The 97,395-nt window shown below is 64.0% G+C and carries 90 protein-coding genes, 4 tRNA genes and 1 pseudogene (1 of these 95 running past the window's edge); 64 read left to right on the top strand and 31 right to left on the bottom strand.

What is annotated here, in order from left to right; all coding sequences use genetic code 11:
• From NTZ43_02255 to NTZ43_02220, 8 genes and pseudogenes are all read right to left on the bottom strand, one after another.
• Positions 1-828 (bottom strand): peptide MFS transporter (locus NTZ43_02255; GenBank protein MCX5766033.1); only part of this gene is annotated, 828 nt, incomplete at its 3' end.
• A gap of 96 nt (positions 829-924) precedes the next feature.
• A pseudogene (locus tag NTZ43_02250) lies at positions 925-1,623 on the bottom strand (ATP-binding cassette domain-containing protein).
• A gap of 56 nt (positions 1,624-1,679) precedes the next feature.
• Positions 1,680-2,480 carry an ABC transporter ATP-binding protein gene (locus tag NTZ43_02245; protein MCX5766032.1) on the bottom strand — a complete coding sequence of 267 codons (801 nt, stop codon included), beginning with the start codon at positions 2,478-2,480 and terminating at the stop codon, positions 1,680-1,682.
• On the bottom strand, positions 2,477-3,343 hold the full coding sequence (locus tag NTZ43_02240; GenBank protein MCX5766031.1) for an ABC transporter permease: 867 nt from the start codon (positions 3,341-3,343) through the stop codon (positions 2,477-2,479). The genes NTZ43_02245 and NTZ43_02240 overlap by 4 nt, the downstream gene beginning before the upstream one ends.
• Positions 3,340-4,341: an ABC transporter permease gene (locus tag NTZ43_02235; GenBank protein ID MCX5766030.1), complete on the bottom strand. Its 1,002-nt coding sequence runs from the start codon at positions 4,339-4,341 to the stop codon at positions 3,340-3,342. The genes NTZ43_02240 and NTZ43_02235 overlap by 4 nt, the downstream gene beginning before the upstream one ends.
• A 3-nt stretch (positions 4,342-4,344) precedes the next feature.
• Positions 4,345-6,015, bottom strand: a complete 1,671-nt coding sequence (locus NTZ43_02230; GenBank protein ID MCX5766029.1) for a peptide ABC transporter substrate-binding protein — start codon at positions 6,013-6,015, stop codon at positions 4,345-4,347.
• A gap of 36 nt (positions 6,016-6,051) precedes the next feature.
• Positions 6,052-6,822: a hypothetical protein gene (locus NTZ43_02225; GenBank protein MCX5766028.1), complete on the bottom strand. Its 771-nt coding sequence runs from the start codon at positions 6,820-6,822 to the stop codon at positions 6,052-6,054.
• Complete coding sequence (locus tag NTZ43_02220; GenBank protein ID MCX5766027.1) at positions 6,819-7,001, bottom strand: hypothetical protein; 183 nt, start codon at positions 6,999-7,001, stop codon at positions 6,819-6,821. The genes NTZ43_02225 and NTZ43_02220 overlap by 4 nt, the downstream gene beginning before the upstream one ends.
• A 118-nt stretch (positions 7,002-7,119) precedes the next feature.
• Here NTZ43_02220 and gcvP point away from each other — a divergent pair, with 118 nt between their 5' ends.
• Entirely contained in the window at positions 7,120-9,966 is a 2,847-nt protein-coding gene (gcvP, locus tag NTZ43_02215; GenBank protein MCX5766026.1) for an aminomethyl-transferring glycine dehydrogenase, read from the top strand.
• Positions 9,967-10,114: 148 nt separating this feature from the next.
• On the opposite strand, the gene gcvH is transcribed toward gcvP, so the two are convergent.
• A complete protein-coding gene (gcvH, locus tag NTZ43_02210) occupies positions 10,115-10,504 on the bottom strand; it encodes a glycine cleavage system protein GcvH (GenBank protein MCX5766025.1) in 390 nt (129 codons plus the stop codon).
• An 89-nt stretch (positions 10,505-10,593) separates the two neighbouring features.
• Complete coding sequence (gene coaE / locus NTZ43_02205) at positions 10,594-11,202, bottom strand: dephospho-CoA kinase (GenBank protein MCX5766024.1); 609 nt, start codon at positions 11,200-11,202, stop codon at positions 10,594-10,596.
• A gap of 72 nt (positions 11,203-11,274) precedes the next feature.
• Between coaE and NTZ43_02200 the strand changes: the two genes are divergently transcribed.
• Positions 11,275-11,919, top strand: a complete 645-nt coding sequence (locus tag NTZ43_02200) for a type II secretion system protein (protein MCX5766023.1) — start codon at positions 11,275-11,277, stop codon at positions 11,917-11,919.
• A 71-nt stretch (positions 11,920-11,990) separates the two neighbouring features.
• Here the strand turns inward: NTZ43_02200 and NTZ43_02195 are convergent, their stop codons facing one another.
• Positions 11,991-12,761 carry a helix-turn-helix domain-containing protein gene (locus NTZ43_02195; GenBank protein ID MCX5766022.1) on the bottom strand — a complete coding sequence of 257 codons (771 nt, stop codon included), beginning with the start codon at positions 12,759-12,761 and terminating at the stop codon, positions 11,991-11,993.
• Between the two features lie 265 nt (positions 12,762-13,026).
• On the opposite strand from NTZ43_02195, the gene NTZ43_02190 reads away from it, so the two are divergent.
• Genes NTZ43_02190 through NTZ43_02175 form a run of 4 tightly spaced genes read left to right on the top strand, consistent with a single transcriptional unit; the run spans position 13,027 to position 17,420 of the window.
• The gene (locus NTZ43_02190) at positions 13,027-13,611 is read left to right on the top strand and encodes a prepilin-type N-terminal cleavage/methylation domain-containing protein (protein MCX5766021.1); all 585 of its coding nucleotides are present in this window, start codon (positions 13,027-13,029) and stop codon (positions 13,609-13,611) included.
• Positions 13,608-14,030, top strand: coding sequence for a prepilin-type N-terminal cleavage/methylation domain-containing protein (locus NTZ43_02185; GenBank protein MCX5766020.1), 423 nt, complete (start codon positions 13,608-13,610; stop codon positions 14,028-14,030). Before NTZ43_02190 ends, NTZ43_02185 begins: the two co-directional genes overlap by 4 nt.
• A 28-nt stretch (positions 14,031-14,058) precedes the next feature.
• A complete protein-coding gene (locus NTZ43_02180) occupies positions 14,059-15,180 on the top strand; it encodes a prepilin-type N-terminal cleavage/methylation domain-containing protein (protein MCX5766019.1) in 1,122 nt (373 codons plus the stop codon).
• The gene (locus tag NTZ43_02175; protein MCX5766018.1) at positions 15,099-17,420 is read left to right on the top strand and encodes a hypothetical protein; all 2,322 of its coding nucleotides are present in this window, start codon (positions 15,099-15,101) and stop codon (positions 17,418-17,420) included. The genes NTZ43_02180 and NTZ43_02175 overlap by 82 nt, the downstream gene beginning before the upstream one ends.
• A 116-nt stretch (positions 17,421-17,536) precedes the next feature.
• On the opposite strand, the gene NTZ43_02170 is transcribed toward NTZ43_02175, so the two are convergent.
• Positions 17,537-18,154: a thymidine kinase gene (locus NTZ43_02170; protein MCX5766017.1), complete on the bottom strand. Its 618-nt coding sequence runs from the start codon at positions 18,152-18,154 to the stop codon at positions 17,537-17,539.
• Positions 18,151-19,752: a hypothetical protein gene (locus tag NTZ43_02165; GenBank protein MCX5766016.1), complete on the bottom strand. Its 1,602-nt coding sequence runs from the start codon at positions 19,750-19,752 to the stop codon at positions 18,151-18,153. The genes NTZ43_02170 and NTZ43_02165 overlap by 4 nt, the downstream gene beginning before the upstream one ends.
• A 122-nt stretch (positions 19,753-19,874) precedes the next feature.
• On the opposite strand from NTZ43_02165, the gene NTZ43_02160 reads away from it, so the two are divergent.
• The 8 genes from NTZ43_02160 (at position 19,875) to NTZ43_02125 (ending at position 29,650) form a co-directional block, all read left to right on the top strand.
• Positions 19,875-21,080, top strand: coding sequence for a pyridoxal phosphate-dependent aminotransferase (locus tag NTZ43_02160; protein MCX5766015.1), 1,206 nt, complete (start codon positions 19,875-19,877; stop codon positions 21,078-21,080).
• A gap of 93 nt (positions 21,081-21,173) precedes the next feature.
• The gene (locus NTZ43_02155) at positions 21,174-21,677 is read left to right on the top strand and encodes a hypothetical protein (GenBank protein ID MCX5766014.1); all 504 of its coding nucleotides are present in this window, start codon (positions 21,174-21,176) and stop codon (positions 21,675-21,677) included.
• Positions 21,674-21,952 carry an Lrp/AsnC ligand binding domain-containing protein gene (locus NTZ43_02150; GenBank protein ID MCX5766013.1) on the top strand — a complete coding sequence of 93 codons (279 nt, stop codon included), beginning with the start codon at positions 21,674-21,676 and terminating at the stop codon, positions 21,950-21,952. Before NTZ43_02155 ends, NTZ43_02150 begins: the two co-directional genes overlap by 4 nt.
• Entirely contained in the window at positions 21,931-22,950 is a 1,020-nt protein-coding gene (locus tag NTZ43_02145; GenBank protein ID MCX5766012.1) for a hypothetical protein, read from the top strand. Before NTZ43_02150 ends, NTZ43_02145 begins: the two co-directional genes overlap by 22 nt.
• Positions 22,951-23,023: 73 nt before the next feature.
• Positions 23,024-24,979 (top strand): ATP-binding protein, encoded by a 1,956-nt coding sequence (locus tag NTZ43_02140; GenBank protein MCX5766011.1) that lies wholly within the window; start codon positions 23,024-23,026, stop codon positions 24,977-24,979.
• Between the two features lie 53 nt (positions 24,980-25,032).
• Positions 25,033-26,229 carry a DNA repair exonuclease gene (locus NTZ43_02135; protein ID MCX5766010.1) on the top strand — a complete coding sequence of 399 codons (1,197 nt, stop codon included), beginning with the start codon at positions 25,033-25,035 and terminating at the stop codon, positions 26,227-26,229.
• Positions 26,226-28,673, top strand: coding sequence for an SMC family ATPase (locus tag NTZ43_02130; protein ID MCX5766009.1), 2,448 nt, complete (start codon positions 26,226-26,228; stop codon positions 28,671-28,673). Before NTZ43_02135 ends, NTZ43_02130 begins: the two co-directional genes overlap by 4 nt.
• The gene (locus NTZ43_02125) at positions 28,673-29,650 is read left to right on the top strand and encodes a GNAT family N-acetyltransferase (GenBank protein MCX5766008.1); all 978 of its coding nucleotides are present in this window, start codon (positions 28,673-28,675) and stop codon (positions 29,648-29,650) included. Before NTZ43_02130 ends, NTZ43_02125 begins: the two co-directional genes overlap by 1 nt.
• A gap of 73 nt (positions 29,651-29,723) precedes the next feature.
• Here NTZ43_02125 and NTZ43_02120 read toward each other — a convergent pair whose 3' ends face one another.
• On the bottom strand, positions 29,724-29,915 hold the full coding sequence (locus tag NTZ43_02120) for a DUF5670 family protein (GenBank protein ID MCX5766007.1): 192 nt from the start codon (positions 29,913-29,915) through the stop codon (positions 29,724-29,726).
• Positions 29,916-30,194: 279 nt separating this feature from the next.
• On the opposite strand from NTZ43_02120, the gene NTZ43_02115 reads away from it, so the two are divergent.
• Genes NTZ43_02115 through NTZ43_02100 form a run of 4 tightly spaced genes read left to right on the top strand, consistent with a single transcriptional unit; the run spans position 30,195 to position 32,635 of the window.
• A complete protein-coding gene (locus tag NTZ43_02115) occupies positions 30,195-30,608 on the top strand; it encodes a 6-carboxytetrahydropterin synthase (GenBank protein ID MCX5766006.1) in 414 nt (137 codons plus the stop codon).
• Positions 30,586-31,260, top strand: coding sequence for a GTP cyclohydrolase I FolE (gene folE, locus NTZ43_02110; GenBank protein MCX5766005.1), 675 nt, complete (start codon positions 30,586-30,588; stop codon positions 31,258-31,260). The genes NTZ43_02115 and folE overlap by 23 nt, the downstream gene beginning before the upstream one ends.
• The gene (locus NTZ43_02105; protein ID MCX5766004.1) at positions 31,257-32,000 is read left to right on the top strand and encodes an SDR family oxidoreductase; all 744 of its coding nucleotides are present in this window, start codon (positions 31,257-31,259) and stop codon (positions 31,998-32,000) included. Before folE ends, NTZ43_02105 begins: the two co-directional genes overlap by 4 nt.
• 14 nt (positions 32,001-32,014) lie before the next feature.
• A complete protein-coding gene (locus NTZ43_02100) occupies positions 32,015-32,635 on the top strand; it encodes a hypothetical protein (protein MCX5766003.1) in 621 nt (206 codons plus the stop codon).
• Here NTZ43_02100 and NTZ43_02095 read toward each other — a convergent pair.
• Genes NTZ43_02095 through NTZ43_02080 form a run of 4 tightly spaced genes read right to left on the bottom strand, consistent with a single transcriptional unit; the run spans position 32,632 to position 36,484 of the window.
• Complete coding sequence (locus tag NTZ43_02095; GenBank protein ID MCX5766002.1) at positions 32,632-34,455, bottom strand: long-chain fatty acid--CoA ligase; 1,824 nt, start codon at positions 34,453-34,455, stop codon at positions 32,632-32,634. The genes NTZ43_02100 and NTZ43_02095 overlap by 4 nt on opposite strands.
• A gap of 16 nt (positions 34,456-34,471) precedes the next feature.
• Positions 34,472-35,260, bottom strand: a complete 789-nt coding sequence (locus NTZ43_02090; GenBank protein MCX5766001.1) for a hypothetical protein — start codon at positions 35,258-35,260, stop codon at positions 34,472-34,474.
• Complete coding sequence (locus tag NTZ43_02085) at positions 35,257-36,027, bottom strand: ParA family protein (GenBank protein MCX5766000.1); 771 nt, start codon at positions 36,025-36,027, stop codon at positions 35,257-35,259. Before NTZ43_02085 ends, NTZ43_02090 begins: the two co-directional genes overlap by 4 nt.
• Position 36,028: 1 nt before the next feature.
• Complete coding sequence (locus NTZ43_02080) at positions 36,029-36,484, bottom strand: tetratricopeptide repeat protein (protein MCX5765999.1); 456 nt, start codon at positions 36,482-36,484, stop codon at positions 36,029-36,031.
• Between the two features lie 189 nt (positions 36,485-36,673).
• Between NTZ43_02080 and NTZ43_02075 the strand changes: the two genes are divergently transcribed.
• Positions 36,674-37,186, top strand: coding sequence for a phosphoribosyltransferase (locus tag NTZ43_02075; protein ID MCX5765998.1), 513 nt, complete (start codon positions 36,674-36,676; stop codon positions 37,184-37,186).
• 89 nt (positions 37,187-37,275) lie between these two features.
• Here NTZ43_02075 and NTZ43_02070 read toward each other — a convergent pair whose 3' ends face one another.
• Genes NTZ43_02070 through NTZ43_02055 form a run of 4 tightly spaced genes read right to left on the bottom strand, consistent with a single transcriptional unit; the run spans position 37,276 to position 41,377 of the window.
• Positions 37,276-37,824 (bottom strand): hypothetical protein, encoded by a 549-nt coding sequence (locus NTZ43_02070; protein MCX5765997.1) that lies wholly within the window; start codon positions 37,822-37,824, stop codon positions 37,276-37,278.
• A gap of 24 nt (positions 37,825-37,848) precedes the next feature.
• Positions 37,849-39,861 carry an NAD-dependent DNA ligase LigA gene (gene ligA / locus NTZ43_02065; GenBank protein ID MCX5765996.1) on the bottom strand — a complete coding sequence of 671 codons (2,013 nt, stop codon included), beginning with the start codon at positions 39,859-39,861 and terminating at the stop codon, positions 37,849-37,851.
• Entirely contained in the window at positions 39,858-40,619 is a 762-nt protein-coding gene (locus NTZ43_02060; protein MCX5765995.1) for a GAF domain-containing protein, read from the bottom strand. Before NTZ43_02060 ends, ligA begins: the two co-directional genes overlap by 4 nt.
• Complete coding sequence (locus tag NTZ43_02055; protein MCX5765994.1) at positions 40,616-41,377, bottom strand: hypothetical protein; 762 nt, start codon at positions 41,375-41,377, stop codon at positions 40,616-40,618. Before NTZ43_02055 ends, NTZ43_02060 begins: the two co-directional genes overlap by 4 nt.
• A 66-nt stretch (positions 41,378-41,443) precedes the next feature.
• Here NTZ43_02055 and NTZ43_02050 point away from each other — a divergent pair, with 66 nt between their 5' ends.
• The 4 genes from NTZ43_02050 to NTZ43_02035 all read left to right on the top strand — a co-directional run bounded on the left by NTZ43_02050 (position 41,444) and on the right by NTZ43_02035 (position 46,386).
• Entirely contained in the window at positions 41,444-42,778 is a 1,335-nt protein-coding gene (locus NTZ43_02050) for a thymidine phosphorylase (GenBank protein MCX5765993.1), read from the top strand.
• Positions 42,779-43,212: 434 nt separating this feature from the next.
• Positions 43,213-44,637, top strand: coding sequence for an NAD(P)-binding protein (locus NTZ43_02045; protein MCX5765992.1), 1,425 nt, complete (start codon positions 43,213-43,215; stop codon positions 44,635-44,637).
• Between the two features lie 106 nt (positions 44,638-44,743).
• A complete protein-coding gene (locus tag NTZ43_02040; protein ID MCX5765991.1) occupies positions 44,744-44,974 on the top strand; it encodes a hypothetical protein in 231 nt (76 codons plus the stop codon).
• Positions 44,974-46,386, top strand: a complete 1,413-nt coding sequence (locus NTZ43_02035) for a serine hydrolase (GenBank protein MCX5765990.1) — start codon at positions 44,974-44,976, stop codon at positions 46,384-46,386. Before NTZ43_02040 ends, NTZ43_02035 begins: the two co-directional genes overlap by 1 nt.
• A gap of 91 nt (positions 46,387-46,477) precedes the next feature.
• Here the strand turns inward: NTZ43_02035 and gyrB are convergent, their stop codons facing one another.
• The 4 genes from gyrB to NTZ43_02015 form a co-directional block, all read right to left on the bottom strand.
• Positions 46,478-48,424 carry a DNA topoisomerase (ATP-hydrolyzing) subunit B gene (gene gyrB, locus NTZ43_02030; GenBank protein MCX5765989.1) on the bottom strand — a complete coding sequence of 649 codons (1,947 nt, stop codon included), beginning with the start codon at positions 48,422-48,424 and terminating at the stop codon, positions 46,478-46,480.
• A 151-nt stretch (positions 48,425-48,575) separates the two neighbouring features.
• Complete coding sequence (locus tag NTZ43_02025) at positions 48,576-48,887, bottom strand: DUF721 domain-containing protein (GenBank protein MCX5765988.1); 312 nt, start codon at positions 48,885-48,887, stop codon at positions 48,576-48,578.
• Positions 48,884-50,005, bottom strand: a complete 1,122-nt coding sequence (gene recF / locus NTZ43_02020) for a DNA replication and repair protein RecF (protein ID MCX5765987.1) — start codon at positions 50,003-50,005, stop codon at positions 48,884-48,886. Before recF ends, NTZ43_02025 begins: the two co-directional genes overlap by 4 nt.
• A gap of 3 nt (positions 50,006-50,008) precedes the next feature.
• On the bottom strand, positions 50,009-50,788 hold the full coding sequence (locus NTZ43_02015) for an enoyl-CoA hydratase-related protein (protein MCX5765986.1): 780 nt from the start codon (positions 50,786-50,788) through the stop codon (positions 50,009-50,011).
• 106 nt (positions 50,789-50,894) lie between these two features.
• Between NTZ43_02015 and mtnA the strand changes: the two genes are divergently transcribed.
• Genes mtnA through NTZ43_01990 form a run of 5 tightly spaced genes read left to right on the top strand, consistent with a single transcriptional unit; the run spans position 50,895 to position 56,086 of the window.
• Positions 50,895-51,917: an S-methyl-5-thioribose-1-phosphate isomerase gene (gene mtnA / locus NTZ43_02010; protein ID MCX5765985.1), complete on the top strand. Its 1,023-nt coding sequence runs from the start codon at positions 50,895-50,897 to the stop codon at positions 51,915-51,917.
• Between the two features lie 50 nt (positions 51,918-51,967).
• Positions 51,968-53,443 carry a glycerol kinase GlpK gene (gene glpK, locus NTZ43_02005; protein ID MCX5765984.1) on the top strand — a complete coding sequence of 492 codons (1,476 nt, stop codon included), beginning with the start codon at positions 51,968-51,970 and terminating at the stop codon, positions 53,441-53,443.
• Positions 53,440-53,766, top strand: a complete 327-nt coding sequence (locus NTZ43_02000; GenBank protein ID MCX5765983.1) for a hypothetical protein — start codon at positions 53,440-53,442, stop codon at positions 53,764-53,766. The genes glpK and NTZ43_02000 overlap by 4 nt, the downstream gene beginning before the upstream one ends.
• Positions 53,767-53,773: 7 nt before the next feature.
• The gene (gene ccsA / locus NTZ43_01995; GenBank protein ID MCX5765982.1) at positions 53,774-55,357 is read left to right on the top strand and encodes a cytochrome c biogenesis protein CcsA; all 1,584 of its coding nucleotides are present in this window, start codon (positions 53,774-53,776) and stop codon (positions 55,355-55,357) included.
• A gap of 45 nt (positions 55,358-55,402) precedes the next feature.
• Entirely contained in the window at positions 55,403-56,086 is a 684-nt protein-coding gene (locus NTZ43_01990; GenBank protein ID MCX5765981.1) for a hypothetical protein, read from the top strand.
• Positions 56,087-56,202: 116 nt separating this feature from the next.
• Here the strand turns inward: NTZ43_01990 and NTZ43_01985 are convergent, their stop codons facing one another.
• Genes NTZ43_01985 through NTZ43_01965 form a run of 5 tightly spaced genes read right to left on the bottom strand, consistent with a single transcriptional unit; the run spans position 56,203 to position 61,900 of the window.
• Positions 56,203-56,691 carry a GNAT family N-acetyltransferase gene (locus tag NTZ43_01985; protein MCX5765980.1) on the bottom strand — a complete coding sequence of 163 codons (489 nt, stop codon included), beginning with the start codon at positions 56,689-56,691 and terminating at the stop codon, positions 56,203-56,205.
• Positions 56,691-58,424, bottom strand: coding sequence for a hypothetical protein (locus NTZ43_01980; GenBank protein MCX5765979.1), 1,734 nt, complete (start codon positions 58,422-58,424; stop codon positions 56,691-56,693). Before NTZ43_01980 ends, NTZ43_01985 begins: the two co-directional genes overlap by 1 nt.
• Complete coding sequence (locus tag NTZ43_01975) at positions 58,417-59,175, bottom strand: ABC transporter ATP-binding protein (protein MCX5765978.1); 759 nt, start codon at positions 59,173-59,175, stop codon at positions 58,417-58,419. Before NTZ43_01975 ends, NTZ43_01980 begins: the two co-directional genes overlap by 8 nt.
• 58 nt (positions 59,176-59,233) lie before the next feature.
• Positions 59,234-60,832: a transglutaminase-like domain-containing protein gene (locus NTZ43_01970; protein MCX5765977.1), complete on the bottom strand. Its 1,599-nt coding sequence runs from the start codon at positions 60,830-60,832 to the stop codon at positions 59,234-59,236.
• A gap of 3 nt (positions 60,833-60,835) precedes the next feature.
• Positions 60,836-61,900 (bottom strand): tetratricopeptide repeat protein, encoded by a 1,065-nt coding sequence (locus NTZ43_01965; GenBank protein ID MCX5765976.1) that lies wholly within the window; start codon positions 61,898-61,900, stop codon positions 60,836-60,838.
• A gap of 312 nt (positions 61,901-62,212) precedes the next feature.
• On the opposite strand from NTZ43_01965, the gene uvrA reads away from it, so the two are divergent.
• The 36 genes from uvrA to rplP form a co-directional block, all read left to right on the top strand.
• Positions 62,213-65,047: an excinuclease ABC subunit UvrA gene (gene uvrA / locus NTZ43_01960; protein MCX5765975.1), complete on the top strand. Its 2,835-nt coding sequence runs from the start codon at positions 62,213-62,215 to the stop codon at positions 65,045-65,047.
• On the top strand, positions 65,047-65,715 hold the full coding sequence (gene sdaAB / locus NTZ43_01955) for an L-serine ammonia-lyase, iron-sulfur-dependent subunit beta (protein MCX5765974.1): 669 nt from the start codon (positions 65,047-65,049) through the stop codon (positions 65,713-65,715). Before uvrA ends, sdaAB begins: the two co-directional genes overlap by 1 nt.
• A 75-nt stretch (positions 65,716-65,790) precedes the next feature.
• Entirely contained in the window at positions 65,791-66,675 is an 885-nt protein-coding gene (gene sdaAA / locus NTZ43_01950) for an L-serine ammonia-lyase, iron-sulfur-dependent, subunit alpha (protein ID MCX5765973.1), read from the top strand.
• Between the two features lie 88 nt (positions 66,676-66,763).
• A complete protein-coding gene (locus NTZ43_01945; protein MCX5765972.1) occupies positions 66,764-67,168 on the top strand; it encodes a hypothetical protein in 405 nt (134 codons plus the stop codon).
• A 2-nt stretch (positions 67,169-67,170) separates the two neighbouring features.
• Entirely contained in the window at positions 67,171-67,944 is a 774-nt protein-coding gene (locus NTZ43_01940; GenBank protein MCX5765971.1) for a PspA/IM30 family protein, read from the top strand.
• 2 nt (positions 67,945-67,946) lie between these two features.
• The gene (locus NTZ43_01935; protein MCX5765970.1) at positions 67,947-69,104 is read left to right on the top strand and encodes an AI-2E family transporter; all 1,158 of its coding nucleotides are present in this window, start codon (positions 67,947-67,949) and stop codon (positions 69,102-69,104) included.
• 72 nt (positions 69,105-69,176) lie between these two features.
• A complete protein-coding gene (locus NTZ43_01930; GenBank protein MCX5765969.1) occupies positions 69,177-70,082 on the top strand; it encodes an ATP-binding cassette domain-containing protein in 906 nt (301 codons plus the stop codon).
• Positions 70,083-70,091: 9 nt separating this feature from the next.
• Complete coding sequence (gene cysS / locus NTZ43_01925) at positions 70,092-71,504, top strand: cysteine--tRNA ligase (GenBank protein ID MCX5765968.1); 1,413 nt, start codon at positions 70,092-70,094, stop codon at positions 71,502-71,504.
• A 104-nt stretch (positions 71,505-71,608) separates the two neighbouring features.
• Positions 71,609-71,681, top strand: a tRNA-Thr gene (locus tag NTZ43_01920).
• A gap of 56 nt (positions 71,682-71,737) precedes the next feature.
• Positions 71,738-71,820: transfer RNA gene (locus NTZ43_01915), tRNA-Tyr, on the top strand.
• 95 nt (positions 71,821-71,915) lie between these two features.
• Positions 71,916-71,988 (top strand) — tRNA-Gly (locus tag NTZ43_01910).
• 151 nt (positions 71,989-72,139) lie between these two features.
• A tRNA-Thr gene (locus NTZ43_01905) sits at positions 72,140-72,212 on the top strand.
• A 155-nt stretch (positions 72,213-72,367) separates the two neighbouring features.
• Positions 72,368-72,520 (top strand): 50S ribosomal protein L33, encoded by a 153-nt coding sequence (gene rpmG / locus NTZ43_01900; GenBank protein ID MCX5765967.1) that lies wholly within the window; start codon positions 72,368-72,370, stop codon positions 72,518-72,520.
• Positions 72,520-72,753: a preprotein translocase subunit SecE gene (gene secE / locus NTZ43_01895; protein MCX5765966.1), complete on the top strand. Its 234-nt coding sequence runs from the start codon at positions 72,520-72,522 to the stop codon at positions 72,751-72,753. Before rpmG ends, secE begins: the two co-directional genes overlap by 1 nt.
• A 1-nt stretch (position 72,754) precedes the next feature.
• A complete protein-coding gene (gene nusG, locus NTZ43_01890; GenBank protein ID MCX5765965.1) occupies positions 72,755-73,297 on the top strand; it encodes a transcription termination/antitermination protein NusG in 543 nt (180 codons plus the stop codon).
• Positions 73,298-73,540: 243 nt separating this feature from the next.
• On the top strand, positions 73,541-73,963 hold the full coding sequence (gene rplK / locus NTZ43_01885) for a 50S ribosomal protein L11 (protein ID MCX5765964.1): 423 nt from the start codon (positions 73,541-73,543) through the stop codon (positions 73,961-73,963).
• A complete protein-coding gene (gene rplA / locus NTZ43_01880) occupies positions 73,963-74,652 on the top strand; it encodes a 50S ribosomal protein L1 (GenBank protein MCX5765963.1) in 690 nt (229 codons plus the stop codon). Before rplK ends, rplA begins: the two co-directional genes overlap by 1 nt.
• Positions 74,653-74,658: 6 nt before the next feature.
• The gene (rplJ, locus tag NTZ43_01875) at positions 74,659-75,150 is read left to right on the top strand and encodes a 50S ribosomal protein L10 (GenBank protein MCX5765962.1); all 492 of its coding nucleotides are present in this window, start codon (positions 74,659-74,661) and stop codon (positions 75,148-75,150) included.
• 69 nt (positions 75,151-75,219) lie between these two features.
• Complete coding sequence (gene rplL, locus NTZ43_01870) at positions 75,220-75,609, top strand: 50S ribosomal protein L7/L12 (GenBank protein MCX5765961.1); 390 nt, start codon at positions 75,220-75,222, stop codon at positions 75,607-75,609.
• A gap of 195 nt (positions 75,610-75,804) precedes the next feature.
• Positions 75,805-80,382, top strand: coding sequence for a DNA-directed RNA polymerase subunit beta (gene rpoB, locus NTZ43_01865; protein MCX5765960.1), 4,578 nt, complete (start codon positions 75,805-75,807; stop codon positions 80,380-80,382).
• 3 nt (positions 80,383-80,385) lie between these two features.
• Positions 80,386-84,711, top strand: coding sequence for a DNA-directed RNA polymerase subunit beta' (rpoC, locus tag NTZ43_01860; protein MCX5765959.1), 4,326 nt, complete (start codon positions 80,386-80,388; stop codon positions 84,709-84,711).
• Between the two features lie 172 nt (positions 84,712-84,883).
• Positions 84,884-86,197 carry an MFS transporter gene (locus NTZ43_01855; protein MCX5765958.1) on the top strand — a complete coding sequence of 438 codons (1,314 nt, stop codon included), beginning with the start codon at positions 84,884-84,886 and terminating at the stop codon, positions 86,195-86,197.
• 53 nt (positions 86,198-86,250) lie between these two features.
• Positions 86,251-87,645 (top strand): 1-acyl-sn-glycerol-3-phosphate acyltransferase, encoded by a 1,395-nt coding sequence (locus NTZ43_01850; GenBank protein ID MCX5765957.1) that lies wholly within the window; start codon positions 86,251-86,253, stop codon positions 87,643-87,645.
• A 193-nt stretch (positions 87,646-87,838) separates the two neighbouring features.
• Positions 87,839-88,237 (top strand): 30S ribosomal protein S12, encoded by a 399-nt coding sequence (rpsL, locus tag NTZ43_01845; GenBank protein MCX5765956.1) that lies wholly within the window; start codon positions 87,839-87,841, stop codon positions 88,235-88,237.
• Complete coding sequence (gene rpsG / locus NTZ43_01840) at positions 88,234-88,704, top strand: 30S ribosomal protein S7 (protein ID MCX5765955.1); 471 nt, start codon at positions 88,234-88,236, stop codon at positions 88,702-88,704. The genes rpsL and rpsG overlap by 4 nt, the downstream gene beginning before the upstream one ends.
• A 564-nt stretch (positions 88,705-89,268) precedes the next feature.
• Positions 89,269-91,395 carry an elongation factor G gene (gene fusA / locus NTZ43_01835; protein ID MCX5765954.1) on the top strand — a complete coding sequence of 709 codons (2,127 nt, stop codon included), beginning with the start codon at positions 89,269-89,271 and terminating at the stop codon, positions 91,393-91,395.
• A 40-nt stretch (positions 91,396-91,435) separates the two neighbouring features.
• Positions 91,436-92,638: an elongation factor Tu gene (gene tuf, locus NTZ43_01830; GenBank protein ID MCX5765953.1), complete on the top strand. Its 1,203-nt coding sequence runs from the start codon at positions 91,436-91,438 to the stop codon at positions 92,636-92,638.
• 94 nt (positions 92,639-92,732) lie between these two features.
• Entirely contained in the window at positions 92,733-93,041 is a 309-nt protein-coding gene (gene rpsJ, locus NTZ43_01825) for a 30S ribosomal protein S10 (GenBank protein ID MCX5765952.1), read from the top strand.
• A gap of 135 nt (positions 93,042-93,176) precedes the next feature.
• Positions 93,177-93,860 (top strand): 50S ribosomal protein L3, encoded by a 684-nt coding sequence (gene rplC / locus NTZ43_01820; GenBank protein ID MCX5765951.1) that lies wholly within the window; start codon positions 93,177-93,179, stop codon positions 93,858-93,860.
• 4 nt (positions 93,861-93,864) lie between these two features.
• Complete coding sequence (rplD, locus tag NTZ43_01815; protein MCX5765950.1) at positions 93,865-94,704, top strand: 50S ribosomal protein L4; 840 nt, start codon at positions 93,865-93,867, stop codon at positions 94,702-94,704.
• Positions 94,705-94,707: 3 nt separating this feature from the next.
• Positions 94,708-94,995: a 50S ribosomal protein L23 gene (gene rplW, locus NTZ43_01810; protein MCX5765949.1), complete on the top strand. Its 288-nt coding sequence runs from the start codon at positions 94,708-94,710 to the stop codon at positions 94,993-94,995.
• 3 nt (positions 94,996-94,998) lie between these two features.
• A complete protein-coding gene (rplB, locus tag NTZ43_01805; protein MCX5765948.1) occupies positions 94,999-95,832 on the top strand; it encodes a 50S ribosomal protein L2 in 834 nt (277 codons plus the stop codon).
• A gap of 15 nt (positions 95,833-95,847) precedes the next feature.
• Positions 95,848-96,177 (top strand): 30S ribosomal protein S19, encoded by a 330-nt coding sequence (gene rpsS, locus NTZ43_01800; GenBank protein MCX5765947.1) that lies wholly within the window; start codon positions 95,848-95,850, stop codon positions 96,175-96,177.
• A gap of 3 nt (positions 96,178-96,180) precedes the next feature.
• Entirely contained in the window at positions 96,181-96,540 is a 360-nt protein-coding gene (gene rplV, locus NTZ43_01795; GenBank protein ID MCX5765946.1) for a 50S ribosomal protein L22, read from the top strand.
• Positions 96,540-97,199 carry a 30S ribosomal protein S3 gene (gene rpsC, locus NTZ43_01790; GenBank protein ID MCX5765945.1) on the top strand — a complete coding sequence of 220 codons (660 nt, stop codon included), beginning with the start codon at positions 96,540-96,542 and terminating at the stop codon, positions 97,197-97,199. The genes rplV and rpsC overlap by 1 nt, the downstream gene beginning before the upstream one ends.
• A gap of 16 nt (positions 97,200-97,215) precedes the next feature.
• Positions 97,216-97,395 carry the 5' portion of a 50S ribosomal protein L16 gene (gene rplP, locus NTZ43_01785; protein ID MCX5765944.1) on the top strand. Its footprint extends 243 nt past the window's final position, so the window shows 180 of its 423 coding nt (coding positions 1-180); it begins with the start codon at positions 97,216-97,218; its stop codon lies off the right edge, out of view.

Below are 97,395 nucleotides of genomic sequence, written 5' to 3'. Positions count from 1 at the left end.
GCGCTCTTCGCCCTGAGAGCCGAGAATCGAGATGCCGAGTGCGGCGCCAATCACCGCGCCCATGGCGAGTCCGAGAATGCTCCCGCCGCCGCCGAACCAGCCGATGACCGCGCCGACGATCGCGCCGCCGATGCCGTGCATTGGATTGGTGGGCGCGAGTACTTCGCCTTTGTCGCCCTTGTGCTCCGTGCGGCCGGGCATGCCGATGCCGGGGAGATACTTCTCACGACCCCAGAGGTAGACAATCAACCCGAGCACCATGCCAACGCCAGCGGCGGCAAAGCCGTAGTGCCAGCCAAAGCGTGGGCTCTGCGCGAGTCCGCCGCAGACGATCGGCCCGAGGAAGGCGCCGAGGTTCACGCCCATGTAGTAGATGGTAAAGCCTGAGTCGCGGCGCGTGTCGCCGGGGCCGTAGATCTGTCCGACTTGCGTGGCCGCATTCGATTTGAAGAAGCCGGTGCCGATGATGATCAGCGTGAGGCCCGCGTAGAACGCGAACTCGCCGGGGAAGGCCAGTGTGAAATGCCCGATCGAAATAATGATGCCGCCCAGCACCAGCGAGCGTCGTGTGCCAATGAGGCGATCGGCGAGATAGCCGCCAATCAGTGGCGTGAGGAACACGAGCATCGTGTACGTCCCGTACAGATTGGCGGCCTTTTCGGCGGTCCAATGCTGCGAGTTGACGAGATACAGGACGAGGAGGGCGCGCATTCCGTAGTAGGAAAAGCGTTCCCACATCTCCGTGATGAAGAGAAGACCCAGCCCCTTGGGATGCCCGAGGAGCGAGCGGTCGGCGAAGACGTCGGCGTTTTGTGTGGGTGCGGTCACGATCGGTGTCGGAAAAGGTGGCAACGGCGTGTCACATAGGGTCGCCTGAAAGCACGCGAGGCGCCAGAGGTGCCGGTCCGCTCAGGCTGGGGCGAGAACGGGAACGGCGCTCAGTAAGGCGCGGGTGACCGGGTGCTTCGGGCTCGCGAAGAGGGCGTCTGTGGGCGCGAGTTCCACGATGCGGCCGAGTTGCATGACGGCCACGCGCGTAGCGAGATGGCGCACGACGGCGAGGTCGTGGGCAATGAACAGGTAGGTGAGGCCTCGCGTGCGTTGCAGTACCGAGAGGAGTTCCATCACGTGGGCACGCGCCAAGACATCCAGCGCGGAGACGGCTTCGTCGAGCACCAGGAACTCCGGTTCCAGCGCGAGGGCACGGGCAATCGCAATGCGTTGCCGCTGCCCACCGGAGAACTCGTGCGGGTATCGCGCGGCGCACGGAGCGTCGAGTCCGACTTCTTCGAGTAGTTGTGCGACGCGCGCATTGCGATCACGGCGTGTCGCGATGTGGTGGGCGTCCATCCCCTCACGCACGATGGCGCCGACGGTCATGCGTGGATCGAGCGACGCCTGAGGGTCCTGCAATACCACCTGCAGGCGTCGGCGCATCATCCGGAGTGGCTCGCGTGCGAGCGCGAGCAGGTCGGCGCCGTCGATGTGGATCGTGCCGGCCGATGGTTCGACCAACCGCAGCATCGCGCGGCCGAGCGAGGTCTTGCCGCTTCCCGATTCGCCGACGACAGCCAGCGTCTCGCCGCGGGCAATGTCGAGCGAGACGCCATCGACGGCGCGCACGCGGTGATGTGGCGTTGCGAATTCCACGACGAGATCGCGGACTTGAATGAAAGCCGTCATGGCGTAAACGCCAGTTGCCGCGCCGCGTGGAGCAACGCGACCGTGTGTGGATGCGACGGGGCGTGGAGGAGTTGTGCCATCGGCGCGTCTTCTACGATGCGCCCCTCGTGCATCACCAAGGCGCGCTGGCATTGTGCTGCCGCAACGCCGAAGTCGTGCGTCACGAAGAGCATCGCCATTGCGGTCTGCCGCTGCTGTTCAGCGAGCAGTGCGAGAATGGCGGCTTGCGTGGTGACGTCGAGCGCCGAGGTCGGTTCGTCGGCAATGAGCAGCGCGGGCTGAAGCAGCAGCGCCATGGCAATAAGGACGCGCTGCTGTTGACCGCCCGAAAGCTCGTGAGGAAAGGCCGCTGCTGTGCGCTCAAGGTCGGTGAGTCCCACGCGCGCGAGCATTTCGCGCGCGCGTGTTCGGGCCGATGCGTGCGATGCGTCGGTGTGGGTGACCGCCACCTCGGCGATTTGATCCACCACTCGCATCCGTGGATTGAGTGCGCTGCTCGGCTCTTGAAACACCATCGAAATGCGGCGCCCGAGCGACGCCGCGCGCTCGCGCGGCGAGGCCGCGAGCCAGTCGGCGCCTTCGAAGCGCACGCGGCTCTGAGGCGCAACGTGGGCATGTTGCGGCAAGAGCCCCATGATGGCGAGTGTAAGCGCCGACTTGCCGCTCCCCGACGCGCCGACGAGCGCGACGGTTTCACCGGCCGCAATCGTGAAGCTCACGTTATGCACTGCGACGTGGGAGTCATGTCCGCGTTGGAACGAGACGTGCAAGTCCTGCACTTCTAGGATTGGGGTCACTGGGCACGGCTCCGTCGCGGATCCACGGCGTCCTGTACTCGCTCGCCGAGGGTATTGGCCGCGAGCACTGTCACGAGCAGTGCGATCACCGGAAACACGACCAGCCACCAATGTGTGCCAGCCTGCTCGGTGCCTTCGAGAATGATGTTTCCCCAGCTGGCGTGCGGTGGATGTAGGCCGAGTCCGAGAAACGAAAGCGTCGCTTCGAGGGGAATGACCGACGCAAAGCCGAGTGTACCCGCCACGATCACCTGCGGCGTGACGGCGGGGAGCAGATGCAACGTGACGGTGCGCCACCACGGCGTGCCGAGGGCGCGCGCCGCGAGCATATAATCCTGATGCCGCAACTCGCGCACGTGCGTGCGAATCACGCGGCTCATGCCGGGCCACGAGGTCACGCCCAATAAAACGGCGACCATCGAAACCGTTGGGGTACCCGCGAGCCCGAGGACGAGCAAGAGCAACAGCACGCGCGGGATCGAGAGCAGCGCATCGGCGATGCGCATGAGCCACGTGTCGAGTGCGCCGCCTACAAACCCGGCCACGGCGCCCCACGCAGTGCCCACGATGACGGCAATCCCCGCGGCAAGTGCCGCGATGCCGAGCGACACGCGGCCGCCGTGCAACACACGACTGAGCACATCGCGGCCGAATTGATCGGTGCCAAACGGATGATGCCATGACGGCGCGAGGAATTGATCGCGCACAAAATCCGGCATGGCGTTGGGATCGAATGGCGAGATCCACGGCGCGCCAATAGTCGCCAAGGCAATGATCACGAGCGCGATGGCCGCCAGCAGCGTGACGGTGCCACCGAGGGCGTCGCGCACGCCGCGCGCGGCGATGCGTACCGGCGCGCTCACGCGTCCAACTCCAGTCGCGGATTGAGGGTGTGCGCGAGCACGTCGGTCACCGCTGCGCCAACCGCCACCAGCGCGCCCGCCAGCACCACGCCGCCTACGATCAACGGATAGTCACGACCGAGTGCGGCGTCGAACATCAAACGCCCCATGCCGGGCCAGTCAAAGAATTGCTCAATGACGATTGCACCACCGAACAGTGCGGGGAGCATCAGGCCGGTGAGCGCGAGTACGGAGGCGAGTGCGTTGGGGAATGCGTGCCGCGCAATCACGGGCCACTCCATCAGCCCCTTGGCGCGCGCGGTGCGAATAAAATCTTGCTCCAGCACCGCGAGCATCGCGGCGCGATGATAGCGCGAGACGGCGGCCGCAACGGTCGTGGCGATGACCAGGGCCGGCAACGCGAGATGTGTCAGCACATCACCCACGCGGCCCGCGGCGCCGAGCAAGTTGTGTGCGCGTTGATCGATGAGTCCCGACGCCGGCAACCAATGCAGATGACGCGCTACGAGCGCGATGGCTCCGATGGCAATCAAAAACTCGGGCACCGACACGACGGCAAGTGCGAGCGCTCCAGACAATCGTTCTCCAACCGTGCCGCGTCGCGCGGCCTGCCAAGTGCCGAGCGCTACACCACTCACGAGTCCCAGCGTGAGGCCGGTGCCCATCAAGAGCACTGTGTTGGGGAGTGCTTGGCGTAATACGTCGGCCACGGGGCGGGCGTGTCGAATGGACCAGCCAAAATCGCCGCGGAGATAGCCGCTCGCGAGATGCCAGAGTTGGCTTGGGAGCGGCTGGTCGAGGCCGAACAACGCGCGCTGCTGTGCGCGCCACGCATCGGTGATTCCTGGGTCGCCGAGCGAGAGACTAAACGGATCGCCTGGCGCAAAGTGTACGAGCAAAAACGCGACGACGGCCACCGTGCCCGTGACGGCCACGGCCTGCAGCGCTCGGTGGAGCGCGAAGCGTCGCACGCCCTGAGCGCGCAGAAAGATCGCCAAGCGTTACGGCGCCTTGGTGGCGGCCGTCGCTCGCGCCTTGGCCGCCGCACGCAAATGCCACGCGGGCACGCTGGTCCACCAGGCATCGGCGCGCATCGGGCCCGTGACGAGATTGGCGCTCGCCACCAGCAGATTCGGCGCTTCGTACAGCCACACGGCTGGCGCGTCGGCGATGATGGTCTCATAGGCCGCACGATAGTGCGCTTTAGCGGAGACCATGCTGGTCGCGGTAATCGCGGAGTCGACGGACGCGGTGAAGCGCGGATTGCTGTATCGCCCCGCGTTGTTGAACGATCCCGAGCGCGGTGCGCCCGTCCACGTTTGCGCGATTCCCGTCGGGCTCGGCGTCACGCCCCATCCTCCGATGAGCGCATCGAACTGATGGCTCCCCATTTGCGCCTGAAAGGCGCCGGGCTCCACCGATTGCACGTCTACCTTGGCGCCCACGCGACGGAGCTGTTCCTGAATGAGCACCGCATAACTGCCGCGCGACTTGCTCACCGACGGCACGAGGAGCGCAAAGGACAATGTGTGCGACCCTCGGTGTCGAACACTGTCAGCGCCGAGAGTCCAACCGAGCGAGTCGAGCGTGCGCGCGGCAGCAGCGACGTCAAAGGGGATGCGTGTGACCGTGCTGTCGAAGCTCCACTGCGCGCGGGACACCGGCGCAATGGCCGCAACGCCGACGGCACCGAAGACGTTCTGCGCCATCGCACGTCGATCGAGCGCCATGGCCAGTGCGCGGCGCGTGGCGCGGTCGCCCAAGACCGGATGGGGCCGGCCACTCGCGCCGTCCATGAGATTGAACTGCAGAAAGTTGTAGCTGAACGACGGTTGCTCAATGAGCCGCAGGTCGGGATGCGTGGCGAGCGCCGCGACTTCCTGCGGGGGAAAGTTGTCGTAAAAATCGACGTCGCCACCGTACACTTTGGCGAGCGCGGTGGTCACCTGATTCACGACCGTGAACACGAGGTGGTCGAGTGCGGGGCGGCCGCGGTAGTAGCGGTCGTTGGCCACGAGGTCGAGCTGACCAGTCGCGGACGACGTGAACACGAACGGACCGCTTCCCACCGGCGCGCGCGCGGCGGCGGATGCGCCGAGCGAGTCGCGCGGAATTTTTCCGAGTGTGTGCTGTGGGAGCGGCACAAGCGATGCGATGACGGTATAAAACTGTTCGGCGCTGCGATGAGAATACCAAACGACCGCCGTGAGCGAGTCGCGTACCGTAACCGAGTCGAGCGCGTTGCGCAGATCGCCGCGGCGCGGGCTACCCACGAGCGAGTCAGCATACACACTGAACGCAAAGGCCACGTCGGCGGCGCGCACGGGAGTGCCGTCGTGCCAGAGCGCCCGCGTGTCGAGCTCGAAGGCGATGGAGAGCGAATCTTTCGCCCAGCTCCAGCGACGTGCGAGGCGCGGCTCAAAGCCCGCATCGCCAACGGTGTTCAGCCCAGCGCCCATCGTGGCGAGGCCATCGAAGAGCAGTTCAGATGCCGCGCGCTGCGGCGTGGTTTGATAGAAGGGCGGCAGGAGGCGATCGGGCTCTGACGCGCTTCCAATGACCACCGTTCCACCCGCCGGCGATTGGTCCCGCGCGCACGCGGCAACGGAGGCGGCGACGGCGCCCGAGCAGAGGAGCGCGAACAACGCGAACGGCTTCGACACGCGACTCATCAGGCTCTCGGCGGGGGAAAAGCCAACATTATAGGACTACCGTCGCCACGTCCACTCCGGCGACGCAAAACGGTCGCGATGCGTAGCGACGGCCAAGTCGAGGTCGTGCGGATCAAGGGGGTCGATCGCGCCACATCGAGCGCGGGCAGCGTGCAACAGTGCGTCACGCACCTCGGCGTACGACGGCGTGCGACCCATCGCGCCCGTGAGCGTCGCGGCGGGCGCGGAGCCGGTCATTGGCGCGTCGGCGAGTTCGGCAATGCGCGGTTGGTCGTCGGCGAGCAGAATGGAGCCATGCTGGAGGAGTGCGCCGCGCTCGCGCACCTGTGCACTCCCGACGAGTTTGCGATCCCCAACCACCAGTTCACCGGCGGAGGGCTCGGCAAAACACGTCGCGTCACCGGGGCGGAGCGGCGCACCCCCCGGCGCGACCGTGGCCACGACGCCGAGCAGGCGCAGGGCGTCGAGGAGCAGCGCGTTGATGGCGGCGTACGTGGTTGAGAGCGGCGCGTCGTCGTCAGTGGGGGCGGTCACGCTGTATGTGACCTCGTGGTCGTGGAGTAACACCCGTCCGCCAGTGGCGCGGCGCACCGCGCCAACGCCGCGCGCGGCGAGGGTGGCTTCCGAGAAACGCCCCCGTACCGTCTCGTGCCGACCAAACGACAGGGTCGGCTCGGACCAGGCGTACACGCGGAGCACCGCTTCGTCGTGCGCCCGCGCCCGGTCCATAAGTGCGGCGTCGACGGCCATTTGGGTCACGCCGTCCGCCGCACCGGAGTCGAGCCACCGCCACCGACGGGAGGTCACCGCGTAATGGCGAAGTAGAGGACGTAGAGCCACGAGCAGAACCCGTGGAAAATCGCCCAGAGTATGGAGTGGTGGAGACTCCAGGAAATCGCAATCGCCAGCGCGCTGCCGAAGCTGATACCGGCGCGCGTGGCCTCTGCCCGTGCGGACATAATGGTTACCCCGTTTGAGTATGCCATGGCCAAGAATCTACCCTGCGTCCCACACGAGAGGTGCGGTCGCTAAGTTTCACTACGTTCCACCCCCTGTCCCCGAGACCTTCGGCGGCGCCCTTGGGGCGCTCTAGGAGCCATGCACGTGACCGCTCATCCGCAGCCCGATACCTTCGTCTCGCGCCACATCGGCCCGTCCGACGCCGATGTCACCGCGATGCTCAAGACACTCGGCTACGCATCCCTCGACGCTCTCATCGCCGCCACAGTGCCGGCGAACATCCGGTTCAACCGTGCGCTGGCCTTGCCCGCGCCAATGTCCGAAGAAGACGCGCTGGCCGATTTCCGCGCGATGATCGAGCCCAATGAGGTGTGGCGCTCGTTTATTGGGCAGGGCTACTACGGCACGCACGTGCCGGCTGTCATTCAGCGTAATATTCTCGAGAATCCCGGCTGGTACACCGCGTACACGCCCTATCAGGCGGAGATTGCACAGGGTCGGCTCGAAGCGTTGCTGAACTTTCAGACGACGGTCATCGATCTCACCGGATTGCCCCTGTCGAGCGCGTCACTGCTCGATGAAGGCACCGCCGCCGCCGAAGCCATGCAGATGCTGCACGGCGCCAAGAGTGGTCGCAACGTGTTCCTCGTGGCCGATGACTGCCATCCGCAGACCATCGATGTGGTCAAGGCGCGTGGCGCCGCTCGCGGCATCACGGTCAAGGTTGAATCGGCAGCCGCGTTTACGCTCGACGACTCGGTCTGCGGCGTGCTCATTCAGTATCCGAACACTTTCGGCGCCGTCACGGACTACCGCGCGCTGTGCGAGCAGGTGCACGCCGCCGGTGCGCTGGTGGTGGCCGCAACGGATCTGCTGGCGCTGACGGTGCTCACCCCGCCGGGCGAATGGGGCGCGGATGTGGCGATCGGCAATGCCCAGCGCTTTGGCGTGCCCTTTGGCTTTGGCGGTCCGCACGCCGCATTCCTCACGACCAAAGACGACCTCAAGCGCTTGATGCCGGGGCGTATCATCGGCGTTTCGCGTGATGGCAATGGCCAGCCGGCTATGCGCATGGCGCTTGGCACTCGCGAACAGCACATCCGCCGTGAAAAAGCCACGAGCAACATCTGCACGGCGCAAGTACTCCTCGCGGTGATGAGCGGTATGTACGCCGTGTGGCATGGCCCCGATGGGTTGCGTCGCATTGCGCGTCGCGTGCATCATCGCGCCGAGTCGCTGGCCGCTGGCCTGCGCGCGCTCGGCCACACGGTGAAGCATGAGTTGTTCTTCGACACCATCCAGGTGGCCCTCGGCAACGGCACGACGCTCGCCAAGCTGCAGGCCGCTGCCGAGGCGCATCGCCTCAATCTGCGCTACTTCGCCGACGGCACGGTGGGTGTCTCGATGGGTGAGACCACGTCGGTGGCCGATCTCAACGATTTGCTCGCCGTGTTCGGTGGCAAAGCCGCGGCGCCAGCGGATGTGGATGCACGCTTTGACGAACGCTTTGCGCGCACGAGCGACTTCCTCACGCACGCGGTGTTTCATCGCAATCATTCGGAAACGGATTTCCAGCGCTACGTGCGGAGCCTCGAAGCCAAGGACCTGTCGCTCGTCCATTCGATGATCGCGCTGGGGTCATGCACCATGAAGCTCAACGCGGCCGCCGAAATGTTGCCGGTGACGTGGGAGAAGATTGGCGGCATTCATCCGTTCGCACCTGCCTCGCAGGCCAAGGGCTACCACGCGCTGTTCGCGCGCTTGGAGCACGCGCTCGCCGAGATCACCGGATTCCACGCGGTGTCGCTGCAGCCAAATGCCGGCTCACAGGGTGAGTACGCCGGGTTGCTCGTGATTCGGCAGTACCATCTCTCGCGTGGCGAGGGGCATCGCACGATCTGCTTGATTCCGCAGTCGGCGCACGGCACGAACCCAGCGAGTGCGGTGATGGCGGGCATGCAGGTGGTGGTCGTGAAGACCGATCCGAACGGCAACATTGATGTGGCCGACCTCAAGGCCAAGGCCGAACAGCATTCGGCGAATTTGGCGGCGCTGATGGTGACGTACCCATCGACGCACGGTGTGTTCGAGGAAGCGATCACCGAGATATGCAAGACGGTGCACCAGCACGGCGGTCAGGTGTATCTCGACGGCGCCAACATGAACGCGATGGTCGGTCTCTGCCGCCCCGGCGACATCGGCGGTGACGTGTGCCACCTGAACCTGCACAAAACCTTCTGCATTCCGCATGGCGGCGGCGGCCCCGGTGTGGGGCCGATTGGCGTGGCGAAGCATCTCGCGCCATTCCTCCCAGGGCACTCAGTCGTCACGACGGGCGGCGCACAGGCGATTGGTGCCGTGTCGTCCGCGCCGTGGGGCAGCGCGAGCATTCTCCCCATCTCGATGATGTACATCATGATGATGGGCGGCGAGGGACTCACGCTGGCGACGAAGATCGCGATTCTCAATGCGAACTACGTGGCCAAGCGACTCGAGCCCTACTATCCCGTGCTGTATAAGGGCGCCAACGGCACGATCGCGCATGAGTGCATTGTGGATCCGCGCTCGCTCAAGGCGGCCAGCGGCATCGATGAGCAGGACATTGCCAAGCGCCTGATGGACTACGGCTTCCACGCGCCCACGGTCTCGTTCCCGGTGGCGGGCACGCTGATGATCGAGCCGACGGAGAGTGAATCGAAGCCCGAACTCGACCGCTTTGTTGAGGCGCTGATCGCCATTCGCGAGGAGATTCGCGACGTGGAGAGTGGGGTGCTGCCCAAGGACGACAACATGCTCGTGCACGCGCCGCACACGATGGCGCACTGCTTGGGCGACGTATGGACGCACGCCTACGGCCGCGAGCGCGCGGCATTCCCGCTGCCGTGGGTGCGCGCGCGGAAGTTCTGGCCGGCGGTGGGGCGCGTGGACAACGCGTTTGGAGATCGGAACCTGGTGTGTGCGTGCCCGCCGATTGAGGAATACGCGAGCTAACGGCCACGACAACGGCGAGTAGACGGTTTACCGTTTTCCGTTTTCCGTGCACAGCGAACAAAAGAGGGCCGGCGTCGCATTGCGATGCCGGCCCTCTGTTGTAACGCGAAACCGCTAACGGAAAACCGTCTACGGTTGTGGTCGTTCGCTACTTCCCGCCGAGCAGCTTCTCGTACGCCGCTGCGTCCAGCAGCGCCGCAACGTCGGCCGCCGAGACGCGCAGCTTGATCATCCAGCCGTCCCCGTAAGGGTCGGAGTTGACCAGCGCGGGCTCGGCTTCGAGACGCGGGTTCACTTCCACCACTTCGCCGGCGAGGGGTGAGAACAACTCGCTGACGGCCTTGACGGCCTCAACGGTGCCGAAGGTGGCGTGCGCGTCAAACTTGGCGCCGGGCTTCGGGAGTTCGAGGTAGACGATATCGCCCAGCTCACCCTGAGCGTAGTCCGTGATGCCCACGGCGACGATGGTGGCGTCGGCGGTCGGCTTTACGTATTCGTGGTCGCTGGTGTAGCGGCAGTCGGCGGGTATGGAGGACATTGGCGTTCACGTCGGATGGCGGGCGGGGCCGTGCTGGTGCGAGCCACCAGCGTCCCCTCAGCGAAGTGTAGGCGCGGGCGGCAGGTTCTTCAAGGCGACTGTGACGCTTGCGCCAGTGTTTTCCACGCGGTGGCCACACGTTCGGCGAGCTGCTCCGGGGTGCCATCGTTTTCGATCACAACGTCGGCTCGGCTCCGCTTGAGTTCGGCGGGCATCTGCGCGGCGATCATCGCCATAGCGTCGGCGGGGTCGAGGCCGCGGTCGCGCACGAGGCGGTCGAGGCGCAGGTCGCGCGGTGCGTCTACCAGCAGGATGGTGTCGACCGTGTCGGTGAGCCCCGCCTCAAACAAGAGCGGCACATCGCAGACGGCCACCTTAACGCCCCGCGCCCGCAGCTCGGCGATCCGCTCGTCGCGCAGCCGCCCCACTTCGGGGTGCACGATGGCGTTGAGCGCCTCGAGCTCTGGGGGGTCGGAAAAAACGCGCTGGCGGAGGGTGGCACGGTCGAGGGTGCCATCGGGGGCGCAGATTGACGGGCCCCACCGATCGACAATCGCGCGAAGGGCGGGCGAGCCCGGTGCGACCGCCTCCCGCGCGAGGAGGTCGGCGTCGATGATCGGCACCCCAGACGCCGCGAGCAATGCGGCGACGGTGGACTTTCCGCTGGCGATATTTCCGGTCAAGCCGACAAGGTGCATCGAAACTGTTCAGCAGGAGGAAGCACGGGAGCACTTTCGAAGACGCGTGGACGTCGCCAGTATACGTTCGTGATGCGATTCCTCCAACAGTTTCCCGCCCTGCCGATGCGCCCTCGGATGCCAAACCGCCCCGGCTTCACGATGATCGAGATGGCGATTGTCGCCGGCGTGATCGCACTGCTGGCGGCCATCGCGTTGCCGAACATCAATTTTCGCGGCTTTGAGATGGACGCAAACACGCGAAACCTGCAGAATCAGATTCTGGCGTCGCAAACCATCTCGGTGCAGAACAACAAGTACGTGTTGCTGACGTTCGTGTATTGCAACAGCCAGTTCCGCATTGTCGTGGACAGCAACAAGAGCAAAGGCTTCGACACCAGAGAGAAGCGGTACTGGAAGACGTTGTCCGAAGGGGCGCAATTCGTGACTCCGCCGAGCACCATTGATGGCGACTCGCCCTATTACGTGACGGGGCCGGGAATCATCGGCTACAACAATGTGGCGGCCACGAATGGCAAGACCTGCAATAACTCACCGTCGGTGTGGCTCTACCCTACCGGATCGACGAGTGGCGACGTGGTGGTGTACCTCGGCCCCGCCTCAAAGAACCCGCGCAAGCAGGACTACCGCGCCATCCAGATGTACGGCGCAACCGGGAAGATTCACGTGTGGCGCATGCAAACCAACGGGGCGTGGAAACAGTCCGATATGCAGTGACGCCGTCACGCCCCCGCACCGTGTGGGCGTAACGGCGTGATGCTGGTGAGCGGCGTGCTGGACGCGTGCCCTCAGCCCGAGCGGCCGACCGCCTTCAGGAAGCAATCCACCACAAATCCGGCGCCGCCTTTGGCGCGAATTTCCTGCGGTGTGGCGCCGAGGTAACGCTGGCAGGTGTTGCGGAACGCACTGCCCGAGGGAAAGTCGAGCGCGCGCGCAATGCCGTCGGCGCTCCGGTTGCGATCCTCGAGCATCTGCGCCGCCACGATCAGGCGGCCCCAACTGATGAGCTTTTGCGGAGGGGGGAATCCGTCTTTGTCGAGTCGTGCGACGAGCGAGCGGCGCGAGGTCGCGAGAATATCCGCGAGTCGATGCGAGGTGATGCGCATATGGGCGCGCGTCACCGACACGAGCACGGCGTCGCGCGTGAGCGGATGCACGTCGCCAAGGCGATGACGGATGAGCCCAGCCACGCCGCGGGCTTCGGCTTGCTCAATGACTTGTCGCAGGCTGGCCGGGGTATCGTCCTGATCGACGATCAGCAGGCCGTCGAATCCGGCGCGCCCCGCGTCAAACAGGTCACGTGAGCGCCCCGGTGCGTAGGACACGTACGCCACGAGTGTGATGCGGGCAAAGCGCAGTTTGAGCTGGCGGACATGTTCGAAGTCGGCTTTACCGTCGGCAAAGAGATCGACGACGGCAAGGTGAACCGCCTCGTCTTCACTGGCCTCGAACACCTCGGTCCAGGTCTTGCACGGTATGACGGTATGCTGCCCATGCACCGCGTGCACGACGCGTTGCAGGCAGCGATCTTCAGGTAGCAGTGTGGCGACAATGCCCATCGGTGACCCTCCTACCGGACAAGTAGCGGTTGGGGTACGCAGTTTCTACGCGTCCGAATGGCAATCTACCGTGCGATCTGCGCACGCGCCATCACAAAGTGATAGTTTGTGTAACTGGCGTGACGGTCTGTAACTGGCGGGGGGCGCTCAGTCGTCTAGTGTATAGAGGGGGAGGCTTCGGGCGCACGTGTGCCGACGGTGCGTGAGTGTCCGAGGTCGCCCTGATGGCGTTCCACTATCGTATGCGCAAATCGCGAGGGTCGTGATGTCGACAGGGACGGGTCGCGGGACCAGACGGCGCAGCGGTTTCACCATCATCGAACTGTTGATGGTGGTGGCGGTCATTTCGATTGTCGCCGGCTGGGCGCTCCCCAAGTTCAGCATCGCGCGCTACCGCGCCGATGCGGCGGGACGCCTCGTGCGGCTGGTGCTGCAGACTGCCCAACGCAACGCCATCACGCGTCAATCGAACGTGATCATCAGTTTTGATATGACGTACAACCGGATGCGCGTGGTGCAGGACTACAACAACAACGACACGCTGAACACGACCGATCAGGTGATGTTCAAGCCGTTGGAAGAAGGGGCCAAGTACGTCACGCCGACGTGGGCCGGGGTGTCTGGGGCGGTGCCGACCGCCGCGGTTTCTGGGCCGGCGCTGCGGACGGTGTCGAGCATGACCAGCGTCATATTCCGTCGCGACGGGTCGGCGAGTAGTGACCTTGAGGTGTATGTCACGACGCGCGACGCCGTGCGGGTGGAGTACCGCGGGATTCAGCTGAGTTCGTCGACCGGGAAGGTGGATCTCTTCAAATGGAACGGCTCCACGTGGATCCGGATGAATCAATGACCCGTGTCCGCAGCGGTCGCGCGATGCGCTCCGTGCGTCGCGGCATGACGCTCATCGAGGTCATTCTCGCCATTGTCATCATGAGTGGCGCGATGCTTGGGTTGGCAAACTTCAGTCGCATCTTCCAGCACAACACGTCCACCAATATCGTGACGACGTTGGCCAGTGATTTGGCCACGCAGAAAATCGAGGAGATCAAAGGGTACCGCGTATATGCCACCTTGGTCTCGACGTACCATGCCACCTCCACCACCTACGCCACCGATCCCACCTACAAGGGATTTACGGTCACGGTGGCCGCGGTTCGCTGTTCGGGATGTCCGACCGCAACCAACGACTACGTCACGGTCACCGTGAGTGTGACGGGAAACGGCATGGCGTCCACGGTCAAGAAAACCACGGTCATCGCCGCATTTTAGATTGCTAACCCCTCTGCCCATGCGCTCAATGGCCCCCCGCCCGCGCGCCGGATTCACCCTCATCGAAATGATGATGGCGATTCTGCTGACGATGCTCGTCTTTGCCGTCACCATTCCGTTCTTCCGCATGCAGACGAATGCGGTGGATACGGGCGCCGGGCGTTTGGATGCCATGCAAAACGCGCGTTTTGCACAGAATGCCATTGACCGTGAGTTGCGTCTCGCCGGCGGCGTGACAGGGCAACCCGTCATCGTGCAGGCCGACAAGTTCGCCGTCACGTTTAACGTCGATCTCGTGTCGCGGGTGCTCAACGACCCGAACTCCACGTACTACGATCCGAGCGCCGACTCCCTGGCGACGGACAGCTGGGCGCCTGCGCGCAAGAAGGCGCTGCCGGTCGTTTCCAAACAGTACCCGATCCAGTACTACAACGACGGCAGCGGCGTGCAAAGTCCGGCCGAGACGATTTCGTATTTCGTTGGCGTCGATCCGACCGCGGGTCGCTCCGATCTGTTTATCCTCTACCGCCGCGTCAATGATCGCGACAGCACGGTGGTTGCGCGCAATATCTGGATCCCCACCGATACGAACTATTTCTTCCGCTACTATCGCACCGACACCGTGGGCGTGATCTCGATGATCGCGATGAATACGCTGCCGAAGTATTGGGACGACGCCACGCACATTCTTGACTCGGTACGCGTGGTGGAAATGCGCATCGCGGGGCTCTACCGCGACGTCAAGAAGGCCAAGGACGTGATCCGCACGGTCTATCACAAGACGCGACTGTACAACGCGGGCATGCTGCGCCTGTCAACCTGCGGTGCGGCGCCGCTCGGGCCGCAAGCCACGACCGCCGTGCGCGATACCAGCGTGACGGGCGTGACAACCGACATCCACGTCACGTTTACGAACTCGCTCGAGGAAACGGCCGGTGAGCTGGACGTCGCCACCTATCTGATTATGCGACGGCTCAGCTCCGGCACCGACTGGGAAGTGCTTGGTAATATGGTCGCCAACGGTAGCACGTCGTACACCTTCCTCGACACGAGCTTCAAGACCGGGTCATGGGTGTACGGCGTCGTGGCGCAGGACTGCTCACCGACGAACTCGACGGTCACGGCGGCTACCGCCGTGACTATTCCATAGAGGTGGTTGCCATGCGCGATTCAACTTCACGCCATTCCGAGGAATCGCGCGGTTCGCGCGTCGAGCGCGCTGAGCGCCTCGGGCGTCTGGAGCGCGTTGAACGCCGCGAGCGCCGCGGCTCGGCGCTCGTGCTTGTGCTGATCATGACGCTGTCGCTCGCCGGGCTGGCCATCTCGGCGATCTACCTGACCTCCAGCACCGGCCTCCTCACGCGCTATTACGACAAAGAGCGCGACTATCGGTACGCCGCCGAGGCGGCGCTCGCGCTCGGCAAGTCGCGCGTCAATAAGGACACGGCGCTGGGCCTCCCCGACGACACCGCCAAGACCATTCTCTCCGGTTCGTCGCTGACCGACGCGGCAGGCTCGACGATCTCGACGATCAAGGTGAATCTCTACGCGGCCTATACGGGCGATACCGTTGGGATCTACGGACAGTTCGTGACATTGCTGTCGCAGGCGTACGACACGGGCGGGACGCGCCACGTGCGCCGTCTCGATTTGACGGCTGAGAGTTTTTCGCGGTACGCGATGTTCGTGGACTCGTTTCCGTCTGGCGTGGCGTACGGCACCGGCGAGTTCATTCGCGGACGCGCGCACAGCAACACGCTCTGGGGCTCGTCGGGATCGCCGGGCCCGCACTATTACGACACGGTCTCCGCCGTGACGACCATCAGCACGTCGGGCACGTACGACCGCGGAAAGATCGCCGGTGCGGCGCGTGTGCCATATCCGACGGTCGCCAAGCTGGCGGCGCTGCCGGGGTACGCGACGACAGGCAATCTGAACTTCACGCCCGTCACGGGTAGCGCGGCCGTCGCGGTTAACGGCGCCAAGAATATGAGCGGCCGTCTCGACAGCTTGAGCGCGGTGCGCGGCACTCGCCTCAGCTTCAGGCCGGTGGACTGGACCAACCATGGCAAGCTGTCCGACAGTTCGTACTTCAACGAACAAGACGGCTTCATGATGCTGTTTGATCTGGCCTCGGGGATGGACACCGCCAGTCTGCGCGCCGAGTTGCCGCGTTCGGGCAGTACGCCGCTCACCAGCATCGTCATGCTGAACCAGTGCGGGCTGCTCGTGACCATCAGCAACCGCCGAGAGTTCTTTCCGGTTTCGCGCTTCCGAGAGCTGTGGGTGCGCGCCCGTGTGAAAGGCTCGACCTCGCCGGTGATCTCCGTCGCAGACACCTCGACGATGGGCACCGGAAATGCGGCGGCATACAACAAAATTCTGAGTTACGGCCCAGGATTCTCACGCTGTTTTCCGGCCGGCAGTCCGTATTTGATGCTCGCGGAGCGGATGACCAACAGTAGTTGTACGCTCGATTCCACGAATGTGGCCGCCACGACGTATTACGCGTGGGGTTCGGGGACGGGCGGTGGCGGGTGCGCCTCGGGCAAGCAGTACGGCGGCCAAGACAGCACGTTTACGCCGAACGTTTCGCGTTGCCTCATCTCACAGGCGGCGCCGGCTCCCGCAACAGCGGGCGGAAACTGTACTGGCTCGGTCCGGCTAGGCAACTGGCGCGCGTGGGGCGGCACCGCGGTCTCTGGCTCACCGACTTCCATTCAGACGTCGCAGAAGGCGTATATGTGGCCGCTGTACAAGCCGTACAACCTCGCGTCCAAGGGTGTCGTTCATGCGACGGCCGGGCCGCTCTTTATGAGCGATACACTGCGCGGCAATGTGACCGTGTACGTGCTCGGCCGCATCACGGTCATCGATGACCTCGTCTACGATCAGGTGCCGACGAACTTGAACTACGTGTGCCGCAACTTCCTTGGCATCATCGCGCGCGACGAAGTCATGCTGGCCGATGCGGCGATGAACCGACCACGCCCCGATGCCGGCGGCACGATGCGCTTTCTCGGGCCGAATATGAACTACGAGCTGCACGCCGTCACGATGAGCCTGACGAACGCCGTGGGCATTGAGAACTATCTGGGCAACACGCAGGCAGGCGCGACGTGCCAGGGCAACAACATGTCTGGCGGCTGCATCAACCAGATTGGCGGGGTCATTCACAAATGGGTGCCGGTCACATTCTCCGGCACGGCGGGTATGCGCGAAAACCGCTCGGTGGATCCGTGTCAGCTCACCAACCGAAAACCGCCGTTCTTCCCAATGACCGGCCGGTATGTCGACAACAAGTACTACGAAATCGATCCGGTCAACGTCGCGGCCTGGACGCAGGTAAAGAGTTACTACGCCAAGTTGCGCGGCCGGTCGGCGCCCTGAGGCGAGCGATGGGCAGGAACGCGAAGGGGCGGCCACCGGGTGGGGTGACCGCCCCTTCGTGCGTAGGGCGCGTTCCTCGTCGCTCAACGCGCCCGCGGCACCTCCGCTAGCTGCGTTTAGAGCAGCCGTTCCTGCGTGTCTCCAGAGGCGGGCGGTACCTTGTGGCAGTTCCGGCAGCGCGCTTCGTATGACTCGGCTCCGCCCACCATCACGATCGGCGAATCGTAGGCGGCTGGTTTGCCGTCAATCAGCCGCTGGTTGCGCGTCGCCGGCGAACCGCACATCACGCAAATCGCGTGCAGTTTGTCGACGATCTCCGCCACGCACATCAACTGCGGCATCGGGCCAAACGGCTCGCCGCGAAAGTCGATGTCCGTGCCCGCCACAATCACGCGGCGGCCACGGTCGGCGAGGTCGTTGGCAATGGCGACAATGCCTGCGTCCAAGAACTGCGCTTCATCAATCGCGATGACCTGCGCCTGCGGATCCAGTCGGAGCCGAATCTGCTCCGACGAATCCACAGGGGTCGCCTCGATGGCTCGGCCATCGTGCGACCCCACCTGCATCACGCCGCCGTACCGGTCGTCGAGATGCGACTTGAACACCTGCACCCGCTTGCGGGCGATCATCGACCGCCGCACGCGGCGCATTAGTTCCTCACTCTTCCCGCTGAACATGACGCCGGCGATCACCTCGATCCAGCCGCCGTTCAGCTGAAACGAGCCGACACTCATTTATCTCTCCCTCGGGGACGGTCGTCGTCGCGGCGCGGGCCGCGGGTGAAGGGGCGCGACGGACGCGCGCTGGCATCACTGCTGCGCGACGGCCCACCGGGGCCACTGCGGAATGGCGGACGGTCTCCACCGCGCACGGGCGGCCGATCGCCGCCGCGAGCCGGCGGACGGTCACCACCGCGAACGGGGGGACGGTCGTCGTCGCGGCGTGGGCCGCGGTCGCTCGGACGCGCCGAACTGCCGGTGCGGAAGGGACGCTCCTCGCGCGGCGCCCGATCCGTTCTGAACGGCCGCTCTTCACGCGGGGCGCGTTCCGCCGATCGGAAGGGACGGTCTTCGCGCGGCGGACGCGGACGTTCGTCGCGATCACCGCGATCGCTCCGCTCGGGGCGCGACTCGCGCGGCGGGCGGGCATCACGGCCAGCATCGCGCGACGGGCGCGAATCACCGCCAGCGTCGCGTGGCACCGGGCGGGCGGCGGCGAATCCGTCGGCGCGCGCCTTTTCTTTTTCATACAGACGCAGCGCGGCGCCGGCAATCGCGAGCCCATCGAACTCGGCGAGCAGCGGTTCGAGCGCGAGCACTTCATGCGCCGGATAGCCCGACGCGAGCGCACCACGGAGCAGACCGCGCAGCGTTTCTTCGTGCGACCGCGCGTCACGAACGGCGCGGGTACGTTCCAGCGGAATGACCGTCACACCAGACAGGCGTGTCAGCGCATCGCGCTGACGCGAGGTCACGAGCGCCACAATCCGCACAGGATGCGCGGTAATCGCGGCCTGCAACGCGGCGGTGGACGGAATGCCCACCATCACCGCGAGCGCAACGCTCGTGGGGACAGCGCCGTCGCTGATCGTAACGAGCGTGGAATCGGCGGCATAACCCAGTGCGTCGAGCACCGTGCGAACGGCAGCACGGGTGCGCTCGTCTTCGGCGACAATGACCGTGGACGGCGGGTCGAGTTCGTCGAGCAACTCGGACAGCGGGGCCAGCGGGGCGTCCGCGGTGACCACGCGGGCGTAGAGCGCGGTGGCCGGGGCGTCAGGATTCGCTGCCGCAGCAAGGGCAGTGAGCCCCATACGACGCGCCTTATGCAGGTAGCGCTCGATCAACGTCTCAACCGCCGGTGTCGGCTCGGCCGCCGTGAGCACCCGCGAGCCCGTCTTGGGGGTGTCCGCCAGGACGAGGGAGAGGGCTTCGTCGGCGTCGGCGTATTCATCGGCCGCGGCAAAAACGATGCTCTGGACTTCGTCGAGCTTGAGCGCCGAGGCCTTGAGCAGGTCGGCGAGGGCTGACGGCGAGGCGACCAATGCCTGCGTCGGGGCATCGCGGAGCATCCGGGCGCCGCGGGCGGCGTTCGAGACAGGGAGCACACGCAGGCCGACGGCGGCCGGCATGGCCTGCAGTTGGCGTCCGAGGGCGTTGGCGCTCGTGCCATCGGGGACGATGACCAGCACCTGAAGGGCGGGAATCGAGCGGTCGGCCCGTTCCAGTGCACCGGCGACTCGCTCGGCGACGGCCGCCCAATCGGCGGGGATAAAGTGCGCCACATGGGCGCTGCGCACGGCTCCGGCCGTTTCGCGCTCGTTCTCGCTCACTGCTGCCTCGAATGTCAATGGCGCGGCATATGCCGCGTAGTGTATCGTTCGGAAGTCGAACGATTGTAATCTATCACATCGTTTCGAAACTCGCCGACTTTCACGCCCCACGCGCGCTGACGATGACTCCGATTCTCCGGTATCAGCCCTCCGCCAATATCGCGCAGCTGCGCGAGTCGGCCACCATCGCGGTTTCTGCTAAGGCCAAGGCGCTCAAGGCGGCCGGACGACAGATTATCGACCTCGGAGCCGGTGAACCGGACTTCGACACCCCGGCTTTTATCAACGAAGCGGCCGCCAAGGCGGTCCAGAATGGGGCCACCCGCTACACCGCCACCGAAGGGATCCTGCCGCTGCGCGAGGCCATTGCCGCGCAGGCAAATGCGACCTACAAGGGCGCCGATCGTGTATTGGCGGGCGACATTGTGGTGTCCACCGGCTCGAAGCAATCGCTGTTCAACGCCTGTTTCACGCTCTTTGGCCCCGGCGACGAAGTCCTGATTCCGGTGCCGAGTTGGACGAGCTATTTCGAGATGGTGGAACTGGCCCGCGCTACGGTTGTGCCGGTCGCGGGTGAAGCGTTGCGCGGCTTCAAGGTGACGGCCGCGCAGCTGGCCAAGGCCGCGACGCCGCGCACCAAGGGACTGATGCTCAACTCGCCCGTGAATCCCACCGGTTCGGTGTACGATGAGGCCGAGTTGCGCTCTATTCTCGACCTGGCGGCGGAACGCGGCTGGTGGGTGTTGTGCGACGAAATTTATCAACGCATTGCGTATACCTCGGCGTCGGCACCTGGCGCCTTCGATGTGGCAACGACGCGTGATAACCTGATCGTCATCAATGGCGTCGCCAAGGCGTACGCTATGACGGGATGGCGCATCGGCTGGACGATTTCGCAACCGGCCGTGGCCAAGGCGATGACGGCGTTTCAGTCGCACACCACGTCCAACCCGGCAGCGGTGAGTCAGCACGCTGCGCTCGCGGCGATGACGCGCACCGCCGAGGCCGATGCGGCCATCGCCGCGATGGTGTCGCAGTTCCGGGCGCGGCGCGATTCTGCGATGGCCATTCTGCGGCAGGATCCGCGCATCGAGGTGGTGGCGCCTGACGGGGCTTTCTATCTCTTCATTCGCGCGCCCAAGACGGCCTCCGGGGACGATGCGGGCTCTGCGTTTGCTGCGCAGTTGCTCGATCAGGGTGGCGTCGCCGTGGTGCCGGGTTCAGCGTTTCTCACGCCGGACTGGATTCGCGCGTCGTACGCAGCCGAACAGTCGCAGGTGGATGAAGCGATGCGTCGCATTGTCGCGGCGTACGCGTCGGCGACATAGGGCGCGAGCGATTTCGATGGTCCGCGCGCGGATTGGCGCTCGATTCGCGGCCGCGCGGCGTGCAGATTAGGTCACCGGAATCGGAGTGAATGCGTGGAACTTGCCGTTCGAGTCGAACCAACAGACGTGCCGCTCCCAGCGGTGGCATACCGATGGGATGCGGATACCGATATTCTCACCGCGAGCATGCACGCGCCTGCCGTCGGGGAAGGGATGTCGGGGTCGGTTGAGGTGGAGGGGGGCGACGGTTCGTGGCTCATTTTTGATGTGAGTGCCGGGCGCATTGCCGGTGTCGAGGTGGCGGTGTGGCCCGACGTGCGCAAAGTGGCAACGCTCGCGCCTCCTGCTGACGCCGCGCCGTCGCGCGTGAGCATTCCAGCGCGTCGTTCCCAGCCTGGCATTGCGGCGCTCGAAGTCGAGACCGAGCTCTCGGCGGACGCCGATGTCGCCGAACGCACGATTCATTTTCGTATTGGTGCGGTGCGGCCGGTGCGGCATGTGTTGATTGCGCGGGATCTGGCATTAGATGTCGACGAACGCGAACGCGTCGCCGGCGTGTGGTTGTTGAACGTTCCCCCGTTTCCGGCGGAGTCATGATTACCACCATCGTGCTTGTGAAAGCGGAGCCGCGGCTCATCCCGCAATGCGCGCGCAAGCTGGCGGGCATTGAGGGCGTGGCAGAGGTCTATTCGGTGAGTGGCGAATGGGATCTCGTCGTAATGGTGAAGGTGCCACAGTATGAAGACATCGCGCGCATCGTCACCGAGGAGTTTCCTGACGTGCCCGGGCTCGTGCGCACCACCACGCTCACCGCGTTCCGCGCGTACTCCAAGGCGGATCTCGAGCAGGCGTGGGACATCGGGGTCACCTGATTTCACTCGACACGGCCGGTGGGCTGACGGCCCGCGAGGCGCTACGAGTGCTGCGCGAGTTGCGCGCGCACGGCGCCACACCGGCGGCCACCCGCGCCGATGATGACACGCCACTCGAGTTCTCTGCACTCGACGGCGACCCGCCGCGCCTCCAAGCGGCCACCCCCATCGAAGGCGATCGCCTCGCGGTGCGCGAACTCGCCGAACCACCCATCGCAGGCTTTCACGCCTTTCTCGACGGCGTGCAGAACAGCCGCGTCGTGGAACGGTGGTCCACCGGCATGCCGGTGGTGCACGGCACCGTGGCCGCGGTGGTGCGCGTGCGTGTGGAGCGCGAATTATCCACGTGGCGTGAAGCGCCGCTGATTGCGCGGGCTCTCTATCTCCCCGTGTCGCTCGTGGCGGACGGTAGTGTCGACGCGATGCGCGCGGCGGGGCTCGATGTCGTAGACACCATTGACGGTGCGGTCGGTGCTCCGGTGCGGCACCCCGCGGAGTTGATCGCGCTCGCACGCACGGCGGTGCAACGCAAACGCGAATCGCTGGAAATCGCGCTCGCCGAACAGTGGTGCCTCGAGGGCGACGGACCGCTGTACGTGGACGGTGGCATCGCCGCGAGTGGCGCGGCGGCGCAGCACGAGCACGCCGTGGGCGTGGTGAAGTCGCACCGGACGCTCTACGCCGAAGGCGATGCCGTGGACACCGTGCTCGCTCTACCCGAAGGCGCGCGCACCACGGGTTTCGAAATTCGCTCCCCGCGCCGGACAGGGGTGGCAAGTTGGTATCTGCGGCTCCGCGACGCGCGCGGGCGCGACCCATTCTTTGGCCTCGTGCGCGTGGAGATTGCCCGATCGCATTTCTCTACTGAGCGCGCGGATCTCGTGAGTCGGTGGGTGCTCGCCGAACGGGCGCCGGTGTCGCTTCCGGACCGGCGATGGAGCACGATGGCGTACGGAATCCGCAGTTGCGAAGAGTACCTGCGGGCGGTCACCGCGTAGCAGTGGCCGCCGTCGTCGGCCCCTCGGCCGACCGTGACCGACGAGGCCGCGCCCTGCTACCTTTCGCCGTACGATGAACACCGTCCTTGGCCGCATCGTCGCCACTGAGCGACGCCCGAATACTCCGCACGAGTTCCACTTCTGGACCGCCCTCGACTCGCCCGTGGGGATCGGCACCATTGTGCGCGTGGAAGGGGAGCAGCCGGTGAATGGCGCGCTCCCGCGGACGTATGGTGTGGTCACCGAAGGGTTCGCCTACACCGATCTCGAAACACCACTGCACGACGTCCTTGGGCACGACGGCTCGCCGTCGTCCGCTGGCGCTGCGCCCACTCGGCGCACGGAAGTCCGGCTCTACTCCGCGGCGGTGTTGCGACACATCCCCGAAGAGCCGCTCCAGCCGGTGGGAAGCGGCACCGTGCATCTGGCTACGGACAATGACGTCGCCGTCGCGTTGCGCATGGACGGGTACCTCAAGGAAGGCGAAAACACGGGGATCCCCGTGGGGATGTACCGCGCGGGGGGGACGCAGTCACCGGTATTTCTCGACGCCGATTTTTTGTTGGGGCCCGAAGCGGCGCACCTCAACATCAGTGGTGTGTCCGGACTGGCGACGAAAACGAGCGCTGTGGAATGGTTGCTCTCGTCGATCTTCGCGCACTTTCCCGAAAAGAAAGGACGCGTGGCGGCCGTCTGTTTCAACGTGAAGGGGCCGGACCTTTGCTTTCTCGACCAGCCCGCCACGCGACTCGACGAGTCTGACCGCGCCCTCTATGACGCGATGGGTGTGCCGGCAGAACCGTTCCAGCACGTTGAATACTTTGCGCCCTATTCAGCGCGCGGCTACGCGCTCAACACCCTGCGTTCCAACGAAGCGCTTGCGCACAATGTGCGTCCGCTGAGCTGGGGGCTTCGCGAAGTGTTGCAGTACGCCGAAGTGTTGCTCAACAAGGACGACATCGACGCCAAAGCCGACGCACTGATCGACTTCATCAAGGAGCGCGTGGTTGATCAGCCCTTTGCTGCCGACGGCGTGCTTTCGGTGGAACACCGTGTGCAGTCGTTCACGGATCTGGAAGGCTGGTTCCGCGATTTGCTGCGCGGTATGGAAGCCAAGAATCACGAATCGTGGCGCACGCACCACGTGGCCACGATTCGCAAAGTGCGAAACCGCCTCACGAATATTTCCACGCGGTGCCGCGGGCTCGTGACCGACGACGGCACGGTGAGCGACCTCCCCTTTGGTGCGTTCCGCGACCGCGGTGTGTACGTGGTGGATGTGGCCAATCTTGAGGAAGACGCGCAGGATTTGATTTTTGCGCGCGTGGTGTCGCAGCTGCGCGAGCATCTCGAAAAGCGCACACTCGGCGTGGAGCACGTGATCGTCTTTGTAGACGAGCTCAATAAGTACGCGCCGAGCGACGGGCCTGAGACCTATGTGCGGGCGATGCTGTTGGATATTGCCGAACGGGGGCGCTACCTCGGGCTCGTATTGTTTGCCGCGCAGCAGTTCCGGTCGCAGGTGCACCGTCGTGTGGTGGGGAACTGTGGCACCGCACTCTTTGGCCGCATGGACGCCGACGAGTTGGCGACGCCCGGCTACGCGACGCTGTCGCCCGCCACGCGCACCAAGCTCTCGACGCTCGAAAAAGGCCAGTTGATGGTGCGTCACCCGCACTTCGCGCAGCCGGTGTTCGTGCGCTTTCCGCGCCCCGCCGTGTTGTCTGGGCGCGAGGGGGTTGAACGGTTCCCGCAGGCCGAGGAACCCACGTTAGAGTCGGCCATTACGCGATCGCTCCGCGCCCTTGATGCCAGCGTGACGCTGGAGTGGGTCAAGGAGACGATCGCGCTGGCCGAAGAGGACGAAGTGCTGCGCGCCCGCAATCGCACGCTCCAGGCGCGCCCAGAGGACCCCAAGAGCTATTTCCGTGCCCAGCTCAAGCGGCGGGTGGCAGGGGAGCGGGTGCCCCCCGCCGCACCGCGGCCGGCCCTCCGGACCAACCCTGGGGACGACCCCTACGGGTTCTAGCCGAGGCCGAAAAACGACCTGCGGGTTTCGCGCTCCTCGCGTACATTAGAGTCGTGCGACTGGTTCACCTCTCAGACCTGCATCTCGGCTTCCGCCAGTTCCAGCGAACGACGCCCGCCGGCATCAATCAGCGCGAGGCCGACGTTGCGCTCTCGTTCACGCGGGCGATCGATCGCGTCATTGAACTGCGACCGGAGCTCGTGCTGATTGGCGGCGACGTCTTTCACACCGTCCGCCCCACCAATCCCGCCATTCTGCATGCATTCGCGCAGTTCTCGCGATTGATGCGCGAGTTGCCCGACGCGATCGTCGTGATGGTGGCGGGCAATCACGATATGCCACGCTCGAGCGAGACCACGTGCATTCTCCGGCTCTTTGCGCCGCTCGGGATTCATGTGGTGGACAGCGAGCCGCGTCGCCTACGCTTTCCGGAGCATGGGCTCTCGATTCTCGCGGTGCCCGACATGCCGCCAGGGAGCGTCGCGCTCGAGCCTGATCCTGACGCGACGACGAATGTGTTGGTGCTGCACGGCGAAGTGGCCGGCGCCATTCCACAACATCTGGAGCATACCGATCGCGCGTCGCTCCAAATCCCTGCGGCCGATGTGTCGTCGCCGGGGTGGAACTACGTCGCGCTCGGGCATTATCACGTCTACAAGCGGGTGGGGCCGAACGCGTACTACAGCGGCGCGCTCGACTACACCAGTTCCAATCCGTGGGGCGAAATCGAGGAAGAGCGCGAGCAGAAGCTTCCCGGCAAGGGGATGATCGAGCGTGATCTCGTCACCGGGAAGCAGACGTTCCACCCGCTGACAGTGGCGCGCCCCTTGGTCGATCTCACGCCGATTGCTGGGCGTGGCATGTCGGCGCCGGATCTCGACGCGGCCATCGCGGCCGCCGTCGACAAGGCGCCTGGTGGCATCGACGGCAAGGTGGTGCGCCTCGTCGCACGTGACGTGCCCCGCCACGTGTTGCGCGAAGTCGACCACAAGGCGTTGCGCGATCTGCAACGCCGTGCGCTGCATTTTCATCTCGATACGCGCCGTCCGGAGATGGTCCGCCCCGCGACGAGCGGCGCACCGGGCCGGCGTGCCTCGCTCGCGGACACACTGCGCGAATCGCTGCGCAGTCGCACGCTGACGTCCGACATCGATCGTGACGCGCTGGTGGAGCTCGGGCTCCACTACCTGCGCGAGGCCGAGTCCATGGGCGCGATCCGCGACTCCGCAGCGGCGGCGGAAGACGCGTGAAACTCAACCGCCTCCGCCTCACGAACTTCCGTCAACACGCCGACACCGACATCGGCTTTGAGACGGGGCTCACGGGAATCATCGGGCCCAACGGTGTGGGCAAGTCGACGATTCTCGAGGCGGTGGCGTGGGCGCTGTACGGCGGTGACACGGCGCGCGGCGGCAAGGAATCCATTCGCTTCACGGGCGCTCCGCCGCGCGCACAGGTCAAAGTCGAGCTCGACTTTGAGTTAGCCGGACATCGCTACGTGGTGGTGCGCGGCCTGACGATGGCCGAGGTATACCTCGACGGTGCCGACCAACCGATTGCGAACTCCGCAACGGCCGTTGGCGATCTCTTGCAACGCCGCCTCGGGATGACGCGCGCGGAGTTCTTCAATACGTACTTCACGGGGCAGAAAGAGCTCACCGTGATGGCGTCCAAATCCCCAAGCGAGCGTGCGCACTTTCTGTCGCGCGTCCTCGGCTACGAAAAACTGCGGACGGCGCAAGAACTCGCCGAGCTACGGCGGCGCGAGCTTCGCGCCGAGATTTCGGGGATGATGACCGGCATGCCGGACGCTGCGTTGGTGAACGCCGAGATTCTCTTGGCGGACGCCCGGTTGCGCGAGGCGTCGGCGCGGCTGGCGGAGTCCGAGTCGTTGCGCGCGGTGCTGCAGTTGCAGCTCGATGGATTCGCCCCACGCTGGCTCGACGCGCAACGCCAGCGTGACGAACTGCAGATTCTCGACGCCGATCTCCGCGTGCTCGACATGGAACTGGGCGCGCAGCAGCGCAATGCGGAGCGCGTGCTCGTGGAGTTTCGGCAGATCGCCGCCGCGCGTGAAGCATTGTTGCCGCTGACCGCGCAGTTGGTGCCCTTTCACGACGTGGGTGTGGAGCTCAACAAGCTCCGCGAACTGGCGATACACGACGGACGACGGCAGGAGCAGGTGAAGCAGGAGCGGGAGTTGCAGGCGGAAGTGGGGGCGCTGCGCGACCAGCGCGACCGCGTGCAGACGGCGCCCGTCCACGAAGAGCAGATCACGCTCGAGCTCGAAGCCAAGCGGCGCGCCGTGGAGGCCGCACAGGGTGCGCTCGAGGTGCGACGCACGGAGTGGGTGCGCGACCGGCAAGAAGCCGAGACGCGGCGCAACGCGTTGCGCACGCAATATTCGGAGCTCAAGGAGCAACGCGACAAGCTCGTGAATCTTGGTGATGCCGGTATGTGCCCGACCTGCCAGCGACCGCTGGGCGACCATTATCGGCAAGTGCTCGACTTGCTCGACGGTCAGATCGAGACCGTGTCGGCCGACGGCTCGTACTTCCGTTCGCGCCTTGAGCAACTCGACCTGATGCCTGAGGATGTGGCGGCGCTGGACGAAGAGCGGCGCAAGCTACAGGCCGATGTTGTGGCGCTCGAGCGAAAGCTGGAGCGGGTGAAGCTGGCTGTGGGACAGCTGGCGCATTTCAGCCGTGATCTCTCGGCCAAAGAGCAGCGCGCCGCATCACTCACGGCCGAGCTGGCCAGTATTCCCGGCGGCTACGATTTCGCCCGGCACAAGCAGATCGAGAAGCAGTTTGAGGAGTTGGCGGCGGTGAGTACGCAGACCAACCGGCTCAACATGCAGGTGGAGCGCGAGCCCACGATGCGGCGCGAGCAAGAGAGTGCCGCGCGAGAACTCGTCGCGCTCACTGCCAAGCGTGACACGGTGTTGCAGCGGCGCACGGTGCTCGCGGTCACGGAAGAAGAATATGGGTCGCTCCGCGATCAGCATGCGGCGCTCATTGAGCAGTTACAGACGGCCACCCTGAGCGCGATGGCGCACCAGACGGAGGCCGCACTCGCCCGTGCGGCGCTCGACCGTTCGCTGCGGCAGCGTGAGGATCTCGCTCGCGTGGAGCAACAACTCGAGCGGCTCGAGCGCGACAAGCGGATGCATGACGAACTGCACCGCGCGTACGGCGACCTGCGCACCGACCTCAATTTTGCTATGCGACCGGAACTCTCGGAGCTGGCAAGTGCGTTTCTCACCGAACTCACCGATGCGCGGTACACGGAACTCGAGCTCGACGACAAGTATCGCATTGTCGTCCTCGAGGATGGCGTGCCGAAGCCCGTGATTTCCGGCGGCGAGGAAGATCTCGCGAATCTCGTGCTCCGCCTCGCGATTTCGCAGATGATTGCGGAACGGGCGGGGCAGGCGTTCTCGCTACTGGTGCTCGATGAAATTTTTGGATCGTTGGACGAGACGCGCCGCCACAATGTGGTGGAGCTGCTACGCGGGCTGCAGGACCGGTTTGAGCAGGTGATTTTAATTACGCACATCGAAGGGGTGCGGGACGGGCTCGATCAGGTGATCGAAGTCGGGCTCGACGAACGGACCGGTGCGGCCGTTGTGCGGCGCGGCGCGGCGACCGAAGCGCCGGCGTTGACGCTCATGGCATCGGACGGCGGCGCGTGATGTTCAGTCGCGATGCGCACCCCGTGCCGCGGGCCATGCAGGGGCCGTTCCCGATTGAAGCGCGCGATGTGGGGCCGCTCAATATCCTGTTCAGCGATGCGTTTACCGATCGCTATCGCCGCGACGGACTCGTTGGCGTGCGCGTTCCGCCACTCAATCCATTGATCTGGCGCTACGCTATTGAGGACGCTGGCACTGGCGCTATGTGCTGGCGCGATGTCAACGGTGATATGGCGGCGTTCAATATTGCGCACACCTCGGGCGTCGAAGGGTGGATGGGTCCCCTCGCGGTCCGCGACGACCTGCAGGGCGATGGCAACGGCAAGACGATTGTGCTCGCCGGTGTTCGTCATCTCCAGCAACAGCGATGCACGGTGATTGGACTCGAGACGATGCCGCGCACCATGGACAATATCGGCTTCTACGCGACGCTCGGCTTTGTGCCCGGTGCCCTGACGACAACGCTCACCGTCGAAGCCGCCGCGGAGCTGGCGCCCGTGTTGCTCCTGAGCAGCCTTGGCGCGGCGAGCCACGATTCCATGTTGCGGGAATGTGCCGCGCTGGCTGGGTCGATCTGCGGCGGCTACGACTTTACGCGCGAAATCGAACTCACCGAATCACTCCGCCTTGGCGACACGCTCTTGGTGCTTGAGGGTGACGTGCTCGTGGGGTTTGCGCTCTGCCATTGGGCGCCACTCGTCGAGGGGCGCTCACGAGACGAGTTGCGCGTGTTGAAGCTGGTGGCGCGCAGTGAGCTACTCCTCGACCGCCTGGTGCCTCAGCTGGCCACGCTCGCGCAGCGGGCGTCGACGGCGCGCGCCGCGGTGCGTGTGCAGGGTGCATACCGCGGGGTGTTTCGCCGCTTTATGGCGATGGGTGCGCGGGTGCGCTGGACCGACCTGCGCATGGCCCTCGCGGACTTTGAAGAGCGTCCGCCAGCAAACGGCGGCGTGGTGCTCTCGAACTGGGAAATCTGAGCCACGCGCGGTGCGTGTGGCCATCGCCGTGTGCGGCGGGGCGACACGCCCTACGCGCCGCGGTGCGCGAGTCCTATTTGCCCTTGCCGTGCTTCCCGATCTTTCCGCCTTTGGCCGGCGCGGAGGAGAGCGCCACCACGCGCTGCACAATCAGGAACACGCCGACCGTTAGGAGCGCATGAATCCAGCCCGGTGCGTCAAAAAAGAAGGTGCCGGCCGCCCATACCACGAGCATCGCCACTGCCGCAACAAGTCCGAGATCCATGGGGCGCTCGTAAAGGGGTGAACTACTGATTGACTCGCCTGATGCCGAAACCTACATTCGAACAGAGCAGGAGCGAAGAGGCCTATCTTTTGAGCCGATAAGTCCTTCCGGGTGGGTTCGATATCTCGGTTGACGTCATGCCCGCACGGCGGGAAGGCGGAAAGCTGGGTGAGGGCCTCATACATTCGACAGGGCTTCAAAAAACCTCTTCGTTTCCCCCTATAGAGAGCTCCGTCCCACTCGGGGCGGGGCTCTCTGTTTCTTCTCTCGTGGTCCCCTATGCCTCTCCTCACCGTCACCCGCCGTCTCACCTTCAACGCCGCCCACCGGGTCCACAACCCGGCCCTGAGCGACGCCGAAAACACACGCATCTTCGGCAAGTGCAACCACCCGAACTGGCATGGGCACAACTACGTCCTCGAAGTCTCAGTCACGGGGGAGCCAGACTCGGCCACGGGGTACGTGATTGACCTTGGACTCGTCAAACGCATTGTCGAGTCCGAATTTGTCCAGCACGTCGACCACAAGAACCTCAATCTCGACGTGCCGTTCCTGTCGGGAACAAATCCCACGAGCGAGAACATTATTCTTGCGTGCTGGCGCGTGCTCGAACCTGCGCTGCGCCCGGGCCGCCTCTCGCGGCTCCGTCTCTGGGAAACGGAGAACAACTATGTCGAATATGAAGGGCAGTGACGCGACGCGTCTGAGGAGCACGGGGCGTATTGATGCCGCCGATGATCCCTTTGAATCGGGTGGCGAACTGAGCATCGGTCGCGAACTCGAGTTCGAAAATCTCATCCGCCGAGAGCTCGAACTCCTCGGCGAGGACACCCAGCGCGACGGGCTCGCCAAGACGCCGAGTCGTGTGGCCAAGTCCATGACCTGGCTGACGCGCGGGTATCAGATGAACGTGCAGGATGTCGTCGGCGATGCGGTGTTCGAAGAATCGCATCACTCGATGGTCATGGTGCGCGACATCGAACTCTATTCGATGTGCGAACACCATATGCTGCCGTTCTTTGGGAAGGCGCACATCGCCTACATCCCGAATGGGCGCATTGTGGGGTTGTCAAAATTGCCGCGCATTGTCGAAGTGTTCGCCCGCCGGCTTCAGGTACAGGAACGCCTCACCGAGCAGATCGCGCAGGCCATCGAAGAGGTGCTGCAACCGGTTGGCGTTGGCGTGGTCATTGAAGCGTACCACCTCTGCATGATGATGCGCGGTGTTGAGAAGCAGAATTCCAAAACGCTCACCTCCTCGCTCAAGGGTGCGTTCCGCGACGACGCCAAGACGCGCGACGAGTTCCTGCGCTTGGCATACGCGCCTTCGTCGCCCATGCGGTGATTACCACTCCGGGCGCCACCCTTCCGTCGTCACTCGACGGGGTCACCGCCGTCGTCACGGGGGCCTCGCGCGGTATCGGTGAGGCCATTGCGCGGTCGTTGGCGGGCGCCGGTGCCACCGTGGCGCTCGTTTCGCGCGGTCGGCCGGCGCTCGAGGAGCTGGCGTCGGAACTCGGCGCGCGCGCGCACGTGGTGCCGTGCGATCTCACCGACGCCGCGGCTGTTGCGCGTGCCGTCGAACAGATTGGCGCCGTGCTGGGTGAGTCGCCGCGCATCGTCGTAAACAACGCAGGGAGTTTTCACTTGGCGCGTGCCGCGGAGGAATCTGCCGATGCCTTTGCCGCCACGCTCAACCTGAATCTCGTGGCGCCGTTCCGAATGGCCCGCGCCTTTCTGCCCGCGATGCTCGCGGCGGGGCGCGGTCACCTCGTGACCATCGGCTCCATCGCGGACCGACACACGTTTCCGCTCAACGCGGCCTATGCCGCGTCCAAGTTTGGGATGCGCGCCGTGCACGAAGTGTTGCGCGCCGAGACGCAGGGCACCGGCGTGCGGGCCTCGCTTGTGTCGCCGGCGGCGACTGACACGGAGATCTGGGGCGCCGCGCGGGCCGGAGCGCCGGCTGGGCTCCCGACGAGCGATCAGATGTTGCGCGCCGAAGATGTGGCGCGCGCGGTGCTCTTTGTGGTGAGCCAGCCCGCGCACGTGACCATCGACGAACTGCGCCTCTCGCGCAGCTGAGCGGCCAGCGTTTCGTGCACGTTGACCTCCTGCAAACGCTGCGGTGCCCAGGCGACCATGCGTCGTCGTGGCTCGTCGCGTCGGCGTCGCGGAGTGAAGGGCGGCACATCATCGAAGGTGTGCTCGGCTGTCCGGTGTGCTCGGCAGAATATGTCATTCGTGACGGCGCCGCCTGGTTTGGCCAACATGACAACGCGGCGCACGTGGCCGGCGGCATTAGCGGCGACGAGGATGAGATCACGCGGATTGCGGCCTTTCTCGCCTTTGACGAACGCGGCGGCACGTATCTGCTCGAGGGGCCGCTGTGCGTGTTTGCTGATGCGCTCGCGGACGTCGCACCTGCACGCTTTGTGCTGCACGGCCCGCCGCTGAACTGTCAGGGGCACGCCGTGCTCCGCGGGGCAGGCGACGCGGTGCCGGTGACGGCCCAGTCGCTACGTGGCGCAGCGCTGAGCCGCGCGTCGGGCGCGCTGGCGCAGGAAGCGGCCGACGCGCTCCTCCCCAAGGGCCGGCTCGTGGCGCCTGCCGAAACGCCCGTACCGAATGGCATCACGGTGCTGGCGCGCGACGAGCGGCAGTGGGTGGGCGAGCGCGATGGAACGGTGTCGGCGCCGGTGGAACTCCGCCGACGCTAGTGCGCCGCACCCTCAACGAATAGGGTGTCGATTAACGCTTTGTAGTCTTTGTCAATCACGCGCCGCTTCACCTTGAGCGTCGGCGTCAACTCGCCGCGCTCCACCGAGAAATCGTGCTCTAGGAGCGCGATTTTTTTTGGCGTCTCGTAATTCGCGAGGCCGACAAACTGCTTGCGCACTTCCTTATCCATCTTGGCCTGAATCGTCGGCATCTCCAGCAGTTGCGCGCGCTCCGTCCAGATGATGTTCTTGCGGCCCGCCCATTTCTCGAGTGAATCCCAATTGGGCACCACGAGCATGATGCAGTATTTGCGCTTGTCGCCGATCATGACGGCCTGCGACACATACTTGTTCGTCTTGACCGCGTTCTCGATCGGCTGCGGCGCGACGTTCTTGCCGCCGGCGGTCACAATAATGTCCTTTTTGCGGTCCGTGATCCGGATGAACTCGTCCTCGATCACCCCAATGTCGCCCGTGTGCAACCACCCGTCGGCATCAATGGCTTCGGCGGTGGCCTGCGCGTTGCCGTAGTAGCCCTGCATAATATTCGGGCCGCGGGTGAGAATCTCGCCGTCAGCAGCGATCGTGATTTCTACCCCCGCAATCGGTTTGCCGACGGCGCCGATGCGAAAATCCTTCGGCGTGTTCACCGTCATCACGGGCGACGTTTCACTCAGGCCGTAGCCTTCGAGAATCGTCAAGCCGGCGGCGTAGAAGAACTTGTTGATTTCAGGGGCAAGAGGTCCACCACCGCTCACGAAGTAGCGCAACCGACCGCCGGTACGCTCCTGCAGCTTGCTGAAGACGAGTTTCTGCGCCATAGCATACTGCCACGCCAGTAGTCCGCCTGGTGTCCCGCCGGCGAGTTTGACGTCAGCCCAGCGTTCCGCCACCGCGCGCGCCCAGAAAAAGATACGCTTCTTGAGCGCTCCGCCGGAGAGCGCATTCTCCAACACCCGGGCATACATCTTTTCATACAGACGCGGCACGCTCATCGCAAATGTCGGCCGCACTTCCTGCAGATTAAACGGCACCGTGTCCATCGACTCCGCGTACGCAATCGACGTCCCAGTGGCAAAAAACAGGTAGTCACCCATCCGCTCAAAGCTGTGCGAGAGCGGCAGGAACGAGAGTGCCGTGTCCTGACCGGTGAACGGAATCTTCTGCGTGCAGCCGATGACGTTCGAGTACAGGTTGTCGTGCGAGAGCATCACGCCCTTGGGGAGCCCCGTGGTGCCCGACGTGTAGATAATCGTGGCCAAGTCGTTTGGCTTCACCGTCAGCGCCTCTGCGCGCCACGCCACCGCCCGCTCGGCGGTGTCGACTGCCGCACCGCGTGCTTCGAGCTCGGCGAGCGTCATGTCTACGCCTTCTGGCTTCTCGTCGTCAAAGATCACGACGTGCTTGAGCAGCGGAAGATTGGCGCGAATCTGCGCGATCTTCGCGGCCTGCATCTTGGATGACACAAAGAGCGCCACCGATTCCGAGTTCGCGAGCACGTGCGTGATCTGTTCGGCGGGCAGCGTTGGGTACACCGGTACGTCGGCGCAGCATCCCGTGAGACAGGCCCAGTCGGCGAACGCCCATTCCGGGCGGTTCTCCGAGAGAATCGCGACTTTGTCGCCGCGGTTGATGCCGATCGTGCGCAGGCCGAACGAAATGCGGCGCACATGCTCCAGCATCTCGGCGTGTGAAATGGCCACATAGCGTCCGTTGCGCTTCACCTGATACGCGTCGGGGCGGCTGTGCTGGTCGATGGTGTCGAAAAACAGTTGCGTCAGGGTGCCAGGCGCTGGCCGGGCTTCGCCGCGAACGATCATCGGGACACTCTCCGCGTTACTTGGGTCTCGTATGAATTACGAAACGGACCGGACTTCCGCGAACTGCCGCGCCTTTGTAACGGACCGTGGCAATCACCACCACCGATTCCGCCGCCGACGGGAGCCCCAGCGCGCGAATCCGCACGCGGCGCGACGCGAGCCCGTTGGCGTCCGTGGTGTCCACTAGCGATCCGTTCTGTGACCCCGTGGTCCAGAGCGAGGCGACGGTCGTATCCGTCTTGGCCACCACTTTGCCGGCGAACAGCAGCTGGTAGCTCACCAGCCAGCCCTGCGTGTTCTTGACGCCCCCGGTCGTGTCGAAGGTCGCCACGCGCACCCCCAACTCGGCGGTCACGTTCAGCCCAGCTTCGTCAGGCAATACGTAGCGCAACGTGTCAACCAGCTTGCCGGTGACCACCACCGAATCTGGCCGACGCGTGATGATCAGCGGCCGAGCCTTGGTCTGAATGCCGTTGGCCGACGCCACGATGTTGGCAGTACCGCTACGCGCCTGCGCCGTGACGATGCCACCTGCACCGATCGTGACGCCGCTGTCGAGTAGCAGATAGCGAATAGACGGATTGGCAATGACCGCGCCGTTGCCGTTGAACGCCACGGCGTGCAGCGGAGCGGCTTTCCCAAGCGAATCGCGGAGCGTGTCGCCCGTGACGATTGACGGATAGGCGAGCGAGTCAAACTCCATCGCCGCGATGGTCGTGGGACTCGTGCTCACCGTGGTGCAGGCACCGAACCACGCGGCCGCCACCACGGCGAGCGGCGCACGCCAGAGTGACCGGCGGTTCATTTCGCGAATCGCTCCGCGAGGCGCGTCGCGAGGTTCACGTACGCCTGCGACGCGACATCAGACGGCGCCCGCAAGACGGCGGGCTGCCCGGCGGCAAAGGCATCGCTCAACGCGGCACTCCGCGGAATCACGAGATCAAACACGAGATTGGGCGGCACATGGCTACGAATGTACTCCGCCGTTCGCTCGCACGCAGGATTCCCCGCCTCGTACATCGTCAGGAGGATACCGTCAAAGATTAGCGCGGGATGATGTGTCACCACATCCTGAATACCCCGTAGGATCTGCGGGGTTGTCTGGAGCGCCAACGGTTCACATTGGAGCGGCACCAGCACACGGTCGCTCGAGGCGAGTACACGACGGGTGATGGCGCCCAGTCCGGGTGGCGTGTCCACCACCACGATATCGCACCGCTCCGCGGCCGTGGCGAGCATGCGGGGGAGGAGGTCCCCCTCGGCGATTTCCTGCGCGTACTTCGTGTGATCGGCGTCTTCTGAGACACTGCCAGCGAGCATCACGCGCAACCACGGAAGAGCCGTGGGGAGAATCACCTCGCGGAGCGAACGCTCGCCACGAAGAAAATCGGCAAAGCCATATGGGGTGTGCCCTTTGCGGAGTCCGGCGCCGTACTTCACGGAGCCCTGGGGGTCCACGTCCACGATCAGCGACTTGAGGCCGCGTCGCGCAAAGGCGGCACCGAGATTCACCGCCGTCGTGGTTTTGCCCACTCCCCCCTTCTGACTTACCACTGCCAAGATCTTGCCCACGCTATCCCTCGTGCGCTGACGGCTCGCCGCCAGCGGGGTGTTGCAACTGTTCAAGCGTGGCCTGGGCGTGGCGGATCCAGCGTTCAGATTCTTCGCCAGCCGGCGGCTGCGCGAGGAAGGCGCGCAAGTGCTTCTCGGCGCCGGCGGGATCGCCGCGCTTGATCAGCAGAAAGGCCAGCCCGTAATGCGCGCCCGAGAGCGTCGGGTCGATTTCGAGTGACCGGCGGTACGCGCGCACCGCTTCTTCGAGTCGGCCCGTGCGGGAAAACGCGATGGCCATGTTCTGGAGCACACGCAAGTCGTCGGGCTTGTCGCGCAGGGCAAGACGGTACGACGTCAACGCGGCGTCGTAGTCACCCTGACGCTCGAGCACCAGCGCCTCGTTGAGATAGTCGAGGCGCTGCGGCTTGACGTCGCTCTCAGACCAGCCGCCGAGCAGGCGGCTCAACCAGGACATCGGGGTGTTTGGCAGATTGGAGAAAATAAGGCTTTGTGGGGGTGTTTTCCCCCACACAAGGACGCACCGCGCCCCCTCGAAGGCACAAGCTATGCACCAACCAGACAGGGGGGAACCGAAGGTTCCCCCGCCAGCGTCCAATACATAGCTTCCGAAGGCAGGACTTGGCTACTCCAACCCGGCCTTCCGATGCCTAAGAAATCGCCCGCGCGCCCGGCGAAGGACGTATTTGAGGTGGATTGGCCGCTCTTCGGCGAACTGTCGCGAGCCCTCGCCCTACGCGTCTCACGCGAGTTCGATCCCGAACTCGTGGTCGGGGTGGCCACCGCCGGCGTGGTGCCTGCCGCCGTCATTTCGGCGATGCTCGACTTGCCGTTCCACTCGATCATCGTCAGCCGCCGGTACCGCGCCGAAACCGTGCGCGAAACCCCTGCCGTCTTTGGGTCCGCTCCCCCGGACGTGCGCGGAAAGAAAGTGCTGATCGTGGACGAGACCTGCGATTCGGGCGACACCCTCCGCCTCGCGATCGCCGCGATCGTGAACGCCGGTGCCGCCGACGTTCGCACCGCCGTGAGCTTCAAAACCGGGGACTTCCTGCCAGACTACTTCGCGCTCGAAACCGAGAGCGAGATCGTCCTGCCTTGGGACCGCGAAATCTTGATCGACGGCGCGCTCTCGCCGAATCCCAAGTACAAGCGGTAACAGCGGACACCGGCCGTATTAGCGGAACGACAGAGGGCGCGGCGCCATCGGCACCGCGCCCTCAATACCACGTGCGGCTTCGCGGATCGCTACGCCAGTTCGCGCACCGCCTCTACATAGCCGACGCCGTCCGCCATGCGCTCGTAGAGTTTGAGCATCACATCCGACGAGCCCACGAGAAAACGACACCGCGGCTGGCCGCTCGAGCGGCACTCCACTTCGAGCACCGCAAGCGGCGCGTCGGCGGTGCGGCCAAAGAAATCGCTTAGTAGCCCCATGCTGTAGTAGCAGGAGGGGTAGGGCATGGCCGATGCCGGATCGGCCTCGGCCCAGTCGGCTGCGTCGATGGTCGCGACCACCCCCTCAAGCGAGCCCACGGACATGCCGCCCCATCCCATTTCGCGGAAAAAGAGAGTGGCCTGTTCTTGGAACGCCTCCACGCCGAGTGTGTCGGGCGCGGGAGCCTGCTTGGCCGCCAGCCACGCCGTAAAGGCCAAGTACACGGCGGAGCCGCCGGCAAAGCCGGATTCCTGAAGGTACGTAGCAAAGTTGCCGCCAACGTCCCGCATCAGCGCCGCGCGGAGCGCCGCGAGTGATTGACGGGGAAAGGCGACGAGTTGCGAAGATGCGAGATCCACGGGGGCGGTCGGGGTCAGGGTCGGTCAGCGCGCGAGACGGCGCAACAGTTCGGCTTCATCAATGATCTCGGTGCCCAGTGCCTTGGCCTTCTCCAGCTTGCTGCCGGCGTCGGCGCCGCACACGAGCAGGTTGGTGGCCTTCGATACCGAGTCCGTCACTTTGCCCCCCGCCGCCTGAATCCTCGCTTTGGCATCGGGCCGGCTCAGCGTTGGCAGGGTTCCTGTGATGACGACTGTGAGCCCCCGGAAGGCACTCGACACTTCGACGGTCTGCGGCTCCTCGAACTGTAACCCTGCTTTCTCCAGTCGATCGAGCAGTTCGGCGGTCGCCGCGTCATCGAAATAATCGCGCACCGAGGCCGCGATGGTCGGCCCAATGCCGTGCACCGCTTCAATCTCTTCGAGCGACGCCGCGGCGAGGTCGCGCATGTTCAGGAACCGGCGCGCCAACATCCGGGCCGCCTCTTCGCCGACGTGACGGATGCCCATGCCAAAGAGCAATTTCGAAAGCGGCTGCGCTTTGGACGCCGCAATGGCATCCACCAGCGCCTGCGAGCTCTTTTCGGCAAACCGCTCGAGCGCCGCGATGTCGGTGGCCTTCAATGAGTACAGGTCCGCGACGTCGTGCACGAGCCCTTCCTGCACGAGCTGTTCAATGCGCGCGTAGCTCAGCCCGTTAATGTCCATCGCCAAGCGCGACGCAAAATGCACAATCGCTTCGAGGCGACGTCCTGGGCAGCGGTCATTCTCGCAGAACACGTCCTTCTCTTCCACGCGCACGGGGCGCCCGCACGACGGGCACACGTCGGGTGTCTTCGGTGGCTGAGGCGGATGCTTGGGGTCACGCTTTTCCGGCACCGGCCCAATAATTTGCGGAATCACTTCGCCCGCACGCTTGAGCAGTACCACGTCGCCCACGCGCAGATCCTTCTGCAGAATGAGATCGAAGTTGTGGAGCGTGGCGTAGCGCACCGTCGTGCCGCCTACTTCCACAGGCTCGAGCACCGCGTACGGATTGATCTTCCCGGTGCGCCCGACATTCACTTCAATGGCGAGCAGTTTTGTTTCGGCGATGTCCGGCGCAAACTTGCGCGCCGTTGCCCAACGTGGCACGCGTCCGCCCACAATGCCGAGCTCCGCTTGCACCGCGAGCGAGTCCACCTTCACGACCATGCCGTCGATGCCAAAGTTCAACTCGGCGCGGAGTCGCGTCTCAATCGCATGGGCGTGCTCGTACACGTCGGCGAGCGTCTGGCACCAGCGCCGATGCGGCGCCACGGGAATGCCCCACGACGCGAGCGTTTTCAGTAACTCGCTCTGTGTGGCAAATGGCATCTGTTCCACACCGGGAATGGCGTAGGCGTAGCCAAAGAACCGGAGTGGCCGCGCCGCCGTTACCGATGAATCGAGCTGGCGCAGGGAGCCCGCCGCTGAGTTGCGCGGATTGGCGAACACCGGCTCGCCCGCTTTGGCGCGTTCGTCGTTCAGGCGTTCGAAGGCGTCAAAGGGAAAATAGACTTCGCCGCGAATTTCAATGAGCGCCGGATGCCCCGTGCCGCGCAGCCGCAGGGGAATCTCGCGGATCGTGCGCAGGTTAACCGTGACGTCTTCGCCCACGGTGCCGTTGCCGCGCGTGGCGCCTGTCACCAGCACGCCATTCGCGTAGGTCAGGCTCACCGCGGCGCCATCGATCTTCAGTTCCGCCGAATAGCCGCACGCGTGCACCGCCTCGCCCACAATGCGCTCCGCGCGCTCGTCCCACTCCGCGACTTCGTCGTCGCTGAACGCGTTGTCCAGCGAGATCATCGGAATCAGGTGCGTGTGCTTCTGAAAATTCGACGCCGGCTCGGCGCCCACGCGGAGCGTGGGTGAGTCGGGTGTGCGCAGCGCGGGGTGGTCGCGTTCTAACGCCTGCAGTTCGCGAAAGAGCGTGTCGTACTCCCGATCCGACAATGTCGGCCGGTCGAGCACGTAGTAGTCGTGCGACGCCTGTTCTAGCGTACGACGCAACTCAGCGGCGCGGGACTCGCTGCTCACCCTTTGGACTCCTCGTCGAGCACCTGCATCGACACACTGACCAGTCGCTCGAGCTCTTCGTCGGATGCCTTGGGGAGCAGCGTCTCCGACCACATGTGGTCTTCGGTTCCCGCAAAACGATCGAGCAATCGGCGTAAATACGCCACGAGTGCAATGCGCTGCAGCTCGGCCTGGCGATGCTCCGCCGGCTGTGAGGTGGAGGTGCGCACCACGTTCTCAAAACGGTGCGCGTTGCGCAGCGCCTTGGCGGTGAGGTCGGCCACCACTTGGCAAAAGTGCACATCCACATCGCTGAACGGCTTGGCCCCGCGCTCGGTGCGCAGAAAAATCGCGCCAATGGTGTCGGCTCTCCAGCGAATCGGCACCACGACAATCGACTGAACGTTGCGCTCCACCAACTGGTGACGCATCGCTGCATACGCCGGATCGTGCAGCGCGTCGGGCACAAAGACCGTCTCGCCACTTTCGAACGCGCGCTTCAGTTCGGGATACCGGTCGAGGTCCACCACCAGATTTCGGATGGAGGGATCCTCGTAGCTCGCCACCAACCGCACTTCCTGGCGCTCGCCGGCGAGGAAGATTGAGCAGCGATCGAGTCCAAACGCTTCGCCGAGTTTGCGAGAGATCGCTTGGAGGATGTCTACGAAATGCAGCGACGCGCTGATTTCCTGCAGGATGTCCACGATCGCCTTCAGGTGATCGCGTTCGCGCGTCAGTTCGGCGACCTGCGCTTCGAGTCGGGCAACGTCGTCGTTCACGGTTTCCTCAGTCGGTCGGCGGCCCGCCGCTTGAACACGGCATCGTTTGGTTCGCGCTCGGGTGCGCGGGTGATCCACAAATACTGCTCCCGCGCTTTCGCAGTCAAACCCTGATCTTGATACACGGCGGCGAGGTCGAGGTGATGCACAATCCGGTCGCCATCCACCGCCACCGCGCGCTCCAGATAGCGCGTGGCTTCGGCCCAGCTGGCGAGCGCAAAGACATCGGCGCCCAAGAACGACCGCGCAAAGGCGCGCGACGCCCCGTTCAACCGCATGACCTCGGCGTTCCACATCCCCATGACGTGCAACGCACCCGGATGGAGTGAATCATAGCGCATCGCCTCGAGCGCCTCGGAGCGCACGACTTTGCCGTACCGGATGCGCGTCATGACGCTGGTGCCCATGGACCGCACGCCCATGACGCGCGCCAAAAGATAATGCCCCTGAGGGTCCCGCGGATTCGCCCGCACGGCCGCCGTCGCATATCGCTCGGCGAGCGTAAAAGCGGAGTCCTGCTGTTCCCCCTTGGGAAGGCTCACCCCATGGTCCATGGTGGAGCGTGCGGCTTTCCAGAGGGCTTCGTAGTTTTTAGGTTCCGCCCGGAGCGCGGTGACGTACGCGGTAATCGCGGCGTCAATCCGACGATCGGCATAGGCTCGGTCGCCCAGCGCAATCTGCTCCCGGGCCGACTGCGCTAGGAGCGGCAGGGCCGCCGTCAGCAACGCCGACATCACCGCGAGTATCCGGTACCGCATGCAGAATCTTGAGAAGTGGGACGGCATCTATAGTCAAAACGTAGAGCCCGCCATCCGGTCGGGTCAATGACGCTGCGCGATCTTATTGAACGCAAACGCGACGGCGGGCGCATTTCCGGCGAGGAATGGCGCGCGCTCACCCGCGATATTGCCACCGGCCAGGCACCGGACTATCAAATTTCCGCGCTCTTGATGGCCATTTTCTTTCGCGGGCTCGACGACGACGAAACCGTCGCGCTCATGGAGGGGATGCTCCGCAGCGGACGATCGCTCGACTTGAGCCACCTCCCGATGGGGCGGGTCGACAAGCATTCCACGGGCGGTGTGGGCGACAAAGTCTCGATTGTGCTCGCCCCGCTCGTCGCCGCCTGCGGCGTGGCGGTGCCGATGATGTCTGGCCGCGGACTCGGGCACACGGGCGGCACGCTCGACAAGCTCGAGACGATCCCCGGTTTCGACACACGGCTCACCCTCGATCGAGCCGCCGCGCAAGTCGCGCGGCTCGGCTGCGCCCTGATTGGGCAGACCGGCGAAATCGCCCCGGCCGACAAAAAGCTCTACGCCATGCGCGATGCCACCGCGACGGTCGAAGCGATTCCGCTGATCGCCGCGAGCATCATGAGCAAAAAACTCGCGGAGTCGCTCACGGGGCTCGTGCTCGATGTCAAAACCGGTGCGGGTGCTTTTCTTCCGAATATCAGCGACAGCATTCGCCTCGCGCAGACGATGATTGCGCTGGGCGAGCGCCACGCATGCCCGGTGGTGGCGCTCCTCACCAACATGGACGCGCCACTCGGCGAAGCGTGCGGCAATGCGAATGAGGTGGAGGAATCCATCGCGGCGCTCCGCAACGGCGGCCCCGCCGATCTGCGCGAACTCACGCTGCGCCTCGGCGCGGAAATGCTCGTGCTGGGCGGCGTGGCCAGCGGATTGGCGGAGGCAAGGGCGCGCCTCGAGTCCGCGCTCGCCAGCGGTGCAGCACTCGAGAAGTTCCGCGAGATCGTCATCGCGCAGGGCGGTGATCCCCGCGTGTGCGACACCCCGCACCTCGTGCTCCCGCAGCCAACGTGCCGCGAGCCGTACCTCGCCACCCGTGATGGTGTGGTGACCGCCGTGGAGCCGCGCGCGGTCGGGCGCGGGATCACGGCGCTTGGCGGCGGCCGCAGTTCTATGGAAGATGCGGTAGACGGTTCGGTCGGTTTCCGCATCACCGCGCGCCCAGGGCAGGCCGTGCGAGCCGGCGATTCACTCGCCGTCATTGAAGCCCGCGATAGCGCCGGGGTGGCGGCCGGTCGTGCCGCCTTAGCTCTCGCGATTCGCATCGGCGACGGAGCCGCCCAGGTGCGCCCTCTGGTCTCTCACCGAGTCAGCGCTGCTGGGGTTGAAGAAATCGGGCAATAAGACCGGTTACTGAGCAGTTCAGTGGCACGGTTTCTGCGCATACGGTCTGTGTACTCTCTCACAAACCAGCCCTATGCGCGAATCCCTGTTTTCACGCGAGCGTTGTTGGCCTCCGGCCGTACAGGTCGTGGGCGTCGCGTGGGCGAGCGGTGCTGCGGTCGTTCCGCGCCCGCGCCAAGTGGATCGGCGCACCGGGGCTGAGTCATCGCCCACCGGTCGTCTCAGATCGGCAAAAGCTGCAGGTGACTGGGTAATCTCTGCCCTGAATGCATCTCAATGAATATCGATCATTTTTGTCGCCGTTCTCACACGTGCCGCGTTGGCGCGTGACCGGTGTGTTGCACGTTGGTCCGCAGGGGGCGCCCGTCTGATTCGCCTCGCTTGAAATCGTTCACCCGCAGGTCGTTCGCTGTCGGACGTTTCACGGAGAAGTCATGAACACCATCATCGCCGGCGGCGCACTTGCGTCGCTCGTCGCGGCTGACGCGCTTGCGTCGCAGGGCCGTCCCGTCACGTTGCTGACGTCTGGCTCACATGTGGGTGGACGGCACGCCGGCATCCGCGCCGACGGACTGGCGTTCGACCTCGGGCTCACGGCCTTCGAGTTCGGACACGATGACCTGTGTGCGGCGCATGATCCGCGAACGTACGACCCCGATGTACGCAACGACTGGGGACGCTTTGCTGGAATCGTGCGCCAATGGGTGGAAGACGAACTGCAACTGCCCCTCGTGCGCATGCCGGCGATGGAACTCTGGTATGACGGGACCGTCGTTCCGGATTTTGTGTGCGACACCAACATTCACGGCTTGTCGATGCTGCCGGGCGCGCTCCGCGAACGCATCTTCGCCGACGTCGTGAGTTTGCCTGCCGACCGCGAATCGTTGATGCACGCGCGCAACAAACACGCCGACGGCCTGTGGGATACACTCGACCTCGAGGTCGCCTCGCTCGCCAATCACGGGCGCACGCTGCACGACCGTTTTCTCGCGCCTTTCCTGCGAAAGATGATTGGCCCCAACGGAGCGCCGCGCAGCCTCGCGCGATACTCGCGTTCCATCGGCATGCCGCTCTATTGGCCCGAGACCGTGCGCCGTGGCATTGCGGGTGATCGTTCGGCGATGCCGGCAACGCCATTCCATGTGGTGGCAGGGCTCTCCATGGGCCAGATGGTCGCGCAACTCCGCGAGCGACTCGAACGGTCGCCACAGGTGTCGTGGCGCACGGGGACCATTACGAATGTCGCGCCGACCGCGATGGGCGTGGCCGTGACCCAGGGCGATACGGTGTACGAGGGGCGCGAGCTCCTGTGGGGCGGCGGGCTCGCGAACTTCCACCGCGCCGCAGGACTCCGTCCGCCAGAGAAGCTGGATCGTGAGCGACGCGATGTGGCGTGCGTGACAATTGATGCGCGCGCCTGTCGCCGACCCGACACGGGCACGCTGATCGTGCCCGCAGGCGTGGCGCTCCCGTACTGCGTGACCAATCAAAGCCGCAACGGCGGAGAAGACACATCACGCATGCGCCTGACGCTCGAATACGCGTGGGGCGGTGTTCCCGTCGCGCCGGACCAGGCGTTGCGGAAGGTCGCCGAGTCGCTCATGACGCTCGGGTTCATCAGCGATCCCTCTGTGGTGCGCCTGCACGCGGTGGCCCGCGTCGAGGAAGGATTGACGGTGCCGTCGTTCTCCAATCAGTCGAGAACGCTTGGCGCACGCACGCACGCGCTCAATGCGGGGATTCCGATGCGCTTGATCGGCCCCGCCGCAGGATTCAGCGTGGCCACCATTGGCGATCAAGTGGTACAAGGGCTTCAGGCCGCTGTCATGGCGCAGGAAATGGTGGCCGTCGCCGCCTGAGGCACCAGCATACTGGGTAGCTGTTCGTGCGGCGCACGCGGCGAGATGGCCGCTTGCGCCGCACCTCCGTTAGCGGCCATCTTCCGGCCATCGCGGAGGCAATCTTATGGAGAAGTTCAGCAAAATGGCGTCGATGGGCGCCATGGCAGCAGCAGGCGGTATCGCAGCGCTGTACGTCGCACTCGTTGTCCTCTTCCGGAAAGTTCCGGGAGGCGGCATGGATACCCTCGGATGGCAGGTCCTCTCACTTGCGATGTTCGTTCCCGCCGCGATTTTGGTAGGCGTGCATGTCGCCCTCGGTCGTCAGCTGAAACAGGGAACGGGCGGGGCGAACTAATGCGGGTGCCACGGTTTTCTTCCCTGCGCGCTGCACTGGTGCGCGCTGCACTGGTGCGCGCGGCTCTGGTGCTCGCGGCAACCGCTCTCGCGCCGACCATCGGTTGGACGCAGGCATCGGTCGCGGCGGACTCAGCGATTCGCGCCATCATTCGCGCTCGCGTGGATGGTGGATGGAATGCCGGCATCGTCGTGGGCGTGATTGACGCAGACGGTCACCGGCGCGTGATCGGCTACGGCCCCGGCGGCAAACAGCTCGACGGCAAATCTGTCTTCGAAATCGGCTCCATCACCAAGACGTTCACGAGCACGTTGCTCGCCGATATGGTGCGGCGTGGTGAAGTAACGCTCGATCAGCCAGTGGCGAGCCTGTTACCCGCATCGGCCAAGATCCCCGAGCGCGGTGGAAAACGCATTACGCTGGTCGACCTTGCGACGCATACGTCGGGGTTGCCGCGCATGCCTGGAAACTTTGCGCCGCGTGACCCCGCGAATCCCTTTGCCGACTACGATGCGACGCGCATGTACGCCTTTCTCTCCGGCTACGAACTCCCGCGCGACATCGGTGCACAGTACGAGTATTCCAACCTTGCCGTCGGCCTGCTGGGATACGCGCTCGCCCTCAAGGCGGGTCAGTCATATGAAGCGTTGCTGACCACGCGCATCCTCGATCCACTGGGCATGCGCGACACGCGGATCACACTTACCGACGGCATGCGGCGGCGTCTCGCGCCGGGGCACGAGCCGTACGGTGCCGTTGTTGCGAACTGGGATCTCGATGCCCTGGCAGGCGCCGGCGCCATTCGCTCGACCGTGGACGATATGCTCAGCTACCTCGCTGCGAATCTCGACTCCACCAGCCGTCCGCTCGGCGCGGCGATGCATGATGCCCACCGCCCGCTGCGGCTCGCTGGCGGTGCAACCCAGATCGGTCTCAACTGGCATGTGACGGCGTCGCATAGCCACGCGATTGTTTGGCACAATGGCGGAACGGGGGGCTATCGTACCTTCGCCGGATTCGACGCTGCGCGGCACATTGGCGTCGTGGTGCTATCGAACACCTCGACTGGCGTCGACGACATCGGATTGCACCTGCTCGACGCGCAAAGCCCAGTCGTCACGCCACCGCGGCTTCGCAAGTCCATCACCCTCAGTGCGGACGTTCTCGACCGCTACGTTGGCACCTACGAAATCACGCCCGCGTTTCGCCTCACCGTCACACGCGAGGGCAATGCGTTGTGGGTGCAGCCCACGGCACAGGAAAAGAACCAACTGTGGGCGGAATCCACCACGGAGTTCTTTTTCAAGGTCGCCGATGTGCAGCTCATCTTCTCCGCAGACGCATCTGGCCGCGCCACGTCGTTGGTGATGCGGCAGAACGGTCGCGATCAAACCGCCAAACGACTGCCATAGCACGTCGCGTGTGCAAGAGTTGGGCGAAACGCAAACGGGGCGCTCCACTGGAGCGCCCCGTTTGCGTTTCGTTGCGGCTTCGTTGACTCGCCTAGATGTCCAGGTTCGACGCGAACTTCGCATTGACTTCAATAAACAGGCGGCGCGGTTCGACTTCGTCGCCCATCAATGTCTGGAAGATCTGGTCGGCGCTCACGGCATCTTCGACGTTCACCTTGAGAATGGTGCGCGTCTCCGGGTCCATGGTCGTCTTCCAGAGCTGGTCGGGGTTCATTTCGCCGAGGCCTTTGTAGCGCTGGAGATTGATGTTGGCTTTGCCGTCCGGGCCACCGCCGAGTCGCTTGGCGATTTCGTCGCGTTCCGCGAGATCGTAGGCGTAGTACTCTTCCTTCCCCTTGGCCACGCGGAAGAGCGGCGGCTGGGCGATGTACACCATGCCGCTCTCGATCAACTCGGGCATCTGCCGATAGAAGAACGTGAGCAGGAGCGTACGGATGTGCGCACCGTCCACGTCGGCGTCGGTCATGATGATGATCTTGTGATAGCGCGCGCTCTCAATGGAGAACTCTTCCTTGATGCCCGTGCCGATCGCCGTGATGATCGTGCGGATTTCTTCGTTGGAGAGAATCTTATCGATGCGCGCTTTTTCGACGTTCAGGATCTTCCCGCGCAGCGGCAAGATGGCCTGGAACATACGGTCGCGCCCCTGCTTGGCGGAGCCACCGGCCGAGTCACCCTCGACCAAGTAGAGCTCGCACATCGCCGGATCGCTCATCGAGCAGTCGGCGAGCTTGCCAGGAAGGTTGCCGACGTCGAGCGCTGACTTCTTGCGCGTGAGGTCGCGCGCCTTGCGGGCCGCTTCTCGTGCGCGGGAGGCGGCGAGCGCCTTCTCGAGCACGATGTTCGCCACGCGCGGGTGCTCTTCGAGGTACGTCGCGAGCCATTCGTTGACCGTCGTCTTGACCGCGCTCTCTACTTCGCTATTGCCGAGCTTGGTCTTGGTCTGCCCTTCGAACTGGGGCTCGCGCACCTTCACCGAGAGGACGGCCGTCAGTCCTTCGCGGGCGTCTTCGCCGGAGAGCTTGGCCTCTTTGTCCTTCTTGGCGAAGCTCGATTTGTCGAGGTGCTTATTGATTACGCTCGTGAGCGCCGACTTGAAGCCGGTGAGGTGCGTGCCACCCTCGTGCGTATTGATGTTGTTCACAAACGAGAACACGTTCTCGTTGTAGCCGTCGTTGTACTGGAACGCGAGCTCGATGCCGATGTCGTCCTTTTCGGTTTCGAGATAGACGATCTCCGTGTGCAACGGCTTCTTGGTGGCATTGAGGTACGCCACGAACTCCTTGAGACCGCCCTTCGCGTGGTAGTGCTCCGTCTTTTCTTGACCGGGGCGCTCGTCGGTGAGCGAGATGCTCACGCCCTTATTCAGGAACGAGAGTTCGCGCAGACGCGTGGCGAGAATCGAGAAGTCGTACACGAGCTCGGTGAAAATTTCATGATCGGGCTTGAAGTACACCTTGGTGCCGCAATCCTTGGGCTTGACGTTACCGAGCACCTTGAGCTTCGTCGTGGTGTCGCCACGCGTGAAGTCCATGTAGTGCTCTTTGCCGTCGCGCTTGATCCACACCTTTAGCGTTTCGGAGAGCGCGTTCACCACGCTCACGCCCACGCCGTGCAGACCGCCCGACACCTTGTAGGTGTTCTTGTCGAACTTGCCGCCGGCGTGCAACACCGTCATGGCGAGTTCGACGCCCGGAATCTTCTCAACCGGGTGGATGTCCACCGGAATGCCGCGCCCGTTGTCCTCGACGGTAATCGAGTTGTCGGCATGGATCGCGACTTTGACGCTATCGCAGTAGCCAGCGAGCGCTTCGTCGATGGAGTTGTCGACCACCTCGTACACGAGATGGTGAAGGCCGCGGCTGCTCGTGCTGCCGATGTACATGCCCGGCCGTTTTCGAACCGCCTCCAAGCCCTTGAGGACCTGAATGTCAGATGCACCGTAGTGCGATTCGGCGGCGTCGTTCGTCTTAGCCATGATCGGTGGGTGAGGAGGGGCAAAGACTAGCGCAAAACAGGGCTCGAACAAACGCCGAACTTCGACGCCCGAACCCAACCGCTAATAATAATGATTGTCTGCCAATTGCGCAACGGGGAGGCGGCTCCGTAACGCGCTGTCATACAACGACTTAGCGGAGCAGTTCCCAGCGGATGCGCCGGATGGGGGGGCGCTCGGGATCCGCGTTGATGCGAGCAAGAAGTTCGCGTTCGCGCATCGACAGTTCCTGCATCCATCCGTGGGTGCGAACACCAACGAACAGCGTCCCATCTTCGGTAACTGTTCTCGGTGCCGTGACCTCGGCAATCTGCGGACCCACGAGCTGCGCCCAATGCACGAGCACCTGTGCGCGCTCAATCTTCACGTCGAGTCCACGCGAGCGCAGAAAACTTTTCAGCGCGTCGGCGATGAGTGTGGGTTTGCTCTTTTTGTCCTGGCTCACGTGGCCCTCGCAAACACACCGTCACGCACGTGCCACCGCTCCAGCCGCGTGAACTCGGCGGGAATTTCATCTTCGCGCGGCACACACAACACGGTCTGGCCGCGCGCCGCGTCGGCGTCGTGCTCCAACAGCGCGAGCACACGGCGCGCACGATCTTTGTCGAGTTCGGCAAAGGGATCGTCGAGCAGGAGCACCGGCTGCACGCCGCGGCGCGCGCGAAAGGTGGCGGCCTCGAGGAGTCGCAGCGCAATCGCGGCCGTGCGCTGCTGTCCCGCCGAACCGACGAGTCGCAAGTCACGCCCGCCGAGTGTCACGGCAAGATCATCGCGGTGCGGTCCGGTGTGCGTGACACCGCGCCGAATGTCGTGCTCGCGTCCTTTGGCGAGTTGCGCGGTGAGCGTGGCAGCCACGTCACCACTCTCGGCGAGGGTTGAGGCATACGTGATGGCCATGGGCGCGCGTTCGCCGATTGCGTCGCACAAGCGCGCAAAATCGCTGGCGTGCGTGCGCACCCAGTCGCGCCGCTCGTGCACGAGCACGGTGCCGTGCTGCGCGAGCGCCGGCTCCCACGCGGCCACCGAGGAGTGGCGGGCACCGGGGCGCCCTGCCTCGCGCAGCGCGGCGTTGCGGCGTGCGAGTGCTGCGCGATACAACCGCAACGCTTGCAGATAAGGCGCCGAGGTGAGCGCGAGCGCAATGTCGATGAATCGACGACGTTCCGCTGGCGCGCTGGCAATGAGCGCCACATCGGCTGGCGAAAATCCTACGGAGGGCACTGCGCCAAGCGCTTCGGTAAGGCGCGGCGTCTCGACGCCATCGAGGGTGACCTTCTTTCGTCCCGCGCGATCGACGCCCACGGTGCACTGATGCGCCGCCGTACCGGTGGCCGTGGCCGAAATAAAGAACGCGCCCGCGCCGAATCGCACGAGGTCGCGGTCCCGCACCCCGCGAATGGAACGCAGGAGTTCCAGATACGCGATGGCTTCGAGCAAATTCGTTTTGCCGTGGCCGTTATCACCAACAATCGCGATGCCGTCCGGTGGGAGCGGCAATGTGGCGTGCGCGATGTTCCGAAAGTCGCGTAGCTCAAGCGTCTCAATGGCCACGCGATCGGTCACGCGCTATTTGCCCTCGAATACGGCGGGGCGTTTGGCGAGAAACGCCGAGGTACCTTCGCGCATATCGGCGGTGTCGGCGAGTGCACCGAAGAACTGCGACTCGAGGGCGATGCCGTCGTCGAGGGTGCCGTCGAGTCCGCGGTCTACCACTTCGATGGCGCGCGCCATCGCCACCGGACCATTCTTGAGCATCGTGCTGGCCATCGTGCGTGCCGCAGCGAGCAGTGCGTCTGGCGCGGTGACGGCGTTCGCGATTCCCAATCGGTATGCCTCGGCGCCATCAATGGCGTCGCCGGTGAGCATCAACTGGAGTGCCGGCCCGCGACCAATGAGGCGGGGGAGGCGTTGGGTGCCGCCGTAGCCCGGAATGAGTCCGAGCTTCACTTCGGGGAGCGCGAACTTTGCGCTCTCACTCGCGATGCGAATGTGGCAGGCGAGGGCGAGTTCGCAGCCGCCGCCGAATGCAAAGCCGTTGACGGCCGCGATCACTGGCTTCGACGAGCGCTCGATGGACCGAAACACCGTCTGTCCGCGACGCGAGCGCGCTTGGAGCTCCGTCGGGTTGGCTTGGGCCAGGGCGGCGATATCGGCGCCGGCCACGAACGCTCGGCCCGCGCCCGTGAGAATGATGGCGCCGACGTCATCACGCGTGGCGAGCTCGGCAAAGACCAGCCCCAGCTCGCCCATCACCTGATCGTTGAGCGCGTTGAGTTTGTCTGGGCGGTTGACGGTGACCGTCGCAATGCGGTCGGTGACGTCGAGGAGCAGAAAGTCGTAGGCCATGGTCGGGTCGGTGGTGGAGACCGTGGAAATCTAGGGGATGCGGGCGTCCGTCGCCGCCGGAATTCCGGCAGCACCGCACCGGCGATACGTTTGGGGTGTGGAACCCATCCGAGCGGTACAGTGGGCGCCGGGCGGCGCCGCAGTGCGCATCATCGACCAGCGGCGGCTCCCCTCTACCTATGTGGAGCGTGACCTCGCCGCGCTGGACGACGTGTGCGATGCCATCCGTACGCTCGCGGTGCGCGGGGCGCCGGCCATCGGCGTGGCGGCCGCGCTCGGACTGGTCGTGGCGCTCGCCCCGCACGGGGCAGAGGACCCAGCCACCTTTCGCGCTCGGACGGAGGCGTATGCCTCGCAACTCACCGCCACGCGCCCGACCGCCGTGAACTTGCCGTGGGCAATGCAACGGATGGTCGCGCGCGTTGCCACGATGTGGCACGACTCCGCCGCCCGCATCCTTGAGGTGCTCCGCGCGGAGGCGACGGCCATTCTTGAGGAAGACCGCGCGATGTGCGCCGCGATTGGCGCGCACGGGGCGGTGCTCCTGCCGGACGGTGCGCGGGTGCTCACGCATTGCAACGCCGGCGCACTCGCGACGGCCGGCATTGGTACCGCGCTCGCGCCCGTCTATGCGGCGCACGCCGCAGGGCGCCGCATTCATGTCTTTGCCGACGAAACGCGCCCCCTGTTGCAGGGTGCGCGACTCACGGCGTGGGAGCTGCAGCGCGCCGGAGTGCCGGTGACGGTGCTCACGGACGGCATGGCGGCGAGCCTCATGCGCGCTGGTGAAATCGACCTTGTGCTCGTGGGCGCCGATCGCATCGCCGCCAACGGCGACGTGGCGAACAAGATCGGCACCTATGCGGTGGCCGTTGCCGCGCACTTCCACGGTATACCGATGTACGTCTGCGCCCCATGGTCCACTGTGGATCGCGCCACGCCCCACGGTGACGCGATAATTATTGAAGAGCGAGACCCCGCAGAGGTGCGCATGCTGGGCGGCACCCTGGTGACGCCGCCGGATGTCGCCGTGCGTAATCCAGCATTTGATGTGACGCCGCATGCGCTCGTCACGGCCGTCGTGACCGACAAAGGGCTGTATCGCGCGCCATATTCCTTTACGTATTAACGGCGACTCCCGTCGCAGTTCCTCCCTCACCGCTCACCGCTACCGTCCCGATGCGCTCCGTTCTAGCGATTGATCAGGGCACCACCGGCTCCACCTGCCTCGTCATCACCGAAGATGGCCGCATTGCGGGTCGCGGTTATCGTGAGATTACGCAGCACTTTCCGGAGCCAGGACAGGTCGAGCACGACGCCGAAGAAATATTTTCGCGCACCATCGAAGCGGCGCGTGAGGCGCTCGCGCAGAGTGGGCTACAGCCAGAGGCGATTGGTATCACCAACCAACGCGAAACCGTTCTGCTGTGGGATCGCGCCACCGGCGTGCCGATCGGACGCGCCATCGTGTGGCAAGATCGCCGCACGGCCGCGCGCTGTGCCGCACTCGCGCCGCAGCGCGAGGCCATCTACGCCGCGACCGGGCTCGTCACGGATCCGTACTTCTCGGCGTCGAAAATCGAATGGATGATTGAGCATCGCCTGAATGCGTCGCACGGCGGACTCGAGCACATCGCCGCTGGCACGATCGACAGCTGGCTCATCTGGAAGCTCACCAACGGTGCGGTGCACGCCACCGACCCCACGAATGCGTCGCGCACGATGCTCTACGATATCTCGGCCGGCCGGTGGAGTGCGCCGCTCTGCGCGCTCTTCGGAGTGCCGGAGTCCATTCTGCCCGAGGTGCGGCCGTCGTCGGGATCGTTTGGTGTGACGCACGCCGAATACTTCGGTCGCGAAATTCCGATTCTCGGTGTCGCCGGCGATCAACAGGCGGCGCTCTTTGGGCAGGGGTGTTGGAACGCCGGCATGAGTAAGAACACGTACGGCACGGGCGCGTTTCTGTTGCTGAACACCGGCACCACGCGCCCCACCGGCGGCAACGGGATGCTCACCACGATCGCCTGCGGCCCACGCGGTGAGCCGCACTTTGCGTTGGAAGCGAGCATCTTCATTGCTGGCGCGGCCGTGCAATGGTTGCGTGACGGTCTCGGAATTGTATCGCGCGCGTCCGAATCAGAAGCGATGGCGCGCTCGCTGACCTCGACCGACGGCGTCTACTTTGTGCCCGCACTCACCGGACTTGGCGCGCCAGAGTGGGAAGCCAACGCTCGCGGTACGATTGTCGGACTGACGCGCGGTACGACGCGCGAGCACCTCGTCCGTGCGGCGCTCGAGGCCATGTGCTATGGCACGTCGGATGTGCTCCACGCGATGCGCGCGGCGAGCGGCGCGTCGCTGGACGTGCTGCGCGTCGATGGCGGCGCCACCGAGAATTCGTGGCTGATGCAGTATCAGGCCGATGTCTTGGGTGTGCCGGTGGAGCGCCCCGATGTCATCGAGACAACGGCGATGGGCGCCGGTGCGCTCGCCGGTATCGCGGCCGGCGTGTGGCCCACGGCAGACGCGTTCCTCGCGTCGCGCAAATATCACAAGTTTTTGCCCGGCGAGGGCAGTGCGAGCGCCAAGGCAGGCATTGGCGGCTGGCATCGTGCGGTGCGCGCCGCGGTGTCGTGGGCGCGGGACACACAGTGATTCCACCGCTCGTCCTCGTTTTTTCTGCGACGTTCGGCGGACCGCCGCGCGTCAACGATCCTGATCCGTGGTTCGGGCGCGACAAAGCCGCGCATTTTGCCGTGTCCGCTCTCATTCAAAGCGGCACTCATGCGGCATTGCGAAGTCGCGGTGTGGACTATGGGCGAGCGAGTTGGAGCGCCGCGGGCGTGACCGCGGCGGTCGGCGTCGGCAAGGAGTGGTGGGATCTCACGCATCATCGCGATTTCAGTTTGCGCGACCTCACCTGGGACGGCATCGGCGGCGCGACGGCGGCGGTGCTCGTGCGGCAGGTCGATCGTTGAGGCGCGCGTGAGAGCATTCGGACAGTGGGCGCTCTGGCTCGCGCTCGTGGCATCGGTGGTCGGTAGCTGGGCCGCGGTCGCAGGCGGCGCGATGCGTCGTCGCGGGCTGGTTCGTAATGGCGTGCGGGCGCTGCACCTCGCAACGTTCGGCTTGGTGGTCGCCACCGTCGTGCTCGCCAGCGGTTTGATGACCAGCGACTTCACGATGCGGTTCGTGGCCACGTTTTCGAGTCTCATCGTCCCGCGCGCGTATCGCCTCGGCGGACTTTGGGGTGGAGCGCCGGGCTCGCTGCTGGTGTGGACGCTGGCACTCGCGGTCGTGACGTCGGCCGCGTTGCTCGCGCACCGTCGCTCGATGGCCGATCGACTCGTCTGGTTTGTACCGGCGATGGGCGGCGTGGTGGCGGTGATGGCCGCCGTTACCGCGTTCGCTGCGGATCCATTGGCGTCGCTCGACATGGCGATTCGCGAAGGGCGCGGACTCGACGGCGTGTTGCAGAACCGATGGATGCTCGTGCATCCGCCCCTGTTGCTCGCGGGCACGGCGGCCACCCTTCCATTGTTCGCGCTGACCGTGGCCGCGCTCGGCGTGCGTCGCCTCGACGACGCGTGGCGGTCTGCTGCACGCGCGTGGGCGCTGATCGCGTGGACGCTGTTGCTCGCGGGCGTCGCGTCGGGCATGCGCTGGGCGTATACGGAGCCAGGATGGGGCGGCTATTGGGCGTGGGATCCCGTCGAAGTCGCGGGCGCGATTCCACTCGCCATTTTGGCGGTGTTGCTGCACGTCTCGACGCGCCGTGGCACGCATCCCGCCGAGCGCGCGATCCTCGCACTCGCGGCGTTCCCGGCCACGCTCATTGGGGCGTGGGTGGCGCGTGGTGACACGCTCCGCACGCTGCACGGCTTCGCGCAAACGCCAAACGCGATGCTGTTCGGATTCATCGCCTCCGCGAGCGTCGTCTTGGGCGTCGCACTGATCGTCATGCGTCGCCGATGGTTGTTCGCGCTCAGTGTCGATGCGTCCCCAGTTGCGGCGCCAGGTATCGCGGCACGGTTGTCGCAGGTGGGCGTCGTGCTCTTTGTCGTGGGGAGCATCGCGCTTCCGTTCCGGCGCGAATATGTAACGTCGCTGAATGCTGGCGAGCGGTATGCGGCAAAGGATGTGCTCGGCCGCGAGTGGACGCTCACCAGCCAAGGCGAGAGTCGCTACGTCCGCAGCAACATGTTCGTGGTGTCGGTCCCATTCGTACTCGCGCGGGCTGGGCGTCGGCAGGGACTCGTGGTTGCGGAAGAACGGCAGTTCATCGACGCCGACGAAGATGACATTGGCGAACCCGTGCTTCGGGCCGGCATTCTCTTTGGCGTGCTTCAGGATGTGCAGGTGCAGGTATCGCGAGCGGAATCGGTGGGTTCGTTGGTGCGCATCCGGTTCCAGCCGCTGGCGAGCCTTCTATGGATGGGGGCAGGGCTTCTGGTGCTCTCCGCCCTCGCCGGGTTGCCGGCCGCCTGTGCAGAGGCCGCTCGCGCCGGCAGGGTGGGCCCAGCGGGTGTTCCGGACGCGGCTCAAACGGAAGCCGCCGTACCCGAGTAACGGCTTCAGCTTTGCTGGGTTCTGCCGACACTTCAAGCAGAACCTATGCGAATACTCAATCTTATCCCGGCCCTCGGCGGCATCGCCGTCCTGACCATCGCTGGTTGCGCCAAGGCCACCGCGACGGCCACAGCTACGCCCGCCGCACTTACCGTGGTGCAGGGCAATCTGCAGGCCGTGCAGGGTGGCAAAGACCTTCCGCAGGCCGTTATCCTGCGCGTCACCGACAAGAGCGGCGCCGGCATCATCGGCCAGCAGATTGCGCTGGCCGTCACCGCTGGCGGTGGTGCGGTTGATCCCGCCTCCGCGATGAGCGATGCGAAAGGCGAAGTGAAAGCGAAGTGGACGGTGGGCAACACGCAGACCGAACAAGAACTCACCGCATCCGCGCCAGGCGTCGCGTCGGTGCGCCTGACCGCCACGGCGATTCTGCCGACGGATATCATCGTCGCGCAGGGCAACAACCAAACCGCCAAAGTCGGAACCTCGCTCACCAACTCGATCGTCGTGCGTGTCGTGGGACCGAATAACGTGCCGATGCAGGGCATCACCGTCGCATTTCAGATCATCTCGGGCGGCGGCGCCATCTCGCCAGCCAGCGCCATCACCAGCGCACTCGGCGAAGTCACGGCCAAGTGGACGCTCGGCGCTGCCCCGGGAGTCAATCTGGCAAACATCGTGGCCTCGACGGCATCCAACGCCGTGATTGTTGCGACTGGCGCGCCATAGGTGGGCCGGACGCTGAACAGGCGGGACGACGCTGATGCGTCGCCCCGCCTGTTTTGCTGTGCAGCCGATGTTCGGCGGGCCTGCGCTCGGTGATTCGCGAACCTCGCCGTGGCGCGCTACGCTGGCAACGGGGCAGGAGAACCGACGGTGATGCGCTTGGTGAAGCAGTGCTTCTCGCCGACGAGAATTTCGCTCGCATCCACCGTCGCATAACGCGCAATTTTTTCAGGGAAGTGCGAGAGCGCCGCGTGCTCGAATCCGCACGAGAGAAAGAGTTCGTCGGAGAACGAGACGGCAAACACTTCTTGGTATCCGCGTCGTCGCGCGAGTTGTTCCGCCGCCGCGATGAGTCGTTTGCCGTAGCCGAGCCCCTGTGCGGCCGGCGTGACCGCGAGCGAGATGATTTCAACAATCGACGGTGAATACTCGTCGAGCGCCACACACCCCACGGCCGATCCATCGGCGTCGCGAATCACGCGATAGTCGGCGAGGTGAGCATAGGCGAAGCCCTCCGAGCGTGCGAGCGTCAGTCCCTGCGGCGCATAACGGTTGTTGAGGGCAACGAGCGAGGGAATGTCCGGCTCATTCGCATGTTCGATTCGCATTAACGCTCCACGGCTTCGAGGCGCCGCAGCGCCACACGTACGGGGATGACCGTTGCCGCAATGCAGAGCAGGGCGGCGGCGCCGAACCCAACGATCATTTCGAGCGGGCTCGTCGGCTGCTTGAATGCGATGGCCGACAAGTATCCATACACCGGGCGTGCCTCCAGAATCACGACCCCGCCAATGACGCCCACCGACGACATCATAAAGAGCAGGCCGCCAAAACTCGTCGGAATCTGTGCGGCGTTCTCCGTCTCAAACTGCGGGAAGAGCGTCCCAAATCCAATCGCGAGGCCCGCGACGGCAAAGGTCATCAGGGTAATGGTGCAGATCGACACGACAAACAAGAAGGGGGTCACCTGCAGGAGCAGGTCGGTCACGCCCACAATGAGCAGGGCCAGCACCAACAACGGCGTGGTCCCAACCCAGAACTTGGCCCACAGTAAATCCTGCATGCGCATCGGGCTCGAACGCAACAGCCACAGTGTGCGTCCCTCGAGCGACACGCCAGGGAAAATAAATCGCGCGGCAATGGACGCGAGCACGAAGCCGGCCAGCACGAGATTGAGAAATGGGACAATCTGCTGCAGCAACCACGTGACGCCCTCGCCGCGCAGCGGGAGGAACTTGATATTGAACACGTACACGATCACGAGCACGGCTAGCAGAATGAGTTGTGACCACTGCGTGGTGTCACGGAAAAACACTCGCAACTCTTTGAGCACCAACTCGCGCCGGAGCACGCCAAGGGGGCGAAGCACACGCATCGCGATCCGCGTCATGCGTCCGGAACGCGCCCAGCGTTCCGCGCTTTCCTGCGCCTTGCTAAACCCATGCAAATAGAGCTGCCGATGGAGTAAGGCGCCCATCACGAGGAACGCCGCCGCCGTGGACCAGATGAGATAGACGGCCAGCCAGTCCGTGGCGCCGCCCAGCATGCTCATGATGGAACGCTGGACCCATTCGCTCGGGAGAAACGGCGAGGTGGGGGTGCGGAGCACCGAAACAAAATCGACCAGCGAGCGGAAACCCTCGGGGCGCGCCAGACGCTCCGGGCGCACCAGTCGCAGCAACAGCACAATCGCCGCCGCCGATGCGACGGCGATCACGCTGAGAATGTCGCGCGTGCGCCGAGCCGGAAACACGTTGACAAGAATCAACGTCACCGCGCTGCCGATCACCGACGGCACAAGTAGGAAGGGCACGAAGACTGCAATGGCAAACGGCGCAAAGAGCCACCCGCCGTGGTACACCACGCCGTACGCCGCGAACACTGGGACAGCCATTAACGCCACCATCCAACTACTCGCGATGACCGTCTCGAGCAACTTGGCGCCGTAGAGGCGCAGCCAGTCCACGGGACCGCTCACGAGTAAGTCGAGATCGCGCGCCAAAAAGAAACTGGAGAGCGCCGTGATGACGTTCGAGAGCAACAAAATGGAGAAGAAGCTCACGAGCATCAGGCCGAGCAATTTCCCGGCGAGCAGCGGCCCGATTTCCTGCACGCCACGGAAATAGCTCAGCAGGCGATACAGCACGCCAAAGATGAAGCCCCAAAACAACACGCCGACAATCGCAAGCAGCGTGAAGCGCGCGCCACGGCCGCGTTCGTTGGCCATCGCGCGCGCGCGGGCCGTGAGCCACTTGGGCGCGAGCAGATGCAGGAGCGGGGCATCGGGGAGCACACCGCCAGCGGCGGTGGGCGCCGCACCGCGTCCGGCGGCCTCAGGCATCGAGAACGTCCATCAGGTCGCGTGCGGCGTTCTGGCCGGTGAGTTTCAAGAAAATCTCCTCAAGCCCGGTGCCGCCGCTCGCCGCGCCAGCGCGCAGATCGTCCATGGTGCCACACGCCGCAATACGGCCGGCGTGAATGATCGCAATGCGGTCGCACAGCGACTCCGCCGCGTCGAGCGTGTGCGTGCTCATCATGATGGTGTGGCCGCGCCGCGTGTATTCCTTGAACAGGTCACGCAGAATCTTGATCGACTTTGGATCGAGCCCCACGTGCGGCTCGTCCACCACGATCACGTCCGGACGGTGCACAAACGCGCTACTCACGATCAATTTCTGCCGCATCCCGTGGCTGTAGCTCTCCACGAGTTCGTCGCGCCATTCGTCGAGGTCAAACAGCGCCATCAACTCGCGCGCCCGATGCTCCACCTCGGCGCCTTCCTGGCCGTAGAGACCGGCCACAAAACGCAAAAACTCCGCGCCGGTCAACTTCTCGTAAATGAACGGCCGGTCTGGGATGAAGCCGAGCTTCGATTTTGCGGCGACGGGGTCGGCAACGATGTCGATGCCCCCGATGCGCACTGAGCCCGACGTCGGCTGCAAGATGCCGGCGATCATCCGCAACGTCGTTGTTTTACCTGCGCCGTTCGGCCCCACAAAGCCGAACAGCTCGCCCTGTGGTACCGTGAGGTCAATGGCGTCCACTGCGGTGAACTTACCGTAGCGTTTGGTCAGTGATTGCAACTGGATCATTGCGGCTCCATACGGCGGGTACGCCGGAACAAGCAAAGGAACAGACTGTTGGCGCGCATCAGCGAGCGTCCGTCACGCGAATCTTGAGATTGCCAATCAGGCGCAACAGTTCCACCTGACGGTTAAGTCCGCCGACCACAAATCGGACGTGCGCGGCGTCGGCAGGGAACTGGCCGAACGTCGGGTCCACCGCCACCCAGTCGGACAGCCACACTTCCGGCCACGCGTGGTAGTAAAACTTGCCGTTCACATACGCGAGTCCGGTGGCAATGCGCGTCGGAATGCCAAGCGCGCGCGTGAGCGCCGTGAACAACTGTGTGTGCTCGTTACAGTCGCCACGTCGCGTCCGTAACACCTCGAGCGCATTCGGAATACTGAACACGATTTCCTTGCGCAGCGAGTCGTGCACCCACGTATTGATCTTCTCCGCAATCACGCGCGGGTCACGATCATTCCCGGCAATGCGTACGGCAAGTTGCACGATGCGCAGTTCGTTCGACTGCAAGAACGGCTCCGGCGAAAGCTCCGCGCGAAACCGCGTTTTGAACGCCGTGTCACTCGTCAGGAGCGACCATCCCGGGGCCAGCGCGCGCGCATCTTCACGCGTGATCGTCACCGTGCGGCCTGCCAGCGACTGACGTCCGCCGTCGAGATCAAAGCCTCGCAACTCGGCGCCGTTCAATTCGGCGCGCAGCAGCATCAGTTTGGTGCGCCCCAGTAGCGCGCCGGCCGCGATCGCCGTGCGCTCGAGAATGTCATTCTTGCGGCCGCCCGTCGCCGTGGCGGCGGCGCGATCACGACCAATGCGCCAGTTCTCAAACGCCATTTCATACGCCATCCGTCGGAGCGTAATGCCGCCGGGCTGCGTGCTCTGCACTACGCGTCCCTGCGCATCGACCCAGCCGGTGAATCCGCCCTGCGCTGCCTCCGGTTCCACGCGCCATGCGCGCACCGTGTCGGTCAGCGCGCTCACCCATTCGCCCCGAGTCTCATCGAACCGCGCGCTGTCAACGAGTGTAAATACCGATTCGGCTCGAATGTTCAGCCGCATCGTCGCCGACGACATCGTCGTTGGATTAAACGTCGGCAGCGCATACGAACGCCCAACCTTCGGCGTCTCACCGAGCGCCACCAGCAGCGGCACGAGCGTCGGGAGGTACACCGGCCCCCGCACCGCGACGCGCTGACTGTCGGATTTCTCGACCCGAGCGCCAAGCACCGCCCCGGCTGCCGCAAACACGATCGCCGAGTCGCCGTCGGCGCGGCCACCAATGCGCATTGGGGCGTCGGCCGATTCCACCTGTACGTCGAAGGTGCGTAACGCGAGGGCGCGCGACAGTTTCACCACGCTGCGCGCCGACGTACGATGCGCGGCACCGGCAATCGGCAAATCGGCTACGAAGTAATCCACGACATCAATGCCGGCGCCCGTCGTGTCGATCGTGTTCGACGCGAAGCCGATTTGCTGACCGCCCTGCTCGACAACAAAAAACGTCGAACCCGGCGCAATGCGCTGCGCCATCTCTGCGAGACGCTGCGGTGCACTCACGGAGAACTCGCGACGCGCGAGGGCGAAGAGCCCGGCTCCCCACGCGGCCAGAATACCGACAGCGATCAGCGCGCGCTTTCGCTCGCGAACCACGAGAATCGGATGCACGGGCTAGCCCTGCTGCGCGTCGCGTGCGCGACGGTAAAACGCGGCCGCTTCCGTCGGTCGCCCCATACGGTCGAGTACGATCCCCACGCCCTTGAGCGCGCGCCAGTTGTCGGGCTCGAGCTCGCTCGCCCGCTCGTACGCCACGAGCGCGTCGGGGAGTTTGTCGAGTTTATTCAACGTCTCGCCGAGGTAAAACAGCCCCTGCGCCGAGGCCGCGTCGAGCTTAATCAGGCGCGTCAGCGGCTCGACGGCATCGCGCCACTTGGCGCGGCGGCAGGCGAGAATGCCAAGCTGCAACAGCACGTCGGGATCGTCCGCGTGTACCTTCGCGGCCTTCTTCAACTCGGCTTCGGCGTCGTCGTACCGCAAACGACCGCTGAGGATTGCCGCGCGCGCGCATCGCAACGGCACCGCATCCGCGCCAGAGTCGATGGCGCGCTGGAGCGCACCGAGTGCGGCTGCAATGTTGCCGCGCTTGTCGAACGCCGCCGACAACGCGATGGCCGTCTTCGCGTCTCCCGGATGTGCTTCGTGCTGGCTCCGCAGTTCGTCCAGCGCCGGCAACGCCGTCGGCGTGGCCGGCACCCGCGCTACGATGCGCGGCGTCATCGGCGCACGTTCCGGCCGTCGTGCCTCTGGGCTCGGCCGCTGCGTCGCCGACCCGCTGATCCCGACCGACCCAGCGGCAGTCTTCGGTGCAGCTCCGGCCGACGCGGTGTGCGCGGCGTCTAGCGGAGTCGTGCCCGCCGTCATCCCGCGCGCGGGGGACTGCAGAGTGGCTGCCAGACGCGCTGCGGTGGCTGCCGCTCGCTGTGCGGTGGCCGTCGCGCTGATGGCGTCGGCCACGAGTGCCGCGCCGCGGGACTCCGCGTCGTCGTGCACTTCATACGACCATTCGCCGCACACCGGAAGTTCGCGATACGCCGCCGGCGCGTCCGACTCCCCATCGTCCCGCGACGCCGGCGCGACCTGCGGCAACAACGACGTTCCTTCAAAAGCGCCGAGCGGCAACTGCTCGGCATCACCGGAGCGGTTGTCGTTCCAAGGATTGTAGGCCGACTGGTTCATCGCAGGCCGCCGTCTGGGAAAACGCTCATCCGGCCGCACACCCTCCACGGTCGAGCGCTCGCCGCTCCAGAGAGGAGGGCGCGAACTTCGCAGCAGCGGCAAAGGCAACCGCCAAGACGAGGACGAAAGCGCGGATAGGGGGACATGAACTGTGAAATCTATAGATAGGGAAGGGGCTGTGTCCAAGCGAAACCAGCCGGTCATCCGGCTCGAATCGGCCGGCCGGCCCCAGCCTCCGGGGGCCTTCGGATATTGAACCATCTCACGCCGCCGCTTGTTTCCGCCCTTGATGGCCTCCAGCTTACACAGGCTATGCCAGAAGATGCCCTGATTGTTCGCGGAGCCCGCGAACACAATCTCAAGAATATTGATGTCACCATCCCCCGCGACCGCCTCACGGTGATCACGGGGTTGTCGGGCTCGGGCAAATCGTCGCTCGCCTTTGACACGATTTTTGCCGAGGGGCAGCGGCGCTATGTGGAGTCGCTCTCCGCCTACGCCCGCCAGTTCCTCGGGCTAATGGAAAAGCCCGATGTGGACGCCATCGAGGGGCTGTCGCCCGCCATCTCGATTGAGCAGAAGACCGCCGGACACAATCCGCGCTCCACCGTCGGCACCGTCACCGAAATTCACGACTACCTCCGCCTGCTCTACGCGCGCGCCGGTACGCCGCACTGCCCAGAGTGCGGCAATCCCGTCGAGCGTCAGAGTGCAGGTCAGATTGCCGACACCATCCTCGGCTGGCCCGCCGACCTGCGCATCGAAGTGCTCGCGCCGCTCGTGCGCGGCCGCAAAGGCGAGTTCCGCGAACTCTTTGAGTCCGCGCGCAAACAGGGCTTTGTGCGCGCGATGGTCGATGGCGAACTCATTGAGCTCGCCGACCCGCCCAAGCTCAATCGCCGGTTGAATCACGACGTGTCCGTCGTGGTGGATCGCCTCTCCGTCAAAGTCGAAGACCGTGGACGTCTGGTCGATTCGATCGAAACGGCGCTCCGCCTCGCCGACGGCCTGGTCGAAATCGTCAAGCACGGCACCAAACGCGAAACGCAACTCTTCAGTGAGAAATACGGCTGCCCGAGTTGCGGGCTGTCCATGCCCGAACTTGAGCCGCGCCACTTCTCGTTCAACTCGCCCTTTGGCGCCTGCCCAGCCTGCAGCGGGCTCGGCACACGTCGCACCGCCAGCGCCGATCTCGTGTTGGGTGACCCCAGTATTTCGATGCTGGAAGGCGTCATCCTGCCCTGGGGCGAGCCGGACGGCTATCTGCGGCGCGTCATTCTTCCTGGGTTGGCGAAGCAGCTGAACTTTGAACTCAACGCGCCCTGGGGAAAAATCCCCGCCAAGGCACGTGAGACGTTGTTGTTCGGCCAACCGCGCAAGCGCGGCGAAGAAAACGAAACGCGCTGGGAAGGCATCCTCTCCAACGTGCAGCGGCGCTACAACGAGACGACGAGCGATTCTATTCGCTCCGATCTCGAAGACTACATGGTCGTCGCCGTCTGTCCCGAATGCACGGGGCTGCGTCTCAAGCCCGAGTCGCTCGCCGTGACGATCGCCAAACGCAACATCGGCGCGTTTGGCGAGTTCTCGGTCAGCGACGCCCTCGCGTTCATCGACTCCATTGCGCTGCGCGCGCCAGGGCGCGTGGGCATTGATCCGGACATCGGTGGCCCCATCCTCAAGGAAGTGCGCGAGCGACTCCGTTTTCTCATGGACGTGGGCCTCGACTATCTCACGCTCAACCGCAGCGCTGAGTCGCTGTCGGGTGGTGAAGCGCAACGCATTCGCCTTGCCACGCAAATCGGTTCGCGCCTCGTTGGCGTGCTCTATATTCTCGACGAACCGAGCATCGGCCTGCACCAACGCGACAACGCGCGCCTCCTCGCCACGCTCAAGCAACTGCGCGACCTCGGGAACACCGTGCTCGTCGTGGAGCACGACGAAGAAACGATTCGCGAAGCGGATTACCTCATTGATCTCGGGCCAGGCGCCGGCAAACACGGCGGCGAAGTGATCGCGGCTGGCACGGTCGCCGAGGTGCTCGCTAATCCGGCGTCACTCACCGCGCAGTACCTGAATGGCACCAAGCGCATCGAGGCGCCCGGTGCTCGGCGCCCGCGCGACCCCAAGCGCTTGCTGCGCGTGGAAGGTGCCACCGAGCACAACCTGCAGAACGTCGATCTTGAGATTCCGCTCGGGTTGTTCGTCGCCATCACGGGCGTCAGTGGCTCGGGCAAAAGTACGCTCATCGAAGACATCCTGCACCGCGCGCTCGCTCGCCACTTCTATCGTGCGCGTGTCGTGCCGGGTGAGCACAAGCGCATTACGGGCATTGAGCACCTCGATAAAGTCATCGACATCGACCAGAGCCCCATCGGTCGTACGCCGCGCTCGAATCCCGCGACGTACACCGGACTCTTCACGCCGATCCGCGACTTGTTCGCCGAAATGCCCGAAGCCAAGCTGCGCGGCTACGGCCCCGGCCGCTTCTCGTTCAATGTGAAGGGCGGACGTTGCGAAGCCTGTCAGGGCGACGGACTGGTCAAAATCGAAATGCACTTTCTCCCAGACGTCTACGTCACTTGCGAGACGTGCAAGGGCAAACGCTACAATCGCGAAACACTTGAAGTGCGCTTCCGCGGGCTCAGCATTAGCGAAGTGCTCGATCTCACCGTCGAAGATGCCTTGGCGCTTTTTGAAAACCAGCCGCGAATCGGCGACAAGCTGCGCGTGCTCAACGACGTTGGACTCGGCTATATCCATCTTGGCCAGAGCGCCACGACCCTCTCCGGTGGCGAGGCGCAACGCGTCAAGCTCGCTACGGAGCTGAGCAAGCGCGACACCGGCCGCACGCTGTACATCCTCGACGAACCGACCACCGGTCTGCACTTCGAGGACGTTCGCATGCTGCTCGATGTGTTGCACCGTTTGGTGGAGCGCGGGAATACGGTGCTGGTGATTGAGCACAATCTCGACGTCATCAAAACCGCGGACTGGGTCGTGGACCTCGGCCCCGACGGCGGATCGCGCGGCGGTTGCATTGTGGCGGCGGGTTCGCCAGAGACCGTCGCCGAAGCGCCGGGGAGTCACACCGGTCATTACCTCGGCGCGGTGTTGCGCACCGCCGCCGCTCCGCGCAAACGCTGATGGTATCGCTTCTCGATATCATCGGCCCCGTGATGGTGGGGCCGAGTAGCAGTCACACCGCCGGCGCCTGTCGCATTGGCTTGCTGGCCCGCGGACTCGTGGGCGGCACGCCCGAGCGCGCACACATGGAACTCCACGGCTCCTTCGCGCGCACCGGCGAAGGGCATGGCACCGACAAAGCGATCGCCGGCGGTCTGATGGGTTTCCGCCCCGACGACGATCGCATTCGCGACGCGCTGAACATCGCCGAACGCGAAGGACTCGCGTACGTGTTCGAAAAAACCACGCTCTCCGATACCGCGCATCCCAACACGGTGCGCATCACGCTCGAGCGCGGCGATCGCACGCATGTCATGACCGGCGAGTCGCTGGGCGCCGGCCGCATCCATATCACGGAAGTGGATGGGTTCCCCGTCGAAGTGCATGGCAATCATCACACCATCGTACTCGTTGCCGAAGATGTGAAAGGCTCCGTCGCCCGCATCGCGCAGCTTCTCGCCGATGCCAGTATCAACATTGCGACGCTGCGACTCACGCGAAAAGAAAAAGGCGGCGACGCATTCATGGTGATTGAAGTAGATGATCGCCCCGACGAACAGGTGCGCGACGCGATTCGCGCCCTCTCGTGGGTGCGATGGTCGCACCGCCTCGATAAAGTCAGCGGCTGATCACCGCTCGGTCACGCCACCCCGTCGGATTGTTATTGTCTCGCCTCGTCCGTTCGAGTCTCTCTCCCAGTCACCGTGTATTCGTCACTGCTCGCCGCGATCGCCGACGCTGAAGCGTCGCACCGCTCCCTCTCGCAGCTCGCGCTCGACACCGAAGCCAAAGACCAGGGGCGTCCCGTCGCAGAGATTCGCGACGCGCTCCGACGCGCACTCGTCGTGATGAGAAGCGCGATTGAACAGGGGCTCGTGGGCGACCTGTACAGCGAGAGCGGCCTAGTCGGCGGCGACGCGGCCAAGGTCGCACAGAGCACCAAGGGTCCGTTCACCGGCTCTCCATTTGCCGACGTGATTGCCCGCGCCTTGGCCGTGCAGGAAGTGAATGCGGCAATGGGCGTCATCGTCGCGGCCCCCACAGCCGGTGGCGCGGGCGTACTCCCCGCCGTGCTCACCGGGCTCGCGAAGGCCCGCGGGATTTCCGAAGATGACATCGTGAGCGCCCTCGCGACGGCCGGATTGATTGGCGCCGTTGTTGCCGAACGAGCCTCGCTCTCCGGAGCCGAAGGTGGCTGCCAAGCCGAAACGGGCGCCGCCGCAGGAATGGCCGCCGGCGCGGCCGTCGAAATGCTGGGTGGCACCCCGACGCAGGTGGGGCACGCTGTGGCCCTCGCCCAACAGGGCACCCTCGGACTTGTCTGCGATCCCCTCGGCGGGCTCGTGGAGCTCCCGTGCGTATTCCGCAATGCGACGGGCGCCGCCATAGCCCTCGCCGCCGTCGAAATGGCCCTGGCCGGCGTCACCTTTGCCATTCCGGTGGATGAGGTGATCGACGTCATGGGGGAGATCGGCAGCGAAATGGACGTTCGGTACCGGGAAACCGCCGGCGGAGGCCTCGCGGCCACCCCAACGGGGCGCCGGCTCGCCCGCGAACGATTGGTGCAAATCAAGCGTTCTGGCGGCTGACGCTGGCACAAACCCCGTGTCGGAGTGAAACTTCTACTAGAGGCTCTCCCGTAGGTTTCCCCGACAGCCACAGCAGCGAGAGACCTGAATGGTTAATAAAGAAGAAATCGAGACGTTCCTCGACCGCTTGTCGGCCGACGGCGTCACCTACGAAGAAGTGAACGACGGGCTCTGGACGGTGAAACCGACCGGACAGCTCGATTTCGGCGTCGTCGTGCACTACTCGCCCCCGGTCGTCGTCCTGCGGGTAAAGGTCATGGACCTCCCTGCCAACGACGAACAACGCTATGGGCTCGCCCATCGCCTGCTCGAACTGAACGCCACCGACCTGCTTCACGGGTCGTACGGCATTCAGCACAACACGGTCGTACTCACCGAAGCCCTCGAGCTCGCGCACCTCGATTTTGAGGAGTTTCTTGCTGCGTACGAGAGCATCACCTTGGCGCTGGCCTCGCACATCCGCGAGCTGGCGTCGTTCCGAGAGGCTCGCTGACGATGGGCATTTTTGATCGCATTGCCACGCTCTTCAAGTCGAACATCAACGACCTGATCTCCAAGGCGGAAGATCCGGAAAAGATGCTCGACCAGATCGTTGTCGACATGCGCAATCAGCTCGCAAAGGCCAAACAGCAGGTGGCCAGCGCCATTGCCGACGAAAAGCGCCTCAAGGACCAGGCCGAAGCCGAGTACAAGGCGTCGCAGGACTGGGAAGCCAAGGCCATGCTCGCCATCAAGGAAGGGCGAGATGACTTGGCCAAGCAGGCGCTCGTCCGTCAAGGCGAGCACGGCGAGCACGCGCAGCAACTGCAGACGACGTGGCAGTCGCACGCGGCCGAAACCGAGAAACTCAAGAACTCCCTGCGCGACCTCAACGACAAAATCGAAGAGGCCAAGCGCAAGAAGAATCTCTTGCTCGCGCGCCAGCGTCGCGCGCAGGCCCAGCAGCGCATTTCCGAGACGATGTCCTCCATGTCCGAGAAGAGCGCCTTTGAGGCGTTCGCCCGCATGGAAGAAAAAATCGATCAAAACGAACGCATGATCAAAGCGTCCACGGAAATCGACGAAGAGTTTTCGGGCGACCGCCTCGTGGGCGATTTCAAGAAGCTCGAGAAAGTGGCCGGCAGTGCCAGCGCCGACCAGCAGTTGCTCGCGCTCAAGCAGAAGATGGGGCTCCTCCCTGCAGGTGAATCGGCCGCGCCACGTCGCATTGGTGCCGGTGAGGAAACCGTGCAGGCCGAGGTTGAGGATGTTCGTGGCAAGAAAGGCTGAGCTTGGCTGATTCACACGGCGACTCCACTGCGAGAGTCCGGCTCGTCCAACTGACGCCGGGCCTTGCTGGAGTCGTCGCGCTCGTCGCGCTACTCTGGTTTGCGCGCTCTGTTGCGCCCGTGCTGCTGCTCTTTTTTCTCGCCATTCTCCTCGGCGTCTATCTCAACGCCCTGAAGGAACTGCTCGCCACCAAGCTGCGCTTCAAGCCAGTGGTGGCGATGTCCGTTGCCGTCGCCCTGACCTTCGCCGGCGTCTGGGGCGTGTGGGCGCTACTCGTGCCACCCGTGGTCGAACAGACGCGGCAGCTCATTGAACGGCTTCCTGAGTTTGCCGTGGCGTGGCAGCAGTGGATTCAGCGAGCCGTCGATCGTTTTCCGGCGCTTGAGCCGTATGTCGGCGCCGATCGCCAAGCCGACATGATCAAGTCCGCCGTCGGCGAAGCCGAAGCGTTCGCCTCAGGCATCATTCCGCACGTGTTCGATCTCGTGCACGGCTTCATCAACATCGTGTCCGTGCTGGTGATGGCGCTCTACCTCGCGCTGCATCCGCGTACGTACGAGAACATGGTGATCGCCGTCACGCCGCCGCGCTATCGCGACCAGTCCCGCGAGGTGCTCGCTGCGCTCGCGCGCACCCTGCGCGCCTGGATCATCTCGCAGTTCATCGCCATGACGGTCCTCGGCGTGCTGACGGCGGTGTTGTTCAAAATCATCAGCGTCCCGTACTGGCTCACGTTCGGTTTGTTTGCTGGCCTCGCGGCGATTGTGCCGTTCTTTGGAACCTTGGCTTCCACCGTCGCGCCGGCGCTCTTCGTGCTCGGCGGCCCTGGTGGCGCGAGCGGCGCGTTGCTCGTACTGCTCATCGGCGTTGTGGTGCACATCATCGAAGCGAACATCGTGGCGCCGCTCATTATGCAAAAGGGCGTGCATCTCCCGCCGGTGTTTTCCATTCTGGCGGTCCTCGTGGTGGGTCGTCTCCTAGGCCCCACCGGATTGCTCGTGGCCGTGCCGATGCTCGCCGTGCTGATGGTGCTCGTGCGGAAGATTCTTATTGAAGGGATCTATCACGACCCGTCGCCGAAGCATGCCGCGCACGCACACGCCGCGCACGCACACGCCGCGGACGCGCACACCGACCCCGCAGAGCCAGACGCCGGCTGAGCGGAAACGTTTGGGGTGTGCGTGCGGTAATGCGGTGACGCTGGCCCGCGTGCGCCCGCGTACTGTGGCGCCATGTCCGCCACCGTTCTCGACCTCCGTCACGTCCACCGCCGATTCGCCATCGGCATCGACGGATGCTCGGCGGAGGTCACCGCCGTGGACGGTGCGAGCCTCCGCGTGGAGCGCGGCGAGTGTGTGGAAATCGTCGGCGGCCCAGCGTCTGGCAAGCGCACGTTGTTGCATCTGGCCGCGGGGCTGCTCGCACCCGATCGCGGTTTCGTCTGGCGCGCGCCATCAGCCCTAGTTGCCGCGCACGGATCGGAGTTCGGATTCCTCGGCGTGCGCGCGGCACTCGAGTACGCGCTGGCGCGGCTCGACCTCGCCGGCTCCGACAGCAGCGACGACGACTTCGACGCAATCCTCGAACGGTGCGCCCTCACCGAGTTCGCCACGGTGCGGATCGCACAACTTGCCGCCGGCACGAGAGCGCGGGTGCGCGTGGCCATCGCACTGGTCGGCGCACCGGAGGTGCTGCTCCTCGACGATCCGTTCAGCGCGCTACACGATCTCGACGAGCGCCGAGGCTTTGCCGAGTTCGTCGGGCGGCTGGGCGCGCGCGATCGGCTCGCCTGCGTCGTCACCGCCCGTCAGCCGGAACCATTGGGAACGGTGGCCCATCGGATGCTCACGATGCGTGCGGGCCGTCTCACGCCGATGACGAGCGACCCGCACGCACTTGAACTGCAGGTACGGACGCCCGAAGCAGCGGCTGGCCTGCTCGCCCTGCACGGGCTTGGCGTCGAGCGGCGCGGGAGAAGGCTCCGCGTACCGCTTGGCCGTGCCTCGGCCGAGGAGATTCTCAGTGCCTGTTTGGCACTCGGGATCACCGTACGCGGTTCAAAGGTCGTCGCCGAAGAAGCGCCCCTGCATGGCCGAATTTTGCCACCTGCACTCCACCGTTCGCCCGTCCGGCCTTAGCTTTATGCCGTGCCAGACTTCCGCCTCTACAATACGCTCTCCCGCCAGGTGGAGCTGTTCGCTCCCGCCGACGGTCATACCGTGCGGTTGTATACGTGCGGCCCTACGGTCTACAACCCGGCGCACATCGGTAACTTCCGCACCTTCCTCTTTGAGGATCTGATGCGGCGCGTGCTGCGCCAGCGCGGATGGAACGTCGAGCAGGTGATGAACCTCACCGACGTCGACGACAAAATCATCAAGCGCGCCACCGAGCAGGGCCGCACGATTCGTCAGGTCACCGATCCCGTCGTCGTGACTTTTCACGAGGATCGTGAGTTCCTGCGCATTCAGCGCGCCGAACATTATCCGCGGGCCACGGATTTCATTCCGCAAATGATCGAGCTCGTGCAGCGGCTCGAGCAGAAGGGGATCGCGTACAAGGCGGAAGACGGCACGGTGTACTTCGCGATTGACAAGTTCCCCGGCTACGGACGACTTTCGCGCCTCGACACGCGAGAAATCCGCGCCGGTGCGCGCGTGTCACAGGACGAATACGCCAAGGAAAACGCACAGGACTTTGCGCTCTGGAAAGCGGCGAAGCCCGAGGACGAAGCGTGCGACGCCGCGTGGGAATCGCCGTGGGGACGCGGGCGTCCCGGCTGGCATCTCGAATGCTCGGCGATGGCCATGGCCATTCTGGGCGAGACGATTGACCTGCATTGCGGTGCGGTGGATTTGCAGTTCCCGCATCACGAAGACGAAATCGCGCAGAGCGAAGCCGCCACCGGAAAGACGTTCAGCCGTTTCTGGTCACACGGCGAATTCCTGAACATTGACGGCGCCAAGATGGCCAAGCGCGTTGGCAATGTGACGACGGTCGCGGACCTCAAGGCGAATGGTGTAAGTGCGGCGGCGGTGCGGCACTTTATGTTCTCGACGCACTATCGCAAGCAGCTGAATCTCTCGGGCGAGGCGCTGGAAGGATCGATTGAAGCGGTGCGTCGCGTGGGCGATTTCGTGGAGCGCTTGCAGCGTGAGTCGGCCGGAACGACCGCGCTTGCGGAAGCGGCGGAAACGCTGCTCGTCGAGGCGACGACGGCCTTTGCTGATGACCTCAACGCGCCGCGCGGCATGGCCGCGCTGTTTGAGTTCATCACGGCGGCGAATCGCGAGTTTGATAGCGGTGGTGAGAGCGTCGAGGCGCTGGGGCGGGCCCGCGAGGCATTCCGTCAGGTCAACGCCGTGTTCGACATCGTGCCAGACCGGGTCGTGGACGACGCCGAACTCGTGTCGTGGGTAGAGTCGTTGTTGCGCGACCGGGTGGCCGCCCGCCAGCGGCGGGATTTTGCTGAGGCCGATCGCATCCGCAAGATGTTGGAAGACAAGGGGATAGCGATTGAAGACGGTACGGCCGGGACGCGCTGGAAGAAGGTTCGCTGAGGGGCGAGAACGGCCTGCCGGCGAGTCCTAACGCTGTGCGCCTCAACGGCTTGACTAGAGGCAGCCAGCAAGGTATTCTAAGAGTCTCGCGCAAATGGCCTGCCGCTGACGTAGCTCAATTGGCAGAGCACCTGATTTGTAATCAGGCGGTTGCGAGTTCGATTCTCGCCGTCAGCTCTGCTGTCGATGTAAGTCGGACTTGGGCCATAGGCGTGGCAGAACGGTCACGCTGCGGTGGGGTACCTAAGTGGCCAACGGGAGCAGACTGTAAATCTGCCGGCGCAAGCCTTCGAAGGTTCGAATCCTTCCCCCACCATTGATATGTGTGGTTGGTGCGGTGAAGGTCGGCGCGCCAGCAGTGAAGTGTAAGTGAAGTGTAAGTGAAGTGTACGGCAGGTACGATTGAGGTTTGCGGGAGTAGCTCAGCTGGTAGAGCGCAAGCCTTCCAAGCTTGATGTCGCGGGTTCGAGCCCCGTCTCCCGCTCTGCAGTGCGTAGGTCGTTGCAGCACGGACTGACGAGGGGGCCGACGACGCGATGGGCGGCTAAGGTCGGCTGAACAAGCTGAACAAGCGGGACAAGCGGGACAAGCGGGACAGCGGGGCGTTGCTGCGGGATGTGGAAGGCAGTCGCGTTGCACGCATAGCTCAGTCGGTAGAGCACATCCTTGGTAAGGATGAGGTCATCGGTTCGATCCCGATTGCGTGCTCTCGCAGGACGGCAGGTGACAGCGTTGGTGCACGTGTTTGTGAGGGTGTTGTTGCAGGTGTTGTTGCAGGTGTTGTTCATGGCGCGAATGTGCCACGGGGACGGTCAACCGTGAACCGTCAATACACGAAGGCGCAACCAAAGAGATAACGGGCTATGGCTCGCGAAAAGATTATCCTCGCCTGTGGCGACTGCAAGAACCGCAACTACTTCACGATGAAGAACAAGCGCACCCATCCGGAGCGCGTCGAGTGGAAGAAGTATTGCCCGCGGTGCAACAAGCACGTCGTGCATAAGGAAACCAAGTAATGGCCGTACCTGTTGCCGCTCCTCAGCTGAGCCCGGTGCAGCGCGTCGTGACGTTTTATCACGACGTCATGGCCGAAATGCGCAAAGTGACGTGGCCCGACATGCCGCAGGTGCGCCAGTTGTCCATTGGCGTCATTTCGCTGTCGCTGTTGATTGGCGGCGTGATCTGGCTGATGGATCTGTTGCTGCAGAGCGTGCTGGTTCGATGGATCCCAGCGCTCTTCGGGGGCTGAGGTGACGCATCGGTGGTACGCGGTCCAGACCACGTCTGGGCACGAGAACAAGGTGAAGACGCTGCTCCTGCGCAAGATCGAAGCTGATCTCACGCCTGCGGAACATCGTCTTGTGCGGCAGGCGTTGGTCCCGACAGAGCAGGTGGTCGAGATCAAGAATGGCAAGAAGGTGACGGTCGAGCGGAAGGTGTATCCGGGCTACGTGCTCGTCGAAATGGTCGTGAACCAGGAGACGTTGCACCAGGTGAACGGGATCCAGGGTGTGATCAAGTTCATCGGCAAGGATCGCGAGCCGCAGGCGTTGCGCACGGATGAAGTGAACCGCCTCCTCGGCATTGCCGACGAAGCCGTGGAAGAAGTACCAAAGGAAGAGATTCCGTTCCTCGTGGGTCAGGCCGTGGCGATCACGGAAGGACCGTTCACGGATTTCAATGGAACGGTTGAAGAAGTGATGCCGGACAAGGGGAAGGTTCGCGTGTCGGTGTCGTTGTTCGGCCGGCCGACGTCGGTGGAGCTCGATTACCTGCAGTTGAAGGCGCACTAACTTCGTATTGTTCGGTCGTTTTCGGTGAACGATGTACCGATAACGGTCTACGTAAACAGCAGTAGCAGTCGCAGTTCAATAGAAGAGATCGTGCCCTTGCGCGGGGCAGCTGCAACACAGCGAGAAGCGCACCGTCGGCTACCACAACGACGTTAAACACACCGTGGCAGTCAGCGGCACCACTCTCCGATCGCGGTTCTCGCGCATCGGCCGTGGTCCGCTTCACGTGTCTAGGGGAGTCCCATGGCAAAGAAGGTCGCTGGTTTCGTCAAACTGCAGATTCCTGCAGGTAAGGCGAACCCGGCCCCGCCGGTCGGTACCGCGCTCGGCCCGCAGGGAATCAACATCATGGCGTTCTGCAAAGAGTTTAACGCTCGGACGCAGGGCCAGGATACGATTCTCCCGGTCGAGATCACGATTTATACCGACAAGTCTTTCACCTTCATTCTGAAGACGCCGCCTGCGGCGATCCTCATCAAGAAGGCGATTGGACTGGAGAAGGGGTCAGGTCAGCCCAACCGTAACAAGGTCGGCAAGATCACCAAGGCGCAGATCAAGGTGATTGCCGAGCTCAAGATGCCCGATCTGAACACGGAGTCGGTCGAGTCCGCTATGGCGATGATCGCCGGCGCGGCGCGTTCGATGGGCGTGGAGGTCATCGGCTGATGCGTACTCACGGAAAGAAGTTCCTCAAGGCGGCGGAGTCGCGTCAGCTGGAGTCGCAGTACCAGCCGAAGACGGCGCTCGAGCTCGTCAAGAAGGCGGCGTTTGCAAAGTTCGACGAGACCGTCGACGTTGCGATTCGCCTCGGCGTGGATCCGCGTCACGCGGACCAGGTCGTCCGCGGCACGGTGGTGCTGCCGGCCGGTACGGGTAAGACGGTGCGCGTCCTCGTCATCGCCGTTGGCGACAAGGCGAAGGAAGCGGAGGCGGCCGGTGCCGATTTTGTCGGCTCCGAGTACATCGCCAAGATCAAGGAAGGCTGGCTCGACTTTGACATCATGATCGCGACCCCGGACCAGATGGGGCAGATCGGCGCACTCGGTCGCGTGCTCGGTCCCCGCGGTTTGATGCCGAACCCGAAGGCCGGTACGGTGACGTTCAACGTTGGCCAGGCGGTGAAGGAGACCAAGGCCGGCAAGATCGAATTCCGTGTCGACAAGGGTGGCAATGTGCACGCTGCGATTGGCAAGGTTTCGTTCGAACTCGAGTCGCTCGAGTCGAACTTTCAGGCCCTCATGGACACGATCATTCGCTCCAAGCCGGCAGCGGCAAAGGGCGTGTACGTGAAGACGGTCGCCGTGAGCAGCACGATGGGCCCGGGCGTGCGGGTCGACACCACCCCCTACCGGTAACCCGCGATGAAGCGCACCGAAAAGGAACAGCTCGTCATTGAGCTCAAAGAAAAAATGAAGGGCGCCTCGGCGCTCTATTACACCGACTTCACGGGGCTGAACGTGAAGCGGATGACCGAACTCCGCCGCCGGTTCCGTAAGGCCGGCGTGGAGTACGTGGTCATCAAGAACACTCTCGCGCTGAAGGCCGTGAACGAAAGCGGCTTGGCGGGCGTGCGACTGAAGGGACCCACGGGTGTTGTCGTCGCGAAGGATGCGGTGGCCGCAGCCAAGCTCCTCACCGACTTCGCGAAAGAGAACGACGCGCGTCCGACGGTGAAGGGTGGGCTCTACGAAGGTGCGGTGGTGGATGCGGCGTTGGTGAAGAAGCTCGCCGCCCTCCCGACCCGCGACGAGGCACTTGGGCAGCTCTTGGGCTGCTTCAACAGCGTCCTCGCCATGTTCGCCCTCGCGCTCGAAGCGAGAAAGACCCAGCTCGAAGAAGCTTCCGCCAACTGATTCCCCAGGCGTCTGCCTGACACACAAACGCCCCAGGAATGCCTGGGGGATTCCACGGAGATTGCAACAATGGCTAACGCGACCATCGGCAAGGACGAGATTCTCGAGGCGATCGGCACTATGTCGGTCATCGATCTCGCCGAGCTCATCGACGCTTTCAAGACGAAGTTCAATGTGACCATCTCGGCCGTCGCTGCGGCGCCGGGCGGTGCAGGTGCGGCTGGCGGTGCGGCTGCCGTCGAAGAGCAGACCGAGTTCTCGGTCATCCTCAAGGAAGCCGGCGCCAAGAAGATTCAGGTCATCAAGGTTGTCCGCGAACTCACCGGTCTTGGCCTGAAGGAAGCCAAGGACATGGTGGACGGTGCACCGCAGGTGGTGCGTCCGAGCGCGACGAAGGACGAAGCCGCGGCAATGAAGGCGAAGCTGGAAGAGCAGGGCGCCGTCGTCGAGATCAAGTAAGGGCAAGTGGTTCGTGCCGGGGCCGGGATTCGATCCCGGCCCCCGGTACGCTCCCCTTCTCTCACTTGGTCTCCGACATGACGGCATTCGTTCCTCGCAACAACTGAAGTTCCTTGCGCTCCACTCCGCGCCGCGATTTCCCGCGGCGACGGGGCGGGGCGGTTTTCGCCTGTCACAGGGTGAACCCGGGTTGATATGATCAAACAGATTTCCTTCGGAAAGCTCGAGCACGGCATGGAAATGCCCCACTTGCTCGACATCCAGACACGCGCGTTCGAGTCGTTGCTCCAGCTCGACGCCGCCGCGCACGATCGCGAAGACGTCGGCCTCGAACGGGTCTTTAAAGACCTGTTCCCGATCACCGACGTCCATGAGAATTTCTCACTCGACTTCAAGCGCTATACGCTTGGCGAGCCGAAGTACTCTGTTGAAGAGTGCATCGAGCGCGACATGACGTACTCCGCGCCGCTCAAGGCCACGCTCGCCCTCACGGTGTTTGAGGAAAATGCGGCCGACGGCAAGAAGCGCGTCAAGAATCAGATCGAGAAGGAAGTCTATCTCGGGGAACTCCCCCTCCTCACGGGCCTCGGCACGTTCGTCATCAACGGCGCCGAACGCGTGATCGTGAGTCAGCTGCACCGCTCGCCGGGTGTGGTGTTCGAAGAGTCGACGCACCCGAACGGGCAGCGCCTGATCTCGTCGCGCATTATCCCGTTCCGCGGCTCGTGGGTTGAGTTTACCGTCGACATCCACGACATCATCTACGTCCACATCGACAAGAAGAAGAAGTTCCCGGCCACCGCGCTCCTCCGCGCGTTCGGCTTCGGGAACAACGCGGACATCCTCCGCCTCTTCTTCGCCGTGCGCGACCTCGACCTCACGCGCAAGCGTGAAGGGCGCGCCGAAAACCGCGAAGTCCTGGGCGCGATCGTCGCCGAGGACATCGAGTTGCCGGGCGAAGCCACAGCCGACGACGCCCCCAAGGCCAAGACCAAGAAGGCCCGCGCCGAGCGCGAGCGTTCCGAGAACGCACTGCTCGTGCGTCAGGGCGACGAACTCACGGAAGAGGTGTTCAACCGCCTCCGCCGCCAGAAGGTCGACACCGTAAAGGTGTTCGCCAGCTACACGACCGTCGACGTACGCGACGAGCTCGACGCGATCGAACGCGGCGACCGTCCCACCCCGCGCATCATCGCGGTGGACGAAGTGGACCCGGAAACGGGTGAAGTCGTCGCCGAAGCCGGTCAGGCGCTCAAGGAAACGCTGGCCAAGCGCCTGCGGAAGCACGGGATCATCAAGGCCCGCTGCTTTGTCGTGAGTGGCCGCGCCGAAAGCACGCTCATCAAGAACACGCTCGCCAAGGATCCGACGCGCGCTGAAGACGAAGCGCTCAAGCAGATCTATTCGCTGCTGCGTCCGGGCGATGCGCCCAACAAGGAAACGGCCAAGCAGGCCCTTGAGCGGCTGTTCTTCAGCCCCAAGCGCTACGACCTCGGTCGTGTCGGCCGCTACAAAATCAATCAGCGGCTCGGCCTCAACACGCCGGCCAATCAGACCGTGCTCACGAAGGAAGATTTCGTTGCCATCATCCGTTACCTCGTGGAACTCCACGAAGGCCGCGGCCATGTGGACGACATCGATCACTTGGGCAACCGTCGTATCCGCTCAGTGGGCGAACTCATCGCCAACCAGTTCTCCGTGGGCCTGTCGCGTATGGCGCGCTTGGTCAAGGAGCGCATGAGCATCAATCAGGACAGCGAGAAGATTGCCCTCGACGACCTCGTCAACGCCCGTACGGTGTCGGCGGTCATTCAGGCGTTCTTCGGATCGTCACAGCTGTCGCAGTTCATGGACCAGACCAATCCGCTCGCCGAGTTGACGCACAAGCGTCGTCTGTCGGCGCTTGGACCGGGCGGCCTGACGCGCGAGCGCGCCGGCTTTGAAGTCCGTGACGTGCACTATTCGCAGTACGGCCGCATGTGCCCCATCGAAACGCCGGAAGGTCCGAACATCGGACTCATCACGTCGCTGGCGTGCTTCGCGCGCGTCAACGACCTCGGCTTCATTGAGACGCCGTACCGCATCGTCAAGAACGGCAAGGTGACCAACGAACTCGCGTGGCTCGACGCCAATCGTGAAGAGGAAGCGACGATCGCGCAGGCGTCGGCGCTGCTGAATCCCGACCACACGTTCCTCGAGTCGCTGGTGCTCTGCCGTCAGCAGGGCGACTTCCCGCTCGTGACGCCGAGCCGTATCGATTACATGGACGTCGCGCCCGAGCAGCTCGTCTCGATCGCCGCGGCGCTCATTCCGTTCCTCGAGCACGACGACGCCAACCGCGCGTTGATGGGCTCGAACATGCAACGTCAGGCGGTGCCGCTCCTCAATCCGCAGACGCCGGTGGTCGGCACGGGGCTCGAAGAGACCGTGGCTCGCCATTCCGGCGCGACGGTAATCGCGCGTCGCGCGGGCATCGTCACCCGCGTCACGGCCGACGAGATTCTCGTTGATGCCGGCGCCGTGGAGAAGGGCAAGAAGGGCGCGGACGCCCCGCTCGCTCGCCTTACGCAGCTCGACCGATATCACGTCAAGAAGTACGTGCGTACCAACCAGGACACCGCCATCAACCAGCGGCCGATCGTCAAGCTCGGTCAGAAAGTGAAGGCCGGCGAAGTCCTCGCCGACGGCGCCGCGACCGAGCACGGCCAGTTGGCCCTCGGCTCCAACGTGCTCGTCGCGTTCATGAGCTGGTACGGCCACAACTTCGAAGACGCCATCATTTTGAGCGAGCGCCTGGTGAAGGACGACGTCTATTCGTCGATCCACATTCAGGAACTCGAACTCCACGTCCGCGACACCAAGCGCGGTCAGGAAGAAATCACGCGCGAAATTCCGAACGTGTCGGAAGAGTCGCTGGTGGATCTGGACGAGCGCGGCATTGTGCGTATTGGCGCGCATGTGCGCCCGGGCGACATCCTCGTCGGCAAGATCACGCCGAAGGGCGAGACGGAACTGTCGCCGGAAGAAAAACTCCTCACGGCCATCTTCGGCGAAAAGGCCAAGGACGTGAAGGATTCGTCGCTCAAGGTGCCGCCGGGTATGGAAGGCGTCGTCATCGACTGCAAGATCTTCTCGCGTATTGAAGACCAGGTGGTCGAAAAGGATCGCGGCGAGCGCATTGGTGACGTGCGCCGGCTCGAGGGCGAGGAGAAGGTGCGCGTGAACGACGTGCGCGATGCCGAACTCAAGGTGATGCTCGAAGGACAGACGGTCGCGTTGGCGCTCAAGTCGGGCACGGTCGAAGAGGCCATTCCGGCGGGCACAAAGCTGACCACCGAAGTGCTCGACGGCATCCGTCTCGCGACGCTCGACCTCAAGACGTTCCGCGTTGAGAGCAAGAAGGTCAACGACGACATCCGCGAGATCATCGAGGCCGCCAATCACGTCAAGGCGAAGCTCGAAGAGAAGGCGGAAGAGCGCATTGACCGTATTCTCCAGCCCGACGAATTGCCGCCGGGCGTGATTCAGCTCGTGAAGGTCTACCTCGCCGAGAAGCGTAAGATCTCGGTGGGCGACAAGATGGCCGGCCGTCACGGCAACAAGGGCATCGTGGCGCGCATCGTGCCGGAAGAAGACATGCCGTTCCTCCCGGATGGACGTCCGGTGGACATCGTCCTCAATCCGCTCGGCGTGCCGTCCCGAATGAACGTCGGGCAGATCCTCGAAACCCACCTCGGGTGGGCCGCGAAGATCCTCGGCTTCTACGCCAAGACGCCGGTATTCAGCGGCGCGAACGAAAAAGAAATCGGGTTGCTCATGCGTCTCGCGTCACTGCGCTGGTCGCACGACGCGCTCGACCTGCGCACGCCGGTGCTCGACATCAACGATACGGAAATCCTCGGCTTCCTCACGGAACTTCGCCCGCCGGTGGGCGAGGAGAAGGTCGAGTTGCTGCGTGATGCGAACCTGAACGAACTCAATGCGCGTGGGATGTCGGCGGAAGCGAAGGATGTGTTCCATCGCGTGCGCGACTACATCACGAATGCGGCGAAGGATCTGGCCGAGCAGGAACTGACGAACCTCAAGCACGCCATCGCGTTCCACGGGTCGGTGGCGGAGGACGAGACGGCGTCGGCGACGCAGAAGGCCGATGCCAAGAAGGCGCTCAAGGAACTCGAGAAGCGCGCGGCGCTGTCGCCCGCGGAGCTGCTCGTGTCCAACGGGCTACCGGCGATGGCCGGCATGCTCGGTCCGAAGGGCGAGAGCGATGCCAATGCGGCGTCGTTGGAAATGATTACCGCCGCCGGCCTGACGCCGGCCGGTAAGATTCGCCTGCGCGACGGTCGCACCGGCGAAGGGTTCTCGTCGGCGGTCACGGTCGGCACCGTGTACATGCTCAAGCTGAGCCACTTGGTCGACGACAAGATTCACGCCCGGTCCATTGGACCGTATTCGCTCGTCACGCAGCAGCCGCTCGCCGGCAAGGCGCAGTTCGGCGGCCAGCGTTTCGGCGAAATGGAAGTGTGGGCGCTCGAGGCGTACGGCGCCGCGCACACGCTGCAGGAAATCCTCACGGTGAAGTCGGACGACGTGAACGGCCGGTCGCGCGTGTACGAAGCGATCGTGAAGGGGCAGAACATGCCCGAGCCGGGTACGCCGGAGTCGTTCAACGTGTTGGTGAAGGAACTGCAGGCCCTCGGGATCCACGTCACCATGGATGCCAATGCAGAGGGTGGTTACAGTGGGTTGCCCTTTAGCGCTGGTGAGGAATAACCGATGATCGATTTCCGCAACGCGCGCGATACGCGCGCTTCCGCGTTCGACTATATCCAGATCCGCATCGCCTCCCCCGAGGAGATTCGCGGACCCAAGGACTCCAAGGAACGGGAACGGCTCGAAATGGCCGGGCTCCGCTCGTGGTGGTCGTGGGGCGAAGTCACCAAGCCAGAAACGATCAACTATCGGTCGTTCAAGCCTGAAAAGGACGGCTTGTTCTGCGAGCGCATCTTTGGTCCGGTCAAGGACTGGGAATGCCATTGCGGTAAGTACAAGCGCATCCGCTATCGCGGCGTCATTTGCGATCGCTGCGGCGTTGAAGTCACGCTGAGCAAGGTGCGTCGCGACCGCATGGGCCACATTGAGTTGGCCGTGCCGGTGGCGCACATCTGGTTCTTCAAGACGTTGCCGAGCCCGATGGGCAACCTGCTCGATCTCACGCTCCGTGATCTCGAAAAGGTCGTCTACTATTCGAACTACGTCGTCATCGAGCCCGGCGAGCAGGAAGTGCGCACGAACGAGCTCCTCGACGAAGAGCAGTACCTGAATTTGCGCATGAAGGCGAAGGAAGAGGGCGACACCGCCTTCTTCGCCGACATCGGCGCGCCGGCCGTGCGCGATCTGTTGCGCCGCCTCGACGTCGACAAGGTGGCCGAAGAGCTCCGCACGCAGGTGGTGACGGAGACGTCGCAGCATAAGAAGAAGCAGATGCTCAAGCGCCTCAAAATCGTGGACGCCTTCCGCAACTCGGGCGACAACGGTGGCGTGCGCAACAAGCCGGAATGGATGATCCTCGACGTGATTCCGGTAATCCCGCCGGATCTCCGTCCGCTGGTGCCGCTCGACGGCGGTCGTTTTGCGACCTCGGATCTCAACGATCTGTACCGTCGCGTGATCAACCGTAACAACCGCCTCCAGAAGCTCATCGTGCATCGCGCGCCGGAAGTCATTCTCCGGAACGAGAAGCGCATGCTGCAGGAAGCGGTGGACGCGCTGTTCGACAACGGCCGTCGCTCCAAGGCCATTCGTGGCCGTGGCAAGCGCCCGCTCAAGTCGCTCAGCGACATGCTCAAGGGCAAGCAGGGCCGGTTCCGTCAGAACCTGCTCGGCAAGCGCGTGGACTACTCGGGCCGTTCGGTCATCGTCGTGGGTCCCGAGCTGAAGCTGCACCAGTGCGGTTTGCCGAAGGCAATGGCGCTGGAACTCTTCAAGCCGTTCATCATTCACAAGCTCGTCGAGAAGGGCATCGCCGAGACCGTCAAGCGCGCCAAGAAGATTGTGGAGCGCGAGTCGGCCGAGGTGTACGAAATCCTCGAAGAGATCATTCGCGATCACCCGGTGTTGCTCAACCGCGCCCCGACGCTTCACCGCCTCGGTATTCAGGCGTTTGAGCCGGTGCTCGTCGAAGGCAAGGCCATTCGTATTCACCCGCTCGTCTGCGCGGCGTTCAACGCCGACTTCGACGGTGACCAGATGGCCGTGCACGTGCCGCTGTCGCCGGAAGCGCAGCTCGAAGCGCGTGTGCTGATGCTGTCGTCGAACAACATTCTGAAGCCGGCCGACGGACGCCCGGTAGCTGAGCCCAGCCAGGACATCGTGTTGGGTTGCTACTTCGCCACCAAGGCCCCGCCGGGCTATGAGGAACTGCTCAAGGACGCCAAGCAGCAGAAGGCGTTGCGGGCGTTCTCGACGGCGACCGAAGTCGAAATGGCGATGGCCCTCGGCCATCTCACCACGCACTCGGCGCTCAAGTACCTCGTGGAGCAAGACGGTAAGGTGTCGTGGGTCATCACGACGGCCGGTCGCGTCATGTTCAACGAAATCGTGCCGACGCAGTTGCCGTATCAGAACCGCGACATGAAAAAGAAGGCGCTGTCCGAAATCGTGTTCGAGTCGTATCGGCACGCCGGGCTCGCCACGACGGTTGAACTGCTCGACAAGCTCAAGGATTTCGGCTTCCGCAACGCCACGCGCGGCGGTGTGTCGATCGGTATTGAGGATTTGGAAATCCCGGCCGAGAAGGAGGGCTTGCTCGAAGAGGCCACGACGCGCGTTGAGCGCTTCACCAAGGCCTACCAGACCGGCAACATCACGAACGGCGAACGCTACAATAAGGTCATCGACACCTGGACGCACGCGAACAACGACATCGCCGAGGCGATGGTCAAGCGCATGCGCGAATCGCAGAACGGGTTCAACCCGGTGTTCATGATGTTCGATTCCGGCTCGCGTGGTTCACGCGACCAGATCCGTCAGCTCGCTGGTATGCGCGGCCTGATGGCGAAGCCGCAGAAGAAGCTCACCGGCGGCATCGGCGAAATCATCGAAAATCCGATCAAGTCGAACTTCCGCGAAGGGCTGTCCGTGCTCGAGTACTTCTCGTCCACGCACGGCGCTCGTAAGGGTCTCGCGGATACGGCGCTCAAGACGGCCGACGCCGGCTATCTCACGCGTCGCCTCTGCGACGTCGCACAGGACGTGACGATCTCCGAGGAAGATTGCGGAACGGTGATGGGACTCGAAGTGGCCGCGCTGAAGGAAGGCGAGGACATCATCGAAGCTCTGTCCGAGCGCATTGTCGGCAACGTGGCTGCCGAGGACGTCGAAGATCCGCAGCTGCTCGACGAGTCGGGCCGCCGCGCGCTGCTCGTCGAGTCGGGTCAGATGATCAGTGAAGAAACCGCGAAGGCCATCGAAGAGTCGGGCATCGAATCCATCAAGATTCGCTCGGTGCTCACCTGCGAAGCCAAGCGCGGACTCTGCCGCATGTGCTACGGCCGTAACTTGGCCACGATGGATATGGTCGATATCGGCGAAGCGGTCGGTATTATTGCCGCGCAGTCGATCGGCGAGCCGGGCACGCAGCTGACGCTGCGTACGTTCCACATCGGTGGTACCGCTGCACGTATTGCCGAGCAGACTGCCCGTAAGTCGAAGGTGGCCGGTGTCATCGAGTACGGTGACCGTTTGATCAGCGTCACCAATGCGGAGAACCAGCAGATTGTGACGTCGTATGAAGGCGAGATCTTCATTCGCGCCACCAAGGACAAGAACGCCGCGATCACGGCGCGCCTGCAGGTGCCGCTCGGCGCCATCCTGCTCGTCAAGGATGCCTCGGAAGTGGCGAAGGAGCAGGTGATCTTCTCGTGGGATCCGTACACCAACCCGATCATCGCGGACGTGGCGGGCGAGATTCGTTTCGTGGACCTCGTCGAAGAAGAGTCGATGTCGGAAGAGCTCGACGAACTGACGGGTCTCCGTCAGCGCGTCGTGATCGAAGACCGCGAAAAGAAGCTGCACCCGCACATCGAGATCTGGAGCACCAAGGGCGGCAAGGAAAAGCGCGTCCGCGACTTCGTGATCCCGGTGGGCGCACAGCTCATCGTCGAGAACGGCGACGAGATCACGGCCGGCACGATCTTGGCCAAGGTCAACCGCGAAGCGTACAAGACCCGCGACATCACCGGCGGTCTGCCGCGTGTGGCGGAACTGTTCGAAGCGCGTCGTCCGAAGGACCCGGCGACGATTTCCGAAGTGGACGGCATCGTTCGCTTCGGCGAGATCAAGCGCGGCAAGCGCGAGATCTTCGTGTCGCAGCTCAAGGCGGATGGATCGGCCGATGAACAGATCGAGCCGCATCTCTACGAAGTGGGCTCGGGCAAGCACTTGCGCGTGCACGAGGGCGATCGCGTGCGCGCCGGTGACCGTCTGTCGGAAGGACCGGTGAACCCGCACGACATTTTGCGCATCAAGGGCCCGCGCGCGGTGCAGGAATACCTGCTCAACGAAGTGCAGGAAGTGTACCGCCTGCAGGGCGTGAAGATCAACGACAAACACATCGGCGTGATTGTGCGCCAGATGTTGCAGAAAGTGCGCGTGATGGAGTCGGGGGACACCGAGTTCCTCGAGGGCGAGAACGTGGACAAGGCCGTCTTCCGCGACGCCAACGACAAGGCGAAGAAGAAGAAGAACAAGCCGTCCACGAGCGAGCCGCTGCTCCTTGGTATCACCAAGGCGTCGCTCACGACGCAGAGCTTCATTTCGGCCGCGAGCTTCCAGGAAACAACCCGGGTGCTCACCGATGCCGCGATCCGTGGCGCCAAGGACAACCTCCTCGGCCTCAAGGAAAACATCATCATCGGCCACCTCATCCCGGCCGGTACGGGTATGTACCGGTACCAGGAAGTGGAGATGGACATCACGCCGCCGCCGTCTGCCGACGCTCCGTTCGGCACCGAGCCGGCAGCGGTAGGGCTGCCGGGTCTCGTCGGCACGCCACTCGCCGAAGCCGCGTCGCCGTTTGCGCCGCTGCCAGGCGAAGAGTAGGACGGCTGGAGGATACGACGCACAACGCCCCGCTCGGTTCGCCGAGCGGGGCGTTTGTGTTTTGGGTGTAAGGAGAACGGGCGAAGCGTGGCGTGCCGTGGCCTCGAGCGGCGGCGACTCGCGCGGCACACACCCTCGCGCCGGAAGCCGCCGCGCACCACATTCCTCCTCTATGACCGACACTCCCCGCGTCATCCGCCGCAGTGCCGTCGTGAGCTGGATTCTCTACGACGTGGCCAATGTGATTTTTACCATGGGCGTGCTCTCGCTCTACTTCCCCGTGTTTGTGCGAGAGCGCGTGGGAGCGGCGCGCGCCGACTCCGTCCTCGGCGCCGTGACCTCCGTAGCGATGGGGTTGATGTTCCTGCTCAGCCCGCTGCTCGGCGCGATGACCGATCGCGCCCGCCGCCGCATGCCGTTCCTGATATGGGCCACGCTGATCTCGTGTGGCGCGACGGCCGTGATGACACGGGGTCCGTTTTGGCTAACGGTGATTCTCTTCGTGATTGCCAACGGCGGGTATCAAGCCGGCGTCCAGTTTTACGATTCAATGCTTCCTGAAGTGAGTACCGAGGAGAACCGCGGGCGTATCAACGGACTCGCGGTGGGGCTCGGATACCTCGGATCGTACATTGCCGTGGCGCTCGGCTTTCTGTTTCCGGGTGACAAGACCAGCGTGTTTCAGGCGATCGCGCTGTTGTTCTTGCTCATTGCGCTCCCCTGTTTCTTTTTGGTTCAAGAGCGCGGGAATCCGAATCCACGTCCCATTTTTCGCCCAAGCGCGATCATCGAGGCCGTTGGAGAGACCTTCACGACGCTGAAGTCTGGCCGGCGGTTTCCCGGGCTGCTGCGCTTCTTGATTGGACGCGCGTTCTATACCGACGCCATCAACACCGTGATTGCCTTCATGACGCTGTACACGGTGAACGTGGCCATCGGCACGGGGCTCAGTGCTGAAGCGGGCGAGGCGCGCGCCAAGCTCGTGCTGACCAGCGCGATCACCACCGCGATTCTCGGCGGCGTCCTGTGGGGCCAGGTGGTGGATCGCATCGGACCAAAAAAGACGCTCAATATCATTCTCTCCTGTTGGCTCGTCACGTTCGCGCTCGCGGCGTGCATAGGACTCTTCCGGCTCCCCATCAGCTGGCTGTACGTGGTAGCCTGCGGCGCAGGGATGTCGCTTGGCGGCACGTGGGCCGCCGACCGCCCCTACATGCTGCGCCTCACGCCGCCGGATCGCGTCGGGGAGTTCTACGGTTTGTATAGCATGGTCGGCCGGTTCTCGGCCGTCACCGGCCCCGCGCTGTGGGGGCTTACGACCTACGTGACGGTAGAGCGGATGGGGATGCCCGTACTCACGGGGCAGGCCTTTGCCATTCTGATTCTGTTGGCGATGGTGGTGGCGGGCGTGGTGATTCTGCGCCCCGTTACCGATGAGCCGCGCGACTGGGCCGCGCTCGCGCACGCCGACGAGGGCGTACGGTAGAGGCTGAAAGCGCCAAGCTCGCGGCCGCCGCATTCTCGGTCGGCATCTTTGCCGTGCTCGGCGCGGTGGCGTGGCGCCGCTTTACGCGGCGCGCGGCGCGCGGTGCGGTGCGCCGTTTCCGGGCGCGCGTGGATCGCTTCAAACTCACGAGTAAGTCGTACATCTCGGAGGCGTTGCTTTCCGACGAAACAATTACCGCGGCCGTGCGCGCCCACGCCACCGAACACCGCATGCCAGAAGCGGCGGTGTGGAAACGCGTGCGTGTGTATGTGGACGAGATCGTCCCCGTGTTCAACCTGCTCGCGTATTACGAGTACGGGATTTCGCTCTCGCGTGCGGTGATCAATCTGTTTTACCGCACCGAGGTACGGCACGCACGGCGCGAATCGTTTGATGCGCTCCCACGCGAGTCGATTGTGATTTATCTGATGAACCACCGATCGAACGCGGACTATGTGTTCGCCGGCTACGCGCTTGCGGGGCAGGTGGCCATCTCGTACGCCGTTGGGGAGTGGGCGCGTGTCTTTCCGCTCGAATACATCTTCAAGAGTTTTGGTTCGTACTTCATTCGCCGCCGGTACCGGGAGCCGCTGTATCACACTGTGCTTGAGCGCTACGTGCAGCTCATCACGCGCAACGGCGTCACGCAGGGAATTTTTCCCGAGGGCGGGCTCACCCGCGACGGCCGACTGCGTCCGGCGAAGATCGGACTCTTCGACTACATCCTTGGCGTGGCGCGCGAGCCCGGGTTTCTCGAGCGGATGTATATCGTGCCGGTGGCAATCAACTACGATCGCGTGCTCGAAGACCGCACGCTGTTGCGCGAGTTACGCGCGCAGGGCGGTGAGCGCACCACGGGCCGGCTCGCGCAGGCGTGGGAGGTGGGGCGTTTTACGGGATGGAATGTGTGGCGTCTCGTGGCGCGGCGCTGGAAGCGGTACGGCACGGCGGCCGTGGTGATCGGCGAGCCCGTGCCGGTGCAACCGTGGGTCGAAGCGTTACATGCGCGCGGCTGTGATTTGTTTTCGCTCGAGCGGCACGAGCGTTTAGCCGAGGTGCAGGTGATGGCCGACGATGTGATGCAGCGTATTGGCGCGATCATTCCGGTGCCGCCGGTCCCGCTGGTATGTGCGGCGTTGCAAACCTTCGAGAACGAGTACATCGGACGGCGCGCACTGCTCGATCGCATTAGCGAACTGCGGACGTCGCTGTTGCACAACGCACACCACGTGCTGGCGCCGGACGAGCCCGTGGACGACACGCTTGATCGGGCGTATGAGTTATTGCGGATGCGTCGCGTGATCGCGCGCACCGGTGAGGGGTATTTGATCTTGCCGAAGGGGAGAGAGTTGGTGAGCTACTATGCCAACTCCGTGGCTCATCTGCTTGGCGAGTTTGAGCGAGCGGTCCGCCTGCGCGACGAGTTGCCGATTGACTCGCTCAACTGAGGGTTCTGGGAGGGTCAGCGATGAGCGGGGGCGGGTTTTGAGGGGGGGTGGCCCCCCCTTGGGGGTGGGCGGCTCCGTTTACTCGGCCAGCCCCGTTGACCCTCACCGCAGAGCCTACTATCTTGAAAGACTGTTTCGTGCCGCCCGCCGGGCGATCCACGTAGAAGCAGATCGACAAACATCGTAGAGTAGAATGCCGACGATTAACCAGCTCGTTCGCCAGAGCCGTCGGGCCGTTGTCGCCAAAGACAAGGCTCCTGCGCTCAAGGCGAACCCCTTCAAGCGGGGCGTGTGCACTCGCGTGTACACCACCACCCCGAAGAAGCCGAACTCCGCGCTCCGTAAGGTTGCGCGTATCCGTTTGACCAACGGATTCGAAGTCACCGCCTACATCCCGGGCGAAGGCCACAACCTGCAGGAGCACTCGATTGTGCTCATTCGCGGCGGCCGTGTAAAGGATTTGCCGGGTGTGCGCTACCATATCGTACGTGGCAAGCTCGACGCCTCTGGCGTCGCGGGCCGCAACAAGAGCCGTTCCAAGTACGGCACCAAAAAGCCGAAGGCTGGCGCCGCCACCGGAGGTAAGAAGTGAGCCGCCGCAAGAAGAGTGTAAAGCGTGTCATTCTCCCCGACGCGCGCTACGACAGCCAGACGGTGTCGAAGTTCATCAACGTCCTGATGTATCAGGGGAAGAAGGCCGTGGGCGAGCGCATTTTCTACGGGGCGATGGATCTCGTGGAAGCGCGCACGCAGCAGCCGGGCGTGAATGTGTTCAAGCAGGCGCTGACGAATCTGAAGCCGGTGGTGGAAGTGAAGAGCCGCCGCGTTGGCGGTGCCACGTACCAGGTGCCAGTCGAAGTGCGTCCCGAGCGCCGTACGGCGCTGGCGATGCGCTGGCTGATCAGCTATTCGCGCGACCGCAACGAAAAGTCGATGGCCGAGAAGTTGGCGGCGGAAGTGATTGCGGCGAGCAAGGGCGAAGGCAACGCCGTCAAGAAAAAGGAAGACACGCACCGCATGGCAGAAGCGAACAAGGCGTTCGCGCACTACCGCTGGTAGTCGGGTTTTCTTCGGGTTTTCTTCGGGTGTCAAAGGGCTGCGGCGATCGTGCCGCAGCCCTTTGAATATTCGAGCGTTGGCCGTTGACTTAAGGGTGTTCGCGAGTATCTTCTTAAGGCTCTGGGCAAACGTGCTTTAGGCCTTGAGTGCACAGCCGGCGTACTGCGTGCCGGCACTTATGGGTTCGCCAACGATTCTGGAACGTGCTTCGGCACGTGAATCGCGCGGAGATTGCGGGATACAATCGGCTGGTGGCATTGCGCTTCGTGCGCACGCAACCGGCTCCCGAAAAAGAACGCAGGACAACTAGACGTTTGGGAACGGCCGCGGTAGAGAATGCGGCTGATGGACAATCTCCCAGCGCGCCGTGGGTCCCCTTCCGTGCAGCAGTGGCGGATGTACCCGGCGAGAGCGGATGGATACCGGCTTCGGCCCGGGCGCGTAAGCGCAACGGGGCGGGGTGCTGATCCACCCGCATTTGTATTTCGTGGTTTTGCAGCACTGGATCTGGTTTCAACTTTCCGCGAGTTACGCGGTTTCGAGTCGATAGAGGACACAGTAACGATGGCTCGCACCACCGAACTGAAGTACTACCGCAATATCGGCATCATGGCCCACATCGATGCCGGTAAGACCACGACGACTGAGCGCATTCTCTATTACACGGGGAAGTCGCACAAGATCGGCGAGGTGCACGATGGTGCGGCTACGATGGATTGGATGGAGCAGGAGCAGGAACGCGGCATCACGATTACGTCGGCCGCGACGACGTGCTTCTGGAAGCGCCACGGTCAGACGCAGGACACGGGTTCGGCGACGGGCCCCGAGTACCGCATCAACATCATCGACACCCCGGGCCACGTGGACTTCACCGTCGAAGTGGAGCGCTCGCTCCGCGTCCTTGACGGCGCCGTCGCGTTGCTCGACTCAGTAGCCGGTGTGGAGCCGCAGACCGAAACGGTGTGGCGCCAGGCGGATCGGTACCGCGTGCCGCGCATGATTTTCGCGAACAAGATGGACCGTACGGGCGCCAACTTCTACCGCTGCATGGACATGATCCGTGACCGGCTGTCGAAGGATGCGCATGCCCTGCAGCTTCCGGTGGGTTCGGGCGAGCTGTTCACCGGTCACATCGACGTCATCGAACGCAAGCAGTACATCTTTGATAACGAGACGCTGGGTAAGACCTTCACGGTCACCGACGTCCCGGACGACATGAAGGAACTCGTCGAGAAGACGCGCCACGAGTTGGTGGAGGCCGCGATTCAGTACGACGACGAACTCATCCAGAAGTATCTCGATGGGGAGGTGTTGACGGACGACGAAATCCGTCACGCCATTCGTTCGGCAACGGTGAAGATGCATTTTGTGCCGGTGCTCTGCGGCGCCTCGTTTAAGAACAAGGGTGTGCAGGCGTTGCTCGACGCCGTGATCGACTTCCTGCCGTCGCCGCAGGATGTGCCGCCGATGCAGGGGCACCTCCCGTCGCACGACGAGACGTTCGTGACGCGCGAAGTGGACGATGCGGCGCCGTTCTCGGCGTTGGCGTTCAAGATCGCGACCGATCCGTTCGTCGGCCGTCTGACGTTCTTCCGTGTGTACTCGGGCGTGCTGAAGTCCGGCGCGCACTTGTTCAACGCGTCGAAGGACAAGCGCGAACGCATTGGCCGTTTGCTGCAGATGCACGCGAACAAGCGTGAAGAGATCGAAGAAGTGCGCGCGGGCGACATCGCCGCCGCGATCGGTCTGAAGGAAGCGCGCACGGGCGACACGCTGTGCGACGAAGATCATCCGATCATTCTCGAGGCGATGAAGTTCCCGACGCCCGTCATCGACGTTGCGGTTGAGCCGAAGACCAAGGCCGACCAGGACAAGATGGGTATCGCGCTCTCGAAGCTGGCCGAAGAAGACCCCACGTTCCGCGTCCACACGGATGCCGAGACGGGACAGACGATCATTTCGGGGATGGGTGAGTTGCACCTCGAAATCATCGTGGACCGCATGATGCGCGAGTTCAAGGTGGACGCGAACGTCGGTCGTCCGCAGGTCGCCTATCGCGAAACGATTCGCGACCGGGTCAACAAGATTGAAGGCAAGTTCATCCGTCAGTCGGGTGGTAAGGGCCAGTACGGCCACTGCGTCATCAACGCGATGCCGGCCGAGCATGGGCACGGGTTTGTGTTTGAAGACAAGATTTCCGGCGGCGTGATTCCGCGTGAATACATCAAGCCGATCGAAGCGGGCATCAAGGAAGCTCTCGAGAACGGTGTGCTGGCGGGTTACCCGATGGTGGACGTGAAGGTCGAACTGATTTTCGGTTCGTACCATGACGTCGACTCCAGCGAAATGGCGTTCAAAATCGCCGGTTCCATGGCGATCAAGGAAGCCGCACGGCAGGCGCATCCCGTCCTGCTTGAGCCGATGATGAATGTCGAAGTCGTGACGCCCGAGGCGTATATGGGCGACGTACTCGGCGACATCTCGAGCCGCCGCGGCAAAGTGGGGGGCATGACACAGCGTGGCGAAGCGCAAGCGATCGCCGCGACGGTGCCGCTCTCCGAAATGTTTGGGTACTCGACGAAGCTCCGGTCCATGACGCAGGGGCGCGCCGTATACTCGATGGAGTTTGCGCATTACGACGAAGTACCGAAGGCGAAGGCAGAAGAGATCGTCGCGAAGGCAAAGCAGTAGACCCGATTCATTTCTCAACAACCAGCAGCAGGATTCGACAATGGCCAAGGCAAAGTTCGAGCGCACGAAGCCGCACGTGAACGTCGGTACGATCGGACACGTCGACCACGGCAAGACGACCCTTACGGCGGCACTGACCAAGTTGTCGTTCGATTTGGGTTACGGCACCAAGTACATCGCGTATGACCAGGTCGCGAAGGCGTCGGAATCGCAGGGTCGTCGTGACCCCACGAAGATTCTGACGATCGCGACCTCGCACGTCGAGTACGAGACGGGCAACCGTCACTACGCGCACGTCGACTGCCCAGGTCACGCCGATTACGTCAAGAACATGATCACGGGTGCCGCGCAGATGGACGGCGCGATCCTGGTGGTGAGCGCGGTTGACGGCCCGATGCCGCAGACGCGCGAGCACATCCTCCTGGCTCGCCAGGTGAACGTGCCGAAGATCGTCGTGTTCCTGAACAAGTGCGATCTCGTCGAAGATTCCGAACTGCTGGATCTCGTCGAACTTGAGGTGCGCGAGCTCCTCTCGAAGTACAACTATGATGGCGACAACGCCCCGGTGATTCGTGGCGCGGCCATGCGTGCGATTGACGGCGAGAAGCAGTGGGTCGACAAGATCCAGGAGCTTTACGACGCGATCGACACCTGGATTCCGCAGCCGGTGCGCGAAGTTGACAAGCCGTTCTTGATGCCGGTCGAAGACGTGTTCTCGATCACCGGTCGTGGCACGGTGGCGACGGGCCGTATTGAGCGTGGCAAGATCAAGACGGGCGACGAAATCGAACTGGTTGGCTTCGGCTCGACCAAGAAGTCGATCGTGACGGGCGTCGAAATGTTCCGCAAGCTCCTCGACGACGGTCAGGCGGGCGACAACGTCGGCCTCCTGCTCCGCGGCGTGGACAAGAACGACATCGAACGCGGCATGGTGTTGGCGAAGCCGGGCTCGATTCCTCCGCACACGAAGTTCGAAGCGGAAGTGTACGTCCTCACGAAGGATGAAGGCGGCCGTCACACGCCGTTCTTCAAGGGCTATCGCCCGCAGTTCTACCTTCGCACGACGGACGTGACGGGGAACATCGAGTTGCCGGCCGGCACGGAGATGGTGATGCCGGGCGACAACATCCAGATGGTCATCGAGCTCATCACCCCGGTCGCGATGGAAGAGCAGCTCCGCTTCGCGATTCGTGAAGGTGGCCGCACGGTGGGCGCTGGCGTCGTGACCAAGATCCTCGCGTAAGCAACAACGAGTTCACGGTTGTCGGTGCTCCGGTCTCGGACGCCGACAACCGAAAACCGGCAACCGTACGCTCGTTTTTCACAAGGAAGCACATATGGCTGGCAGAATCCGTATTCGTTTGAAGGCGTTCGACCACGCGGTGATTGATCAGGCCGCGGGCGACATCGTGCGCACCGCTGAAAAGACTGGGGCGCAGGTGTCGGGTCCGATTCCGCTCCCGACGAAGACGCAGCGTTGGACGGTGCTCCGTTCGCCGCACGTCGACAAGAAGTCGCGCGAGCAGTTCGAGCTGAAGACGCACAAGCGGGTGATCGACATTCTCGACTCCAAGGCCCAGACGGTAGACGCGCTGACGAAGCTCGATCTGCCGGCCGGTGTGGATGTCGAGATCAAGGTGGAGTAGCGAACTGCAACTACGAGTGATCGGTCAACCGGTATCGGTTAACGGTGAACCGCCAACTCGCAGTTGAAGTCTCAGTCCAACGGCATTTCGTGGCAGCGCATGGTTGCCCAGCCGTGACTACGCACAGAGGAATCAATGATCGGTATTATTGGAAAAAAACTGGGGATGACCCAGATCTTTAATGAGGCGGGGCAGCAGATCCCCGTGACCGTCGTCGAGGCGACGCCGAATCCCGTCACGAAGGTTATGACGAAGGAGAAGGCGGGCTTTGCGTCGGTCGAACTCGGCTATGGTGCGCAGCGCAACGCGCGCCCGTCGAAGAAGGGAGAGCGCACGCCGAAGGGTTCGCGTGCCACGAAGGCGGAGCTCGGACACGCGCAGAAGGCGAATCTTGACACGGCGCCAGCGGTGCTGCGCTCGTTTCGCCTCGATGACGCGCCGGGGAAGGACCCGGAGATTCCGACGTACGCTGTGGGCGATGTGATCAAGGTCGACATCTTCGCGCCGGGTGACACCGTCAAGGTGACCGGAACGTCGAAGGGCCGTGGGTTCCAGGGCGTCGTCAAGCGCTGGGGCTTCGGTGGTGGACCGAACACGCACGGTAACACCAAGCACCGCCGTCCCGGTTCCATCGGACCCGGCACGGATCCGTCGCGCGTCATCAAGGGCAAAAAGATGCCGGGCCATTATGGCGCCGAGCGTTGCACCCAGACGCACCTTCGCGTTGAGAAGATCGATGTGGAGCGCAACCTGATCTATATCCGCGGTTCGGTGGCCGGCCCGACCAATGGGATCGTCCTCGTCCGCAAGCAGGGCTGAACCGATGGCTGAAACCTTGAACTTTGAAGCCGCCGCGTATTCGGCGCAGGGCACGCCCCGCGAGAAGATCGCGTTGCCGGGCGCGACCTTTGATGGCACGATCAACTTGCCGGTGATGCACCAGGCCGTGAAGGCCTTCCTGGCCAATCAGCGCCAGGGCAACGCGTCGACGAAGACGCGTGGCGAAGTGGTCGGCGGCAATCAGAAGCCGTGGAAGCAGAAGGGCACTGGCCGGGCTCGTTCCGGCTCGACGCGTTCGCCCGTTTGGGTGGGTGGCGGTACGGTGTTCGGTCCGCGTCCGCGCAAGTACACGGAAATCGTGCCGCGCCAGGTGCGCGCGCTCGCGCGCAAGAGCGCGCTGAACGCCCGGGCCAGCGAAGGCGCGCTGCTGATCATCGACGCGTTCCAGTATGACGCGCCGAAGACGCAGAAGCTGACGCAGTTGCTGGCGCGTCTTGAGTTGACGACGCGCAAGGTGTTGATCCTGACGGACGGTGTGAAGCCGAACGTGTACTTGTCGGGTCGCAACTTGCCGAACGTGCAGATCCTGCCGTTCACGGACGTGAGCACGTATCACGTGTTGTGGTCGGATGTCTTGCTGGTGGAGTCGGGTGCGCTCGGTACGGCGCTCGCCCCAATGGCGGAGAAGGCGTTGGCGCCGGTGAAGGTGAAGCGCGCCGCGGCCAAGAAGGCGCCGGCCGTGGAAGCGCCGGCGAAGAAGAAAGCCGCGGCCAAGAAGACGGCTGCGACGACCGCGAAGGCGGCGAAGCCGGCGGCCAAGAAGACGGCTGTCAAGAAAGCGCCCGCCAAGAAGACGGCGGCTCCGAAGAAGAAGGGGAAGTAAACTATGCCGACGATTCATCGCACCATCGTCCGTCCGATTGTCACCGAGAAGAGTTCGGCGGCATATCAGGATCGTGGCGAGTACACGTTTGAAGTGCATCCGGACGCCAACAAGACCTCGATCAAGCAGGCGATCGAGTCATTGTTCGGCGTGAAAGTGACCGGCGTGTGGACGTCTCAGCAGCGCGGCAAGCTTCGCCGAGTGGGCGGCAAGGCCGGGCTCCGTCCCCGTTGGAAGAAAGCGATCGTGACGCTGAAGGCCGGCGACTCGATCGAGATTTTCGAGGGATAACCCATGGGCATTCGCCAGTTCAAGCCGGTCACGAAGAGTTCGCGGTTCCGTTCGGTCTCGGACTTCGATGTGATCACGCGCACCACGCCGGAAAAGTCGTTGACCGAGCCGCTGAAGAAGAGCGGTGGGCGCGACAACCACGGCCACATCTCGATGCGTCGCCTTGGCGGCGGTCACAAGCGGAAGTACCGCGTGATCGACTTCAAGCGCAACAAGTTTGGGATCGTTGGTGTCATCAAGGAAATCGAGTACGATCCGAACCGTTCGGCGCGCATTGCGCTGGTCGAGTATACGGACGGCGACAAGCGTTACGTGCTGCACGCCAAGGGGATGGTTCAGGGCGACAAGATCGTGTCGGGTCCTGGCTCCGATGTGCGTCTCGGCAATGCGCTGCCGCTGAAGGAAGTGCCGCTGGGTACGGCGGTGCACAACGTGGAACTGATTCCCGGTAAGGGCGGTCAGATGGCGCGTTCGGCGGGCACGAGCTTGCAGGTGGTCGCGAAGGAAGGGGAGTACGTGACGTTGCGCATGGCCTCGACGGAAATGCGCATGCTGCACGGCAACTGCCTGGCGACGATTGGCGAGGTCGGGAACTCCGAGCACGAGTTGATGTCGGCGGGCAAGGCCGGTGCGAGCCGGTGGGCCGGTCGTCGTCCGAAGGTGCGCGGCGAAGTGATGAACCCGGTGGATCACCCGCACGGTGGCCGCACACGCGGCGGTCGTAACGTGGTGAGCCCTTGGGGCAAGAAGGAAGGGGTCAAGACGCGCAACAAGAAGAAGCCGTCGCAGCGCCTGATTGTGCGCGGCCGGAAGCGCGGCAAGGCCACGCAGAGCTAACCGGGACTCGAGACTATGGCGAGAAGCGTAAAGAAGGGCCCGTTCGTGCAAGATTCGCTCATGAAGCGGATCGTAGCCATGAACGCCAAGAGCGAAAAGAAGGTCGTCAAGACCTGGTCGCGCGCCAGTACGGTGTTGCCCGATTTTGTCGGGCACACGTTCGCGGTGCACAATGGCAACAAGTTCATTCCGGTGTATGTGACCGAAAATATGGTCGGTCACAAGCTGGGTGAGTTTGCGCCGACGCGTCTGTTCCGCGGTCACACAGCGCAGGGTGGGAAGGCGGCACCAGCGTCGGATTCCAAGGCCAAGCCGGCTGCGGCACCCGCCAAAGGAGGCAAGTAAGCCATGACGAATGCTCGCGCGATTCAGCGCACGGCGCGTCAGTCGCCTTACAAGATGCGACTGGTGATCGACCAGGTGCGCGGACTTAACTGTAACGATGCCTTGGCGCTGCTGAAGTTCAGCAAGAAGCATGCGGCCAAGCAGATCGAGAAGGTGCTCAAGAGCGCGATTGCGAACGCCGAGCAGGCGGCGCGGAACGCGAATGAGTCGATCGATGTGGATGCTCTGTTCGTGCAGAAGGCGATCGTGAATGAAGGCCCTCCGCTGAAGCGGTTCACTCCGGCGGCGATGGGTCGGGCGACGCCCATGCGTAAGCGTACGAGCCACGTCGAGATCGTCGTGGCAGAGAAGGAAGGACGATAATGGGACAGAAAACCAATCCGATCGGCTTCCGCCTCGGCGTCTCGAAGAACTGGCGCTCGACGTGGTTTGCGAAGAAGGACTTCCCTGCGTTGCTGAAGGAGGACGAACTCCTCCGGAAGTATCTGAAGGCGCGCCTGTCGGGCGCGGCGATCAGCGACATCACGATTGAACGGAAGCCGGGGAAGGTCGTCGTGACCATCCACACGGGCCGTCCGGGCGTGGTGATCGGCAAGAAGGGACAGGCGGTTGAGGAGCTGAAGAACGAGCTCCAGCAGCTGACTGGCAAGGATGTGGGGGTCAATGTTGAGGAGATCAAGCGCCCGGAGATCGAGGCGCAGTTGGTGGCCGACAACATTGCGGCGCAGCTGGCGCAGCGCATTTCGTTCCGTCGCGCGATGAAGCGTGCGGTGCAGAGCGCGATGCGTATGGGCGCTGGTGGCATCAAGGTGAAGTGCAGTGGCCGTCTGGGCGGCGCCGAAATCGCGCGCGTCGAGGGCTACCACGAAGGTCGTGTGCCGCTTCACACGATTCGCGCGGACATCGATTACGCCATCAGCACGGCGAAGACGACGTTTGGAGCGATCGGTGTGAAGGTGTGGATCTTCAAGGGTGAGATCGTGGAAGACCGCCGTGGCAAAACGTACTCGTCTGACGCGTAAGGGAGGAGACTGATCAATGCTCGCACCAAAGCGCGTCAAGTTTCGCAAGATGTTTAAGGGGCGTACCAATGGGCTCGCGACCCGCGGCAACACGGTGGACTTCGGTCACTATGGGCTGCAGGCGCTGGAGCCGGGTTGGGTGACGGCCCGTCAGATTGAGGCCTCGCGTGTGGCGCTGACGCGTCACATCAAGCGT

The organism is Gemmatimonadota bacterium (assembly GCA_026387915.1).
Classification (GTDB): domain Bacteria; phylum Gemmatimonadota; class Gemmatimonadetes; order Gemmatimonadales; family Gemmatimonadaceae; genus Fen-1231.
The sequence above is the reverse complement of the archived record's forward strand: the minus strand, read 5'-3'. Positions and strand labels throughout refer to the sequence as shown.

Excerpts from the sequence above, each read along its gene's own strand:
- NTZ43_02230 (MCX5766029.1), bottom strand. The coding sequence starts at position 6,015 with ATGAGTCGCGTGTCGAAGCCGTTCGCGTTGTTCGCGCTCCTCTGCTCG.
- NTZ43_02220 (MCX5766027.1), bottom strand. The coding sequence starts at position 7,001 with ATGGCATACTCAAACGGGGTAACCATTATGTCCGCACGGGCAGAGGCC.
- gcvH (MCX5766025.1), bottom strand. The coding sequence starts at position 10,504 with ATGTCCTCCATACCCGCCGACTGCCGCTACACCAGCGACCACGAATAC.
- coaE (MCX5766024.1), bottom strand. The coding sequence starts at position 11,202 with ATGCACCTTGTCGGCTTGACCGGAAATATCGCCAGCGGAAAGTCCACC.
- NTZ43_02200 (MCX5766023.1), top strand. The coding sequence starts at position 11,275 with ATGCGATTCCTCCAACAGTTTCCCGCCCTGCCGATGCGCCCTCGGATG.
- NTZ43_02195 (MCX5766022.1), bottom strand. The coding sequence starts at position 12,761 with ATGGGCATTGTCGCCACACTGCTACCTGAAGATCGCTGCCTGCAACGC.
- NTZ43_02190 (MCX5766021.1), top strand. The coding sequence starts at position 13,027 with ATGTCGACAGGGACGGGTCGCGGGACCAGACGGCGCAGCGGTTTCACC.
- NTZ43_02185 (MCX5766020.1), top strand. The coding sequence starts at position 13,608 with ATGACCCGTGTCCGCAGCGGTCGCGCGATGCGCTCCGTGCGTCGCGGC.
- NTZ43_02180 (MCX5766019.1), top strand. The coding sequence starts at position 14,059 with ATGGCCCCCCGCCCGCGCGCCGGATTCACCCTCATCGAAATGATGATG.
- NTZ43_02175 (MCX5766018.1), top strand. The coding sequence starts at position 15,099 with ATGGGTGTACGGCGTCGTGGCGCAGGACTGCTCACCGACGAACTCGAC.
- NTZ43_02170 (MCX5766017.1), bottom strand. The coding sequence starts at position 18,154 with ATGAGTGTCGGCTCGTTTCAGCTGAACGGCGGCTGGATCGAGGTGATC.
- NTZ43_02160 (MCX5766015.1), top strand. The coding sequence starts at position 19,875 with ATGACTCCGATTCTCCGGTATCAGCCCTCCGCCAATATCGCGCAGCTG.
- NTZ43_02150 (MCX5766013.1), top strand. The coding sequence starts at position 21,674 with ATGATTACCACCATCGTGCTTGTGAAAGCGGAGCCGCGGCTCATCCCG.
- NTZ43_02140 (MCX5766011.1), top strand. The coding sequence starts at position 23,024 with ATGAACACCGTCCTTGGCCGCATCGTCGCCACTGAGCGACGCCCGAAT.
- NTZ43_02125 (MCX5766008.1), top strand. The coding sequence starts at position 28,673 with ATGTTCAGTCGCGATGCGCACCCCGTGCCGCGGGCCATGCAGGGGCCG.
- NTZ43_02120 (MCX5766007.1), bottom strand. The coding sequence starts at position 29,915 with ATGGATCTCGGACTTGTTGCGGCAGTGGCGATGCTCGTGGTATGGGCG.
- NTZ43_02115 (MCX5766006.1), top strand. The coding sequence starts at position 30,195 with ATGCCTCTCCTCACCGTCACCCGCCGTCTCACCTTCAACGCCGCCCAC.
- folE (MCX5766005.1), top strand. The coding sequence starts at position 30,586 with ATGTCGAATATGAAGGGCAGTGACGCGACGCGTCTGAGGAGCACGGGG.
- NTZ43_02095 (MCX5766002.1), bottom strand. The coding sequence starts at position 34,455 with ATGATCGTTCGCGGCGAAGCCCGGCCAGCGCCTGGCACCCTGACGCAA.
- NTZ43_02090 (MCX5766001.1), bottom strand. The coding sequence starts at position 35,260 with ATGAACCGCCGGTCACTCTGGCGTGCGCCGCTCGCCGTGGTGGCGGCC.
- NTZ43_02080 (MCX5765999.1), bottom strand. The coding sequence starts at position 36,484 with ATGTCCTGGTTGAGCCGCCTGCTCGGCGGCTGGTCTGAGAGCGACGTC.
- NTZ43_02075 (MCX5765998.1), top strand. The coding sequence starts at position 36,674 with ATGCCTAAGAAATCGCCCGCGCGCCCGGCGAAGGACGTATTTGAGGTG.
- NTZ43_02055 (MCX5765994.1), bottom strand. The coding sequence starts at position 41,377 with ATGCGGTACCGGATACTCGCGGTGATGTCGGCGTTGCTGACGGCGGCC.
- NTZ43_02050 (MCX5765993.1), top strand. The coding sequence starts at position 41,444 with ATGACGCTGCGCGATCTTATTGAACGCAAACGCGACGGCGGGCGCATT.
- NTZ43_02045 (MCX5765992.1), top strand. The coding sequence starts at position 43,213 with ATGAACACCATCATCGCCGGCGGCGCACTTGCGTCGCTCGTCGCGGCT.
- NTZ43_02040 (MCX5765991.1), top strand. The coding sequence starts at position 44,744 with ATGGAGAAGTTCAGCAAAATGGCGTCGATGGGCGCCATGGCAGCAGCA.
- NTZ43_02035 (MCX5765990.1), top strand. The coding sequence starts at position 44,974 with ATGCGGGTGCCACGGTTTTCTTCCCTGCGCGCTGCACTGGTGCGCGCT.
- gyrB (MCX5765989.1), bottom strand. The coding sequence starts at position 48,424 with ATGGCTAAGACGAACGACGCCGCCGAATCGCACTACGGTGCATCTGAC.
- NTZ43_02015 (MCX5765986.1), bottom strand. The coding sequence starts at position 50,788 with ATGGCCTACGACTTTCTGCTCCTCGACGTCACCGACCGCATTGCGACG.
- glpK (MCX5765984.1), top strand. The coding sequence starts at position 51,968 with ATGCGCTCCGTTCTAGCGATTGATCAGGGCACCACCGGCTCCACCTGC.
- NTZ43_01990 (MCX5765981.1), top strand. The coding sequence starts at position 55,403 with ATGCGAATACTCAATCTTATCCCGGCCCTCGGCGGCATCGCCGTCCTG.
- NTZ43_01985 (MCX5765980.1), bottom strand. The coding sequence starts at position 56,691 with ATGCGAATCGAACATGCGAATGAGCCGGACATTCCCTCGCTCGTTGCC.
- NTZ43_01980 (MCX5765979.1), bottom strand. The coding sequence starts at position 58,424 with ATGCCTGAGGCCGCCGGACGCGGTGCGGCGCCCACCGCCGCTGGCGGT.
- NTZ43_01975 (MCX5765978.1), bottom strand. The coding sequence starts at position 59,175 with ATGATCCAGTTGCAATCACTGACCAAACGCTACGGTAAGTTCACCGCA.
- NTZ43_01965 (MCX5765976.1), bottom strand. The coding sequence starts at position 61,900 with ATGAACCAGTCGGCCTACAATCCTTGGAACGACAACCGCTCCGGTGAT.
- uvrA (MCX5765975.1), top strand. The coding sequence starts at position 62,213 with ATGCCAGAAGATGCCCTGATTGTTCGCGGAGCCCGCGAACACAATCTC.
- sdaAB (MCX5765974.1), top strand. The coding sequence starts at position 65,047 with ATGGTATCGCTTCTCGATATCATCGGCCCCGTGATGGTGGGGCCGAGT.
- NTZ43_01945 (MCX5765972.1), top strand. The coding sequence starts at position 66,764 with ATGGTTAATAAAGAAGAAATCGAGACGTTCCTCGACCGCTTGTCGGCC.
- NTZ43_01940 (MCX5765971.1), top strand. The coding sequence starts at position 67,171 with ATGGGCATTTTTGATCGCATTGCCACGCTCTTCAAGTCGAACATCAAC.
- NTZ43_01930 (MCX5765969.1), top strand. The coding sequence starts at position 69,177 with ATGTCCGCCACCGTTCTCGACCTCCGTCACGTCCACCGCCGATTCGCC.
- rpmG (MCX5765967.1), top strand. The coding sequence starts at position 72,368 with ATGGCTCGCGAAAAGATTATCCTCGCCTGTGGCGACTGCAAGAACCGC.
- secE (MCX5765966.1), top strand. The coding sequence starts at position 72,520 with ATGGCCGTACCTGTTGCCGCTCCTCAGCTGAGCCCGGTGCAGCGCGTC.
- rplK (MCX5765964.1), top strand. The coding sequence starts at position 73,541 with ATGGCAAAGAAGGTCGCTGGTTTCGTCAAACTGCAGATTCCTGCAGGT.
- rplA (MCX5765963.1), top strand. The coding sequence starts at position 73,963 with ATGCGTACTCACGGAAAGAAGTTCCTCAAGGCGGCGGAGTCGCGTCAG.
- rplJ (MCX5765962.1), top strand. The coding sequence starts at position 74,659 with ATGAAGCGCACCGAAAAGGAACAGCTCGTCATTGAGCTCAAAGAAAAA.
- rplL (MCX5765961.1), top strand. The coding sequence starts at position 75,220 with ATGGCTAACGCGACCATCGGCAAGGACGAGATTCTCGAGGCGATCGGC.
- rpoB (MCX5765960.1), top strand. The coding sequence starts at position 75,805 with ATGATCAAACAGATTTCCTTCGGAAAGCTCGAGCACGGCATGGAAATG.
- rpoC (MCX5765959.1), top strand. The coding sequence starts at position 80,386 with ATGATCGATTTCCGCAACGCGCGCGATACGCGCGCTTCCGCGTTCGAC.
- NTZ43_01855 (MCX5765958.1), top strand. The coding sequence starts at position 84,884 with ATGACCGACACTCCCCGCGTCATCCGCCGCAGTGCCGTCGTGAGCTGG.
- rpsL (MCX5765956.1), top strand. The coding sequence starts at position 87,839 with ATGCCGACGATTAACCAGCTCGTTCGCCAGAGCCGTCGGGCCGTTGTC.
- fusA (MCX5765954.1), top strand. The coding sequence starts at position 89,269 with ATGGCTCGCACCACCGAACTGAAGTACTACCGCAATATCGGCATCATG.
- tuf (MCX5765953.1), top strand. The coding sequence starts at position 91,436 with ATGGCCAAGGCAAAGTTCGAGCGCACGAAGCCGCACGTGAACGTCGGT.
- rpsJ (MCX5765952.1), top strand. The coding sequence starts at position 92,733 with ATGGCTGGCAGAATCCGTATTCGTTTGAAGGCGTTCGACCACGCGGTG.
- rplC (MCX5765951.1), top strand. The coding sequence starts at position 93,177 with ATGATCGGTATTATTGGAAAAAAACTGGGGATGACCCAGATCTTTAAT.
- rplD (MCX5765950.1), top strand. The coding sequence starts at position 93,865 with ATGGCTGAAACCTTGAACTTTGAAGCCGCCGCGTATTCGGCGCAGGGC.
- rplW (MCX5765949.1), top strand. The coding sequence starts at position 94,708 with ATGCCGACGATTCATCGCACCATCGTCCGTCCGATTGTCACCGAGAAG.
- rplB (MCX5765948.1), top strand. The coding sequence starts at position 94,999 with ATGGGCATTCGCCAGTTCAAGCCGGTCACGAAGAGTTCGCGGTTCCGT.
- rpsS (MCX5765947.1), top strand. The coding sequence starts at position 95,848 with ATGGCGAGAAGCGTAAAGAAGGGCCCGTTCGTGCAAGATTCGCTCATG.
- rplV (MCX5765946.1), top strand. The coding sequence starts at position 96,181 with ATGACGAATGCTCGCGCGATTCAGCGCACGGCGCGTCAGTCGCCTTAC.
- rpsC (MCX5765945.1), top strand. The coding sequence starts at position 96,540 with ATGGGACAGAAAACCAATCCGATCGGCTTCCGCCTCGGCGTCTCGAAG.